The sequence below is a fragment of the Hydrococcus rivularis NIES-593 genome (assembly GCF_001904635.1).
Taxonomy (GTDB): Bacteria; Cyanobacteriota; Cyanobacteriia; order Cyanobacteriales; family Microcystaceae; genus Hydrococcus; species Hydrococcus rivularis.
The window spans coordinates 57,672-143,454 of the sequence record NZ_MRCB01000010.1 but is presented as its reverse complement, the minus strand read 5'-3'; the positions used below and the strand labels follow the sequence as shown (position 1 = coordinate 143,454).

The following is an 85,783-nucleotide window of genomic DNA, read 5'->3' as shown; positions in this document are numbered from 1 at the left end:
GATATACCCAGTCTTAAAGACTGCATTGTTAATGTTAGTTAGCAAAATTATATCGTCGATCGCGATTATAGATATAGATTTCTTGACTAACTTCCCTCCAATATCGATAGCTGTTCGCCTCTCGAACGACTCGCTTCCATCATTCCCAAATGTTGATAAGCGGCTTCTGTAGCAATGCGACCTCTAGGGGTTCGGTTGATATAGCCAATTTGTAGCAAATAGGGTTCGTAAACTTCTTCGATGGTTTTGGCGTCTTCTCCTGTAGCGGCAGCGACTGCCTCCAATCCTACCGGACCGCCACGAAACTGTTCGATAATTGTCCCTAAAACCAGCCGATCCGTCCAATCGAGACCTCGCGAGTCTACATTTAAAACATCGAGTGCTTCTGAGACTAATTCTCGCTCGATCGCATTCATTCCTTTCACTTGAGCGTAGTCTCGCACTCGTCTGAGCAAGCGGTTGGCAATGCGGGGCGTTCCCCTGGCACGGCGGGCAATTTCTTGTGCGCCGTCTTCGGCAATAGAAACCTTGAGAATCTGAGCCGTTCTTAATACAATTGCAGTTAGCTCGTCGAGTTCGTAGAAGCGCAACCGTTGGATCAAGCCAAAGCGATCGCGTAAAGGAGAAGTGAGCGCTCCTACCTTAGTCGTCGCGCCGACAAGCGTAAACGGAGGCAGAGGAATGCTGCGAATTTTAGCGCTATGACCTTTCCCAATCGTAATATCCAAGCGGTAATCTTCCATCGCCGGATAAAGTAATTCTTCTGTCACGCGGTTGAGGCGATGGATTTCATCGATAAACAGAATGTCTCCGGGTTTGAGATTGATTAACAGTCCGCTAATATCCCTCGGACGTTCTAGTGCGGGTGCAGCCGTAATTTTACAGTTGACTCCCATTTCTGCGGCTAAGATTAGGGACATGGTAGTTTTTCCCAGTCCGGGAGGCCCGTACAGTAGCAGATGATCGAGTGCTTCTCCTCGGCTTTTGGCTGCTTGAATGGCGATCGCTAACACTTCTTTTAAATCTTTTTGTCCGATATAGTCATCGAGGCGACGCGGACGTACGTTCTCTTCGCTGCCTTCGGTTTCATCGCAGCTAGCAGTGGCGAGTAGGAGTTGTTTGTCGTCGGAAGACTTGGAACGGGATTGGCGAGCGCCTTTTGCCGGACGCTTAGCTGGCGGGCGATCGCTCTGTTGGTCGGAGGAACGTTTGATTGCCATTAGCGCTATTTACAGTCTCTATTTATCTAGTGTATCGATACATCAGATCTATTTTTTGATTAATCAGCTTTTGACCGAGCTGAAGGAGCCAACGAAACAATAGCAGATTGGCAAGAGATCGATGGCGGCGTAACAGCACCAAAGGCTTTAGGGCGGCGGGAATTATGACCGGATTAAAACCCTTTGGCGCACCCAATCGCGCCTTGATTTTTTCGGAAACCGAAGCGATCGCTCTTCATCAATTCTTTAAATTTCCCTAGTCAGTCTTAAAGTTTTAATGAACTTCCTCAAAAACGCTAGATAAGAAATAGACATTGTTTTTCATGGTTGCCATTAAAGAATTGGCAAAATTAAATTTACATAAACATGCGTGCCCAACAATATTTTTTATCTTTTTTGAAAATGGCGACATAATAAACGATCAAATTGCTATAGACAAGCTCGATATTCGTCGTGGAGCAGGCAGTCCTTATTATGATGTATCTTTTCCTGGTTCTTCAAACTCAACTCTCTTTCGTGACTTGCCATATATCTCAACTCCTCCATATACACGTACAAACCACTACTTCTATGCCGAAACTTATTTAGTCAATGAAGTTCCAGGAGGAGTCGTAGATTTAGAGACAGGTATCGTAAAAAATCGAGTTGAAATTTATAGTGGCGTTAGATGGGGTTGGGAAAACACATACACTCCTCCACTGGATCTAGCCTTGCTTTTTGATACCACTGGCAGTATGTGGGACGATCTAGACCAAGTGAAAAACTCAGCCACAGATATAGTCAACCAATTATTTGCTGATATTCCTGATTCAAGAGTAGCTATCGCCGATTATCGAGACTTTCCTAGCGATATTTATGGTAATTATGGTGATTATCCCTATAATGCTGTCTTGCCTTTTTCTGACAAACTTACGAACATTACTAGCGCTATAAACAGTGTTGCTATTGGTGATGGCGGTGATTGGTCTGAATCTGCCTATTCGGGTTTAGTTAATGTAATTAAGGGAAATGGTATTGGTGGTTGGCGAGACGAGGCAAAAAAAGCAATTATTCTCTTTACTGATGCACCACCTCACGATCCAGAACCTTTTACAAGTTACACGGCTCAGTCAATTATAGATGCAGCTAAAAATCCAGTAACTATACAGACTAATTCTTCAATCATACCGTCATTTGGTAACTCTCATGGTTTCTCTCCTTTTTCGGCTAGCTTGACCTCAATCTCAAATTCTATTTCTACTACCTCTCCAGTATCAATTTATAGTGTTTTTTTAGGTAACGATTCATCAGGATCTGACTATTATTCTAAACTATCTGAAAAGACAGGCGGAAAGCTTTACACATCATATAATATTGTTGACAGCTTGTTTGAGGTACTCAAGGATATCAAAAAAGATATTTCTGATCCCGATATAAAACCCCAACCTGGGCCGCAATCTGTACCTGAGCCTACTTCAATACTAGGATTGTTTGTATTAAGTCTTGTTAGTGTTTTCCAAAAACTGAAAAAAAATTAAGGTAATAAATTATTATTCTATCAGCTCTTTGGGTTTTAAGAGTTGATAGAATATCTTAAATAATATTTTTTGAATAAAAGTTTTTATGAATACGTATCAATTAAATGGTGTTTGTCATTTAGAAATTTGGGAACCTAGCCCTATAGTAATATCTATCAGTAAGAATACATATTTAACTAGTATAGTTCAATTTGAATTTTTAATCCATAATGAAGCCCCCGTTGTATTACCTTTTATTCCTTTCAGTAATGAATTTTTAATCCCAGAACTTCTTGATTCAGACAAGCAACTCTTACTACCACAAAAACTCATCAGTAAACAACCTGGAACTAATCTATACAAAGGAATTGGTATTCCTCCTTGTCAGTCTTTAGTAAGATATTTGCTTGCCAAACTGTTGTGGCAAAACGATCGCCTGCAATTGCAAATATTTATTGATGAAGTTGAGCGATTGCCTGAATCGATAGCCGATTTTCACTATTACTGGTTATTTGAGTATCTGAAGTTAGAAAACTATCAGTTTCGCTTTAGCTACAAGTCTCCTGCTGAAGAATTTTCTTTTTTCAATGCCGATACTAAAGAAATTTGTCAAGTCAGAGTTTCTGAGCTAGAGTATGCACCTACTCATTGGGTGAATCTTCGACTCGTGGAGCCTCTAGTTGTTGATAATAGTACAGTAGAAGTCGATGGAATTTGTTTTCAAACCGTCATATTGGATCGGATTTCAACTGTCTCATTAACACAGTCTGATTCTAAAATTTATATCCCGATTGGAATGCAAATTACGAACAACACCTCAACTCCCTTGCGCTTCTTCTTGTTCGATAGTTTAATTCCAACCTTGATCGGAAAAGATGGTCAGATCGTACTACCAAAAAATGGTGGTGCTTCTTATGGATTTAGAATAGCTCAAGAATCTGATTCACAGCTAGCTATACCAGGACAGATCATTACTCTTTTTCCGGGTGCTTATCTTACTCAGCAAGCAGATGGATTATTAAAATTGTATGTTCCTGGTAGAGGTAGAAGCGTCTGGTGGTTTGAGAACTTGCAACCAGGTACATATCAAGTGCAGTTGACTTATAAAACTCCTATAGAATTAATTGACCCAGGATTTATAGAAAACTGGATGAAAGGAAAGAAATTTGAAGATCTTTGGGTTGGAATGGTTTGTACGCCATTTGTAAAACTGCATCTAAAACGATTTTTGATAAAGAGTCTTTGAATTGTCCTCGAAGGCAAAAACCTTTCTTGGTATAATCGGCTTCTGACCAAGCGCAAGGAGCCAAGAGAATAATGGCAGATTGGCAAGAGATCGACGGCGGTGTAACAGCACCCAAAGGCTACAAAGCAGCAGGGATTACAGCAGGATTAAAACCCTCTGGCGCGCCAGATTTAGCCTTGATTTTTTCTGAAACAGAAGCGATCGCGGCTGGAGTATTTACTATGTCTCAAGTTCGGGCTGCTTGCGTCGATTATTGCCGAACTCGTCTTCAAGCCAAAGCTAGCGCCCGCGCCATTCTCTGCAATGCGGGTCAGGCGAATGCAGCTACAGGCGATCGCGGTTGGGAAGATGCCCTAGAAAGCGCTCGTCTTTTGGGAGAAAGCCTCAATATTTCTCCCGACACAATTCTGTTGGCTTCGACAGGCGTTATCGGACAGCGGATTCCCATGGAGGCAATGCGCAACGGAATTCCCCAATTAGTTGCCTCTCTCTCAGAAGATGGCAGCGATGCGGCTGCTAAAGCCATTATTACAACCGATTTAGTCACCAAATCCATTGCCCTAGAAACCACGATGGACGGTCGTCCCGTCCGCATGGGCGGGATCGCTAAAGGATCGGGCATGATTCACCCCAATATGGCGACCCTGCTAGCGTTTGTTACTTGCGATGCGGCAGTCTCTACCTCCCTGTGGCAGCAGATGCTCAAGCGAGCAGCCGATCGCAGTTTTAATCAGATTACGGTAGACGGGGATACCAGCACCAACGATACTTTGATTGCCCTAGCCAACGGTCAGTCCCGCACGGCAGCCATTACCGAAATGGGAGCCAGTGCCGAGAAACTGGAAGCGATGCTGACGGCGGTATGCCAGTATTTAGCCAAAGCGATCGCCCGCGACGGCGAAGGAGCGACTTGTTTAATCGAAGTGCAGGTATCGGGCGCGCCAGACGACGAATCCGCCCGTCAGATTGCTAGAACGATCGTCGGATCGTCGTTAGTTAAATCTGCTATTTTTGGGCGCGATCCAAACTGGGGTAGGATTGCTGCGGCGGCAGGACGTGCCGGAGTTTCTTTCCATCAGGAGGATTTGCAAATTAAGTTGGGAAGTTTTGTATTGATGGAAAACGGTCAACCGTTGGAGTTCGATCGCGCTGCGGCGAGTAATTATCTCAAAGGAGCAGCGGCAGGAGCGTATTTACAAGAAGATACGGTGCTAATTTCGGTTTGTATTGGCAACGGTTCGGGAACGGGTACGGCTTGGGGCTGCGATCTGAGTTATGACTATGTAAGGATTAATGCCGAGTACACGACTTGAACGAGAATCGCCATAGATAATACCAATTTTCAGGTTTTCGCGATCGACATTCTTCTCCCCTCTCCTAAATAGGGNGAGGGGTTGGGGGTGAGGGCGATCGACTATCTGTGTCATTAATGAATGAAAAATGGTATAGTCTCACGTTATCGAAGAATCGGGAGATATGGCAGAAACATTTGCTGGCGATCGCGCAGATAAAGCTGCAATAGCAGCTTGCGATCGCCGGTTTGAAATTATTCATTATAAATACTTGACATAAACGCGATCGCATCGTTTGGTTTCTACGCCCGTAGCGCTGCGATAGCCGTATTTTTCATAGAGTAATACGGCTTGTTTGAGGACGCTAGCGGTTTCGAGCCAAATTTCTTGAAATCTCTTTGCTGCGATCGCGTTTTCTAACTGTTCGAGCAAATGTTTGCCCAGTCCCATTCCCCTCGCTGTTGGCAATAGATACATTTTGCGGATTTCTACCGCCTTCTCGCCGCGAGCAATCGGGTAATAGGCAGCCGTTCCCACAATCTGTCCTTGCCGTTCGACTACCCAAAATTCTCCACCAGCGCTAAGATAAGCGGTTTCGACTGCTAAAACATCTCGATCCGCACCCGTCGGTTCCCAAGGCAAGCCATACTCTTGCAACACTTGCTCGATAACGCTTGCCGCCGCCGCGCGATCGCGCTCTTGCCAGTTTCGGATTGTAAAATCTCGATAGATATTATTCATTTTACCTAGCAGATTTCAAGCGACCGTCTTCCATGTGAACGATGCGATCGGCAATATCTAAAATGCGGTTGTCGTGAGTCACTAGCAAAATCGTACAACCCTGCTCTTTTGCCAGAAATTGCATCAGATTAACCACATCGCGACCTGTTTTGCTATCTAAAGCGGCAGTAGGTTCGTCTGCTAGCACTAATTTTGGGTGACTCACCAAGGCGCGTGCGATCGCGACGCGTTGCTTTTGTCCGCCTGAGAGATTGTCTGGGTAATAGTTAACGCGATCGCCCAGACCCACCGATCTTAACATTGCTTCAGCTTTAGCCTTAGCTTGTGCGGGAGTGATATCTTCGTGGAGTTCGAGCGACATTTGTACGTTTTGTCTGGCGCTCATAAATGGCAGCAAATTATGTGCCTGAAAAATGTAGCCGATCTGGCGGCGAACCATCACCAATTGGTCTTCGCTCGCCCCATTTAATTCTTTGCCAAAATGTTTTAAACTGCCTTCCTGAAGCGATCGCAACGCGCCGATCAACGACAATAAAGTCGTTTTTCCCGAACCCGACGGTCCGGTCATAATAATAATTTCCCCTGGATAAATATCCAAATTGATATCAAATAAAACCTGTTTGACTAAAGTCCCTTTGCCATAGTAATGATTCAGATGGCGAATCTCTATCACTGGTTGCATGGCACCCTTAACCCTAGAAAATATCTGCTGGATCGGCTGCTTTTAGCTTTTGTACTGCCGAAGCGCCAGAAATAAAACACATCGCGATCGTTGCCACCAATACGATTACAGCTCTTTCAAAGGTCATAGCGATAGGAAGCAGCGTCGCTTGTTTGGTCACTTCGTACTGAATCATAGAAATTATAAAACCGGGGATATAGCCTAAAACAGCAATAAATAAAGCCTGTTGTAAAACCAGAAATAGCAAGTAGCGATGGCGATATCCGATGGCTTTTAGGGTTGCATATTCAGATAGATGTTCGGAAACGTTAGTATAAAGAATTTGATAGACAACTACAACACCTACCATAATTCCTAACATTATGCCTAGATTAAAAACGAATCCGATCGCCGTACTGCTTTGCCAATAATGCTTCTCAAAATCGATTAATTCTTGTTTGGTAAAGACCTTTACGTCTTTGGGTAAATAGTTTTGCAAGCGATCTTTAAATTTCTGTGCGTCTGCTCCGGGTTTTAATTTAATCAAACCGACATCGATAGAACCTTCGCGACGGGAGGGAGAGAGTCGCAAAAAGTTAAGGTGGCTGGTAATGAGATTTCCATCCGAACCGAATGAAGTTCCCATTTTAAACAGTCCGACCACCTTAATGCGGCGATTGGTTCCTCGACCGCCAATTTCTGTAACTAGGCTGCCTTTTTTCTCAAATTCTGCCACAACTGGACCGAATTCGGCGCGAGAATCTCGGTCGTATAAAACCACATCGGGAAGTTCTAGTTTCTTTCTATTTTCTTCAGCGCCTGGAAAACTAAAAATCGGATAGCGAATGTCAAATCCAACGATAAAAATATTGCGCCAATAATCTCTAGTTTCGGGATTTTTCCACTGACCTTGTCCGAGGTAAATGGGAGTGACAAATTCGACCTCCTCAAAAGCTAGCGCTTGCGATAAACGTCGCTTTGGAAACGTTTCCATAGCAATCAAGGCATTGGAGCGAGGGCTGAGTAAAAAGCAATCGCCTTCCAACCCGTTATAAAAGCGAACGGCGCTATCAAATAAAGCTTCCTGCAACCCAAATTGCATGAAAACGATTACAACTGAGAAAACCACTCCCGCTAGGGCAACGATTAAGCGGACTTTTTGATGTCTCAGTTGTAACCAGGCTGTAGGTAATTTTTGCAGCATGAAGCTTCCGAATGTTGGCAACTCGTCATAATTACTTCAAAGTTCAAAATTCATTGACTTTGAACTTTGAATTTTAAACAGTTTTGGTTGGGTTATTTAATGATTTGTGCCCTATCGTTGGTATTGATAATGACGTTAACTTGTAAATTAGTTAAATTGGCAATTTTCAGGCTATCTTCTGGATTGATGCGAATTTTCACGTCAACGACTCTAGCATCGACATCCGCTACCGGATCGGTTCCCAAGACATCTTTTTGCCCGATTTGTAAGCCCACTTCGTCTACCGTCCCTCGTAAATCGCCAATTATGCCATCGCTTTCGATCGTTGCCGTTTGACCGACGCGAACTCTGGCGATATCGGTTTCATAAACTTCTGCCGTGACGTACATTTGGTCGGTTTGTCCCAGGTCTACTATCCCGTCGTTGCCGACGATTTCTCCGGGCCAGGCGTGAATTTTGAGAATTTGACCGTTGCTGGGCGCTTTGACGTAAGCCCGGTCTAAATCGGCTTGGGCGCGTTTAACGGCTGCTTGAGCCGATAGGAGTTCGGCTTGAGCGACTTGAACGTCCACGGGTCGAACTTCTGAAACGGCGCTGAGCATTGCTTGGTCTTCTTCGATCTGTTTTTGCAAGGTGGCTACCGTCTTATTGAGGGTAGCTTTTGCCTCATTAATTTGCTCCTGTAGCGTCGAGACGATTCGCCTTAAGTCGGCTTCGGCGGCTTTGAGGCTGCTGCGAGTGGTTTCCGCTTGCAAGCAAACGCGATTGCGTTCTTGTTCGGCGATTCCCCCTTCGGCAAACAACTTCTGATAGCGATCGCAATTGCCATCGGCATCGCGCAACTCGGCTCTAATTTTGGCAATATTCGCTTCCTGGGCAGCTTTATTCCCGCTCAACTGTCCTTCCAGGCTAGAAATCGTTGCTCTTTGAGCGGCAATTTGTCCTTGTAATTCGGCTTGCGTGCGTAGAAATCTAGCGTCTTGCGCCTGAATGTCTCCGCTTTTAGCGCCAGCTTTGACCTTAGCGAGATTGGCTTGAGAGATTCTCACATTGGTTTTGGCTTGTTCTAGGGCGGCTTGCAGGCGATCGCGGCTGTCTAAGATAGCGATGACTTGTCCGGCTTTTACTTTATCTCCTCGATTGACCAGCAGTTGCGCAACTCGCGCTCCCTCTTGCATCGTTGGCGCAGACAGTTTGATGACCTCTCCCTTGGGTTCGATATAGCCCAACGCTGCAACGGCATTAGTCGCGATCGTTTTTTGTCCTAAAGAAGCGGTTGGGGCGGTAGTGGGATTTGGCTGGCGCGTTGCCCTCAAACCATATAGAAGGGCAACGCTAAAAGCCAGCAAGCCGGCAATCGCTAGCGCCAGTTTTTGTGGCGATCGCTGCTTGGCTGGATCGATTGATTCTTCTGATTCTATTTCGGTTTCTGGCGCTTGGGGCGGTGCCAGAACGGGTTCGACGAGCGCTACTTGTTGGGTATAGGTATCGGCTTCCAAGGTGCCTTGTCGCCGCCGCAGGACGCGCCAGTATTGATTATAGGTTGCTTCTTGCTTGCGGAGGTTACGGCGTTGACCGATTAGGGTTGCCTCCAGCAAGTCTTTTCTTTCCTGCTCGTTAGCTAGCTCTACTTCTAGACTAAAACGCTCGTACTCGCCAGCTGCCTGTAGTTTTTCTTCTAAATCTGCGATCGCTTGGTTTTGCGCGGCTAGTTCTACCTCTTGATCGCTGACGAAGCGCACCGATTTCTCTAAATCCGTTCTCAGATTGTCAACAATGTCTTGCAGTTCGTCTAGGGGCATATGCTCTAGCGCTTCTACCAGACCGGCTTTTTGGATGCGTTTCATGTCGGCGGTTTTGACCGAGAGACGATTCATGATTTGTCTGAGACGCTGGATTGCTTCCTGCTGGCTGTTGGGAAGCTTTTGTTGTAGCTGTTGGTTGGTTGTCTGCTTCATCATATGCAAAAATTGCTTAACGATTGAGGGTTAATTCGGACAAGAGCGGATTTGCTCGGAGCCAACTCAAGCGGTTGTTTTGTTTTTTTGCGCCGCAGCGGCGATTGCTGCTGCCGATTGAAGGATAGATTTTGAAAGCTATCTTGTATAAGTTTGTGAAATTTTATCTAACTCGCGCTAGATGTAAGATTAACTGATGTTTGACCAGATTATTCTACTTTTGCTGTAATACTTTATCTCAAATCCCTCCAATTCTCCAACTCGATGCCTGGGTTGCCCAGGAGGCAAGGAATTTGCCCTCCAGTGCTTTTAAATGTCCTTAGTGCTGTAGCGACCGGGAGCGAGAATTTGCTTGGGATCGAGGGCATGTTTGAGCCTGCCCAACAGTGCCCGATAGCTATCTTCTCCTTGCAGGGTTTCCATCGATTGAATTCCCGCGCGATAGGGATAGTAACCTGCCCCAGTTAATTTTTCGAGCAATTTGTCATAACAGGCCATCGCTTTTTCATCCTCGCCGGGGATTTCGCGATCGTAGGAGATGCTAATAACGCAGCCAAGACAGCGTTCTGTTAGCAGCGTCATGGACATGCTCGGCTCAAACTGATATTTGGTCAAGGTTTCGCTGACGATTTTGTTAATGTTAACTGCATGTTCTCCTTCCAAGGGAGCGACGGGAGCGCACCAAATCAAGCCGCAACCGTCGCGATCGGGATTCATTGGTTCGGACGGGGCAAATTTCTTGCGCCAATAGGTGCTGGCAAGCTGGGTATTGGTGGGCACCCCTTTCATCAACCCATAGACTGGCTCCAGAAGCTTGAGCAACTCCGGCAAATTCAATCCGGTCGCCATTCGGTAGGGTTTGGCAAGAGTTTGTGCCAGTTTCAGGGTAAAGTCGTCTATAAACCTGAGCTTGCTGACCTTGCCTCTGAGGGCTTGTTTGATTAACTGTCGGGCAGCAGCAACTTGTTTTCTACTGCCATAAATGCCCCCAGAACCGTTCCAAGCGCCAAAGTCCCAGGTTTTGGCAAAATGCGCCATAACTTGGGACGATAGCGGCGTTGTGCCTCCAGTTGCTTGCCAAGGATATTGCCGGATCGAAGAGAGAACTTTATAGCTGTTGCCGATGTGAACGGCACTGCGAATCGTTCCATTGAGGCGCAGGGGGCGCAGTGCGTCGATTAGTTCGGGGAGTTGTTCTTCTTGCTTGATACTGAAAAAAAAGGCTTGAAAATACTCCGGGGTTGGCATCAGCCATAGGGTCATCTGGGTGACGATGCCAAAATTAGATTGAGAGAACAAGCCGTCGAGGTAAGGACCGAGACCCCAGCGATAGACTGAGGCGGTTTTAGCATTCGGAAACCTGCCAAAACCTGTATGGACGACCTCTCCAGTCGGCAGAACGACTTCCATACCGCAGACATTGGCGAAGCGATCGCCATAGGGAGTATGACCGAAGCCTCGCTCCATAATATTGCCAATCAGACTGCTATCGGGGCTGGAACCCGTCGCATCCATCCACAGGCGCGAGGATTGCTGCTGCAAAAACTCGTACAGCTGGCGCTGAGTCACTCCGGGTTCGATGGTGACATAAGCCAGTTCCTCGTCAAAATCGACGATGCGGTTTAAGCGCGACAGATCGAGCAGCGCGCAGCCATCTTCGACGGGGACGCGAGAGCCATATCCCCAATTTTTCCCGCTGCCAATGGGATAGACGGGCAGATCGTATTGGTTGGCTATCTTGAGACATTGGCGTACCTCTTCGCGGCTGCCGGGCTGGAGAATGACGGGAATCTGCTGCCGAGTTAGAAAGGTTGCCGTTTGAGCGTCGCGCAGCAGAGAGCGATCGCTTAGAACGCGATCGGCTCCCAAAAGCTGACTCCAGGCTTCTATGGCTCTATCTTGGTCCATTGGTATCTGCAAGCAAAAAATGTATTTTTCATATTGTTATATACAATGTTTGAGATGGTTTCAGAGGACGGGGATTTTGGAGAGCGATTTAATACCATTTCTAAAAAAGAACGCTACAGATATTTAATGAAAAAGCCTTACACACAAAGCTGCTGACTAATTGCGAATTGATAATTGCGAATTGTGAATTGGTATAAACGTGGGAGAGACGATTAAATCGGAGCGCACGACCTCCATTAACTCGCGAATCTGGGCAGGCAAACTATTTTCAACTTCTTGTCGTCTAATCTGGTACGGTCCCCGTTTGCCGCGAAAGTCAACAAAATCGCCGATCTGAGTAAAGACAAATCCAAAGTAGCGAAGATGGCGGGCAAGTTTAGGTTCCATCAAAACGAAAACCCTTTCTACACCAGCTTCCATGCCAATGCAAGTCGCAGCTAGATAAAGACTTAGGGCAATTACGGGAAAACCTCGTTTTTCTTCTCCTTCTTGAGAGCGATCGTTAAAAAATAGCAACCCTCCTGGCGTTTGTGATTCTCCAAAGCGCCTGCGAAATCGACTAAGTACGGCTAGGCGCGAAACTTCTCCATAGGAATAGGGAGGTAGTTGACTGAGATCGAGATCGAGGGAACAGACTTTATTGAGAGGAAGAGAGCGTTCCGGTTGATAGGGATCGGGAAAGACAAAACGGATGCAGCCAGCGTAAACGCCGCTAGCGCGGTGTTTGAGAAGGCAGTGCAAGGAGCGATCGTCGTAAATATCCGTCTCTAGCCGATCGGGAAATTTATCGGTTGCTTCATAGTTGAGTTCCTGGCAATAGACCTCATAGCGAATTCGATAAACTTCTTTTTTTAGATCGTTAGTATCAGCGAGCGATATCTGAAATTGCTCGCGAAACTGCTCGCTTATACTCTTTGGCTGCATAATCTTGACTCGCTCGCGCTTTGGCTATAACTAAGGGAGGTTCACGATTGCAGTTTAATCGTTTTACTCCTGGGTGTCCTCCGTATTTTTTCCGAAATATTGCTTATCCTTCGCTAAGAATTTGCAAATTTAAATTGGCAATCATTCCGAGCTTTATGCATGCTATAAATAGCTTTTTATCCACTCACTACCAAAGACAATAATAAAAATTGGATTTGCAATAATGTTTTAAGCGCTTTCATAATTTGCACAAATTCAACCGATACTCGCCTATCGGTCAAATTTAGTGATAGGAGGGACTTGCGAATTCCGACTTCTTTTTGACGAACTTGCGGTGGTTGGGCGCGGGACAATTTATACTGAAAAAAATTGAATGGGCTTTACCACAATCAACTTCAGAAGCTACAAAAGCTGACAGCATCTCATGAATGAGAACGTACTTGTTCTGAAGCGATCGGATGTAGAACTTTCGAGGGTTCGCGATTCCGACGACGGCAGGTTAGTCATGATTCTGAGCTATCAGGGACGAACCTTTCGCCTGATGAATCAATTTAGTGCCGCTCAAAAAGACAAAGCCAAGACGCTTGCAGAGAGCTTGGTTGAGACGCGAGGACAGTCCGTCGTCTTGTTAAACCAAGAACCGACGTATAGCGTGTGGCTTGAAGTTCAAAGCGATCGCTCAGCCGCGACTCAGACACCAGCTAGGGTGGCTTCTGAAGACTCTTATACTCAGGCATGCCTGCTAATCGTACAGGCGATCGCCGACGATATTGAGGATCTCATGGGAGCCAGCCAAAAAAGGACTTTCCAGGAAGAGATGACTAAAATCTTCAAGCAATGTCTTCTTCCTGGCGCAGAGTTGCCAGGAGCCATTAATCCGCTACTAACAGTAGATCCTCTGATAGCAACGGGACTGCCAATTTGGAGACAAAAGGAATTGGAGATTTTATTTCCCAGGGTCGGTCGTCTGAGCAAAAGGTATTTTGGCAACACTACTTTTGTAGAGCGTGCGGTTGAAACCTTAAAGGAATTGCCGATTTATACCAATCCTCGGTTTATGTATTGTTGCATGCAGTTTGTGTTGATGTGTAAGGGGTAGATCTAAAGCGATAGGCTTGGCGAGGCATACAAAATATGAAACCATCTTCTTCCCCTTTAAGATTTTCTCCAAGCACGGAAACTGTCATTGCTGCTGGCATTTTTTGGTCGCTGCTGACATTCTATTGCGCTGTAGCATTTGGTATGCCTTTGCCGGGACAAGAGGTGCCAAGGTGGTACGCACTCCTCGGTTACATTTTTGACGGCGTGGCTTACTTGGAGGCGGCGTTCTTGTGTCTGCGAAATTGGCTTTGTCCCAGGCTTCTGAGCGATCGCCGCATCTGGTTATTTTTTAGTTTGAGGAGTTGGCTTTATCTGCTTGCCAACTTCTTCTTCGGTTACTGGGAATTGGGGTTAGAACGGTTTCCCGATGTCTCTGTGGCAGATCCCTTTTATATCCTTTCTTACATAGCGCTTTTGTGGGGGATGGTACTGGCAGTTCGCTCGAAACAGGTGAATTTAAAACCTTGGCAATATGCTGCGATCGCGGGGCTTATCACCTTCGGTATTGGGTTGGGCTGGCTGAGTTCGTTTCCCCCTCAAGAATCTCAGACGGCGCTAGCCTCTACCGCACCGATTTTGGAGCCAGCCATTATCGCTCAAAGCGCTGCCGAGAAGGAAGCACCGGGATGGGTTTTAGAGATAGAAAAGTCACTCGCTCCCTTGGCTGGAGTTTTAAGCTTGCTCTACGTTGTCAGCGATGTTTTTTTGTTAGTTCTGGCTGGTACTCTAGTATTAACTTTTTGGGGAGGTCGATTTTCTCGAACTTGGGCTGTAATCGCTACATCCGCTTTGTTACTCTATGCTGCCGACATCCGCTATGCCTACGTTATCTCGCGCGGGAATTTTGAAACTGGGGGACTTCTAGATACGCTTTGGGTGTTTAGCGGCATCCTGCTTGGTATTGGAGCCGCTTTGGAATACGATATCTCTACTCGCCCTCGTCAATGACGGCGCTAAAAGCAGATGAAAAGACCCTCTTTCCAGTTTTCCCCAAGTTTTAGCTCGGTCGTTTTAATCGGAACCTTATGGGCATTGCTGACAGTTTACTTGGCGCTAGCGTTTGGCATGCCTCTGCCGGGAGACAAGGTGCCAAGGTGGTATTCGATCGTTTCTTTCATTCTAGAAGAGGGAGCTTTTCTGGGAGCTAGCTTGCTGTGTTTGAGAAACTGGCGCTTACCTCAGATTATTAGCGATCGCAACGTCTGGTTATTTCTTGGCCTGGGAACTTTGCTTTACTTAATTGCTAGCCTTATCTTTATGTATTGGGAGATAGGGCTAGAACGCTCTCCCAACGTGTCTTTGGCAGATCCATTTTATATGGTTTCTTATCTATTGCTACTCTGGGGAATGTTTCTAGCACTCAAGTCTAGAGGTCTCAATCTAAAAGTTTGGCAGTGGGTAGTACTGGCAGCGGTAGCAGCGAGCGCCATTGGATTTGGCTGGCAGATTGCTACTCCCTATGATGACGATTCCGCTACTCTAGAACAGATTTTTATGGCTTCTGCTGGTAAAGAAGTTCCCGACTGGGTTCTGGGAATAGAAAAAACATTAGAGCCATCCATCGTGATTTTAAGCTGGCTTTACATCGTTTATGATGTCCTGTTGTTAATTATGGCTGCCACGCTTTGGTTGAACTTTTGGGGAGGCCGATTTTCTCGAACTTGGACTTTAATTGCCTTAGCCGCCCTCTTGCTCTACATTGCCGACATGCACTTTGCCTACGTTGCCACGCGCACCGATTATGAAACTAACAGTATCATCGATACGTTCTGGACGTTGAGCGCTATCTTTTTTGGCGTTGGCGCAGCCTGGGAATACGAAATCTCAACGCGATCGCGCCGCCGTCGATCTTAAGTTTTTCGATTATTTAATTTTCTACCTGTAATCTTTTGCTATAAATATTAAGCAAGTGCATGAAATGCAAATTAAATACGCATTTTTGGAAGGTGGAAAGAAACATCCCATGAAAAAATCGCTACCTGCATTCGCCCCATCTCCAATCGTAGTTATTATGGTGGGGATTATTTGGGGACTGATCTCCTTTTATTTTGGCATTATTTATGGCATGCCCTTGCCAGGAGAGGGGGTTCCTCAGTGGTACGTAATTCTGAATTATATTTTTGAAGGAGTCGCTCATCTAGGAGTTGCTTGGTTGTGTCTGATCGATTGGCGGCTTCCTGAGATTATTAGCGATCGCAAGATCTGGTTATTGTTTGGTTTGAGAAGTGCGTTCTACTTTCTTGCTAACTTAATTTTTGGCTACTGGGAGTTAATTCTGCAACGATCTCCGGAAGTGTCTTTAGCAGACCCCGTCTATATCGTTTCTTACCTATTGCTTCTTTGGGGAATGATTTTAGCACTCAGAGCAAGAAGAATAACGCTTAAAACCTGGCAATATGGAGTGATTAGTGCGATCGCGATTTTGGGAATTTGGCTGGGTTGGATAAGTGCGTTCCTACCCGAATCTTCGCAAGCGCAGCTAGCCGTAACTTCGCCTGTTGTCGAGCAAACGGTTATTGCTTCAAACCCTTCAACAACTGTAGCGCAAGATAGCGCTTCTCCTATTGCCGAGAAAGAAGCACCGGAATGGGTTTTAGGGGTAGAAGAGATGCTCAAGCCATCGGCTGAGCTTACAAGCCTATTCTACGTAGTCCTAGATGTTATTTTGTTAGTTCTCTCCGGGACTTTGGTGTTAACCTTTTGGGGCGGTCAATTTTCTCGGACTTGGCTAGTCGTTACGATCGCGGCTTTATTACTTTATATTGCCGATGTCCGATATGCTTACGTCGCAGCGCGCGGCAATTTTGAAACTGGCGGTCTTTTAGATACCCTTTGGGTATTTAGTACCATTCTGTTTGGTATCGCAGCCGCCCTAGAATATGATTTATCAATTTCTCTGCGCTGTCGTCGGAACTAGCGGCTTAATTAGGAAGTAGTTTGAATTAGCTGATAGCGTCGTTTAAATTCTTTTTGTTGCCTATTGTGGTCTACAATTGGTTGAGGATAACCGCAGCGATCGCGTTCTGAGTCGGGAATTTTACCCGTCACTAAATATTCGGTATCTATCGAACTTAATTCGGGCAACCATTGCCGAATATATTCTGCTTCTGGATCGAATTTTTGTGACTGACTGGCAGGATTAAAAATGCGCAATGGTTTGGGATCCATGCCACTCGAAGCACTCCACTGCCAACCTCCATTATTAGCTGCTAAATCCCCGTCATAGAGTTTTTGCATGAAATATTTTTCTCCCAACTGCGGATTAATCAGCAAATCTTTGGTGAGAAAACTGGCGACGATCATACGACAGCGATTGTGCATCCATCCCGTTTCGTTTAACTGTCTCATAGCCGCATCAACGATGGGATATCCGGTTTTTCCTTCGCACCAAGCTTGAAAATAGTCTTCGTTATTTTCCCAAGAGAAATTTTTGAAGTTTTTTCGATAAGCTCCTTGTGCTAATTCTGGGAAAAAATAAAGACAGTGTTGATAAAATTCTCTCCAAGCTAACTCTTGTTGCCAAGATTGAATGCTGTCGCTAGCTTCATCGCTGCGGCTATTTTCCCTAGCCTCAATCGTAGCTTGCCAAACAGTCCGAATGCCAATTGCGCCAAATTTAAGTGCGGCACTCAGTCGAGATGTTCCATCAATAGCAGGAAAATTTCTTTGCTCTTTATATTCATAAATTGCGCGATCGCAAAATTCAGCTAATCTTTTCTGTGCGGCGGTTTCTCCTGGTGTGAGTAGTAGGGGATTGTCCCAAATAAACCCTAAATCTTTTGCTGTTGGTAATTCAATTACACCTACTTTTTTAGCAATAGCAATTTCTTGGTTCGTTAATCCTTTGACATTTTCTAAATCTCGAACGGGAGATTGTTTGGATTGTTGACTCCAATTTCTCCAAAAGGGACTGTAAACTGTATAAGGATTACCAGATTGAGTAACAATTTTTCCGGGAGTTTCGAGTAACTGATCCCAGAAAGTTTCAACAGCAATTTCTTTTTCTTGAAGCGTTTTTTTGACTTCCTCGTCTCGTTGTTTGGCGTAGGGTTCTATATCTAAATTAAAGAATACAGATTGAACTTTTAAAGCTTCTGCTAAAGCAGGAATTGTTTGATTTGGATCGCCTTGGACAATCAGTAATTGACTGCCTGCTCGAACATACTTTTGCTGTAATTCTTGTAAGCAACCTATCATGTAAGTTACTCTAGCAGGTGCAATATCGTCGCGTTCTAGTAGATTGCGATCCAGACAAAATACACCAACTACTCTAGAACTTTTTTGACGGGCAGCAGCTAATCCTATATTGTCGGAAATTCGTAAATCGCGGCGGTGCCAGAAGAGGATTAAATCAGACATAAATAGATTCTCAATTACTCGATCGACTCTTTTAAAACTTAATCGTATATTATTTCCCTATCGATCTTTTTCTAGGAACTAAAAAAGATCTTGAAAAGAGGTTATCGCAGCTTAATTTCGGTTTAACTTTGCGCCTTTGCCTCTTTGCGTGAAACCGAAATAAATTTACCAACTAGAAACGCGATCGCAAGCCTAAGATAACTAACTTTTTATAATTTTTTCTAGGCGAGATTACCCTAAAAACGGACGTGCCAAGAAAAAGCTACAAATTGATTTAGCATCCACGGGTTCGCCAGCTAAAATCGCTTTTTCTAATTCCAGAGGACTCATTAAAACTACCTCAATATCCTCATCATCATCCTGTTCGGGTGGTTGTTCTAATTGTTGCAAATCTTGTGCCAAAAACGCATAGATATATTCATCGGAATATCCTGGTGCAAGCGCAAATTTTCCTAGCGATCGCCATCTACTTGCACGATAGCCAGTTTCTTCCTCAATTTCTCTCTTAATCGTTTCGGCAGGATCTTCGTTGGGTTCTACCGTACCCGCAGGGAACTCCAAGAGTCGTCCTTCAACCGTAAAACGATACTGTCGCACCAATACCAGTTTACCCTCGCTCGTGACGGGAACGGCTAGCGCACCGCCGGGATGGCGAACGCATTCCCAATCTCCCTCAACCCCTATCGGCAAGCGGAGTCTACTAACTTCAAAATCGAATTTACGACCTTTGTAAAACAGGCGTTGTTGTAGAATTTCTGGCGGTTCTTGACCTAGCGACATAATCGGTTATTTTTAATTAGTTATCAGTTGTCGGATAACCCCAGAACAGTTTACCTCTTCAAGAAGTTGCGCGATCGCTTTTTTCGATACCGGATCGATCCAATCTGACGCAATTTCTGCTAAAGGTACGAGTACAAATGCTCTTTCGCGCATCCTTGGGTGAGGAATCTGTAGGTTAGACGTATCCAGAATGAGATCGTCATACAACAGTAAGTCTAAGTCTAGCGTTCTCGGTCCCCATCGTTCCTGACGCACGCGACCAAATTGGCGTTCGATATTGAGTAAAATGTTTAACAATTCTTCGGGAGTCAGTCGAACTTCGAGTAAAGCGCAGCCATTGAGATAATCTGGTTGTGGGGGACCGATCGGAGCGGTTCTATACCAACTAGAATGAGATTTAAGCGTAATTTTAGGAGTTTGTGCCAGAATTTCGAGGCTAGATTCTAAAATGGTATAAGAATTGCCTAGATTGCTTCCGAGTGCGATCGCGCATTTAGCAATTTTCATGATCGATCCCTTCTGACTTTTGCCTTTTGATTGGGGATTAGTTAGTGGTTAGTAGTTAGTAGTTACTGTTTTTTGACTTTAGCGACAATGCGATCGAAATACCAATTCAATCCCGGCGCGATCAGACTATGAAATCGTCCTAAGATTGCCATCTCCGAACCAGGCGCGATCGCAAATTTTTTGGTCTCGATTCCTCTAACAATTTCGCGAGCAACTGCTTGGGCACTCCAAGTTTGAGCGGTTCGAGTAATCAATTTTGTTTCCAAGGGTTTGCTTTTATTTTCTATTTCTAATTGAGGCGTATCCGTATCGGGAGGATAGACAATAGAAATCTGAATGCCTAATGGTTTTAATTCGCCTCGTAAAGACTCTGCTAATCCCCTCAAAGCAAATTTACTCGGACTGTAAGGCGTATAACCATAAATACCAATTAATCCCGCTCCAGAAGAGATTAGCACGATCTGACCTTTTTTTTGTTTTTCCATACTTGGCAATACGGCTTTAATACTATAAAGCGAGCCAAAATAATTAATTGCCATAGTACGTTCAAAAACTTCAATCGGCACTTCCTGAAAATAACCAGGGCTTGCAATTCCAGCAGAAGTTATTAAAATATCGGGAGTTCCTCCGGTTGCAATACAAGTTTGTATGGCTTGTTCTATTTGACTTCTTTGTGCTACATCAGCTTCAACCGAAAAAATCTGCTGCTTGGAATGAATTTTGGCTGCTTCAATTTCCGATTTTGCTGCTTCTAATTTGGCGCGATCGCGGGCAATAATTGAGATGTTAGCCCCTTTGCTGGCAAGTAATTTAGCCGTCGCTTTGCCAATGCCGCTAGAACCGCCAGTAATAATTGCGTGTTGCCGAGCAAATTTCATTTTTTCCCCGCTGATAGCATATTTTGGCGTATATTGCCACAAAGTTTTAAAATCTTTAAATGTGCCAGCTGATTTCATTTTAACGGTTCTGTTTTAGGTTAAGCGCAAGCGAAATTTTGCCTTTTTAGCCAATCGCAAGCAGATGTCGTTTCTACGACAGGTTCGCAACTCTTAACTATTACGGTTATTTTGGTGATAGGAACCTAAATCTTGCCTCATCCCATTACAGAAAACCAAAAAGCAGCAGCCCGGTAATGATGAAAAGATCGAGAGAAAACCTTCCCAGCAAGACCGACATCGATGAAATCTAAACATCTCAGCTCTCTGTTTCAATGGTGTATCATTATCTTCACCGCGATCGTTGTCGGTCAAGCTCTCTACGATAACTGGCGAGAAGTCCAAAGCCTTGAGCTTGATAAGGAAACTTGGTGGTACGTCATTGTGGCAGTGGCAGTTTCTATCCTGTCTCACTGTTGGTCGGGAGTTGTGTGGGGCGAGATTTTAAGAAATTTACAGTATCCGGTTCCTTGGCGATGGGCAACAATCATTTTCATCAAAACTGAAATTGCTAAATATCTACCCGGCGATATTTGGCAAACTTATGGTCGGCTGGTAGCGGCTCGCAAGCTAGGAATCCCCGTAACAGTCGCGTTCGCTAGCGTCCTTTTACAATCTGTCTATATCGCGGCAGCAGGAATGATATTCGGGCTGTTAATTGCTGCCGACCCGACATTACAAAGACTGTGCAGTCTTGGTTTGGCTTGCATTCTCGTCAGCGTTCATCCATTCGTATTCGATCGCGTTTTTAGTTGGATCGAGCAACTGCCTAATGCGCTAATGCTGCAAAGGCTCTTCAATAAATTAGCCCGCTCCCAATGGACTCGACCTCGCATGCAATCTTATCCCTGGCGGGTAATTTTAGGACAGTGTTTATTTTTAGCGCTGCGAAGCGTCGGCTTTTTGTTGACGGTTGCGATCTTTACTCCGGTTCGCCCAGTAGCAATCATCCCGCTAGCAAGCGGATTTAGCTTGGCTTGGGCATTGGGAATCGTGTCGCCCATCTCTGGCGGAGTTGGCGTTTTTGAGGCAACTGCCCTTGGTTTGTTAGATAGGGTAGTAGAACCCAGCGTCGTCCTGGGCGCTGTAATTGTATACCGTTTGATAGCGCTGCTGACGGAGGCGATTGGGGCGGGTTTGGGTTGGTTGCTTGGTCGAAATGAAGACGCATCCGAAGTCTGAATTCTTTTATCAAGTCGAGCCAAGGGTCGATTCGCAACACTATTTAACATCTTTGGTTTAGAAGGTACCAATTCCTGATACATTTACGAAGAAGTGGAAGCAGCCTCCGTCGTTGTACGGCGGACTATCTTCCACCTAAGATCGGAAAATAAATTTTTATTGATTTAGTATGAAAGTTCTGGTTATTGGTGGTGACGGTTATTGCGGTTGGGCAACTGCGCTACACCTTTCAAATAGAGGGTATGAGGTCGGGATTGTCGATAGTTTGATCAGACGGCATTGGGATACAACATTAGGTGTAGACACGCTAACTCCCATAGCATCAATTCACCATCGCATTCAGCGGTGGCAGGATCTGACGGGGAAGTCCATCGATCTATTCGTGGGCGATATCACCGATTACGATTTCCTCAGCAAAACCATGCGCCAGTTTGAACCAGAGGCGATTGTCCACTTTGGGGAACAGCGTTCGGCACCTTATTCGATGATCGATCGCGAACACGCGGTCATGACCCAAGTCAATAACGTAGTAGGGACGCTAAACCTCCTCTACGCCATGAAAGAAGATTTCCCAGATTGTCATTTGGTGAAATTGGGAACGATGGGCGAATATGGCACTCCTAACATCGACATTGAAGAAGGCTACATCACCATCGAACATAACGGACGCAAGGATACGTTACCCTATCCCAAACAGCCAGGAAGTTTCTACCACCTGAGCAAAGTTCACGATAGCCACAACATCCACTTTGCGTGCCGAATTTGGGGACTGCGGGCAACGGATTTAAACCAAGGGGTTGTCTACGGGGTTCTGACAGAAGAGACGGGAATGGACGAAATGCTAGTCAACCGTCTCGATTATGACGGAGTATTTGGAACGGCATTGAATCGATTCTGCATTCAAGCTGCGATCGGACATCCCCTGACGGTCTACGGAAAAGGCGGACAGACGCGAGGCTTTCTCGATATTCGGGATACGGTGCGCTGCGTGGAATTGGCGATCGCAAACCCAGCCGATGCCGGACAGTTCCGCGTCTTCAACCAATTTACCGAACTATTCAGCGTTGGCGATTTGGCGGTAATGGTGAAAAAGGCGGGAACGGCAATGGGATTAGATGTAGAGATCGACCACCTCAATAACCCTAGGGTCGAGTTAGAAGAACACTACTTCAACGCTAAAAACACCAAACTACTCGATCTCGGATTGCAACCCCATTATTTATCCGATTCTTTACTAGATTCTCTGCTAAACTTCGCTATCAAATACAAACACCGCGTTGACGAGAAGCACATTCTGCCAAAAGTTTCTTGGCGCAGAAATTAAATTTCATCGACATACATACAGTAGGGGCGATTCGCGGATCGCCCCTACTGGTTACCGATCGCTGGTCACTAATAACTGCTTATGAGAATCGCTTTATTCACCGAGACATTTTTACCTAAAATTGACGGAATTGTCACTCGCTTGCGCCATACAGTCGAACACTTGCAACGCCACGGCGATCGCGTTTTAGTCTTCTGTCCCGACGGCGGAATGAGAGAATATAAAGGAGCCAAAATTCACGGCGTATCGGGCATTCCACTGCCAATGTATCCCGAATTGAAACTAGCGATTCCCAGACCGAGCCTTCGCCGAGTTCTGGAGAGATTCAAGCCAGATTTGATTCATGTGGTCAATCCTGCCGTTTTAGGAATAGGCGGGATTTATTATGCTAAAACGCTCAATATTCCCCTGGTCGCCTCCTACCACACCCATCTGCCCCAGTATTTACAGCACTACGGACTCGGATCCCTTGAAGGGCTGTTGTGGGAGTTGCTCAAATTGGCACACAATCAAGCTCATCTCAATCTTTGTACCTCAACGGCAATGGTACGGGAATTGACAGGTCGCGGTATCGAAAGGGTAAACTTGTGGCAGCGAGGAGTCGATACAGAGATGTTCCAACCCCATCTCGCCTCTCGCCAAATGCGATCGCGTCTCTCACAAGGACATCCCGACAGTCCGCTTCTACTATACGTAGGACGAGTCTCGGCAGAAAAGCAAATCGATCGAATTAAACCCATCCTAGAAGCCATCCCAGAGGCACATTTGGCAATTGTTGGCGACGGGCCACACCGAGAGGCATTAAAAGCTCTATTTGCCGGCACTCAGACCCATTTTGTCGGCTACCTCCAGGGATTAGAACTTGCCTCGGCGTTTGCCTCGGCAGATGCGTTTATCTTTCCTTCCCGCACGGAAACGCTAGGATTGGTCTTGCTAGAAGCAATGGCGGCAGGGTGTCCCGTAGTGGCAGCCGCTTCTGGCGGAATTACCGATATCGTCACCGATGGCGTGAATGGTTATCTCTTCGATCCCGACGATCCTGAAGGAGCAATTAAAGCTACTAAGCGCCTGCTAGCAGCCAAAGCAGAAAGAGAGCAGTTGCGACAAAACGCTCGCCTGGAAGCAGAACGTTGGGGTTGGGCAGCGGCAACGCGCCAGTTACAGGATTATTATCGGGCTATTGTTAATTCTCAGTCTTTGTCCGAGGCAGCTTAGAAGATAAGATAGGAGTTAGTTGTAGGGGCGGTTTTTTCCATTAACCATTGGTCAGTCCCTAAAGTTTCTGGATAAACCCGCCCGTATGGAAGTCAGAATGACTCACACAATTATCGCTAGAAGGTATAAGTCGTCCGCAACACGAATACCCCAGTCGTATCGTTATCGCCATCTCCTTCCGGGTTAAAAAGGACAAAAGCGCCTGGGGTAATGCTGATATTATCGTTAAGCTTAAAATTATAGTAAGCCTCTAAGTGATAGGGATTAGTGCGATCGCCTACATTTTCCGGGATGAGCGCCGCCTCACCGCCTGAATCCACCCGATAGAGGGGCTGTCCGAAGATAAGTCCGGCTGAATTGCCTTGAGCAAACGCATCGGGAAAGTAGAAGCCTGTCATCCAACTGAGCAACCGGGTAGAGGCATCCCCTCCAGCTTCTTTGACAAAGAAATAAGCTCCATAGGAGGTAAAGTGAACAATGTCGCTAAAGCGCCAGGTTACGCTTGCCCCAACCGAGTTGATGTTGACTGGTGTCGTCAGGGGCAAATCGCCCAGAACTCCTGTTGAAACACCCGTCGTTCCCGTTGCCAAGATGTTGAGCTGATGGTAGCTGTAGGCATAATTAAGACCGATATCTAACGTTTCCGTCGGCTTGAGCGTCAATTGAGTCGCAGCGACAAAACTGCCGTTGAATAAACCAGCTCCTAAAGGAGTTCCTCCCAGAAAACCCTCGTTTTCTGGGATAGCTGCGTTGACGCTGGCGTAGAGCGCTCTAATATCGATTTCAGGAATGGGGGTAAAAATAAAGCCTCCAGCACTGGCAAGTCCCGTTCCAGATGTTCCCCCAGAGACGCGCAGAACTGGGTTAAGCGCAGCAAATCGCGAGATCGCCCCCTGTCCTTCGCTGGCAAAAGGAATAATGGTCGGAAACGCATCGGTAGTTTCAACCATCGGCGCGATAAATAGGCTCAAATTATCGGTCACCGGGAAAAGGTACAGTAGCTTGTAGAGACAGATATCGTTGTTACCGCAATTGGCTTCTAAATTTTGTGGATTGAACCCTGGGAATTGCGGCTCGTAATTCAGTTTTGCCATACTGTCGCTGAGGATTGAGCCGTCGTTAGGGAAGAGAATTTCTCCAAAGCTCGATCCGCCACCCAAGCCACTGCCAAAATTATAAGATTGCAAGCCCGTTATCAGCGCGTCTTCCCCAGTAAAACTCGTGGTCAGGTTCAGCCGTACCCGATTGTTAAAAGTAATCTGGGGATCGTCGCTATCGGGTTCTCCACCCGTAGCGCCCGCTACAGAAAAGATGACTTCTCCACTCAGTTTGGTAGTGGTCGAGAACTGATGGTCTTCTAGGAAGGATACGCGACCTTCTAAATTATCGACTCGCCCGCCTAAAGCCGCAAGTTCGGCTTCAAACTCCTGCATCAGTCGCTTGAGCGTATCGACATCTTCTTTGAGTACGGCGACGTTTTCCTGGATGAGGCGCTCCATCGTATTCATACAAGCGTTCAAACCAGCAGCAAACTCCCAGCGGCTTAGGGCGCGGTTGCCTCGGTAGGTTTGGTCTGGATAACCTACAATACAGCCGTAGCGTTCCACCAGACTTTGCAGCGCTTCGTAAGCCCATGCATCTGGCGATACGTCTCGCAATTCTTCAACGCTGGTAACTTGTTCCATTGGCTCTGGCTCGGACACAAGCGTGTCGTCCTCTACTGGATTAGCGTTTGCCCGTCCCACTGTCGGCAAGAAAGAGCCAGCGAGTAAACACAGTAAAGCTACTCCATTAATAGAAGCTAGGTGATATTTATTCACAACAATTCCTCACACAAAAACTCAAAAACTAGCGCATCTGTTAGGATGCTTGAAAAACTCTCATAACAGAGTAATTAACTCCTTATCTTTGAGAGTTAATTGATATAAATTCTAAAGATTTAACTTCCATTTCTTTTTAGCTATGTAAGAAAATCTTATTGCAGAAATTCTTTTACATGGAGCTTTGAGAGCATGAAAGCTTAAACTATATCTTTGGCTAAGTACTATAGCTCGCTTTAACTATTCAGTTATTTTGCAAATTATACAATGGTTTTTTAAAAGTTTTATGGATTTAATCAAGAATATTACTGAATTTTGACATAAGCCGTATAAATATAAAAATTTATCTATCTGAATAATTGAAAAAAGTTATTGCATGCAAGTGCATTACCAGAAGCACTATATCTCTTGTTATTAAATTGACGATCGCACCCTCATTTTGAGAGAATAGCATTGCGCTCCGGTTAGCCAAACCTGTCGTTTATCTCAAATTCGTTTCGCGGTAAATCGTTTCAGTCGCAGCAACGCCAGGAAGATACATCAGCACAAACAGTAGACAGTAGATATAAAAACGCCCCTGTCTGACCGTTAAAGCGCTTGACCATTGCGCCAAAATTTCCTACAGCGACTTCTTGTTGCTCGACTACCGCCTCTAGTTCGGCAAACTCTAGCGTCAATACTACTTTGTCCGTTGCTTTGGATTCGACAGAAAATTCTTTTGAATTTTGTTCGTTTTTGGAAAAGTTGAGGTATAATGAAAAATCGTGAGTTTTTACAAAAGCAATGAACGCTGAAGAAATTATTAGGTCGATTGAGAGCGAGCAGCTAAAAACTGACTTACCAATCGTTCATGTTGGCGATACGGTTAGAGTTGGCGTGAGAATTATAGAAGGGGGCAAAGAGCGGATTCAGCCCTATGAAGGGATCGTGATTGCCAAGCGCCATGGCGGCATCAACCAAACCATTACCGTGCGCCGGATTTTTCAGGGAGTTGGTGTAGAAAGGGTATTTTTGCTTCATTCTCCCAGAATCGCCAGCATTAAAATCATTCGTCGCGGTAAAGTGCGCCGAGCCAAACTTTATTATCTTCGCGATCGCGTCGGTAAAGCCACCCGCGTTCAACAGCGTTTCGATCGCGCTCTCTAAAATTTTTCAGAGGACAACGCAGATTTGAAGCCAATTCGCTTCAAATTGCGCTACGATCAAAAAAGCTAAGAAGCGGACTGTGCTTATCGGACTAGACGTGCGTCCTTAGTTCAGTTGGTAGAACGCAGGTCTCCAAAACCTGATGTCGGGGGTTCGAGTCCTCCAGGGCGCGTCGGGCAGCACGCAGCTCAGCACAAAGCAATACTCGCGGCTTGATGTGGGTTTTTAATGGTTCGCAGGAGAAGCGATCGAAGCAGCAGTGCTGCCATTAAAGAAAAATCTCGCGCGATCGCGATCGGAGATTTTGCTATCATAGATGTTTGTGTTAAAGTTTGTAGTTCTAAAAGCCGATTCTAAAATTTTAAATTCCATGTCAGTAAGGCGTTAATTGCTAGAGTGAATTTGGTAAATGGGGGAGAGTTGTAAGCGTGGTTAATAAAAAAGAAAGCACCGAAATCAAGCCAGCCGACAACAATAAATTGAAAGCGGGCGAGTTTATCAACGAAACCAAAGAAGAGCTTTCTAAAGTAGTCTGGCCGAGTCGGCAACAATTACTCAGCGAATCGGCGGCTGTTATTCTGATGGTCAGCCTAGTGGCAATTGTTATTTATTTAGTTGATAATTTCTTCTCGTGGGTAGCCAACCAACCGTTCATGTTTGGCTCGTAACATTTTTGCTAGGGGCGCAGGGAAGGTATTCCGATGAGTTTTGCTGACGAGCGATCGCAAGAAATACAAGAATCGCAAGAGTTAGAGCAACAACAAGAAAAAGCTAAAGCTGCTCGCTGGTATGCCGTTCAGGTCGCTTCTGGATGCGAAAAACGAGTCAAAACAAACCTAGAGCAGCGAATTCGCAGCTTTGATGTTGGCGATAGAATTATCCAGATAGAAATTCCCAAAACACCAACAGTCAAAGTTCGTAAAGATGGAAGTCGCCAGCACGGCGAAGAAAAAGTCTTCCCCGGCTATATTTTAGTCAAGATGGTTATGGACGACGAAGCTTGGCAAGTCGTCAAAAACACGCCCAACGTCATTAACTTTGTTGGAGCAGAGCAAAAACGTCGCTATGGGAGAGGACGGGGACACGTGACCCCAGTTCCTCTTTCCTTGACTGAAGTAGAGCGTATTTTCAAACAAGCTCAAGAACAAGAACCCGTCGTCAAAATCGACATGGAAGTGGGAGACAAAATTGTAGTTCTCTCAGGTCCGTTCAAAGATTTTCAAGGGGAAGTCATAGAAGTCTCTCCAGAAAGAAGCAAGCTAAAAGCACTGCTTTCTATTTTTGGACGAGACACGCCAGTAGAATTGGAATTTAATCAGATAGAAAAACAAAGCTAGCGATGGCAAAGAAAGTTGTAGCACTAATTAAACTAGCTCTTCCAGCAGGAAAAGCAAATCCAGCTCCCCCAGTCGGTCCGGCGTTGGGTCAGCATGGGGTCAATATCATGGCATTTTGTAAAGAATACAATGCCAAAACAGCCGACCAGGCAGGCATGATTATCCCGGTAGAAATTTCGGTCTTTGAAGACCGTAGTTTCACCTTCGTTCTCAAAACTCCTCCTGCCTCGGTATTAATCCGCAAAGCAGCCGGAATCGAACGAGGGTCCAACGAACCCAACAAAAAAATCGTGGCGACTATCACTCGCGACCAACTGCGACAAATCGCCGAAACCAAAATGCCCGATCTCAATGCCAACGACATTGAAGCAGCGATGAAAATCGTAGCAGGCACCGCCAAGAATATGGGCGTCAACATTAAAGAATAGTAGTGGTCATTAGTACCAATAACAAAAGACAAACAGTAAAAGGGGAGAGGCATAGCTTCGTTAGTGACCCAAGGAGATGACAAATGGCAAAGAAAGTTTCGCGCCGATTTAGAGAAGCGCTAGCAAAAGTAGAAGACAAAGCATATCAACCTCTAGAAGCCCTTCAGCTTCTCAAAGAAACTGCAACAGCCAAATTTAACGAAACGGCTGAAGCCCATATTCGCTTGGGAATTGACCCAAAATATACCGACCAGCAATTGCGAACTACCGTAACCTTCCCAAAAGGAACGGGACAAACGGTGCGAGTTGCCGTCATTGCCAGAGGAGAAAAAGTGCAAGAAGCAAGTGCTGCTGGGGCTGATATCGTCGGTTCGGAAGAACTCATCGACGAAATCCAAGGCGGCATGCTGGATTTTGAGGTATTGATCGCGACTCCAGACATGATGCCCAAAGTGGCAAAATTAGGGCGTTTATTAGGTCCTCGCGGCTTGATGCCCTCTCCTAAAGGCGGCACGGTAACCACAGATTTAGCTTCAGCAATTCAGGAATTCAAAGCAGGGAAACAGGAATTTCGGGCTGACAGAACGGGCATCGTCCATGTTATGTTTGGTAAGGCATCCTTCAGTGCCGAAGACTTGCTAGTTAACCTCAAAGCCCTACAAGAAACGATCGATCGCAATCGTCCTTCTGGTGCTAAGGGTCGTTACTGGCGCAGCGTATTCGTTTCTGCCTCGATGGGACCCTCTATCCAAGTCGATATCAACGCACTGCGCGACCTCAAACTGACAGAAGCATAGTTATTGTAGAGACGTGACCTGTCGGTCTCTACACAAAAAATTAAATATTCATTTGGATCGAGCCAAAGACAGCGGGCGCAACTTGCTTAATATCCTGCCGAGGTAGATGCCAAAAAGTTTTACCGTACTCTCGATAGAGAGAGCAAGCGGTATTCAGGCAATCAAAAACCCCGGCAAATCATGTAGGGGTTTTCTTTTTTGCCGATGAAACGAGTTTCCCAAAAAAACAAAGGAGGTGATACAGGATGGGAAGAACCAAAGAGAATAAAGAGACGGTAGTAGCCGATCTCAAAGAACTCTTGAAAGACTCGCAATTAGCCGTTGTCATCGACTATCAAGGGCTATCGGTAGCTGAAATTACCGATTTGCGCAGGCGTTTGCGTCCTATTGGCGGCTCTTGCAAAATTGCCAAAAATACTCTAATGCGCATCGCTGTTGAAGGAGATGACAACTGGCAGCCCATGCAGGAGTTTCTCAAGGGCGCTTCTGCTTTGATGACGGTCAAAGAAGATGTTGGAGGGGCAGTCAAAGCTTACAAGAGCTTCCAAAAAGACAAAAAGAAAACCGAACTACGCGGTGGCGTCATGGAAGGTCGCGCCTTGACCAAAGCTCAAGTCGAGGCACTGGCTGACTTGCCCTCTAAGGAACAATCGATCGGGCAAATTGCTGGCGCAATTAACGCCTTGGCAACCAAGATTGCCGTTGGTATCAACGAAGTTCCCTCTTCTTTTGCACGCGCCCTGCAAGCCTATGCCGAAAAAGAACAAGGCGATGCTGCTAGTTAGTAGTTATTGGTGAATAGTTAGTCTTTCACCAACCACTGACCACTACCAAAACTCATACAACTCGTACACAATTACTGAAAAGGAATAGAAAAATGTCAGCTGCAACCGATGAAATTTTGGAAAAACTAAAATCTCTGACCCTTTTAGAAGCCGCCGAGCTAGTCAAACAAATCGAAGAAACCTTCGGCGTAAGCGCTGCTGCACCTGTTGGCGGCATGGTGATGGCTGCTCCTGGTGCTGCTGCTGCGCCCGCTGAAGCCGTAGAAGAAAAAACCGAATTTGATGTCATCCTTGAAGAAGTACCTGCCGATAAGAAGATTGCCGTTCTTAAAGAAGTCCGTACCATCACTGGTTTAGGTCTCAAGGAAGCCAAAGATTTGGTTGAAGCCACTCCCAAGCCTCTTAAAGAAGGCATCAAAAAAGAAGATGCTGAAGAAATCAAGAAAAAGCTCGAAGGAGTCGGTGCAAAAGTCAGCGTGAAGTAAACATTGCCGATAATTCTAAGTTTGGGCAGGCAAGGCAAGCCTGCCTTTTTTCTTGTGCTAACTCAGGTTAAGATTGGGCGATCGCTAGAAACTTCCAAATTCTCTTTAACGTTAATCTTGATATAAGCTATTACTTGGTTCAATGCTGACCTACTAACGCATCGGAGATGTCCCGTTGAATACGTTAATTCATCCTACTGCTGTAATTAATCCCAAGGCCGAACTGCATCCAACCGTTCGAGTCGGTCCCTACGCAGTAATCGGAGAAAAAGTAACCATTGGCGCCCAAACAACTATCGGTGCCCATGTCGTTCTCGAAGGACCCACAAAAATCGGAGAAAGCAATCGCATTTTTCCTGGCGCTGTTATCGGTTCGGAACCTCAAGACTTGAAGTATAAGGGAGCAGCTAGCTGGGTAAAAGTTGGCGATAATAATCAAATTCGCGAGTATGTAACGATAAACCGGGCAACCGATGAAGGAGAAGCCACTGTTATTGGCAATAATAATTTACTGATGGCTTATGCCCACGTCGCCCATAACTGCATAATCGAAGACGAAGTAGTTATTGCTAATTCCGTGGCTTTAGCAGGTCACATTCATATCGAATCAAAAGCCAGGATAAGCGGCGTATTGGGCGTTCATCAATTCGTTCGCGTTGGCAGTCTGTCAATGGTAGGCGGAATGAGCCGAATCGAGCGGGACGTACCGCCCTATACGATAGTAGAAGGAAATCCAGCCAGAGTGCGATCGCTCAATTTGGTCGGTTTGCAACGAGCGGGTTTGAGTTCCGAGGAAATCGGACATCTTAAAAAAGCTTTCCGTCTTCTCTACCGTTCCGATAAAACGCTTCAAGAAGCCTTAGAGCAACTGGAATTGCTGCCTCATAACGAATATATCCAGCACTTTCATCGCTTTTTACAGTCCTCTATCTCCGGCGAAGGACGGCGAGGGCCAATTCCGGGGAGATGAGAGAGTATGGGAAGTGTGGGAGACTTTTGAGACGGGGAGACGGGGAGACGGGAGACAAGGAGACAAGGGGAGAAAACTAATCACTAACTACTAACTACTCCTCAATCCAAAATCCTTTCATCTCCAATTACCAATCACCAATAACGGCATGCGCATTTTTATCAGTACGGGCGAGGTTTCTGGAGATTTGCAAGGGGCAATGCTAGTCGATGCCCTGAAACGCCAGGCAAAAGCCAGGAATATAGAATTAGAAATTGTTGCCTTGGGAGGCGATCGCATGGCAGCAGCAGGGGCGAAACTGTTGGAAAATACGACGGCAATTGGTTCTATAGGACCGATCGAATCTTTGCCCTTTGTTTTACCGACCCTAAAAATTCAGCATCGTGCCAAACAAGATTTGCAACAAAATCCACCCGATTTATTAATATTAATTGATTATCTCGAACCTAATTTAGCGATTGGCAGTTACGTTCGTCAGCATTTGCCGCAAATTCCTATTGTTTATTATATTGCCCCTCAAGATTGGGTTTGGGCACCTTTACTAGAAAATAACCAAGGATTATTTAAACTTACTAACCAAATACTGACCCAGAAAAGCAAGCAATTGGTTCAAATCATAGACCGATTGTTGGCAATTTTTCCAGGAGAGGCTCGTTATTTTCAGGAGAAAGGCGTGTTGGTCAGTTGGGTAGGTCATCCCTTGTTAGATCGCATTGAGACGGCACCGAGTCGCGAACAAGCACGTCAATTGTTGGGAATCGAACCAGATCGACTAGCCATTGCCCTTCTTCCCGCTTCCCGCAAGCAAGAGTTGAAATATCTTCTCCCCGTCATCTGCGAGGCAGCTAAACAAATACAAGCTAAATTACCTCAAGTTCATTTCTGGATTCCCCTCTCTTTAGAAGCTTATCGCAGCGCGATCGCAGCGGTGGTTAAAGACTATGGTTTGCAAGCAACTTTACTTGAGGGCAAGACGCTAGAAGCAATCGCCGCCGCCGATTTAGCCATTACCAAGTCGGGAACGGTTAATCTCGAAATCGCCTTACTCAACGTCCCTCAAGTGGTTCTCTATCGGGTTAGCCCCATCACGATCTGGATTGCCCGCAATTTACTGAATTTTTCCATTCCCTTCATGTCGCCGCCCAATTTGGTCGTCATGAAGTCTATCGTGCCAGAACTTTTCCAAGAAGAAGCGACTCCAGAACGGATCGTTCGAGAATCGCTTGAACTGTTGTTAAATCGCGATCGCCGCCAGCAAACTTTAGCCGATTACGCACAAATGCGTGCTTGTTTGGGAGAAGTGGGAGTTTGCGATCGCGCCGCCAATGAAATTTTAGAATTCGCCAGCCATTTGCATGCCGATTAGCGATTGCTCAAACGGTGGATGGATTCGGCAGAAAGTCATCCGGAAAATAGCCACCTGGAGAGTTTCTAAAACTCGTCAACGACTTAAACAACAGTAAATATCCTGAGATCTTGTACCTTTGGCATCAACGCCTAGAACTTTAGTTCTAGGCTCAAAGCGCAACTCGATTAAAATCGACTGAAATTCCTATCGAGTCTTCTTTAGAAGACTTTTTCGATCGCCCAGGAAATTCATTACAAGAGCAGTTGTTGGGAATAGTGCAAGATCTCATTTTAAACAGACTTAACTTTTCTTGCAGTCAGATTTATCTGACTTGAGCTATCAGCCAAGAAATTTATTTCTTGGTAGATGAAAAGCTGGTGCAAGATTTAAGTATAGGGAGCATCCTAAATAGGTAATTGTAGTGCGAGCATCTTGCTCGCGAACCGGCTTTAGCGGGCAAGACGTAAAGCGTCCCGAGCAAAAGCGAAGGAGCTTTAGAAGTACCTTTCAAAATCCTTTCATCCAAAATGCTATCAGATGTTTCGCTTCGCTCTCGCTAAGCTCAACATGACGAAATTGCAGAAGATCTTCGACATTCTATACTTTTGGGATTCTAAGACAGACCTAGTTGAGTGACAAAACTCAAATCGTCCTCACCCCAACCCCTCTCCCAGAACGGGATAGGAGCTTTTAACTTAAGACTTTGGACTGAAGTCCCTTCACCTCTTGTGGGAGAAGGGATTTAGGGATGAGGGGACAAAGATTTGTCACTCAACCAGAAGACAGACTTCATTTTTTCATATTTTTTTGAGGATAAATTTCATCTCTTTATTCAGCGCAACCATAGACGCGATCGCAATAATAATAAGTTGTCAAAAAAAGCAAACTAGAATCTTAACTTTTTTTATAATTATTCGCTGGAATAATACAAACATTCATTTATATAATCTTAATTGCATATTTGAAGTGCAAATTAAAATTCACAAATCTGGCTGACTCAGTCTTTTTAAAGCAATTGGCAAAAAATCATTTTGCGATCGAGCTTCAAAAAGGACTGTTGCGTGGCTAGCTTGGGTGAAGAAAGAGAGTTTTGATTGGTAATCCATAGTGTTTGAGCAATTGGAGCTATTACTACATGTTTTTTGTGGGTGAGACCGTTATCTTTATCGATTCTGCTGTTAAGGACTATCAAAGCCTAGTCAGCGGTATTGTTCCCGGAACAAAAGTTTTTATCCTCGACTCTGGCTCGGATGGAGTTGAGCAAATTACAAGAATTCTCAAGAAATTTTCTAATGTCGCCGCGCTTCACATTATCTCTCACGGCTCTCCTGGCTGCTTGTATCTGGGCAACAGCCAACTGAGCTTGGATACCCTAAACCGCTACAGCCAACAGCTTCAATCTTGGTCGTCTCCTAACCTTCTCCTCTACGGTTGTAACGTAGCTGCTGGGGATGCGGGCGACGAGTTTATTGAAAAGCTCCATCGCCTCACGGGAGCTTCTGTTGCTGCCTCAAGTACTCCCATCGGTCATCAAACCCTTGGAGGCAATTGGCATTTAGATAAGCGCCTGGGAGCCATTGCAGTTTCAATCCCTATTCGCGAGGAGGTTCGTAGTGGCTGGAAAGGCTTGCTTCAACAGCTTCTCATTACAGTAACGAGCGACCCAGTAGTTGCCCCAGACGGACTCTCGGCTACCTATCAGAATGTCGGTAACGTCAACGGCACCTCTGTTGATTTAAGGGGAACGATCGTCTCCGCAAATCCTTCAGGAGGGCTTACATGGACGCGGGCGACTAATCCTAATGATATTAGGCTCATAATCGATTCTGGCTCTACTGGAAGGCAAGTTACCATTCTCTGGGAGATCTTCGAGGCAGGGACTACTAACCCAATCTTTGCTAATACCACTTTTACGATTGCGGATTTAGATGGGAACAGCACGACCGATCCGATAGAAAGGATATCGGCTGCCCCAAATAGATACTCAGTCAATACCCCTACGAATTTAGTCGTGACCACTGTACAGGGTGTGGTACAAGCTCAGGGCAGTGCAAATGAGAACGGCGGACCTACGTCTGCAATCAATTATGAATGGGATAATGTCTCCTCATGGCAAGTCACGTATAACGCTATCAAAAATGGAGGACGTTTCTTCGACATAGACGGCAATTTGGAGTACGTCTTTTCTAACCCCGTAACAATTACCGTCCCTGTCGCCAATAACGATAATTTTTCCACGAACGAAGATAACTCGGTCAGTGGAAATGTTTTAGCCGATAACGGCAATGGTGCAGATAGCGATCCTAATTCAAATCCCCTGACAGTTACTGCGGTTAATGGGACTGCCGTTAGTTCGGGCACGCCTACCACGATTACCCTTGGTTCCGGCACTTCGGTCACGATGAATGCCGACGGAACTTTCTCCTACAATCCCAACAATGCTTATCAAACCCTCGCGGTTGGTCAAACAGCTACCGAGACGTTTCAATATACTATCTCGAACGGTGCGGGTGGGGGTACAAATACTGCGACAGTTAACGTTGCGATCGCGGGCGTTAACGATCCGCCCGTCAACAATCTTCAGAGTGCTACAGGGACTATTAACGAGGACAATCCTCTCACTTTCAACAGTGCCAATAGCAACCGGATTAGCATTACCGATGTCGATGCTAACTCCAGCCCAACAGTAACCCTTACTGCCAGTAACGGTATCCTGACGCTAGGCAGTACTGCTAACGTTACCGTCACTGGCAATGGCACGGACACTGTAACCGTCAGCGGTCCACTAGCAGATGTTAATAATGCCCTCAATGGACTTATCTTTACCCCAAGTCCCAACTTCAATGGTTCGGCTAGCATTCAAATCCAAACTGACGATGGCAACGGTGGCACTGATACCGACAGCATTGCCATCACCGTCAACGCCCAGCCCGACCCGCCCGCTCTCGACCTCAACGGCAGCGCCAGCGGTCAAAACTTCAGTAATACCGTTATTGGAAGCGGCATTGCCGTAAACATTGCCAGTCCTACAGAAGCGACGGCTACTGACCCCGACGGCGACGAGGTTCAAACAATAACCATTGCCCTGTCTGGCGTAGCCGATGGAGCTAATGAAATTCTAACCATCGGCGGAACAGCAGTTCCTCTAGTCGATGGCAGCGCTAGTGGTACGGCAGGAAATACGCCTATTGATATCTCCGTTAGCAGCAGTACGATTACTATTACCAAACAAGGCGGGGGGATTATTCCCAATGCCGATTTCACAGCTTTGTTGCGGGGCATTACCTACCAAAACAATAAGCCAACGCCAACAGATGGCGATCGCGTTTTCACTTTTACTGCCAATGACGGAACCGCAACCAGTAGCCCCGTTACCAGCACTATCAACGTTAGTGCAGATACCGATGGAGACGGCATTATCAATGTCAATGACCTCGACGACGATAATGATGGCATTCCTGATGCCGTCGAGCAAAATGGAGATCCTAACCGTGACACGGACGGCGACGGGATTATCGACAGTATCGACCTCGATAGCGACAACGACGGCATTACCGATCTACGCGAAAGCGGTCTGAGCGATGCTCAAATCGCAGCTCTCGATAGCAATAATGATGGAATTATAGACTCTGGCTTCGGAGCCAACGGTCTTGCCGATGCCGTTGAAACTACTTCCGACTCCGGCAGTCTCAACTATACCCTTGCCAGTAGCGACGGCGATGGAGTTCCAGATTTCCAAGACTTAGATAGCGATGGCGACGGTCTTTTCGATTTGCTCGAAGCAGGCGGAACCGATACCGACAATAATGGCGAGATAGATAATTTTAGCGACGGAAATGCTAACGGACTGGGAGACAGCGTCGATCCGAGTTCAGGAGGTACGCCTCTACCCGTGCTTAATACAGATGGCGACGGCGTAGCCAATTATCGCGACCTCGACAGCGATAATGACGGCATCTTAGATAACACCGAGCAAAACGGAGATCCGAATCGCGATACGGACGGCGACGGGATTCTCGACAACCTCGACCTCGACAGTGACAACGACGGCATTAGCGATCTCGTCGAAGCCGGCGGAGTTGATACTAACGGCGACGGAATTGTCGATAACTTCAGCGACAGCAACGGCAATGGACTGGCAGACAGCGTTGACCCAGCGGCGGGAGGAACAGCCCTGTCTGTGCCCGACACAGATGGCGATGGAATCAGCGATTTTCAAGACCTTGACAGCGATAACGACGGCATTGCCGATGTAATCGAAGCCGGCGAAGTTGATACTAACGGTGATGGAATTATCGATAGCTTCAGCGATAGTAATGGCAACGGATTAGCCGATGGCATAGAGGGATCTCCGTTGCCCGTCCCCGATACCGACGGCGATGGCGTCAGAGATTTCCAAGACCTCGATAGCGACAATGACGGCATTGCCGATCTCGTCGAAGCCGGCGGCATCGACGCTAACGGCGATGGCATTTTAGATAACCTCAGCGACAGTAACAGCGACGGGTTGGCAGATCTCGTCGATTCCAAAACGGGAGGAGTACCCCTATCCCTTCCCGATACCGACGGCGATGGAGTCAGAGATTTTCAAGACCTCGACAGCGACAACGACGGCATTAGCGATCTCGTCGAAGCGGGAGGCATCGACGCTAACGGCGACGGAATTATCGACAACTTCAGCGATAGCAATGGCAACGGATTAGCCGACAGCGTCGATCCAACCACCAATGGCACGCCCCTGTCCGCGCCCGACAGCGACGGCGATGGCATCAGAGATTTCCAAGACCTCGACAGCGACGGCGACGGACAGTTCGACCTCGTCGAAGCCGGCGGAGTCGATGCCAACAATGACGGCCAAGTGGATAACTTCAGCGACAGCAACGGCGACGGACTAGCCGATAGCGTCGATCCGGCAACAGGAGGGGTGCCCCTCAATCCCAACCTCGACCAAGACGGCAATGGACTAGCCGACCGCCTAGATAATGGAGACTTTGATAGGGATGGCATTCCCGATAGCGCCGACCTCGACGACGACAACGACGGCATTTTAGATAGCATCGAACAACAAGGAGATCCTACCAGAGACACCGACGGCGATGGGATTCCCGACAGTTTCGACCTCGACAGCGACAACGACGGCATTAGCGATCTCGTCGAGGCGGGCGGAGTTGATGCTAACGGCGACGGAATTGTCGATAACTTCAGCGATAGCAATGGGAATGGAGTAGCCGACAGCGTAGAAGGATCTCCGTTGCCCGCACCCGACACCGATGGCGATGGCGTCAGAGATTTTCAAGACCTCGACAGCGATAACGACGGCATTACCGATGTCATAGAAGCCGGAGGCATCGACGCTAACGGCGATGGCATTATCGATAATTTCATCGATAGTAACCGAGACGGTATAGCAGACAGAGTTAGCTCATCAACTGGAGGCACTCCCTTATCCGTACCCGATACAGACGGCGATGGCATCAGAGATTTTCGCGATCGCGATAGCGACAACGATGGCGTTGCCGATCTCGTCGAAGCGGGCGGAGTTGATACTAACGGCGATGGCATTGTCGATAATTTCAGTGACAGCAACGGCGATGGACTCGCAGATAGCATCGATCCCAAAACGGGCGGGGTGCCTCTCAATCCCAGCCTCGACAGCAATGGCAATGGACTAGCCGACCGCCTAGATAATGGAGACTTTGATGGGGATGGCATTCCCGATAGCGCCGACCTCGACGACGACAACGACGGCATTTTAGATAGCATCGAACAACAAGGAGATCCTACCAGAGACACCGACGGCGATGGGATTCCCGACAGTTTCGACCTCGACAGCGACAACGACGGCATTAGCGATCTCGTCGAGGCGGGCGGAGTTGATGCTAACGGCGACGGCAGAATAGATAACTTCAACGATAGCAACGGCAATGGTTTAGCCGATAGCGTCGATCCGGCTGCTGGAGGAACAGCCTTGCCCGTGCCCGACAGCGACGGCGATGGCGTCAGCGATTTCCGCGATCGCGACAGCGACAACGACGGCATTACCGACGTTATAGAAGCAGGAGGCATCGATGCTAACGGCGACGGAATTATCGACAACTTCATCGATAGCAACGGCGATGGACTAGCTGACAGCGTCGATCCAACCACCAATGGCACGCCCCTGTCCGCGCCCGACAGCGACGGCGATGGCATCAGAGATTTCCAAGACCTCGACAGCGACGGCGACGGACAGTTCGACCTCGTCGAAGCCGGCGGAGTCGATGCCAACAATGACGGCCAAGTGGATAACTTCAGCGACAGCAACGGCGACGGACTAGCCGATAGCGTCGATCCGGCAACAGGAGGGGTGCCCCTCAATCCCAACCTCGACCAAGACGGCAACGGCATCCCCGATCGCACTGATAATCGCCTTCCCGATCGAGACTCTAATCCCCCCCTAGTCCAAGCCGCAGACGATCGCGGCAGGGCGCTTAGGGATACGCCGATTTTCCTCAACGTTCTCAATAACGATGCTGAGGGACTAAGAATTAGCTCGATTACCAATCCAGCCAACGGGACCGTTACCATTAACGACAACGGCACGCCCAACGACCCTACAGACGACTTCCTCGTCTATACGCCCAATCCTGGCTTCACAGGCAGCGATAGCTTTAGCTATACCGCCAGAGATGCTCAAGGTAACGAGTTTACCGCTAACGTGGCTGTCGCCGTCAGAAATCCCTCTCCTGCCAAAGACGACAGTATTGCCACGCCGCCGAACGAACCCGTTAATATTCGAGTTCTCGACAACGATAGCAGGGGACTGAGGATCGGTTCGGTTACCAACCCAGCCAACGGAACCGTTACCATCAATGACAATGGTACTCCCAACGATCCCAGCGACGACTTTCTCGTCTATACGCCCAATCCCGGTTTTGAAGGGAAAGACGAATTTACTTACACCGCGATCGATGCGTTGGGCAATTCTTATGAAGCGATTGTTTCTGTCAAGGTAGACCCCAATCGACCCAATGCTGCCGATGACGATGTTTCTGTCATTCCTGGTGCAGGCATATTCATTAACGTCTTGGGCAACGACAGCGATCCCAACCGACAAGCCTTGCGCATCGTCAGCGTGACGCAAGGGCTGCGAGGGACGGTCAGGATCGATGACAATGGCACGCCCGACGATCCCAGCGACGATCGCCTTTTCTACGCGCCTAACAACCAGGGAGAAAGCGTTTTTAGCCTCAATCGATCGGGCAATCGAGGTCTATTCTCCATCAGAGGTAACTTCCAACCGTTCACCGATACCTTCTCCTACACCGTTAGCGATCCCGACGGTAACGAAGAAACCGCGACGGTCAACGTCAATGTAGCGCCCGAAGTGCGGCTCAAATTTACTCTCACTGAAAACCAGGCAGATTTAGTCAGCGAGGTAGGCTTCTTTGCAGTCGATGATGAAAACGGTACCATTGACGGCATTGCTCCGGGCGAAGCGGGTTACGTAGAGACGGCACTGCGATCGGGTCGCGTTATCTTCTCCTCCTTGAGTGGGTATTCCCAATTGTTCGGCGAAAATCCCACCCGCATCATGGAAGGCTTCCGATCTGACGACCTCCTGAATTTCTTCTTCGTACAGGATAGTACTGTCGATGCAACTCTCGCTCGCATCGATGCAGGCGAGATTCCCGATAACGTCTTCTTTGCTACGGCTGAAGCCAATAACGATAATTTCAACCATCTCGAAGTCGGTAAAGTCGAGGGTGCTTTCTCTCTCGGTTGGGAAGATCGCGGTCGGAGGAGCGATCGCGACTTTAACGACATGCGGCTGACCGTGGAAGTGACCGACAAACCCGTTCCCATCGGCAGTAAACTGCAAGGAGATGGTCAACGGGAACTGCTGGATTTGAGCGAGTTGACTGGGCAAACCTTGCAAGCTCAGATATCTATCTTCCAAGAAGCTTCCTACGACAATATTGTAGGTCTTTATCGCCTAGAAGATGCTACTGGAGCGGTGCGCGATCCCCTAACCGGCGCTTTGATAACTCCAGGTCAGCCAGGGTATGCAGAGGCGGCGCTAGCTCAAAATGTCGGTCAGTTTGACAAAGACACGACTTCTGCGACAGTCAATATTGAAGGCGGTATTTTCTATGCACCCTATATTCTTGCTGACGGTTTCCAATCGCAAGCTTACTTCCCCTTCCTAGCGTCAAATGCGGATGGCTTCGATCATCTGCGATTGCTCGGAGACAATACCTTCGGTTTCGAGGATCTCGTCAATGGCGGCGATGCCGACTATAACGATGCGGTTATCCGAGTCGCGATTATGCCTATCTAAGCCAGGATGAAGTTCCTAGCTGATAGCCAAAGTCCTCTTAAGAGGACTTTGGCTATCGTCATAGAATTGGTGGAAAGGTGCAAGCTTTGAGTATCGATGACAAGAGGCGGCTTCAAATGCGATCGCCGCTTCGATTTTTGGCAACGATCGCACAACTGCACAACTGGACTGGCAGTTAATACCATTTTCATTCATTAATGACACAGAGAGTCGATCTCTCTCACCCCCAACTCCTCTCCCTATTTGGGAGAGGGGAGAAGAATGCCGATCGCGAAAACCTGAAAATTGGTATAAGCCAATTCTCGTCAGCCTCTTGCATAATAAGAATAGACCTCCTGCTTTCAAGCACAAAATTTAATTTCCCTTTCCCAACTTCAGCAAGAAGTCTAATATCCGCGCGATCGCGCCAGGAAATTCTCTAGCCCTATCGAATCTTTTATGTCCTCAGATTACATTCTCTTTGCCCAACACGGATGGGCAGATACCAACCGCGCGATCGCTCAATTTGCCAAAAAAGCCTTAGCCACGCCAAAAACTCTCGTTATTGCTCCCAATCTGGGCTATTTGAAAACCTGGCTGTGGATCGAACCCCTCATCGAGCATGTCGCACGAGTTGCAATCGAGACAGTTGCCAGCTATCCCGACGCCTCCATTAGGATTGTCGGTCATTCAATGGGTGGCTTAATTTGGCTCGAAGTTCTCGATCGCTACCCGAAACTGCGATCGAAGGTAGAGTCATTAGTATTAGTTGCCTCTCCGGTGGGAGGAGCAGATCTTGCCCGCGCGATCGATCCGCTAGGCATCGGTATTGGCATCGCAAGGGATTTGGGCATCAATCGCAGAGCGATCGCGCAACGAATCGCCGCAAAAATTCCAACGCTAGTCATCGCTGGAGATATCGACAGCGGTAGCGATGGCACGATTGCCGTCGAGACAACTAAGTTCGATCCCGTCAAGTTTGTCTGTCTAAAAGGAATCTCTCACGCCGCCCTGAAAAATCATCCCGATCTAGTAGATCTCATTCGCGATTTTTGGGCTAATCCGCTCGTAACGGTCGCTCCAAAACCCGATTTCTCAAAACACTTAATTCAACGCTTGCAATCGCTTCCAGGGATGACGGATACCCATCCCAGAGATTTCTGGCGATCGAAGATCCATATCACTTTCAACAATGGCATTACGATTCGAACTTGGAACAATCCATTGCAAATCCAGCATATTTTTGTAGCCGATCGCGAGGAAAACTGTCTCTACAGCGGTTTCGTCGGTTGGCTGCACGACCAAGCTTTACGCATGATGTTAGCCGAGATCCAAAAAGAAGTTCATCAGTAACCAGTTTTTTGATTTTGGATTTTCGATTTTGGCGAAGCCGCCGCACGCTCCTTGAACCGCTTCAAGGAGAACGGCGGATTTTGGATTGGAGATGAAAGGATTTTAGATCTTGGATTGGGGATTAGTTAGTAGTTAGTGGTTAGTCGTTAATTATCTCCCCACACTCCCTAGTCCCTTTCAATCCTGCTGGTGGGAAAATTGATAAGCCCCTGCCACAGAAAGCGCGATCGCGGCAATCAGTAAGATAGGAAGGGAATACCAAGGGAATTGAGACAAGGAAGAATACGCCGCCGCACGCAAACCGACGCTGGTATAGGTTAGAGGCAGGCAATAGACTATTATTTTAAGGGCGACTGGCAAGGTAGTGGGATCGAAGAAGGTTCCACCTAAGAAGGACATGGGAACGATCAGAAAATTGTTGTAAAGTCCTACGCTTTCGAGAGACTTAACTCGCAATCCTATAATTACTCCCAACCCTGCGAAAACGGCACAATTGAGCGTTAGTAGCAACAAAAATAAAGGATTGAGAAAACTACCGATTTTTCCAGTAAACAGCACTGCCACCAAAATAACCGAACCCGAAGTCATCAGTCCCCGCGCGATTCCTGCCAACATTTTGCCAAGATGTAAGGCAAGCGGATGTACTGGCAGAAGCAAGATTTCCTCAAAGGTTTTAGTAAAAAGGCGTTCTCCGCAAATTGAAAAAGTCGTGCCTCCAAAGCTGATGGTCATAGAAGACAGCGCGACCATTCCTGGCAAAATAAACTCTAGGTAATTATCTCCTACTGGCGGTTTCATTGCGCGATCGAGGACGCCGCCCAATCCCAAACCGAAGGCGAAAATGTAAATTAAAGGCGAGATTAATCCCGTTGAAGCGATTTGCACGATGCGCGATCGCAACTTCAACCATTCTCCCCAAAAGACGGTTAGGCTATCTGCTAGGATCGTTGGTAATTGCGGGTCTTTTATCGGTTTGCTCGAATTATGGCTCAGTGGTGGTAACGGTTGTGATTTCACGGGTAATAGTCAATCTCAAATTGTTAATATTACTTAATATTTAACCAGAACCAAAAAAACTTTTTAAATTTTTGATCTTAATGACCTTTGCCAGAAGTCTATTGAGATGTTTCGCTTCGCTCAACATGACATTCTATACTTTTAGGATAACCGGTTAGGGTAGAGCGAGATCGGACAGATATTATTTTTCCAATTGTTGTAGTGACGTAAAAGGAGATTGCCATAAAACTTCCAAAAATGAGTCAATACCATTGGTACTACGAAATTCTTGGACTTATCCCAAATGCCTCTCCAGAAGAGGTTAAAAAAGCTTATCGCCAGCTTGCCAAAACTTGGCATCCAGATCGCTTTCCCAATAACTCTCGGGAACAAAAAGAGGCGGCAGAGAAATTTAAAAAAATTCTCGAAGCCTATGAGGTACTGAGGAATTATCAACCAAGCGTAAATTCTTCAACAACTGCGTCAACTTCAAAAGTTGGATCGAAATTTTCGACTCAGCGATCGACTCCCGAAACTCACTATCAAGAGGGAGTTAACTATGCCCAAAAAGAACTTTATCAAGACGCGATCGCGGAATTTTCTGTCGCCATTCGTCTCGATTCCAATTGTATTAAAGCCTATCAATATCGCGGCTTTATTTTCTCTAAATTAGGCTTTGAAAGAAGAGCTGAAGCCGATCTAAAAAAAGCAGCAGAATTAAAGTTAAAAAAGCAATATTGAGAAGTGTCCGAGCGATCGCAATTTTCTAGTCAGTGGCAGCAGCGATAAAAGTATTAAAATCTGGTATTTAAAAACTAAAAATGTTCGCACTCTCGGTAACTGGTTTTCTAATCATGCAGATGAAGTTTTGTCTGTAGCAATTAGTCCCGACGGAAAAACCCTGGTTAGCAGTAGTGCTGACAAAACAGTAAAAATTTGGCAGCTAAGTACGGGAAAAGAACTTTATGAACTGAGGGGATATTCTGCTGAAATTTCATCAGTTACCATCAGTCCAAATGGAACAATCGCGCGATTAAATTATGGGATCTGGCAACGGGAAGAGAAATTGCTACTTTAAGCGGACATACAGACAGAGTTTCTGCGGTTACTTTCAGTTCAGATGGGAAAACTTTAATTAGTGGGAGTTGGGATAAGACGATTAAGCTCTGGAAAATTAATAATACTCAAGAAATATGCACTCTCAAAGGACATTCAGACGAAGTTATGTCGATTGCGATTAGTCCAGATGGAAAAACAATTATCAGTGGCAACGCCGACTATTTTATTAAAATTTGGCAGCAAATTGATTAGTAAAGGCAACTGTTGTTGGTAGTTTCTGTTGCAAAAAGTAAAGATTTTTGAGAATAAAAAGGGCGGGGATTGCCCGCCCAAATCCTTAATTAGACAGATCTTTCACCTGCGCAACCAACTGAGCTACAACATCTTGAGCGCTGCCGAAGAGCATTAGAGTCTTATCCTTGTAAAATAACTCATTATCAACTCCGGCAAAACCTGTCCTCATGCTGCGCTTGATGACGATCGCATGTTGCGCCTTATCTACATCTAGGATTGGCATTCCGTAGATAGGGCTACTTGTATCGTGTCGAGCGGCTGGGTTGACAACATCATTCGCGCCGATAATTAAAGCGACATCGGTGCGATCGAATTCGGGGTTGATATCATCCATATCGTAGAGTTGGGTGTAGGGGACATTTGCCTCTGCCAATAACACGTTCATATGTCCCGGCATTCGTCCCGCAACGGGGTGAATGGCATATTTAACCTCTACGCCCATTTTTTCCAAGCAATCGGCAAGTTCTCGAACTCCATGCTGTGCCTGAGCTACTGCCATCCCATAACCGGGAACGATGACAACAGAACGGGCATAGCCCAACATCATTGCCCCTTCTTCAGGATCGACAGAGCGAACGACTTTATCCTGCTGCGCTCCCGATCCGCCAGCAACAACCGTGCCATCGCTACCAAACGCACCAAAGAGAACGTTGGTAAGAGAGCGGTTCATGGCTTTACACATGATTTCGGTCAAGATGATGCCAGAAGCTCCCACCAAAGCACCAGCGACGATGAGCATATTATTCGCCAAGATAAAGCCCGCCGCACTAGCAGCCAACCCGGAGAAGGAGTTCAACAGCGAGACGACCACTGGCATATCAGCGCCGCCGATGGGCAGAACGAACATAACGCCAAGTACCAGAGAAATCCCGACCAAAGTTAGGAAAACTGCTAGATTTTCTGGGCGAACCAGCAGGTAGCCGCTACTGACTAGGAAGCTAATGAGAAGAAAAGTATTGAAAGGCTGCTGGAAGGGAAAAGTCACAGGGGCGCCAGTAACAAGCTCTTGTAACTTGGCGAATGCCATGACGCTACCTGTAAACGTCACGCCGCCGATTAAAACCCCCAGAATGGCAATAATCGTAGCATCTAGCGGCACGGTGCCAGTGGTTTTGAGTAGTCGCCAAAATTCGCCGACAGAAACCAGTGCCGAGGCTGCACCGCCCACGCCGTTGAAAATCCCGACCATCTGGGGCATGGCAGTCATGGCAACTTTTTGGGCAGAAATTGCTCCAATCAGAGAGCCAATGACGATACCTACTAAAATCATCTGATAGCTCAGGATCGACTGATGGAGCAGAGTGGCAACGATCGCGATTAACATGCCGACTCCCGCCACTACATTCCCCTGACGAGCCGTGGCAGGCGAACCGAGTTGTTTCAAGCCCAGGATAAACAGAGCCGCCGCTGTTAGATAAGCCAGCTCGATCCCGGTTAATAAATAGTCGCTCATGCTTTCGCCTCCTTCTTCTTAAACATTTGCAGCATTCGGTCTGTTACCCAAAAGCCGCCTACGACGTTGATGGTTGCCAAAATGACGGCAATGAAGCCTAAAATCGTTACCAGGCTCCATTCCTTGGCTCCAGTCATGAGTAATGCCCCGACGATGGAGATGCCGGAGATTGCATTCGATCCTGACATGAGAGGCGTATGTAGCGTTGGCGGAACTTTGTTAATTACTTCAAAACCAACAAATGATGCCAACACGAATACAACGATACCTGTAAGTAATTCTGGACTCATAGACCCTTTCATTCCTTTGTCTGTCAATGATTTTGTTGTCCCTGAGAGGCTAAACGGGGATTGACAAAGCCTCGCGAACTCGCGAATTGCGAATTTCTCCTGCATGGGTCACACAGGCGCTATCGATAATGTCATCCGCAAAATCGAGTTTTAACTCGCCATCTTTGACGAGGTACTGCACCAAGGTCAGTACATTCTTGGCATACATCTGACTGGCATCAACGGGCACGGAAGCGGGCAGATTAATCGGGCCGATGATGGTAACGCCATGTTGCGTGACATCTTTGCCCGGTTCGGTGTAGGCACAGTTCCCACCTTGTTCGGCAGCGATATCCACGATGACAGAACCCGGTTTCATCTGAGCAACCATCGATTCGGTAACAATTAGAGGCGCTCGCTTGCCAGGAACCTGTGCTGTGGTGATGACGACATCAGCTCGTTTGACGTGTTCGGTCAGGACTTCGCGAACTCGTTCTTGGCTGGCAGTCGAAACTTCTTTGGCATAGCCACCGTCTGCCACCGCGTCTTCTTCTAAAGTAATGTCGATGAATTTAGCGCCGACGCTTTGGACTTCTTCTTTGACTGCCGGACGGATATCAAAGGCTTCTACCACGGCTCCCAAACGGCGGGCAGTCGCGATCGCCTGCAACCCGGCTACCCCTGCGCCGATAACTAATACTTTGGCAGGGGGAATGGTTCCTGCGGCGGTGGTCATCATGGGAAAGATTCTGGGCAAATAGGCAGCAGCTAGCAAGGTAGCTTTGTAGCCAGCAATATTAGCTTGAGATGACAGCGCATCCATACTTTGAGCGCGACTGGTGCGGGGAATTAGCTCTAGGCTAAACGCAGTAATTTGGCGATCGGCTAATTTTTTGATGCCAGCGGGATCGCCTAGCGGATCGAGCATTCCGAGTAAAGCTGCCCCGGGTTTGAGCCAATTAATTTCTGGCTGTCCGTCTCGTTCGCTGGGAGGGGAAACTTTGAGCAGGAGATCGGCTTCTCCCCAAAGTTGGGCAGGATCGGCAATTAGTTTAGCGCCAGTCGCTTCATAGGCAGCGTCAGAGAAGTGCGCTCCCGCACCCGCTCCAGTCTGAACTAAGACTTCAAAACCTCCTTTGACTAATCGAGCGACGGTATCTGGTACTAACGCCACCCGAAATTCTCCAATTTCAATTTCTTTGGCAATAGCTATCTTCATGGTTTTTCCTTTTTTTGACAGATCGATTCATCTCCCTTCTTTTAAAGACGAGAAGAAAGGAAATTTTGGGTTATTAAGCTACTCCTCTCACCATACAAGCTAAACCGATAAGCTATAGTTATCTCACTTTCTGAAACTAGGGTTTCACGATTAATGGTGGCTGAAAGTTCACACGCAACTTTTTTATAAAGGATTAATTTTTCTGGAATTGAGTTATGAAGATCGATAAAAAGCCACCCCTAACGACGGAAGTGGCTTAGTAAAAAAATAAAAATTTATTTAAAACTGGATTAGCTTAGCGATTGAGTTTCGCTTTCATCAATTTCTTTTTTGACGGCTTGACTGACAATTTGCTTGACTATTTTGATAAGTTCGTGCCAAGAAGCATCGTTGCGAGGAATTTCGCTTTGATACATCCAAAGCCAATCTAACAGCTCTTGTAGGGCTTCTCTAGCTTCTTGGATTTCCTGGCGTTCGGGCGGCAGAAGCGGCGTGGAAAATCTAGCGGGGTCTTTCCGAACCACTTCTAGCGCTTCGCGAACAGTGGCTGTAATTAACTGTTGCATTTCTTTTTGACCCCGTTGTTTTTGCCAAGCTAAACCTTCTTCGCTCGAAGCGTAGAGAGAGGGCAAACGATTGAGAGCATAGGTTGCTACCTCGACTTGATTGACTAACTCTTTGATTTGAGCCGAACAAGGCTCTAGTTGTTTTTTGATTTCTTGGGCAACTAGCAACTCCATCGCGTTTTTGTTAGACTGCGAAACGACGCGCTCGGACTGAGAAGCCAGATAATCTAAGATTGAATCCATCGCTCGAATGATTTTTTTATGTCACATTAGCGTTAGTATGCCCGAAGCGAGGAAAAAAATTGCGATCGCCAGCGATTTCTCTTCCCAGCCAAGCTTTTAGCTACCCTAAAAAATTTGTCAGATAAAAATCATGCTAGATTTTATATCGGTTTTGAATTTTTCCCACCATCATTGCATTGCCATCTGCGCTTTTCTCGTTCCAGCCAATCTGCTGATAACTTTACAAACTTTAGCGATGGTTTTACTGACTCGCCCTCAATCTCATATTCGTTGGTCGGTAGCGATCGCGGCTTGCTTGGCTTCGATCCTAGTCCTGCACGTGGGAACTTGGTTTGCCATCGGGGTTGTTACCCCCGTCACGTTTATTTTGCTGGGATTGGCGAGTACTTGTTTGACTCTAAACCTTTGGACGGCTAACTATCCATCTACTTTCCAACGCTTGTTGAGAATGGCTCCGAGCATATTAACGTGAATTGTTTTGGTTACGAAGGTACTGCCAAACATTGCTGGTAAATTACTTTAGCGGCTCGATGCACGAGCGAATGCCGAGCGACTAATCCTTGGAGATCGTCGGCGTATCCCCCGCCAATGACGCAAGCAACGGGGCAGCCAGCTGCCAAACAGGTAGTCAAAACCTGCATTTCGCGGCGATAAATTCCCAGATCCGTTAGGGCTAATTTCCCCAGGCGATCGCTCGCATGAATGTCTACGCCAGCATCGTAAAACACCAAATCGGGTTGAACTTGGGAGAGTACATCGGGGAGATATTTAGCCAGGACGTGTAAATAGCCGTCATCATCCAAACCAACGGGTAGCGGCACGTCGAGATCGCTTTTTTGCTTGTTATTGGGGAAATTCGCTTCGCAATGCATCGAGAAAGTAAAAACGCTGGGATCGTCTTGAAAGATACAAGCCGTTCCATCGCCTTGATGAACGTCTAAATCGACAATGAGGACTTTTTTGACCAGTCCGAGTTGTTGCAAGACGCGAGTTGCGATCGCCAAATCGTTAAAAATACAAAACCCCGAACCATAACCCGGAAAAGCATGGTGGGTTCCCCCTGCCGTATTGCAAGCCAATCCATATTGCAAAGCCAGTTGAGCTGTCAGAATCGTTCCGCCGACCGCAACACAAGTCCGATTGGCTAAAGCGGGACTCCAAGGCAACCCGATGCGGCGCTGTGCCTTCGGATCTAGCGTTCCCTCGCAATAGGCTCGCACGTATTCTGGTAAATGTACTAATTCAATTAACTCCCGCGACGGGACTTCTGGATGGTAAACGCAGTCGAGTTGAGCGATACCGTCGGCGAGTAGCAATTCGTAAAGGAGTTTGAATTTAGACATCGGAAAGCGATGTCCCTCTGGCAATGGCGCAACGTAGTCTGGATGGTAGACGATCGGTAAACTCATTCTTACAGAAAATATCAACTAAATAATATTAAATCCCCTAGTTGAGTGACAAAACTCAAATTGCCCTCACCCCAACCCCTCTCCCAGAGCGGGAGAGGAGCTTTAAACTTAAAACTTTTGCCTGAAGTCCCTTCTCCCCTTATGGGAGAAGGGATTTAGGGATGAGGGGACAAAGATTTGTCACTCAACCAGATTAAACCGTTTAATCGATCGTAATCTGTAGTGCAGTGCGCTCATCGTAGCGTGCGCGTAAGCCCATACGCCTCGCTCGCTTGTCATGCCTGCTCGAACGCGAGCTAGATGCGAATCGTCCCGGGGAGCCGAAGCGAAGTGTTGCCCCCAGCAATAGCGAAGGGGATAGCGAAGGACTTTCGCGCTACTTATTGTGTTTGTTCAACCTCAGATCTTGCATCTTTGGCATCAACGCCTAGAACTCAAGTTCTAGGCTCAAAGCTCAACTCGATTAAAATCGACTGAAATTTCTATTGGGTCTTCTTTAGAGGACTTTTTCGATCGCACGGAAAATTCATTACAACAACAGTTGTTGAGAATGGTGCAAGATCTCAGTTCAACCGGATTTGATATAAATTGTAGGGTGGGCAAATATGCCCACCCTACACGTAGGGTTTTGAAGTGTCTCTACTAACCACTAACCAGGATTAGCCTTTGAAAACCATCGCGGGGTCGATTCGCGTTACTTTGCGAATGGCGAGAAACGCAGAACCGATGCACATGGCGACGATAATACCAAACACGCCAACTGCCGCCCCCGGAGTAATCAAAATGATAATTCCCTGTTCGGCGACGGCTGCGCTCAAACCCAAACAGATCAGCATTCCTGGGATGTAGCCTAAAACTGCCATCCAGATGGATTGCTCTACGATGACCCCGTAAAGCAGTTTATCCGACGCGCCGATTGCTTTGAGGGTACCAAATTCTTTAATATGTTCGGATACGGAAGAATAAAGAATTTGACTCACGACGACCATGCCGACGATTACCCCAACTGCCGCTCCGATGCCCAAAATCACGCCAACGCCCGTGCGAACTTTCCAGTAATCTCTCGTTTTTTGCGACATCTCTGCCTTAGTATAGGCAGTCGTTCCGGGGATTGTTTCTTGCAGGCGCTTTTTGAGCGCTTCCATGTTTTGACCCCGTTTAGCTTTTATCAAAATATAGGTAACGGGGTCGGTTAAGCTCAAGGCTTTGAGTGGAGGCATCTGCGACTGCTTAGTTTCGGCATCAGAAGCCTTCTCATAAATTGTCGTACAATCGAACTTTCCGCTTTCGTTTGCCTGACAGTTAACCCTAGAGGTATACCCAGCACTCATGTAGGTATTGACATTCTCAAGAGATGTAAAGACAAACGGAGACGCTACTAAAGATTGAGTATTCTCGGTAACTGCGTCTACGCGAGCAGGCAAGCTGCCGATTTTACCCATCTGACCGATGGAGTTGATGTGTAGTTCCTCTATGCGACTTCCTTCTACCATGATAGTGTAGGGGTTAGATACCGCTTTTAGGTTTCCTTGCGTAATATCTCCTGGCTGAAAGAGTGTCCCGTTTGGGTCGAAACCAATGATGCGCACGGAACTACTTTCGGTACTGTTGGCTGGATACCATCTCGACGTAGTAAGAGTAATAGGTTCTGCCCGTTCGACTCCTTCTACTTGTTTTGCCTCTTCTAGTTGTGCGTAGGTCAATGGTTCTGTATACTCGAATTGAACCATCCGATCGGAAGTTAGCCAGATGTCTGCTTTCGAGCGATCGATGAGGAGGGCTGTAGAGCGAGAAAAACCGTTGAGAATGCCTGTTTGGATTGTTACTAGGCTAACGGCAAACATGATACCTGCCTGGGCAACTAAGAAGCGAGGCAAGTCTTCGAGTAGGTTCTTACGAGCAATGGATACCATAGCAGATTAGAGGACTATGTTTTTGTGCGCCTGCTGAAAGATTCAGCGGATTGGGGTTGGGTTTCGGAACTTGACGAAGTTTACGTAATATTTATTTTTATTATTTCCGAATCTATTAAGTTATGTAACAGCGAGTGGGACAGTAATTAGAGTGTCAACTGGGCAACTGAATTCCAAAAATTTTCCAGTAAAACGCTATAAATCCTAAAAATCGGAAGATTATGAGCGACGGGGAGCGGTTAAATCATCCCATTCTCGAACAGAGTTTTGCGATTATCGACCAAGAGATTGGCAATCATAGCTTAAATTCTTGGGAATATGCGATCGCCCGTCGGGTTATTCACACCACCGCTGATTTTGAATTTGCCGAGTTATTAAGATTCAGTACCGACGCGATCGAATCCGCTATTGCTTGCCTGCGCCGTAAAGTGCCCATCATTACCGATGTCGGCATGGTTAAGCAGGGTATAACAACCATGGTAGCAAAAACTTTTAATAACTTTCTGATAGCTGCTGTAGAACAGGTGTCCGTAGCAGACGCAGGCAAAACCCGTACGGAAACGGGGATTTTAAGATGCTTTGAGCAATACCCCCAGGGAATTTATGTGATTGGTAATGCACCCACTGCCTTACTAGCATTATGCGATCGCATTTCTGAGTCAAACCTTAAACCAGGATTAATTATTGGTGCGCCCGTGGGATTTGTTTCTGTGGTAGAGTCGAAACAAGCTTTGGCACGGCTGAGCGTCCCCCAAATTCGAGTAGAAGGACGCAAGGGAGGATCGTCCGTTGCTGCTGCAATTTTAAATGCGTTATTAGTGCTAGCGTGGGAGAATTTTTAATTATTATAAATTAAATAATGATAGAAGTTGTTGGAATTGGATTAGATGGAGCGACAGGACTATCAGAGAACGTTAGAGAGATTGTAGAAAATGCAACTTTATTGGTTGGAAGCGCTCGCCATTTAAGTTATTTTCCCAAACATCCAGCTAAAAAATTAGTTTTCGGCAATTTTCTTGAAGTCATTAAAGAAATCCAACAGCATGTAGACGAACGAGTCGTCATTTTAGTTAGCGGCGATCCTTTGTTTTTTGGATTGGGACGATTGCTATTAGAAAAATTTTCATCAGAACAATTAAGATTTCATCCCCACCTTACGTCAGTACAATTAGCCTTTAATCGCATTAAAGTTCCTTGGCAAGATGCAAAAGTTATTAGCGTTCACGGACGGTCTTTAGAAGAGTTAACCCCTCTGTTACAACAAGGGGTTGAAAAAATTGCTATTTTGACAGATGAAAAGAATAATCCAAGCGCGATCGCTCGTTTTTATTTAGGGTTGGATTTGCCGACGCGATATGATTTTTGGATTTGTGAAAATTTAGAAGATTCTCAAGAAAAAGTTTCTCAGTTTTCAGCAATAGAATTAGCCGATTTACCAGCTAATAATTTTACCGATCTCAATATCGTTATTCTACTGCGTCAGTCTGAGGAGAAAGAACGACCATTAAATGTTGAAAATCTACCTTTATTAGGATTGCCAGATAGCATATTTCTAAATTTTCAAGATCGACCTGGATTAATGACCAAAAGAGAAACTCGTCTCTGTATTTTGGGAGAATTAGGATTAAAAGACGGACAAATTATTTGGGATATTGGTGCTGGGACGGGTTCGGTTTCGATTGAAATAGCTCGTCTGTGTCCTTCCTCGCAAATATATGCGATCGAAAAAACAGCAATGGGAATTAATTTGATTGAAAAAAATTGTCTACGCTTGCAAGTTTCTAATGTTATCCCAATTCATGGAAACGCACCAGATCTACTAACTGATTTACCAGAACCCAATCGGATTTTTATTGGAGGTAGCGGTGGGAATTTACTTGATATTTTAGAAACGTGTCAAAAAAAAATAGCTTCTGATGGGATTCTAGTGTTAGCTTTAGCAACTTTAGAACATTTAAATAGTAGTTTAGTTTGGTTGCGCGATCGCGATTGGAGTTATCGTTTATTACAAGTACAAATATCCCGTTCCGTTCCCATCGGAAATATGACTCGTTTTTCTCCATTAAATCCCGTCACGATTATTACGGCTAGGTTAAATTAGCAAACTTATCTGTAGCATCTAATAAAGCACTGCGAATTCCTGGTTCTGTCATAGAATGTCCGGCATCGGGAACGACGATAAATTCTGCTTCTTGCCATGCTTTATGTAGTTCCCAAGCTGTTATCATCGGACAAACTACATCATAGCGTCCTTGCACGATGACTGCTGGGATATGACGAATGCGATCGATATTTTCTAACAGTTGATTTTCACTTTTAAAAAAGCCACCATTGACAAAATAATGGCATTCAATTCTGGCAAATGCATCGGCAAATTGATTTTCTCCAAATTTTTGAATCAGATCCTCAGATTGAAAAAGTTTACTCGTACTTGCTTCCCAAATCGACCAAGCACGCGCAGCTTGCATTCTGATTTCTTCGTCTTCGCTAATTAACCGTTTATAGTACGCCGAAATTAGATCGCCTCTTTCTTCAGGAGGAATGGGTTTAAGATATTCTTCCCAAGCATCGGGAAAAATATTACTGGCACCTTCTTGATAAAACCAAAACAATTCTTTTTTTCGCAGTAGAAAAATCCCTCGTAAAATTAATCCCTGACAACGTTGAGGATGAGTTTGACTATAGGCAAGAGACAGCGTACTCCCCCAACTCCCTCCAAAAACTACCCATTTTTCAATTCCTAAATGTTCGCGCAGTTTTTCGATATCGCCGACTAAATCCCAAGTAGTATTTTCCTGCAACTCAGCATGAGGCGTACTTTTTCCGCAACCCCGTTGATCGAAAAGAACGATTCGCCATTGTTGGGGATCGAAATATTGCCGATAAGTAGGATCGATGCCACCACCCGGTCCGCCATGAAGAAAAATAATGGGTTTTCCTTGAGGATTGCCTGTCTGTTCAAAATAGATGGTATGTAAATCGGAAACTTTTAACTTGCCTTCATTGTAAGGTTCGATTGGTGGATAGAGTTCTCGCATCTTTTCTATTCGTGTATGTTACTTAAAATTAACCTTATCTAATACCAATTTTCATTAGTTGTAACCTACATCACAAGAAATGGTAGGTTGAGTTGAGGTAACGAAACCCAACGAAAAATAAATATGTGTTGAGTTTCACTGTCGTTCAACCCAACCTACAAAAGCTGTCATTTTTTTTGAAAAGTAGTATAATTAAAGTCTATTCATATTTTGTCATTAATTAGTTGTAAAAATTGTAGTGCGTTCATCGTAGCGTGTCCGTTAGGACATACGTCCCGCTTGCGACCAAGATGGTCGCACTACATTAAAAATAGATATTCACAAATCAAATAAGATTGTTATATTACAGTTTGCTATATTTTTGCTTCATGTTTTAATCATTTATTTAGCTATTAAAGATGTTATTATTTTCGAGCGTCTTGCTTGGCGCATTCCTCGTTAGTTATCAAATCTTTTATGATTGATTCCACTCCCCCCAAATTGCCAGAGTAATTCCAGGATCGTAAATATTAACAAACATAGTTTTCCCGTCGGGAGCAAAACAAATTCCGGCAAATTCGCTATTATTAAAAGCATTGCGAGCAAAATGATAGTATTCCCCTTCGGGGGTAATTCCTACTAAGAATTGTTCGCCCAATCCATCTTCACAAACCATCAAATGACCGAAAGGAGTCAGGATTAAATTATCGGGATAATCCAAGACTTCCATTCCTGGCGATTCAACAAATAATTCTACCGTTTTAGAAGCAAGATTGTAGCGAAAAATTTGCCCTGCTCCTGCCTTTCCTCCGTTGGTACAAGTCCAATAAATTTCGCCATTTCCAAAACAAATTCCTTCCCCTCTCTTAAAAATAGCTGCTCCTTTCGATTGTGCTTCATAGCGCAGCGTATCTTCTTTGGGATCTACCTCTTCAATTTTGACCCACTCTACTTTTTTAGGTTTGCCCATCGGAAAATCGAGGCTAGTATTTACCGCAGGCATATTTTTGATAACTAAAGCTTCTAAAATTCCCCCTGCTTTTAAGTTACCATTTTGCTTAGGACGAAAGCGATAAATACAGCTATCTTCTCGATCTTCGGTTTGATAAATATAGCCCGTTTTTGGATCGACTGCGATCGCTTCGTGTCGAAAACGTCCCATTGCGACAAGAGGAATGGGTCGGCAATTTTCCCATTAGCAAAAACCTCAAAATTATAGCCGTGTTTGATAGATTCTGTTGCCGAATTGCTGAGATCGTAAAATTGTGGCGCTAAATCGTCTTCTTCACAACTAATCCACGACCCCCAAGGCGTTGCACCCCCAGAACAGTTACGATTCGTACCAGCAAGAGACACAAATTCTTTAATGGTTTGACGATCTTTATCCACAATCAAAGTCGTCGTTCCCCCACTCGATCGCCGATCGTATTTATTAGTATTTTCTGTCATAACTGCGGGAGTTTGTCCGGGATCGAGTTCGTGATTGCGGACTAAAATTGTTGCTCCATTTTTGCCAGGAAAAGCTGCCATGCCATCATGACTGGTTGGCACGGGATTACCATCGCTCATCAGCTTTCCCGTTTGCGAAAGAATGCGATATTGAAATCCTTTTGGAAGATCTAAAATCCCATTGGGATCGGGAATCAGTTCGCCAAACCCTTTAGCCAATAGAGATTGACCTGTAGTTGCCCTTACATAATAATTTCTCAGAAGAGAAGCTAAGGCAAAAGTAGCAGCACCTGCACCCGCTAAAGTTAAAAAATTTCGTCGAGATAAAGCCACAGTTTTTTTCGGAGATTCTTTGAGGTCGAAAACTAAACTATATTAATATGCCTAAATTAATATGCCTAATTGTTCGCGCAATTGACTGGGTATTGCCGATAATACCAATTTTCAGGTTTTCGCGATATACATTCTTCTCCCCTCTCCCAAATAGGGAGAGGGGTTGGGGGTGAGGGCGATCGACTATCTGTGTCATTAATGAATGAAAAATGGTATAGCTACACACGATCGCGGTCTTACAAGGTCAACAGAAGTGTAACGATGGTAAAGTTTATCTTGGTCACTTCTGGTTATTGTAATCGTGAAAAAGCTGGATTTGCGCCGCAAATTAGCTCGCAAGCAACGAAAAAGACTGCTCAAAGTAGTCGCGATCGTTATCTTAGGCGCGATGCTAGCTAGTTTGTTATTCAATATTGCCGTGCGATTGCCAACCAATGCCTCGAAACCCGTAGATGCCGTGTTGGTACTGGGGGGTAGTATCCAACGAGAAATTCATGCAGCATGGTTGACAAAGGACTATCCAGATATTCCCTTCTTAATTTCTCATGGTTCTGACGATCCCTGTATTTTATTCATTTTTCAACGAGCGGGCGCTAGATTGGAGCAAATTTGGTTGGAAAGATGTGCCGATTCAACTTTTGGCAATTTCTTTTTCAGCGCGCCAATTCTACGTCGCTGGAACGCTCACAAGGTTAAATTAGTTACTTCTGGCAGTCATATAGAACGGGCGGAATGGATGTCCAAAATTTTACTAGGCGCTCAAGGAATGGCAGTCGAAATAGATCCTGTCCAAGAAAAGGGAGTTCCAGGCAATCGAGAGTCAACACTGAAAACCACATTAGATGTAACTCGCAGCATAGTTTGGTCATTTTTTAGCCAATTGATTCAGCCACCTTGCTTTGATGTCAAAGAGTTGGCGAATGTCGATTTACAAGTGTGGAAAGAAAAAGGATATGCCTGTGAGCGTTAGGAAATTAGTTTTCTTGCTCCGCCGGAAACGCACCGGGTTCGACGGTCAAGGTTTTCGTGTCGCCATCTCGATTGACCTCGACTTTTAGTGTCGTTCCAATTTGGCTCTTTTCGACTTGTTCTTGTACGTCAGCAGCCGTAGCTACCTTTTGACCGCTGACTCTCTCAATAATATCTCCCGCTCGAAAACCCGCCTTTGCTGCGGGCGAGTTCGGGACGACGCGGATGACTAATACACCTCGCTCCGCAGTGATATTTAAGTTGAGTTCTTTATCTCGATTGAGTTCTTCTCGCAATTCGGGAGACAGCGTAACCATATGGATTCCCAGGTAAGGATGATCCACTTTTCCTTTTGTAAACAGTTGTTCGGCAATTCGCTGGGCGGTTTCGATGGGAATAGCAAAACCCAACCCTTGAGCGTCTGCCCGAATCGCAGTATTGACCCCGATCACTTCGCCTGCGGCGTTGAGAAGGGGACCGCCAGAGTTACCGGGATTGATCGCGGCATCGGTTTGGATGAATCTGACTCGTTTGTCGGGGACGCCGACATCGCTGCTAGAGCGACCCAAAGCGCTAATAATTCCCACCGTGACGGTATTATCTAAACCTAAAGGATTGCCAATTGCGATCGCCCATTCTCCCGGTTGCAAGTTTTCTGCATTGCCAAGCGTCACGGTCGGTAAGTCGCTGGCATTAATTTTCACCACCGCTACATCGGTCACCTTGTCTATTCCCACTACCTGACCATCATATATCTGACCGTCTTTGAGCGTTACCTTAACGCGAGCTGCGCCTTCGACTACATGTGCGTTAGTGAGCAAGCGTCCGTCGGCGCTAAGAATAAATCCCGATCCCGTTCCTCTCTCTATATATTCTCTGGGAATCGGCAAGTCTTGACCGAAAAATCGTCGGAAAAAGGGTTGATCGAACGACTCCGGGACTTGTTGGCTCACCTGACGGGCTGCATCGATACGCACGACGGCGGGTCCTACTTTTTGTGCTGCCCTGGCAATAAAGTTTAAATTCTCTTGGGATGCCGAACCCGATGGAATCGGCAAGGCTTTACTAAAAGCGGTGGGAACTATCTGGGGCGTTTCTTGTGTCTGTTTAGATTGTTGGGAGAGTAAGTAATAACCTCCTCCTACTCCTGCGCCCGCGCCGATCGCTAGCAAACTCAAATATACGCCTAGCCGTTTCATAGATAAACTCATTGCCCCAGCAATAACCGAATCGTCCCTATTAAGAATTATGGCAGAGTTACACTTAACAGTGTTCGGTTATTAGCGACCAATGACCAGTTCTTATGCAAAAACTTTTAGTCACAGGAGCTAGCGGTTTTTTGGGCTGGAATCTTTGTCAGCAAGCCCGACAAAAATGGGACGTTTGCGGGACTTATTTGGCCCATGCGGTTGAAATTCCCGGCGTTACGCTTCTCAAGGTCGAGCTAACAGATTTTCATGCCCTCAAACAGTTATTTACAGACATTCAACCAGTAGCCGTCATTCATACCGCCGCTCAATCCAAGCCAAATTTTTGTCAAGAGCATCCCGATGAATCTTATGCCATTAATGTTACGGCTTCCCTAAATATTGCCCGCTTGTGTAGCGATCGCGCTATTCCTTGCGTTTTTACTTCCACTGACCTAGTTTTTAACGGCCTAAATCCTCCCTATCGAGAAACCGATCCCGTTTCTCCAATTAGCTATTACGGCGAGCAAAAAGTCCTCGCCGAACGGGGAATGTTAGAATGCTATCCTAAGACTGCCATTTGTCGAATGCCGTTAATGTTTGGCGTTGCTTCTCCGGTGGCCGGTAGTTTTATTCAACCTTTTATCGAGATTCTCAAAGCCGGAAAAGAACTCAGTTTATTTACCGATGAGTTTAGAACGCCTATCAGCGGTTCGACGGCAACTAATGGATTATTATTAGCCATAGAAAAAAAAGTTGTAGGACTGCTTCATTTAGGCGGGAAAGAAAGAGTATCTCGCTATCAATTCGGTCGCTTATTGGCAGAAATATTGGAACTTCCGCAAGAAAACATCAAAACTTGTCAACAAAAAGACGTACCGATGTCTGCTCCTCGTTCTCCCGATACTTCTTTAGATAGCTCTAAAGCTTTTGCTATAGGTTATCAACCGCGATCGCTACGAGAAGAGTTAGAAGCTTTAAAAGGTAGAATTTAACGAAAAAAAAACTCTAGATATTAAGTTTTTTATAAAAAAATTTAGATTGGTTGACTTTTTTAAAAACTTTTACCAATTGATAAAAATTAATTCAAAAAGCAATAATATGGCTATTATCTCTTTAATGCTCATTTTACAATAGATGTAGATTAAGATAAAAAATCCTAGAATTTTCCAAGAGTTTTTTAGTTGAAATTTCCAAAAATCTTCTTGTAGTTTTCATAGTAGGAGCTAATGGCTATGACCAGCGTTATTCAACGTCGCCGCGAATTAGACATTGGCAGGATTTGGGAAGGATTTTGCAATTGGGTAACGAGTACCGACAATCGCATCTACATTGGTTGGTTTGGTGTTTTGATGATTCCTACCCTTCTCGCTGCCAGCATTTGTTTTATCATTGCCTTTATCGTCGCTCCCCCAGTGGATATGGACGGCATTCGGGAACCCATAATCGGTTCTCTATTGGGCGGTAACAATCTTATTACTGCTGCCGTCGTTCCCACTTCTGCTGCGATTGGCTTACATTTCTATCCGATTTGGGACGCGGCTTCCATGGACGAGTGGCTTTATAATGGCGGTCCCTATCAACTAATTATTCTTCATTTCCTGATTGGCATTTGGTGCTATCTGGGTCGTCTGTGGGAACTCAGCTATCGCTTGGGGATGCGTCCTTGGATTTCCGTGGCATTCTCGGCACCTGCCGCAGCCGCCACAGCCGTATTCCTGGTTTATCCCATCGGTCAAGGGGCTTTTGCAGAAGGAATGCCTCTGGGCATCAGCGGTACGTTCCACTTTATGTTGGCATTCCAAGCCAATCACAATATCTTGATGCATCCGCTGCACATGTTAGGAGTTGCTGGCATATTTGGCGGCGCATTGTTAGCTGCTACGCATGGTTCTTTGGTCACATCCAGTTTGATTCGAGAAACTACAAATGAGGAATCGATAAATGCTGGTTATAAGTTCGGTCAAAAAGAAGTAACCTATAATCTGCTTGCTGGACATGTTGGCTATCTGGGTCGCCTTCTCATCCCCAGTCTGGCCATGCGCAATCACCGTGCCATCCACTTTTTGCTCGCTGCATTGCCCACGATAGGTATCTGGTGTGCTGCACTGGGTATTAGCACGATGTCGTTCAATCTCAACGGTTTCAATTTCAACCAATCCATTCTCGACAGCCACGGTCATCCAATTTATACCGATGCCGACTTAATTAATCGCGCCAATTTGGGTTTGAGAGCAATGCACGCGCCGAATACCCATCACTTTCCACTGGTTTTGGCAGGTGGTGAAGCTGTTTCAATCAGTTAAGTAATCCTCCAATGACTCGATTAAATTTGAGCGTTTCCCAGTTGAAACGCTCTTTTTTTGAGCGCAAGACTTGTAAGTTTTGCGCTATATAATGATAAAAACCTGCAAGCGAAGAAAAATTAATATGAAAGTAGAGGAAATCTTCGATCGCATTGCTGAAGTTCGCTTACTAAAAAAACTGAGCGATCGCGGCAATTTACTTTTTGTTGGCGAAGAAGAAACGATTCAATATTTACAAAATTTTTTCGCTCGCAGTAATACTAATAGTCATTATGATTATTACTGCTTGTCTGAAAACTCAGATGGGTTTAATTACAGTCGCGACGATCTATTAAATTACCAAGCTATTATCGTTGCATCTATTGATGACGAGCATTTCATTTTCGATCGCCTCAAACAAAAGCTTGAGCAATTAAATCTAGAAACTCCTATTTTAAAGTTATTTTCCGATCTTTTTGTCAATGTTGCGTCAGATCGTCCATTGTTACAGGCATCTGACAGTAAATTTATTGTACCTAAAATTGCCTATGCGATCGCCTCCACCGCGCGATCGGGTTCGACGGTTTTGTGTAAGGCTTTAACAGCAACGCAAATTGCTGGATTTCCCGAAGAACATTTACGACAGCCTAGTCAAGTCCTTACACAAAATTGTCATTTCGATTGCCTTAGATATCTTCGGAATTTGATGACCTATCGGACTACCGAAAATGGAGTTTTTGGAACCAAATTTATATCTCATTTTTTTCCCTTTCGAGAGCAAAATAATTTGGATCTTGATGAAATACTTGCTCGATTCAATTTTATTTATTTAATCAGGCGAGATAAAATCGCACAGGCAGCTTCAGGATACATTGCCCAAAAAACAAAAACTTGGCATATTGATACCGATAAAAGGTATAAAGCTTATCAAGCTAGTCTCAACGAGATTAAAATAAAAGATGCCGATCTCGAAAAATTACACAGCTATTACCAATGGCTTTTGCAAGAAGAATGTTTTTGGGAAGAATTTTTTGAGCAGCGTCAAATCTCCCCATTAGTTATTGAGTACGAGCAATTTGTAGCATCTCCAGAACAGCACGTCAATAAAGTTTTAAAATATCTAAAAATTATTGATGAGGATAGAGTAAGGTTCTGAATCGATATCAGTATAAACTTTATCAAATTGCCAAAAAATTTAAAATTTTTGGAGACGACCGAGCGATCGCAATTAAAATAAAATCTAAAAAACTTCAATCAAATCTCTCGAAAGTTTTAATACAAAAATATAAAGAAAAATATAGTTAATATTAAATTGTTAAGTCCGATCTTGAATTAAATCGGACTTAACATTTATTTTTTGATAAACTCACGAATCCAGTGACGGAGAGAAGGGGATATAATTCGGCGCGTAGCTGACTTAAAAGTATCGATTATAAGACGAGATTTATGATCTTGCTTCGGGTTGCGAAAAAGAATCATGCCATAGAAGTTGCTTGGATAGTAATCAAAGGATTTCATGAATTCGTATATCTTCTTTTTACTTGTCTCAATTTCAGAAGAATCTTGATGGCTAAATTGGATTAAAAATTTAGCTTTTCCAGTTTTTAAAATACCTACACAGCCCTGAAGAATTGGTAACTCTTTACCCTTTACATCAATTTTAATAATGTCTGGTTTAATCGGTTTAAATAAAGTATCAAGCTGATAGATATCTACTGTAATTTCTTCCCAAGCGATCGCATCGTCTAGTTCTTGCTTAACTTGAGAGATATTTTCTTTTAAAATGCTATGAGTAGGAGAATTAGAGAAGAAAAAATTGCTTTGTCCGTTGCGATCGCCGATCCCTATCTGTAAAAGATGTATCTTATTATCAGAGTCTTTTTCCCACTGAGAACACTTTTCTTTCAGTTTTTCAAACTTAATTGGATCGGGTTCAATAGCATAGATACTACCACTAGTCAGAGCTTTATTTACTTCAAAGGTATACTTTCCCGAATTAGCCCCAATATCGACTATAATCATCTGCGATCGCAAAATTTTAGCTAACTTACTAAAAAATTCTTTGTTGGAGTTATTTTCGAGCAAATTGGTTTCATTCAGCATTGAATATATTTTCCCCAATTCCGATTTTTATCTAAATAAATATTTTTTGCATACTTTCTCAAGTGCTTTAGCAGCATCTATCTGCATTTCTGGCGAGGGATAATACTTGTTAAACATATGTTTGCTGCCGTGAAGGTTGCGTAAATCTTCTCTACCGCTGTCGATTGAAGTTGGTTTGCCTGTAAATCTACTAATCAGTAATTGGGGCATTCCTCTACCCGTTATACATTCCACGTATTCATCGCTATATTTTTTTTCATTCATTAATGACAGAGATAGTCGATCTCCCTATTTGGGAGAGAGGAGAAGAATGTCGATCGCGAAAACCTGAAAATTGGTATTAGCAAAAAGCGATCGCTATGTCGTTTAAAAGGTAGAACAAGATAGCGATCGTTGCTTTTTTGTAGTGTAAAAAAAATATTTAATTAAATTGAAGTTACAGCAGTTTTTGCTGTCGATTTTAATAGCAAACCATATTCTATTCCTTCAATTACTGCCTGATAGGAAGCATCTAAAATATTGGTCGAAACGCCTACCGTCGTCCAGCGTTCTTTGCCATTGCTCGACTCTACCAAAACGCGGGTTTTAGCTGCGGTTCCCGAACTGCCATCTAAAATTCGGACTTTATAATCGGTTAGATGGAAATTGGCGATTTCTGGATAAAACTTCGCTAACGCTTTCCGCAATGCATTATCCAATGCCGAGACGGGCCCGTTTCCTTCTGCTGCTTCCAGGATCTCTTCTCCTTTAACGACTACCTTAATCGTCGCCAGAGCGTTACTGTAAGGCATGTCCGTCCACTTTAACATATCGCAGTGTACTTGAAACCCTTTCACCTGAAACATCTCCGATCGCTGTCCCAAAGCTTCGCGCATCAATAATTCAAAACTCGCTTCTGCGGCTTCAAATTGATATCCTTCATTCTCTAGCGTTTTGAGGCGTTCTAGAATGTGTTGGCAAGTGGCATCTTGCTTATCCAACTCGATCCCAAAACTACGTGCTTTAGACAACACATTACTCAATCCCGATTGTTCGGAGATGAGAATTCGACGTTCGTTGCCGACTAATTCTGGCTCAATGTGTTCGTAAGTAATCGGATTTCTTTGGACGGCTGAAACGTGAAGCCCGCCTTTGTGAGCGAATGCCGAACGTCCCACAAAAGGCGCGCGATCGTTGGGAGCCATATTGACAACCTCGCTCACTAAACGGCTAGTTGCAGTTAGTTGTGCAAGTTGCCAATCTTCGAGACAGCGATAGCCGAGTTTCAGCTGCAAATTGGGGATTAACGTACAGAGATTGGCATTGCCGCAGCGTTCGCCATAACCGTTGATCGTTCCCTGTACCATGGTCGCACCTTCTAAGACGGCTGCGATCGCGTTGGCAACCGCTGTACCTCCATCATTATGAGGATGAATGCCGAGTTGGGGAATCGTAGCTGAGTCTTCTAATAAACTTCTGACAACTTCTTTGACAACTTGACTTATTTCATGGGGAAGCGTGCCGCCATTGGTATCGCAAAAAACTAACCATTCTGCACCTGCATCCCTAGCCATTTTAAGGCATTGCATAGCATAGTCAGGGTTATGCTTGTAACCGTCAAACCAGTGTTCGGCATCGTAAATGACTCGCCTTCCTTGAGAGCGAAGATACGCGATCGTATCGCGTATCATGTTGAGGTTCTCTTCTAGGCTGGTTTTCAATCCTTCAGTGACATGGAGATCCCAGGATTTACCAACAATCGTCACCCAACGAGTCCCCGCAGCGAGAATCGCTTGCAGCATTTTATCTTCTGCGGCGAGGATGTTGGGACGGCGAGTGAAGCAAAAGGCGACGACTTCAGCTTGCGTCAGAGGTTGCTCTTTTAGCTGCCAGAAAAATTGTACGTCTTTTGGATTGGCTCCGGGCCAGCCTCCCTCAATAAAGGGAATTCCCATTTCGTCTAGTTTTTGCGCAATTCTCAGTTTATCTTCCACAGATAGGGAGATTCCCTCTTGCTGTGCGCCATCTCTGAGAGTGGTATCGTAAAGCCAAATCTGGTTAGCTGTACTCATGAAATCGTTACAATATGTAAACTTATGTAAAGGAAAGAAACGCAGTTTTTGAGAAGGTAGTCGCCAATGCCTACAGTAACAGCCCAAGGAAAAACTATTACCTGCCCTCAAGGTGCCAACTTACGCCGAGTGTTAATAGAAAATGGTATCGATCTCTATAACGGCAATGCCAAAATTATCAACTGCATGGGGATTGGCAGTTGCGGAACTTGCGCGGTAGAAATCGAAGGTGAAGTATCCGAACCTAACTGGAAAGACAAAACCAGGCGATCGCTGCCTCCCCATTCTCCTACCAAAAATCGTCGTTTGGCATGTCAAACGAAAGTGCGAGGAGATGTCCGCATCACCAAATATAACGGGTTTTGGGGACAGGGCGATCGCTACGTCTGGACACCTGAAGGAACCGTCGAACAACAATAATTTAGACTCCTAAAAAACTGCTAGGAAAATCTACTTGCGATCGTAGGTTATCCCGGCAGTTCAATAGGAATTTCTTAAATTCTTATTCACAATAGAGAAAATTAAGCGGCTTTCTGGCGATAATTCGGATCTAGCCAACACACAGGAAGCGATTCACCCGACGGAAACATTAGCTCCGATTTCATAAAGGTTTCAGGTTCTTGCAATTCTTCCCCACAGTGATATCTCCCTATAATCTGGTTTTGACACGGATCGTACAAGTTTTCTATTGTGAGAACTTCTACTAACTCGCCATGAGGCTTATGTATTAAAAACATATTCCCTCCTTTATTATCGACCCTTGACATTTCTGGTATAACACAAATACCTACGAGAAAATGTCAAATAGTGTAAAGTAACCAAGTTGTAAAAAATCGTGACAGAAAATCATTTTAATTTACCGTTCACCTTTTGCATTTCTTCCTTAATTCGCATTACTCTAATGAGTTTATATATTGCCTTGACTATTCCCTTACCTTTCTTGACAAAAGTTACATCTGCTCCCATTTCACCTCTAATTTTATGGGTGGGAATAGCTATTGGGTTAATTTTCTTATATGGAGCATTAAGCGAACAAGTCCTTTTAGATGAAGAGAAAATTCAAGTAACTTATCCTCGTTGGTTTTCTCTATTTTTTCGCAAGGGATGGTCGCTATCTTGGTCGGAAATTAAGGATTTAAAACTGCGTACTACCGGACAAGGCGGATTGGTTTATTATTTCGTTACTCATGGGGCAGATAAAGCGTATTTATTACCAATGCGAGTGGCAGGATTTGCTCGTTTGGTAAAAATCGTTGAGGAAAAAACAGGGATCGATACTACCGATATTCGACCGCTATCGCAACCTTGGATGTATTTATTTTTGTTGGTATTTACTTTGTTTTTATTGCTGATAGATGGATGGACGATTTGGACGGCGACCGCTCAAATCTGAGCTATATAAATTCAAGCGATCGCAAATAAGTTTTGTTATCCAAAACTGTATTAATAGGGAAATCTATCGAATGTAAAACTTCCTTTGGATTAGTCATGAAAAATCCTTAGATGTATTTTTGAGCTTAATTTTGCCAAAGAATTTCCTATTAATCCTCTCTTTAGCTAGAAGTGCGGGTAATTATTAGCAATTAAGTTGTTAGTTAATTCATCAATTTGCTTTGGAGAGCGAAACTATGCTGAAGAAGTCAAACAACCAATTAGGCTATTTCCTTCAATATCTGTCCCTTGCACTAGTTCTTGCTGTTTTATCAGTATCGGTTGCTTTCTCTACTTGGGCAGTGTTTAACTACTTTTTCCCCGATCTTCTTTTTCATCCTCTGCCATAAAAATCATGAGGCGATCGAGTAAAAACGTTATCATCTATCCAAAGAACGGTTTTTCTCGTCCTAAAACTTTTTTATAAGAGCCTGTTGTAAAGTAGTTTGAGCGAGTGCGATCGCATCCTCATCTTTTACAACAGGCTCTTGGCAGGAGTGCAATGCGATCGACAGTTCGTCAAAGTTTGTAAAACCAATTTCTATTAAACGTTTATCGGTAGTGCGAGCATCTTGCTCGCGATTTTTAAACACACGCGAGCAAAACGCTCGCACTCGCACACCCAATAAGATTGCAATAATAACTATTTTTTAAAATAAATTTGATAATAATTATCATTTTAATTATTTATAAACTTTTAAACAAAAATAAAGGATCTTTGTAGCAAAATTGACATTAAGGCTATTTTTGATAAGAGAAGATAGCCTAGCTAAATCTTTAGAAGTAAATTGAGTCAAATCGGTAAATTTAGGCAAAAATACTATATTTTTGTCAAATTTATTCTTAGGGCAAAATGCTTTGGTTTCAATTATTAGCTTTTGCTCGATGATTTTTCGTTCAAAAATTTCAGGCTATTAAAAAACAATTTAGCTTGAGATAAAGTTAGCAAACCGAGGAGCAATTTCTATGCCAAAAACTCTCTTCAAAGTTGACCTAACTAAGCCCATGTACGAGCAGGAATTAGTAGGTCACAACCGTTGGCATCCCGATATTCCTGCCGTCGTTTCAGTCAATCCCGGCGATGTCTTCCGCATTGAGTGCAAAGACTGGACTGACGGACAAATTAAAAATAATGACGACCCCAACGATATTCGCGATGTAAAACTCAGTGTAGTTCACGTTCTCAGCGGTCCCATTCACGTTAACGGTGCTCAACCCGGAGATATTCTCGTGGTCGATCTCCTCGATATCGGACCCCTACCAGGAGATGAATGGGGCTTTACCGGAATTTTTGCTAGGGACAATGGCGGCGGTTTCTTGACGGATCATTTCCCCAATCCAGCCAAAGCGATTTGGGATATTCAAGGAATCTATACCAGTTCCCGGCACATTCCAGGAGTTCGCTTTGCGGGCATTTCCCATCCCGGTTTGATTGGTTGCGCCCCTTCCCACGAACTGCTAGCAAAGTGGAACTCGCGGGAGAGGGCATTGGTAGAAAAGGGAGGTCCTCCGTGGAAGCCGCAGATTCCACCTCTAGCTGCCCTCCCCAACCCAGAAAATGCCATTCTGGGTTCTCTTAAAGAGGCAGAATTCGATCGCGTAGCGGCAGAAGGGGCACGTACCGTACCGCCTCGCGAACACGGCGGCAACTGCGATATCAAAAACCTCTCGAAGGGATCGCGCATTTATTTCCCAGTGTATGTAGAAGGCGCGAAACTCTCGATGGGAGATATCCATTTCTCTCAGGGAGACGGAGAGATTTCTTTCTGCGGCGCGATTGAAATGGCAGGTTATCTCGACCTCCATGTCGATCTCATTAAAGGCGGCGTAGAAAAATACGGCATGGTTAATCCCATTTTCAAACCGGGACCAGTGGAACCTCGCTACTCCGAGTATTTAGTCTTTGAAGGAATTTCCGTAGACGAATTTACCGGGGAGCAATATTATTTAGACGCTCACGTTGCCTATCGCCGCGCTTGTTTGAACACGATCGAATATTTGAAGAAATTTGGCTATACGGGAGAGCAGGCATACTTACTCCTCAGTTGCGCGCCTGTAGAAGGTCGAGTCAGCGGCATTGTCGATATTCCCAACGCTTGCTGTACCCTAGCCCTGCCAACAGAAATTTTTGACAAAAATATATTGCCAACTTAGAAACTAAGAGCGTATCTTATGCCACTTTATGAGTTTCGGTGCGACTCCTGCGGAGAGTTTGAAGCTTGGCGCACGATTGCCGAACTGAGCAGCGAACCAATGCTGTGTCCCAGTTGCGAAGGAGTTGCCAAGCGCCTTTTCTCACCTCCTAATATCAATTTAAATGTCGGTAGCTTCCAAGTGAAGAAAAGAAATGCCAGGGAACCTAAGTTAGTCAAGCGAGAGCAAGAACCCGAAAAACCTAAGTATCAAAGTCCCCAAAGCGGGCGACCTTGGATGCTCGGTCATTCTCCACCGAGGTATTAAAATAGTGCCTCAATCTCCTCGGCAGCATTCGGCAATCGAGCGGTTAAAACTTCCGTCCCAGATTCCGTAACGAGGACATCATCTTCGATACGAATTCCCCGCACGTCTCTAAACCGTTCTAAACGCTGCCAATTGACGACATCTTGATATTTAGCGCGAAATTCGGGGGAATTTAGAATGGCGGGAACTTGGTAAAATCCAGGCTCTATGGTGACGACCATCCCCGCACGTAGGGGGCGATCCAATCTTAAATAGCCTAAACCAAAGCGATCGCTCCTCGTTCTCCCTGCCTCATATCCGGCTAAATCGCCCAAATCTTCCATGTCGTGGACATCTAATCCCAAAAGATGACCGATACCGTGGGGAAAAAACAACGCATGAGCGTCCATTTCCACTAAATCAGTAGGGTTTCCCCGCAAAATGCCCAACTCGACTAATCCTTCAGCAATAACTGAGGCAGCCAGTAAATGAATATCTCGGTACTCTACCCCAGGACGCATTTTTTCAATACAAGTGTCGTGCGCCGCCAATACCAGATCGTAGATATCGCGCTGGGTGGAAGAAAACTTTCCCGAAACCGGGAAGGTGCGGGTAATATCGGCAGCCCAACCCATGGGCGTTTCTGCGCCGACATCGGCTAGCAATAAGTCTCCAGATTGCAAGGGGTGGTAATACCGTTCGTTGTGTAATACTTCTCCATGCACCGTCACGATACTGCTATAGGCACATTGCATGTTATGGGCAATTATTACTTCTTCCATTGCCCCTCTAACTTCCGCTTCCGTCTTTGCCCTAGCAGTTGCTTTTATTCCCGCTAGGTGAGCTTCTACCGATACGGCAGCGGCTTGGCGAATTTCTGCTAGGGCTTCGGTATCGTGGCTTAATCGCAGAGAAACAATGGCTTTGGCTAACTCGCGATCGATCCCTTCCGGTGCGTTGGCTGGCGCTACCGTTCTTGCTAAAAGTTGGCATTGCTGTTGATAGGTTTTGATATCTTGCACGGCAACGGTGGCAGCATTGGCAGTTCGCGAGGCTAACTCAGCAAGGGGATAAGCAGCATCCGCCCCCATTTTGGCGGCGATCTCGTTGCGTTTGGGCATTTCTCCGTGCCAGAGGGCACTTTCTGGGGAAGCATCATCGAGAAATAATTCCAGCTTGCCATTTTCCAGGCGAATGGCGGCGTTATCGAGGGGAAAACCTGCAAAATAAAGGAAATGACTGCTAGCGCGAAACGGATAGCGATTGGCAGGGAAATTGCGATCCGGAGCGCGTCCCGACCAGAGAATAACGGGGGTTTTGATTATACAAGCTAGGCGCTGTCGTCGTTGGCGCAGGGTTGCTTGGAGAGAGTTGCTACTATCTTCAAGCTGCATCAGTTACTAGCATTACATGCGATAACAATTGTATTTTTTATGATAAGTAAGTCGGCGAGAAAAAACAAACTATGTAAAGATAACTAAAAAAGAACGCTACAGATGCTCAATGCGAATTGTTAATTGTTAATTGTTAATTGTTAATTATTAATTGTGAATTGTATTAAGATGTTTCGCCTCGCGATCGCGACGCTCAACATAACATACTATACTTTTGGGACAACCTGTAATGAAACAAAAGGCTACTGATTACGGAATCGTACTGGTAACGGCTTCTTCTCAAGCAGAAGGAGAAGCGATCGCATCGGCTTTGGTAGAGTTGAAATTAGCCGCTTGCGTTACCTTGCTACCAGTGCGATCGATTTACACTTGGCAGGGCCAGGTCAATTCAGAAGAAGAATGGCAGTTGCTTATTAAAACCAATCTATCTCAATTTTCAGTGCTAGAGGCAAAAATTAAAGAACTACACTCCTACCAAGTGCCAGAAATTATTGCTTTACCGATTGTAGCGGGTTCTCAGTCTTACTTGAATTGGATTGGCGAGAATGTGCGGTCTTAGTTAACCATAATTGATTAGTGCGAGCATCTTGCTCGCGATCGGGATTACTAATTAAACAGATTTGCTATGACCCGCAAAACAAGTTTTGCTCGCAGAGCAAGAACTCGCAAAACATGGCAAGAATTGGCAAGACAATAGCAATCGCTCTTTGAGATTCTAGGAAAAATCGAATCGATCGCTAAATTTCTGGCAACAATAAATCGTTTTTTGTTTCGCAGATAGAGACAAGCAAAAGACAGAGGAGATAGAAATGATTGCAGACGAGAGTACTGTCTTACTAGACGCGATCGCGCAGCGCGGACTAATCGAGACGGAAAACGCATTCAGCTCTATCTTTCCCACAGGTGCCGACCTTCAATCAAATCGCGTTTCAGAAATCGGACGGCTGCCAACGCAAGAGAATAACGATATCCTTGACACAGCTAATTTGGGTTTGGCGGCATCAGAGGCAAACAGCGATTCGCTAACTGGGCAATCTGGAGAAGATCCACTTGTTGGCATTCTCGAACGACTCGATGCTCGACTCAGTTCTGAGGCAGAGATCTCCGAATTGCCGGAATTGCAGAACCCGGTAGCTATAGAGCGCGACGCTTCAGGCATTCCCCATATTAAAGCACTGAATTTAAAAGATGCAGCCTTCGCCCAGGGCTACGTTCACGCCCAAGATCGGTTGTTTCAGATAGATCTTGCGCGTCGCTTCGCTTCGGGGAGGCTTTCGGAGGTATTCGGCGCAGATACCCTAAATTCAGATAGGTTTTATCGAACACTAGGACTAAGCCAACTAGCAGCGACAGCTTACCAAAACCTAGCTCCAGAAGCAAAAGCTGCGATTGATGCCTATAGCGCTGGCGTTAACGCTTACCTCGCCACTAATCCTGACTTGCCCCCAGAATTTCAAGCCTTGGGATACCAACCCGAACCTTGGCAGCCAACCGATACTCTCGTTATCGCTCAAGAGCAGAATCGCATTGGCGTAACCGATGGAGAAGAGTTAGATCGCGCCCGATTGCTAGAAAGAGGATTAAGTCGCGATCGCATTGAAAAACTCATCAATCCCTATCCCGAAGATGCTCCAACCATCTTGCAGCCTGAAGATATTCAACCGTCAACTGCTTCTATAGGGCAACGAGAACTTCAAGGGGCGATCGCAAAACTTCCTCAAGAAAATTCATTAAAAATGGAAATGATGGAGGAAGTCGAGACGCTGTTCTCCAATCCGATAGAAGCTTCCAACAACTGGGTAATATCGGGCAGCAGAACGACAACGGGCAAACCTTTCCTTGCCAACGATCCCCATTTGCCGTTGCAGGAACCTTCGCTTTGGTATCAATCTCACTTGGAAACGCCTGAAGATGAAGTCATTGGCGTTAGCTTCCCAGGAATTCCTGGGATCTTAATCGGGCGCAATCAAGATATTGCTTGGGGAGTTACCAATACACAAGTAGATGGCGAGGATTACTATCTACTAGACGAGACGGAGAACGGATCGGGTTATGTTTATCGGGGTGAAGTTCGACCTTATCAAATCCGAGAAGAAACGATTCAAGTCAGAGGTGCAGAGCCAGTTTCTCTGCCCGTCCAAGAAACTGTCTACGGACCCGTTGTTTCCGATCTTGTAGGGATAAACCAACCGATCGCGCTCCAATCGATTGCTTTGCAGCCAGTAGACGGAACGGTGGAATCAGCTCTAGGAATTATTCAAGCGCAAAATTGGCAAGAATTTAGAGAAGCGCTCGACTTTGACGATGCTGCTTCAGCTCAGAGCCAAAACTTTGTTTATGCTGATGTCGATGGCAACATCGGCTACATCGCTGCGGCAAAGTTCCCCATTCGTCAGCCAGACCATTCTGGACTCTATCCAGTACCGGGAACGGGAGAGTTTGATTGGAGAGGGTTTATTCCTTTTGAAGAGGCTCCCCAAGTCTACAATCCCGAATCTGGATTTATCGTCACGGCGAATAATAAACTGACTCCTGCCAATTATCCTTACGAAATTAACGGAAATTTTGCCGTTCCTTATCGAGCCGAGCGTATCCGCGAGTTGATTTTAAGCAAGGATAAGCTTTCCTTGGAAGATATGCAAGCGATTCAGCTTGACCAAGTAAGCTTGCTCTATCGAGACTTCAGACCGATTTTAGAACGACTTGAACCTATTTCCGAGGCAGGGCAGACGTGGCGCGATCGCCTGCTCGCTTGGGATGGCGACACACAGCCCGATTCGGTAGAAGCCTCTGTTTTTGAAGCTTGGTACACCGAACTGACCAGATTGCCAGCCGCAGAAGTCGGACAGGAATACTTTGATCGCCCGATTTTTCTATCCCAAGCCATTCAAGCAGGAGATCCCGTCTTAGATCGCCCCGGCAGCGAGCCAGGTCTTTTTGATGAAGCAGCACGAGCTTTAGAAGATGCCATCGAAAGGCTTGGAGAACCGATTCGGGCTTGGGGAGATATTCACCGAGCAAGCTTTGTGCCATCGAATCCAGCTCAAACGAGTCCTAATTTACAGGTTTCTTACGGTGGCGATCGCTACACCGTCAATATCGGTCCCTACAATGCCAGCGACTTCAGCATGGAAGCTGGACCGAGCTACCGTCAAATCGTCGATCTGAGCAATCCAGAAAACTCTCTGTACGTCAATCCTCCCGGTCAGTCTAGCAACCCAGATTCAGAGAATTTCGACGACCAGCTACCTCTATGGCAGCGGGGAGACTATTTACCCATGACCACAGAAGATTATCCCCTAGTCGAACTAGCAGTGCTGTTGCCCGAACAGTCGGGATAGTTATACCAATTCGCCGCTCCTCGGACTAACGTCCTGCGGGGCGGTTCGCAATTGTCAATTCGCAATTGTCATCGATGCTCGGAGCGCTTCGCTATCCCCCTATCCCCCCAGGGCTGTTTCATTCCCTAAAACCAGTAAAATTGCAAGTGTTGTGGGGGAGAAAAAGTTATGAGTGCGAATCTAATCGAACAACTGCGGCAAGTCGAAGACTTTCGGACAAAAGACGGGCAGAGACATTCTCTGTGGTTAGTATTGCTGTTAGTTATTATGGGAACGATGAGTGGGTATGTGGGATATCAATCAACGTAATTAGCGAAACTTAAGCACGAAATTTCACTCTTTATAATTGAAAGGCAATGTTGCCGACTGGCTAGTCAGACTGTTACAAAGGGTGGGAAAGGCTTATGATGACAGACAAATCCGATTCAGACAAGGAAAATAATGAACCGGAAGTCAAGTTAACTCAAAAGCCAGATCCAAAACTCCCTAAAAGATCGCAATGGAAGCGGCGCTTGTCGGTCTGGGGCGGAAGTCTCGTCTTGGTCAGTCTCGGTGGCGGACTTGCCTACGGATGGTTTTTTATTCAGCGCCAGCTAGTTCCTCTAGTAGAAACGGAACTGACAGATTTTCTTAATCGCCCAGTCAAACTCGGTTCGCTTGAGGGCATTTCGCTATTTGGCGCGCGCTTAGGTGCTAGCGAAATCTTATCAACCCCCACCGATCCCGCTAAAGTTTCTATTACTGCTGTGGACATAACCTTCGATCCCTTCCTATTACTTGCCAAAAGAGAATTACAGCTTAACGTTACTGCGATTCAACCCAATATTTATCTAGAGCAAGGCAAAAAAAGAAATTGGTTGGTAACTCAGTTTGATTCAACCAAAAGAGAGGGTTCGGAAGGCGGATTCAAAGTGAACATCAAGACTCTGCAACTGCAAGAGGCAGAAGTCATCTTAGCAGCGCGATCGCCAGCAGGTAAAGTACAAAAGCCCGTTAAAGTATTAATCGATACGGGAAAAGCAGACTTTATCGATGCCGGGAAAATTATCGAGTTTGACCTATCTGGAGAACTTGCCAATGGAGGAGAACTTGAGGTTTCAGGAGTTGGCATCCCAAAAACAGAAGCGATTAACCTAATCGTTCGGGGAAATAAGCTGCAAGCGTCTGATGTCGATAATTTGCTCGCCCTTCCTTTCGACATTTCGACGGGAAAAATCGGTGCTAACCTAGAAGTCAAACTTAGACACAAACAAATTCCTCGCGTCAATGGAGTTGCCAGCCTGCAACAAGTAACCGCACAGATACCCGCATTGACCCAACCCTTCGCTCGCAGCAACGGTCAACTGCGCTTTCAAGGAACCGAGATTCGCCTAGAAAATGTCACTTCTGTTTTTGGGTCTATTCCTGGGGTTGCCAATGGGATTATCGACCTGCAAAAAGGCTATGCACTCAAAGCCAAAACGCAACCCATTCGGATACAACAAGTTGTTGAAGCCTTAAGACTCAAAAAACCACCCGTACCCATTTTAGGGGAAATTAAAGCAGACATTCGGGTTTCGGGATTGCTCGAACGCCCGAAACTGACTCTCGATGTCGTGACGACGCGATCGACTCGCGTCGATCGCGTAGACTTTCGCCCCGGTAGCCGCGCCAATTTACAACTCATCGACTCTAATCTTTTTATTCGCAGATTTCAAGCCATTCCTACCGTAGGCGGAAAGTTAACGGGGACGGGAAGGATTCAGTTTGAAAGTCGGAAGGCACAGGGGAAGAGGCAGGATTCCAAATACATTTTCGACCTTCAGGCGACTAACGTTCCAGCCCAAGCGATCGCACGTCTCTATCAAACCAATTTACCCGTCAATCCCGGACTGGTTTCCGGTCAAGCACGGTTTTTAGGAACGCTAGAAAATCCAGAAAAGCTGCAAGCAACTGGTTTGGCTAATTTCCGATTGGGTGGCGGAAGCGTCAGCGCCAGGAATTTTCAGTTTGCCAACCAACGCTGGCAAGGAAACGTGCAGGCTTTTGGGGTTAGTTTAGCTAGTCTCAATCCAGCTTTGCCGTCCCAACTACATCAAGGGCGTTTAAATGGTGCGTTCGCTGTTGCTGGAACGCTCGATTCTTTTCGACTAGAGACTATTCGCGCCACGGGATCGGCTAGCGTTGCGATCGCGCAAGGGGTAGCAACCGCAAATGAGTTAACCTTGGCAAATGGACGCTGGACAAGCGATCTAAAAGCGCAAGGCATCCAAGTTACCGAGCTTTTTCCGAACATTCCTTCAGAATTTGCAGGGATCCTCAATGGAACTTTTAACCTAGCAGGAAGGGTAGAGGATTTACTGAAAACTGTTCGAGGAAATGGAACGGCGAATCTAGTCCTATCGAAAGGCGCGATCGTCGCGGCCGAGAATTTACAACTAGCTGATGGTAAATTCAAGGCAGCAGTCATTTCCGATGGAGTTCCTTTAAAACAGTTCTCCAAGGACGGACGGGGAACTTTAGCAGGAAATTTGCAGGTACTTGGCAGTCTGGAAAATCCCACTCTCAGAGACATTCAAGCCAGTGGAGAATTGAGATTTAGCCACGGCATCAGCGCGATCGCACAACCGTTGACGACAGCCATAAGCTGGAACGGTCGGCGATTGGACATTCAACAAGCCACAGCTAAGGGACTTCAGGCTAGCGGATGGGCAGACATTGCAACTGAGTTACTGGGAACTACCGCCGCGATCGAGCGATTCGAGTTACAAGTAGCTGCCAATAGAGCCGATCTGAAGGCTTTTTCTCTCTCTGTGCCAGCCAGTCTAGCTAGGTTCGATTATTCGGGCAGCTTGGATTTTAACGGCATTATTGCAGGAACGCTGCGATCGCCCAAGATTAATGGAAATTTAGCAATTGGTAATCTGCAAGTTGCAGGGCTTGAGTTCGATCGCTCTCTCAAAGGAACGGTCAAAGGACTGCCAGAAAAGGGAATAGAGCTTGCGCTAGCAGGCACGGAAGACGAAATTCAACTAGCACTCGATCCCAAATGCCAACCCGTCTCTTTCGATCTCGCCTTAGATCGGATGAGCGTTAGGGGCACTCGGAAAAACGAATGGCTTCAGATAGAGGCAGATAATGTACGAGTTGGCTTATTCAAAAACATAGCCAAAGCCTCGCAATTCGCTTTACCTGAAACCTTGCTCGCCCAACCGCTGTCAGGAGAACTATCGGGCGACTTTGCCCTCAATCTCAACACCTCAGAACTATCTGGAGAGCAAGTGAAAATTGCGAATCCTCGTTTTGGCAGTCTCAGCGGCGATCGCTTAACCGCCAACTTCCGCTATCTAGATGGCAATTTGATTCTCCAAAATGCTCGATTTCAGAAAAATGACAGTCAATATCTCCTCAACGGCAGTCTGACGAACGCGCAGCGAGGTTGGCAATGGCAAGCCGAAGTTGCCGTTTCTGGCGGACAAATCCAAGACGTTCTCGAAACCTTACAAATCTTTGAACTATCGGACTTAACTCGCGGACTCAAAGCCCCCGATTACGATAAAGCAGCCGATCTTTATGAAGTCGGAAGTCGGCGCTGCTCGGACGCTACCCCCCCTTATCAAAGGGGGGTTACGTGCGCGGCGGAGTCGGAAGTGAAGTTCCAGGGCAGGAGTCAGAATACAGAAGTCCAGGAATCTCCAGTCCCCAATCGCCCCCTTTTCTCCGTTGGCACGCCAGAAAGCTCTATACTGAACCAACTGAGCCATATTGCAGAAATTGAAACGCTCTTGAGAAGGCAGCGCAAACAGCGTCAAGAAGCTTCTCCTTTGCCAGAATTAGCAGAATTGAAAGGCACTTTTGACGGCAATCTTGTCGTCAGCAATGCTCCCAATAGCGGTTTAAAAGCCTCCTTTGACTTTCAAGGGAAGGGGTGGCAGTGGCGAGATTTTGCCTTTAACCAGATCGATCTCAAAGGCGGCTTCCATAATGGGATCGTCTCGCTCGCACCTTTGAAAATTCAATCAGGAGAAAGTCTATTTGCCTTCTCTGGCAGCGTGGGGGGCAAAATTCCCTCCGGTCAACTGCAACTGGCAAACGTGCCCCTCCAACTGCTCTCAGAATTTGTCGATTTGCCTCCAACCGTTACTGTTGGGGGACTGCTCAACGGAGATGTAAAGCTGGCTGGCAGTCGAGATAATCCACAAGCAAAAGGAGAATTAGCGATCGCCAAGGCAACCATCAATAAAACTGCGCTTTCTACCACCCAAGGCAGTTTTACCTACGACAACGGTCGCCTCGATTTTCAAGCCAGCAGCAAACTGAATCGCCAAGCTCAGCCAATAATCCTACAAGGCTCTATTCTCTATCAAATGCCTTTTGCCACCGTCAAACCAGACAGCGATCGCCTGCAACTAAATCTACAAGTGAAAAATGAAGGAATGGCACTGTTGGATATTCTCAGCAAAGATGCCCTCTCCTGGATTGATGGCGAGGGAGAGATAGCGCTGAATATTTCTGGTCGATTCGATCGCCAACTTGGTCGCCCCAGTCAGTTACGAGCAGAAGGAATCGCCAAGTTTAACAATGCGACGATAGGCGCTCAAGTTATTCCCGAAGAGCCTTTAACTGAAGTTAACGGGAAAATTCTTTTCAATTTTGACCGCCTTGAGGTAGAAAGTCTCAAAGGAAAATTCGGCGGCGGTGAAGTCGCACTAGCTGGCACTTTACCCCTCGTCGAATCTACGCCCCAGCCAAATCCTCTAACGGTGACTCTAGATAACCTCGCTCTCAACCTCAAAGGACTCTATCGAGGCGGCGTGCGAGGAGAAGTCGCGATCGCGGGGAGCTTCCTAGAACCGGAGATTGGCGGCAGACTGAGATTATTTAACGGTCAAGTTCTCTTAGGAGAAGAGAACGCTACAGAAAACGGTGACAAGGGAAATAGCAGCAATAACGGTGAATTTGGCTTTAAATCCACAGTATTTAACAACCTACAACTCACCTTAGCTGACAATATCCAAATCGTGCGACCTCCCGTTTTAAATTTCTTAGCAGCGGGGAGTTTAACCTTAAATGGCAGCCTCTCTCAACCTCGCCCGCAAGGTAAAATTACGCTCAAAAGCGGTCAAGTCAACCTCTTCGCTTCCCAGTTCCGTTTGGATAAAGGAGCGGACAACAGTGCTCAGTTTTCTCCTAAGCGGGGGCTAGACCCCTATTTGAATGTTCAGCTATTGACTTCAGCAACCGAGACAACTCGCGACCCAGTACTGACCAATCCTTCCTCGACTGAAATTATCGATCCATTTACGGCTAGCTTAGATAGTTTGCAAACCGTTCGCATTCGAGCCAGGATACAAGGGTATGCCAGTCAACTGACCAATAGCCTCGAACTAACCAGCACTCCTCCTCGCAGCCAGCGAGAGATTATCGCCCTTTTAGGCGGAGGTTTTGTCAATACTCTCGGTCGCGGCGATACCACCCTGGGTTTGGCTAATTTAGCTGGGTCAGCCGTCTCTGGCACTATACAGGGAGCGATAAGCGATCGCTTGGGTCTTAGCGAGTTTCGCATCTTCTCGACGCCTTTAATTGACGAACAAGAGCGAATCTCCAGAAATCAAATCGGGATAGCGGCTGAAGCCGGAATCGATCTCACAAAAGATGTTTCTTTTTCCGCCATGAAAATTTTGAATACCGACCGACTGCCTCAGTTTGGGCTTCAATACCGCATCAATGGCAATACCGTAATCCGAGGCTCTACTAATTTCTCGGACGATAGCAGGGCTATTATCGAATACGAACAACGATTCTAATGAGGCTTGAGGAAAACATAAATCAATTCACCAACCATGTCTTACTTATGTTTGAGAATTTTGTCAATAGATCGAGAGTTCATTCTTGCTTTCGCCCAGCCGGACGGAAGCCCAAAACCCACGATTACAGCCCCTCTATCTGGGGAGACGATTACATCTTCGAACCGATCGAGGAAGGAAATAAGGGTTATATGACAGGACGAGGACAAGGAATAGAAGGCGGCGATTGCCTGATCCTGTCAAATGGCTTTGACTTTTGTTGCTATCGGGTTGAGACAATTAATTACTATGCCAATCCGCCAGATATGTGGATAGCATTACTCAAGCTGGCGGATCGCAATTGGTAGGCTAGAACTCAAAGCTTTCTTCACTGGTTCCTTCGTGAACTGTTTTCACCCATTTGAGCCGCTTTGGTCGCACGGACATGCGAGCTGTTATGCTGGGGATAATCGCCAGCCAATGGAGCATGTAAATCGTGCCCCGCAGGGTTTGCCAGGTAATGGTCGGTAGATTGAAAAAGCTTAATTTTTCCTCGCTGCGAGTGCGACGCAATCCTACCAACATTCCCCAAAATGCAAGAGAAATCGTAAAGCCCGTTAACGGACTCAGCATTGGCAAGCGATGGCGAGCGATCGCCATCACAAAGTCCGGTACGGCTGCGGTTGGGAGAATATATTGCGTCAATGCGAAGTAAAGCAGATCTAGCTTTTTCTTAAATCCCATCCGCTGGCTGAGAATCAATCGCCAATAGTCGAGATAGCGCTGATATCCGCCCTCTGCCCAACGGTTGCGCTGGTGCCACAGAGCGATCGCGCTGGTAACGCCTTCTTCTTCTACGGCCGGATCGAGTAAAAAGCCAATTTTCCAATCATCCAAGTGCAGGCGAATCGTTAAATCGAGATCGTCGGTGATGGTCTGTTCGTTCCAACCACCGCACCGTTGTAGGGCGCTACGACGAGCAAATTGACCGTTTCCCCGCAGTTCGCCGATGCCTCCGACTGCGATGCGCTGCTGCTGATAATAGCTATCTAGCGCCATTTCTGTCATTTGTCCCCGCGTCCAGAAATTGACGGCGCTGTTGGCGATCGCTTTGCGTACTTGGACTGCGCCTATCTCTTGTGCTTCAAATATTGGCAGCACCCGTCTGAGCAAGTCTGGCGTGACTTTTGCATCTGCATCGAATACCCCGATAATCTCTCCCCGAGTCTGGGGTAAAACTTGATTGAGCGCTCCCGATTTACCGCCACCCGCGCCCGCAGGACGGCGAACGACCCGCAGTTGAGGATATTGTCGTGCCAGTTTTTCTAAAATTTGCGGCGTTTTGTCGCTGCTGTGGTCGTCAATCACCCAAACTTCATATTTATCGGTTGGATAGTCTAGATTGCATAGCATAGTCACCAAATTGCCTATCACCGATTCTTCGTTTTTGGCAGCAACTAGCAAGGAAACAGAAGGCGCATTGGCTAACGCTTCATCCGATAATGAGTCTGGCGTAGGTTCTGCTTTGGCTGACACCAATCGCAGTCCGTGAATAACCATCAGTCCAGTCATGCCCATGATTACCCAGGTTCCCCAGGTAACCAGGTGAAGCGCGATCGTCGTACTCCAAACCGCCATCAACACGAAAGCGGCTTTCTTTCTGCGCCCCGACAATCCCTTAAAAAAATCGCTTCTAAATTCTTCCTCTTCGTCTTCTGGATCGACCCATTCGGATAAGAGGGAACCAATGGGATCTAACTCTTGCTCGGATTCATTTTCTGACCAATATTTTTCTGGCATAATCGATTTTGGCAGTTGGATGTTTGGCTTTAATTACAATTTGGCAGACTTTTGCTACACTAGCTGCGCTTAGGGTTATCTTGGGTCTATTTTATCCAAGATTATTAACTTTCTTTGATATTTGTGAATTTCCTTTGGCTCGAGCAGGTCTGAATTGCTCGTATAATGGCTATTGCAATCTTTAGTGTTGCCACTTTCGCTCGAAAAAACGCTAGCTTTAAATTTCTTGATTAAAATTTAAATTTCGCTCTGCTCGATTAATTACTTTATGACGACGGCAATCATAACGGCGACAACTTTGGCAGTTGGTTCGGTTTTCTGGGTGGAAATCGTTCGAGACTTTTACCACGCTCTTTCTCATCATTGGCAGCTATTGTATCGCCTGCATGTTTGGCATCATCGCGTGTTTCGCCCGGATTTATCGGCTGTTAGCGAGCAGATATACCGACAAGCCCATTGGTACAATGACGTACCAGAAGCTTTAGTTATGCTGTTATTCAGTCTTCTGCCTTGGGCGATCGCAACAGCGTTGGATTTGCCCCATCAATGGACGGCTTGGATGGGTTCTCTTTATACGCTAAGTTTTTTATTCGGCGCGATCGCGCGAGGAAGTGGTATTCCCTACGCCGACGAATTAACCGATGTCACCCATCGTCCGGGAGCTTTTACCCGCTTACCCGCTCGCTGGTTGGTCAATCGGCCCTACCACTGGCGACATCATTTTGACAATCAAAAGGCTTATTATAGCGGTACGTTTACTATAGTCGATAAGCTCATGGGGACTGCCCTCTCCCTCAAGGGAAAAACCATCGCTGTAACCGGAGCATCGGGAACGTTAGGGCGATCGCTCTTAAAACACCTTCATCTGAGGGGTGCAAAGGTCATTGCCCTGACTTCCAAGGAACGAACGGTAACTCTCGATATCAACGGGGAAAATACGCCAATAAAAACCCTTAAGTGGCAAGTTGGCAAAGAATCCGAGCTAGCAGAACTACTAGAGTCGATAGATATACTGATTATCAACCACGGCATTAACGGCTTTGGGAAGAGAACCCAGGAAGCTGTTGCCCAATCTTACGAAATCAATACCTTTTCAGGTTGGCGATTGATGGAACTCTTTTTTAAAACCGTCCGCACTAACGAAGACATCGCTCGCAAAGAAGTTTGGATTAATACCTCAGAAGCAGAAGTCAGTCCTGCTTTTAGTCCTCTCTACGAACTGAGCAAGCGATCGCTAGGAGACTTGATAACTCTGCGTCGCTTGGATGCTCCCTGTATCGTGCGCAAGCTGATTCTGGGACCGTTTAAAAGCGATCTCAATCCTTTTGGCGTGATGTCCGGCGATTGGGTGGCGAAGCAGATTGTTAATCTCGCTCAACGGGACGTTCGCAATATCATCGTGACAATCAATCCTTTGACGTTTATTGCTTTTCCTATCAAGGAGTTCTGCGTCTCTGCTTACTTTAAACTGTTTAGCGATCGGGTGAGATAAGTAGGCGCGATCGCACTTTTTTACGTAACTGAATAATAATGGCGATCGCTGACTCAATACAAAACTATAATTCTTCCATAACAAAAGTCCGTAATATTTTGCATCATTCGTCCTTGTTTTTTCAGCAATGAGCAATGGTTAATACTCGCTAACACAATTGACTTAATAGCCTTTGAGGAGTTTTTGAAAAATTTATTTTATATTTAAAGAGTTTATGAAGTTGCTTGACAAGACTTGCTTTTTCACTTAACCGTGATTATTCTATTGATGTCAGTGATTTAACGTAGGTAAGGTAATTATTTACCTTGGAGGATAAGTATTCATGGAAGTAAAACATATTGCTCTTTTATCCGGTCTTCCTTTAGTGGCAGCAGGAGTGTTAGTCAGTGCCATCCCAGCGGAAGCAGCTATTTTTGTTGGTCCGGGACAGCTAGATGTAAGTAGCGAAAGATTTGGGAACGCCTTTTACACGCAAAACGCCATTGACTTTACAGTGGGCAACCCCGGCCCAAATAATTCCCTTCCAAGTCCTGGTAGTCCTGGAGAAGTCGAAGTCACAGGTCAAGGCGGCTTATCTTCCTTAAGTGGTAGAGCCCAGATTTTTGATTTGTTTAGTCCCGCACCTTTTCCAACAGGTGTAAAAGTCAATGTTTCTGAAACCACATTACTTAAATTTGCCGATGGCACTACATACAATTTCACAGCGTTTACTCGGACGGGGCAAGACACTGGACCCAATATTTTTGAGTTTGAAGGGGCTTTTGTGAATGGTGGCGATCGCACTCCCACCAATTTTGCCTTCATCACAGGACAACTCCCTGTTTCTATCTCCTCAACTACCGTTTTAAGTAGCCTAGATCAAATCGACGATTCTGGCGTTGTAATAGGAAATGCATCCTACTCAGGCACCTTTACAATTCCAGCAGCACAAGTTCCCGAACCTACGGGTGTTGTTGGTCTACTCGGTGTAGCTTTAGGAGCTGGTTCGCTGCTTAAGCGCAAGAAAACTTTCAAGCAAATGAAATAGGAAGAACAGTAAAATTTGGTCTAATCCCAGACCGACCGACTAAACTACTTGACTTTCATTGTTGCCAACAGTACTCAAGTATAGGTGGTTACCTATACTTGGGTTTTTAGCGTTTTTGGCACTTATTTAAGATTTTTTACGTAAATCTATTGAATGGACGCTGTTTTCCGAGCTATTAATCCCATACTGTTCTTTTGTGAAGGGATCAGTTATGGACATATTGCCCGATCCTTAATAGTTGCCAAGTGGCTGAAGTCATTAAATCACGATATTGTAATTGCCTGTCCGGATAAATCATCTTCTTTGTTTGCTGCTGAGGGATTTAAAACTGCCAGCATCGAAATTGCCGAGCCAACTGCTATTTACCAGCGCTTGCGTCAAGGCGGCATGATGTATACAACAGAAGATCTGATCGCCTATTTTACTCAGGACGATCTGCTAATCAAGCGCTTTCAACCCTGCTTAATTGTCTCTGAATTTCGGTTTACTGCCCTTCAGTTAGCTAAAAAATATGGCATTCCTTCTGTTGGGATGACTGATGCGACTTGTCATCCGAATTTTGTTTCCGATAGAACCGTGCCAGATCCCTTTGCCAAAACTCTTGCTGCTCCTCTGTGGCTGCTTGATTTTATCTCCCAGCGAACTAGACTGGGTGAAGTCATCAATAGGCAAACAATTCAAAAAATTTCTATTTCTCTGCGAGAGGCATCTATCGCTTATGGTTTAGAGCCACTGCCAACATTTTTTGACTATGCAAGTCAGGGAGATATTTGCTTGCTCTGCGACCTCCCCGATCTAGTTCCAATTGAGCCTTTACGTCCCGGCGATCTTTACACTGGAGCCTTGTTATGGGAACGCCCAGAGCCGTTGCCCCATGAACTTTTCCGCCTCGATCCTAACAAAAAAACAATCTACGTGTCGCTAGGCACCCAGGAGTCTCTGCCCACAGACTTCCTCAAATCGTACGTTGAGAAACTCCTAGAACGCGATCTGCAAGCGATCGTCTCTCGTGGCAAGCGCTCTTTTGAGATGCCAGTAGAATCCAAAAATCTATTTGTTTTCGATTTTGTCAACGACAGCAAACTCCTTCCTAACATTAATCTTATGGTCTATCCCGGTGGTGCAATGACTACTTACCAAGCCTTGTCTTGTGGAGTTCCACTGATTGCCCTACCAGCCCATGCCAACCAGCACTTTTATGCAGAAGCGATCGCCCGAAACAAGTTAGGATATTTTTTCCGTCCTTCCCGACTCAATATAGATAAGCTTGTAAGAATCACTTTGAGTTTACTCGAAGATTCAGAAATTCATGCTTCTATAAAAGCATTTCAAAAAAAACTGGTTTCTTTCGACGCGCGAGAAACCATTTTAAGCCGTACTGAGGCACTTTTGAACGGAGCCTTTCCAACTTAACTGATGGATTAAAAAGCATTAAGATGAATCAAAATTTGAGACTTC

Annotated in this window: 78 protein-coding genes, 1 tRNA gene, 2 pseudogenes and 1 other annotated feature (1 of these 82 running past the window's edge); of the genes and pseudogenes, 48 read left to right on the top strand and 33 right to left on the bottom strand. The window is 45.8% G+C overall.

Features of this window, described 5'->3' with window-relative positions:
* Positions 1–86 precede the first annotated feature (86 nt).
* Positions 87–1,220, bottom strand: a complete 1,134-nt coding sequence (gene ruvB / locus NIES593_RS10785; protein WP_073599576.1) for a Holliday junction branch migration DNA helicase RuvB — start codon at positions 1,218–1,220, stop codon at positions 87–89.
* 99 nt (positions 1,221–1,319) lie between these two features.
* Here ruvB and NIES593_RS23540 point away from each other — a divergent pair.
* The 4 genes and pseudogenes from NIES593_RS23540 to argJ form a co-directional block, all read left to right on the top strand.
* Positions 1,320–1,465: pseudogene (locus NIES593_RS23540) on the top strand (arginine biosynthesis bifunctional protein ArgJ); the annotation flags it as partial.
* A gap of 78 nt (positions 1,466–1,543) precedes the next feature.
* Positions 1,544–2,737 (top strand): vWA domain-containing protein, encoded by a 1,194-nt coding sequence (locus tag NIES593_RS23255; RefSeq protein WP_083602417.1) that lies wholly within the window; start codon positions 1,544–1,546, stop codon positions 2,735–2,737.
* 85 nt (positions 2,738–2,822) lie between these two features.
* A complete protein-coding gene (locus tag NIES593_RS10770; protein ID WP_073599575.1) occupies positions 2,823–3,962 on the top strand; it encodes a hypothetical protein in 1,140 nt (379 codons plus the stop codon).
* Positions 3,963–4,033: 71 nt separating this feature from the next.
* Complete coding sequence (gene argJ / locus NIES593_RS10765) at positions 4,034–5,275, top strand: bifunctional ornithine acetyltransferase/N-acetylglutamate synthase (RefSeq protein WP_073599574.1); 1,242 nt, start codon at positions 4,034–4,036, stop codon at positions 5,273–5,275.
* Between the two features lie 240 nt (positions 5,276–5,515).
* Here argJ and NIES593_RS10760 read toward each other — a convergent pair whose 3' ends face one another.
* From NIES593_RS10760 to NIES593_RS10735, 6 genes are all read right to left on the bottom strand, one after another.
* Entirely contained in the window at positions 5,516–5,995 is a 480-nt protein-coding gene (locus NIES593_RS10760; protein WP_073599573.1) for a GNAT family N-acetyltransferase, read from the bottom strand.
* Position 5,996: 1 nt separating this feature from the next.
* The gene (locus tag NIES593_RS10755; protein WP_073599572.1) at positions 5,997–6,677 is read right to left on the bottom strand and encodes a DevA family ABC transporter ATP-binding protein; all 681 of its coding nucleotides are present in this window, start codon (positions 6,675–6,677) and stop codon (positions 5,997–5,999) included.
* Between the two features lie 13 nt (positions 6,678–6,690).
* Entirely contained in the window at positions 6,691–7,860 is a 1,170-nt protein-coding gene (gene devC, locus NIES593_RS10750; RefSeq protein ID WP_073599571.1) for an ABC transporter permease DevC, read from the bottom strand.
* A gap of 92 nt (positions 7,861–7,952) precedes the next feature.
* A complete protein-coding gene (locus tag NIES593_RS10745) occupies positions 7,953–9,821 on the bottom strand; it encodes an HlyD family efflux transporter periplasmic adaptor subunit (protein ID WP_217651871.1) in 1,869 nt (622 codons plus the stop codon).
* Between the two features lie 306 nt (positions 9,822–10,127).
* Positions 10,128–11,726 carry an FAD-binding oxidoreductase gene (locus NIES593_RS10740; protein WP_073599570.1) on the bottom strand — a complete coding sequence of 533 codons (1,599 nt, stop codon included), beginning with the start codon at positions 11,724–11,726 and terminating at the stop codon, positions 10,128–10,130.
* Between the two features lie 156 nt (positions 11,727–11,882).
* Positions 11,883–12,650 (bottom strand): PEP-CTERM/exosortase system-associated acyltransferase, encoded by a 768-nt coding sequence (locus tag NIES593_RS10735; protein WP_073599569.1) that lies wholly within the window; start codon positions 12,648–12,650, stop codon positions 11,883–11,885.
* Between the two features lie 424 nt (positions 12,651–13,074).
* Here NIES593_RS10735 and NIES593_RS10730 point away from each other — a divergent pair, with 424 nt between their 5' ends.
* The 4 genes from NIES593_RS10730 to NIES593_RS10715 all read left to right on the top strand — a co-directional run bounded on the left by NIES593_RS10730 (position 13,075) and on the right by NIES593_RS10715 (position 16,668).
* Positions 13,075–13,749, top strand: a complete 675-nt coding sequence (locus NIES593_RS10730; protein ID WP_073599568.1) for an Npun_F0813 family protein — start codon at positions 13,075–13,077, stop codon at positions 13,747–13,749.
* A gap of 35 nt (positions 13,750–13,784) precedes the next feature.
* Positions 13,785–14,699, top strand: a complete 915-nt coding sequence (locus tag NIES593_RS10725) for a hypothetical protein (RefSeq protein ID WP_073599567.1) — start codon at positions 13,785–13,787, stop codon at positions 14,697–14,699.
* Between the two features lie 15 nt (positions 14,700–14,714).
* A complete protein-coding gene (locus NIES593_RS10720) occupies positions 14,715–15,605 on the top strand; it encodes a hypothetical protein (protein ID WP_073599566.1) in 891 nt (296 codons plus the stop codon).
* 64 nt (positions 15,606–15,669) lie between these two features.
* The gene (locus tag NIES593_RS10715; protein ID WP_083602416.1) at positions 15,670–16,668 is read left to right on the top strand and encodes a hypothetical protein; all 999 of its coding nucleotides are present in this window, start codon (positions 15,670–15,672) and stop codon (positions 16,666–16,668) included.
* Between the two features lie 8 nt (positions 16,669–16,676).
* On the opposite strand, the gene NIES593_RS10710 is transcribed toward NIES593_RS10715, so the two are convergent.
* The 4 genes from NIES593_RS10710 to NIES593_RS10695 all read right to left on the bottom strand — a co-directional run bounded on the left by NIES593_RS10710 (position 16,677) and on the right by NIES593_RS10695 (position 20,275).
* Positions 16,677–18,110, bottom strand: coding sequence for a cryptochrome/photolyase family protein (locus NIES593_RS10710; protein WP_073599565.1), 1,434 nt, complete (start codon positions 18,108–18,110; stop codon positions 16,677–16,679).
* 231 nt (positions 18,111–18,341) lie between these two features.
* The gene (locus NIES593_RS10705) at positions 18,342–18,890 is read right to left on the bottom strand and encodes an NUDIX hydrolase (protein ID WP_073599564.1); all 549 of its coding nucleotides are present in this window, start codon (positions 18,888–18,890) and stop codon (positions 18,342–18,344) included.
* 12 nt (positions 18,891–18,902) lie between these two features.
* The gene (folK, locus tag NIES593_RS10700; RefSeq protein WP_073599563.1) at positions 18,903–19,397 is read right to left on the bottom strand and encodes a 2-amino-4-hydroxy-6-hydroxymethyldihydropteridine diphosphokinase; all 495 of its coding nucleotides are present in this window, start codon (positions 19,395–19,397) and stop codon (positions 18,903–18,905) included.
* 62 nt (positions 19,398–19,459) lie between these two features.
* Positions 19,460–20,275 carry an SDR family oxidoreductase gene (locus NIES593_RS10695; protein ID WP_073599585.1) on the bottom strand — a complete coding sequence of 272 codons (816 nt, stop codon included), beginning with the start codon at positions 20,273–20,275 and terminating at the stop codon, positions 19,460–19,462.
* Positions 20,276–20,575: 300 nt separating this feature from the next.
* On the opposite strand from NIES593_RS10695, the gene NIES593_RS10690 reads away from it, so the two are divergent.
* The 3 genes from NIES593_RS10690 to NIES593_RS10680 all read left to right on the top strand — a co-directional run bounded on the left by NIES593_RS10690 (position 20,576) and on the right by NIES593_RS10680 (position 24,053).
* Positions 20,576–21,514 carry a lysylphosphatidylglycerol synthase transmembrane domain-containing protein gene (locus NIES593_RS10690; protein WP_073599562.1) on the top strand — a complete coding sequence of 313 codons (939 nt, stop codon included), beginning with the start codon at positions 20,576–20,578 and terminating at the stop codon, positions 21,512–21,514.
* A 169-nt stretch (positions 21,515–21,683) separates the two neighbouring features.
* Positions 21,684–22,838 (top strand): UDP-sulfoquinovose synthase, encoded by a 1,155-nt coding sequence (locus NIES593_RS10685; protein WP_073599561.1) that lies wholly within the window; start codon positions 21,684–21,686, stop codon positions 22,836–22,838.
* A gap of 81 nt (positions 22,839–22,919) precedes the next feature.
* Positions 22,920–24,053: a glycosyltransferase family 4 protein gene (locus NIES593_RS10680; RefSeq protein ID WP_073599560.1), complete on the top strand. Its 1,134-nt coding sequence runs from the start codon at positions 22,920–22,922 to the stop codon at positions 24,051–24,053.
* 116 nt (positions 24,054–24,169) lie between these two features.
* Here the strand turns inward: NIES593_RS10680 and NIES593_RS10675 are convergent, their stop codons facing one another.
* The gene (locus NIES593_RS10675; RefSeq protein ID WP_073599559.1) at positions 24,170–25,873 is read right to left on the bottom strand and encodes an iron uptake porin; all 1,704 of its coding nucleotides are present in this window, start codon (positions 25,871–25,873) and stop codon (positions 24,170–24,172) included.
* 512 nt (positions 25,874–26,385) lie between these two features.
* Positions 26,386–26,550, bottom strand: a complete 165-nt coding sequence (locus NIES593_RS24085) for a hypothetical protein (protein ID WP_175561092.1) — start codon at positions 26,548–26,550, stop codon at positions 26,386–26,388.
* Positions 26,551–26,656: 106 nt separating this feature from the next.
* Between NIES593_RS24085 and rplS the strand changes: the two genes are divergently transcribed.
* Positions 26,657–27,019 (top strand): 50S ribosomal protein L19, encoded by a 363-nt coding sequence (rplS, locus tag NIES593_RS10670; protein ID WP_073599558.1) that lies wholly within the window; start codon positions 26,657–26,659, stop codon positions 27,017–27,019.
* A gap of 99 nt (positions 27,020–27,118) precedes the next feature.
* Positions 27,119–27,191 (top strand) — tRNA-Trp (locus NIES593_RS10665).
* 16 nt (positions 27,192–27,207) lie between these two features.
* Here NIES593_RS10665 and NIES593_RS25175 read toward each other — a convergent pair.
* The gene (locus NIES593_RS25175) at positions 27,208–27,333 is read right to left on the bottom strand and encodes a hypothetical protein (RefSeq protein ID WP_281250722.1); all 126 of its coding nucleotides are present in this window, start codon (positions 27,331–27,333) and stop codon (positions 27,208–27,210) included.
* A gap of 114 nt (positions 27,334–27,447) precedes the next feature.
* Between NIES593_RS25175 and secE the strand changes: the two genes are divergently transcribed.
* The 9 genes from secE (at position 27,448) to NIES593_RS10620 (ending at position 41,489) form a co-directional block, all read left to right on the top strand.
* Entirely contained in the window at positions 27,448–27,687 is a 240-nt protein-coding gene (gene secE, locus NIES593_RS10660; RefSeq protein ID WP_073599557.1) for a preprotein translocase subunit SecE, read from the top strand.
* A gap of 33 nt (positions 27,688–27,720) precedes the next feature.
* Positions 27,721–28,356 (top strand): transcription termination/antitermination protein NusG, encoded by a 636-nt coding sequence (gene nusG / locus NIES593_RS10655; protein WP_073599556.1) that lies wholly within the window; start codon positions 27,721–27,723, stop codon positions 28,354–28,356.
* 2 nt (positions 28,357–28,358) lie between these two features.
* Positions 28,359–28,784: a 50S ribosomal protein L11 gene (gene rplK, locus NIES593_RS10650; protein ID WP_015142819.1), complete on the top strand. Its 426-nt coding sequence runs from the start codon at positions 28,359–28,361 to the stop codon at positions 28,782–28,784.
* An 83-nt stretch (positions 28,785–28,867) separates the two neighbouring features.
* A complete protein-coding gene (gene rplA, locus NIES593_RS10645; RefSeq protein WP_073599555.1) occupies positions 28,868–29,581 on the top strand; it encodes a 50S ribosomal protein L1 in 714 nt (237 codons plus the stop codon).
* Between the two features lie 44 nt (positions 29,582–29,625).
* Positions 29,626–29,786, top strand: a sequence feature (ribosomal protein L10 leader region).
* 40 nt (positions 29,787–29,826) lie between these two features.
* Positions 29,827–30,366, top strand: a complete 540-nt coding sequence (gene rplJ / locus NIES593_RS10640; protein ID WP_073599554.1) for a 50S ribosomal protein L10 — start codon at positions 29,827–29,829, stop codon at positions 30,364–30,366.
* Positions 30,367–30,458: 92 nt separating this feature from the next.
* Positions 30,459–30,851 carry a 50S ribosomal protein L7/L12 gene (gene rplL / locus NIES593_RS10635; RefSeq protein WP_015142822.1) on the top strand — a complete coding sequence of 131 codons (393 nt, stop codon included), beginning with the start codon at positions 30,459–30,461 and terminating at the stop codon, positions 30,849–30,851.
* A 160-nt stretch (positions 30,852–31,011) separates the two neighbouring features.
* Positions 31,012–31,821: an acyl-ACP--UDP-N-acetylglucosamine O-acyltransferase gene (lpxA, locus tag NIES593_RS10630; protein WP_342747345.1), complete on the top strand. Its 810-nt coding sequence runs from the start codon at positions 31,012–31,014 to the stop codon at positions 31,819–31,821.
* A gap of 148 nt (positions 31,822–31,969) precedes the next feature.
* Entirely contained in the window at positions 31,970–33,187 is a 1,218-nt protein-coding gene (lpxB, locus tag NIES593_RS10625) for a lipid-A-disaccharide synthase (protein WP_073599552.1), read from the top strand.
* A gap of 1,117 nt (positions 33,188–34,304) precedes the next feature.
* Entirely contained in the window at positions 34,305–41,489 is a 7,185-nt protein-coding gene (locus NIES593_RS10620) for a DUF4347 domain-containing protein (protein WP_073599551.1), read from the top strand.
* Here the strand turns inward: NIES593_RS10620 and NIES593_RS23530 are convergent.
* Positions 41,486–41,674 (bottom strand): hypothetical protein, encoded by a 189-nt coding sequence (locus NIES593_RS23530; protein ID WP_139253676.1) that lies wholly within the window; start codon positions 41,672–41,674, stop codon positions 41,486–41,488. The two genes, NIES593_RS10620 and NIES593_RS23530, sit on opposite strands and share 4 nt — an antisense overlap.
* A 12-nt stretch (positions 41,675–41,686) precedes the next feature.
* Between NIES593_RS23530 and NIES593_RS23525 the strand changes: the two genes are divergently transcribed.
* Complete coding sequence (locus NIES593_RS23525) at positions 41,687–41,911, top strand: hypothetical protein (protein WP_139253675.1); 225 nt, start codon at positions 41,687–41,689, stop codon at positions 41,909–41,911.
* A 16-nt stretch (positions 41,912–41,927) separates the two neighbouring features.
* Positions 41,928–42,821, top strand: a complete 894-nt coding sequence (locus NIES593_RS10615) for an alpha/beta fold hydrolase (protein ID WP_073599550.1) — start codon at positions 41,928–41,930, stop codon at positions 42,819–42,821.
* A gap of 177 nt (positions 42,822–42,998) precedes the next feature.
* On the opposite strand, the gene NIES593_RS10610 is transcribed toward NIES593_RS10615, so the two are convergent.
* Positions 42,999–43,790, bottom strand: a complete 792-nt coding sequence (locus tag NIES593_RS10610; protein ID WP_425432535.1) for an ABC transporter permease — start codon at positions 43,788–43,790, stop codon at positions 42,999–43,001.
* Between the two features lie 285 nt (positions 43,791–44,075).
* On the opposite strand from NIES593_RS10610, the gene NIES593_RS10605 reads away from it, so the two are divergent.
* From NIES593_RS10605 to NIES593_RS25525, 3 genes are read left to right on the top strand one after another with little or no spacing between them, the layout of a single operon-like run.
* Positions 44,076–44,558: a DnaJ domain-containing protein gene (locus NIES593_RS10605; protein WP_073599548.1), complete on the top strand. Its 483-nt coding sequence runs from the start codon at positions 44,076–44,078 to the stop codon at positions 44,556–44,558.
* The gene (locus tag NIES593_RS23250; protein ID WP_083602414.1) at positions 44,554–44,895 is read left to right on the top strand and encodes a WD40 repeat domain-containing protein; all 342 of its coding nucleotides are present in this window, start codon (positions 44,554–44,556) and stop codon (positions 44,893–44,895) included. The genes NIES593_RS10605 and NIES593_RS23250 overlap by 5 nt, the downstream gene beginning before the upstream one ends.
* Positions 44,814–45,128, top strand: a complete 315-nt coding sequence (locus NIES593_RS25525) for a WD40 repeat domain-containing protein (protein WP_342747344.1) — start codon at positions 44,814–44,816, stop codon at positions 45,126–45,128. Before NIES593_RS23250 ends, NIES593_RS25525 begins: the two co-directional genes overlap by 82 nt.
* 85 nt (positions 45,129–45,213) lie before the next feature.
* Here the strand turns inward: NIES593_RS25525 and NIES593_RS10580 are convergent, their stop codons facing one another.
* The 4 genes from NIES593_RS10580 to NIES593_RS10565 all read right to left on the bottom strand — a co-directional run bounded on the left by NIES593_RS10580 (position 45,214) and on the right by NIES593_RS10565 (position 48,920).
* Positions 45,214–46,623 carry an NAD(P)(+) transhydrogenase (Re/Si-specific) subunit beta gene (locus NIES593_RS10580; RefSeq protein WP_073599546.1) on the bottom strand — a complete coding sequence of 470 codons (1,410 nt, stop codon included), beginning with the start codon at positions 46,621–46,623 and terminating at the stop codon, positions 45,214–45,216.
* Positions 46,620–46,913 carry an NAD(P) transhydrogenase subunit alpha part 2 gene (locus NIES593_RS10575; RefSeq protein WP_073599584.1) on the bottom strand — a complete coding sequence of 98 codons (294 nt, stop codon included), beginning with the start codon at positions 46,911–46,913 and terminating at the stop codon, positions 46,620–46,622. The genes NIES593_RS10580 and NIES593_RS10575 overlap by 4 nt, the downstream gene beginning before the upstream one ends.
* A gap of 49 nt (positions 46,914–46,962) precedes the next feature.
* The gene (locus tag NIES593_RS10570) at positions 46,963–48,111 is read right to left on the bottom strand and encodes a Re/Si-specific NAD(P)(+) transhydrogenase subunit alpha (RefSeq protein WP_073599545.1); all 1,149 of its coding nucleotides are present in this window, start codon (positions 48,109–48,111) and stop codon (positions 46,963–46,965) included.
* A 290-nt stretch (positions 48,112–48,401) separates the two neighbouring features.
* Complete coding sequence (locus NIES593_RS10565) at positions 48,402–48,920, bottom strand: late competence development ComFB family protein (RefSeq protein ID WP_073599544.1); 519 nt, start codon at positions 48,918–48,920, stop codon at positions 48,402–48,404.
* 130 nt (positions 48,921–49,050) lie between these two features.
* On the opposite strand from NIES593_RS10565, the gene NIES593_RS10560 reads away from it, so the two are divergent.
* A complete protein-coding gene (locus tag NIES593_RS10560; protein ID WP_073599543.1) occupies positions 49,051–49,392 on the top strand; it encodes a hypothetical protein in 342 nt (113 codons plus the stop codon).
* A 10-nt stretch (positions 49,393–49,402) separates the two neighbouring features.
* Here NIES593_RS10560 and NIES593_RS10555 read toward each other — a convergent pair whose 3' ends face one another.
* Together NIES593_RS10555 and NIES593_RS10550 are read right to left on the bottom strand one after the other, a co-directional pair.
* Positions 49,403–50,329, bottom strand: a complete 927-nt coding sequence (locus NIES593_RS10555) for a histone deacetylase family protein (RefSeq protein ID WP_073599542.1) — start codon at positions 50,327–50,329, stop codon at positions 49,403–49,405.
* Positions 50,330–50,988: 659 nt separating this feature from the next.
* Entirely contained in the window at positions 50,989–52,242 is a 1,254-nt protein-coding gene (locus NIES593_RS10550) for an FtsX-like permease family protein (RefSeq protein ID WP_073599541.1), read from the bottom strand.
* 221 nt (positions 52,243–52,463) lie between these two features.
* Between NIES593_RS10550 and NIES593_RS10545 the strand changes: the two genes are divergently transcribed.
* Together NIES593_RS10545 and cbiE are read left to right on the top strand one after the other, a co-directional pair.
* Positions 52,464–53,084 (top strand): cobalt-precorrin-8X methylmutase, encoded by a 621-nt coding sequence (locus NIES593_RS10545; RefSeq protein ID WP_073599540.1) that lies wholly within the window; start codon positions 52,464–52,466, stop codon positions 53,082–53,084.
* Between the two features lie 17 nt (positions 53,085–53,101).
* Positions 53,102–54,343, top strand: a complete 1,242-nt coding sequence (cbiE, locus tag NIES593_RS10540; protein ID WP_073599539.1) for a precorrin-6y C5,15-methyltransferase (decarboxylating) subunit CbiE — start codon at positions 53,102–53,104, stop codon at positions 54,341–54,343.
* On the opposite strand, the gene pip is transcribed toward cbiE, so the two are convergent.
* The 3 genes and pseudogenes from pip to NIES593_RS24080 form a co-directional block, all read right to left on the bottom strand.
* A complete protein-coding gene (pip, locus tag NIES593_RS10535) occupies positions 54,330–55,280 on the bottom strand; it encodes a prolyl aminopeptidase (protein ID WP_073599538.1) in 951 nt (316 codons plus the stop codon). The genes cbiE and pip overlap by 14 nt on opposite strands.
* 454 nt (positions 55,281–55,734) lie before the next feature.
* Positions 55,735–57,041 (bottom strand): annotated as a pseudogene (locus NIES593_RS25520) (alkaline phosphatase PhoX).
* Between the two features lie 37 nt (positions 57,042–57,078).
* Positions 57,079–57,237 carry a hypothetical protein gene (locus NIES593_RS24080; RefSeq protein ID WP_175561098.1) on the bottom strand — a complete coding sequence of 53 codons (159 nt, stop codon included), beginning with the start codon at positions 57,235–57,237 and terminating at the stop codon, positions 57,079–57,081.
* Positions 57,238–57,342: 105 nt separating this feature from the next.
* Between NIES593_RS24080 and NIES593_RS10525 the strand changes: the two genes are divergently transcribed.
* On the top strand, positions 57,343–58,011 hold the full coding sequence (locus tag NIES593_RS10525) for a YdcF family protein (protein WP_073599537.1): 669 nt from the start codon (positions 57,343–57,345) through the stop codon (positions 58,009–58,011).
* A 4-nt stretch (positions 58,012–58,015) separates the two neighbouring features.
* Here NIES593_RS10525 and NIES593_RS10520 read toward each other — a convergent pair whose 3' ends face one another.
* Complete coding sequence (locus NIES593_RS10520) at positions 58,016–59,209, bottom strand: HhoA/HhoB/HtrA family serine endopeptidase (RefSeq protein ID WP_217651870.1); 1,194 nt, start codon at positions 59,207–59,209, stop codon at positions 58,016–58,018.
* A 104-nt stretch (positions 59,210–59,313) separates the two neighbouring features.
* Here NIES593_RS10520 and NIES593_RS10515 point away from each other — a divergent pair, with 104 nt between their 5' ends.
* The 3 genes from NIES593_RS10515 (at position 59,314) to NIES593_RS10505 (ending at position 62,638) form a co-directional block, all read left to right on the top strand.
* The gene (locus NIES593_RS10515) at positions 59,314–60,192 is read left to right on the top strand and encodes an SDR family oxidoreductase (protein WP_073599535.1); all 879 of its coding nucleotides are present in this window, start codon (positions 59,314–59,316) and stop codon (positions 60,190–60,192) included.
* A 240-nt stretch (positions 60,193–60,432) separates the two neighbouring features.
* Positions 60,433–61,503, top strand: coding sequence for a photosystem II q(b) protein (psbA, locus tag NIES593_RS10510; RefSeq protein ID WP_073599583.1), 1,071 nt, complete (start codon positions 60,433–60,435; stop codon positions 61,501–61,503).
* Between the two features lie 124 nt (positions 61,504–61,627).
* On the top strand, positions 61,628–62,638 hold the full coding sequence (locus tag NIES593_RS10505) for a Stf0 family sulfotransferase (RefSeq protein ID WP_073599534.1): 1,011 nt from the start codon (positions 61,628–61,630) through the stop codon (positions 62,636–62,638).
* A gap of 194 nt (positions 62,639–62,832) precedes the next feature.
* On the opposite strand, the gene NIES593_RS10500 is transcribed toward NIES593_RS10505, so the two are convergent.
* The 3 genes from NIES593_RS10500 to cimA form a co-directional block, all read right to left on the bottom strand.
* The gene (locus NIES593_RS10500; RefSeq protein ID WP_175561097.1) at positions 62,833–63,504 is read right to left on the bottom strand and encodes an FkbM family methyltransferase; all 672 of its coding nucleotides are present in this window, start codon (positions 63,502–63,504) and stop codon (positions 62,833–62,835) included.
* A gap of 108 nt (positions 63,505–63,612) precedes the next feature.
* Positions 63,613–63,849, bottom strand: a complete 237-nt coding sequence (locus tag NIES593_RS10495) for a hypothetical protein (RefSeq protein ID WP_073599532.1) — start codon at positions 63,847–63,849, stop codon at positions 63,613–63,615.
* Positions 63,850–64,010: 161 nt separating this feature from the next.
* Positions 64,011–65,636 carry a citramalate synthase gene (gene cimA, locus NIES593_RS10490; RefSeq protein ID WP_073599531.1) on the bottom strand — a complete coding sequence of 542 codons (1,626 nt, stop codon included), beginning with the start codon at positions 65,634–65,636 and terminating at the stop codon, positions 64,011–64,013.
* Positions 65,637–65,702: 66 nt separating this feature from the next.
* Here cimA and NIES593_RS10485 point away from each other — a divergent pair, with 66 nt between their 5' ends.
* On the top strand, positions 65,703–66,056 hold the full coding sequence (locus NIES593_RS10485; protein WP_073599530.1) for a 2Fe-2S iron-sulfur cluster-binding protein: 354 nt from the start codon (positions 65,703–65,705) through the stop codon (positions 66,054–66,056).
* Positions 66,057–66,157: 101 nt separating this feature from the next.
* Here the strand turns inward: NIES593_RS10485 and NIES593_RS10480 are convergent, their stop codons facing one another.
* A complete protein-coding gene (locus NIES593_RS10480; RefSeq protein ID WP_015142852.1) occupies positions 66,158–66,373 on the bottom strand; it encodes a hypothetical protein in 216 nt (71 codons plus the stop codon).
* 164 nt (positions 66,374–66,537) lie between these two features.
* Here NIES593_RS10480 and NIES593_RS10475 point away from each other — a divergent pair, with 164 nt between their 5' ends.
* Together NIES593_RS10475 and NIES593_RS25515 are read left to right on the top strand one after the other, a co-directional pair.
* Positions 66,538–67,029: a hypothetical protein gene (locus tag NIES593_RS10475; RefSeq protein WP_073599582.1), complete on the top strand. Its 492-nt coding sequence runs from the start codon at positions 66,538–66,540 to the stop codon at positions 67,027–67,029.
* Between the two features lie 235 nt (positions 67,030–67,264).
* Positions 67,265–67,417: a PsaJ protein gene (locus tag NIES593_RS25515; RefSeq protein ID WP_175561095.1), complete on the top strand. Its 153-nt coding sequence runs from the start codon at positions 67,265–67,267 to the stop codon at positions 67,415–67,417.
* Between the two features lie 60 nt (positions 67,418–67,477).
* Here the strand turns inward: NIES593_RS25515 and NIES593_RS10465 are convergent, their stop codons facing one another.
* The gene (locus tag NIES593_RS10465; RefSeq protein WP_073599529.1) at positions 67,478–67,660 is read right to left on the bottom strand and encodes a hypothetical protein; all 183 of its coding nucleotides are present in this window, start codon (positions 67,658–67,660) and stop codon (positions 67,478–67,480) included.
* A gap of 373 nt (positions 67,661–68,033) precedes the next feature.
* On the opposite strand from NIES593_RS10465, the gene fmdA reads away from it, so the two are divergent.
* Together fmdA and NIES593_RS10455 are read left to right on the top strand one after the other, a co-directional pair.
* A complete protein-coding gene (fmdA, locus tag NIES593_RS10460) occupies positions 68,034–69,221 on the top strand; it encodes a formamidase (protein WP_073599528.1) in 1,188 nt (395 codons plus the stop codon).
* Between the two features lie 18 nt (positions 69,222–69,239).
* On the top strand, positions 69,240–69,527 hold the full coding sequence (locus NIES593_RS10455; protein WP_073599527.1) for an FmdB family zinc ribbon protein: 288 nt from the start codon (positions 69,240–69,242) through the stop codon (positions 69,525–69,527).
* On the opposite strand, the gene NIES593_RS10450 is transcribed toward NIES593_RS10455, so the two are convergent.
* Entirely contained in the window at positions 69,524–70,900 is a 1,377-nt protein-coding gene (locus NIES593_RS10450) for an aminopeptidase P family protein (protein WP_073599526.1), read from the bottom strand. The two genes, NIES593_RS10455 and NIES593_RS10450, sit on opposite strands and share 4 nt — an antisense overlap.
* A gap of 229 nt (positions 70,901–71,129) precedes the next feature.
* Here NIES593_RS10450 and cutA point away from each other — a divergent pair, with 229 nt between their 5' ends.
* From cutA to NIES593_RS10425, 5 genes are all read left to right on the top strand, one after another.
* Complete coding sequence (gene cutA, locus NIES593_RS10445) at positions 71,130–71,459, top strand: divalent-cation tolerance protein CutA (RefSeq protein ID WP_073599525.1); 330 nt, start codon at positions 71,130–71,132, stop codon at positions 71,457–71,459.
* A 250-nt stretch (positions 71,460–71,709) separates the two neighbouring features.
* A complete protein-coding gene (locus NIES593_RS10440) occupies positions 71,710–74,241 on the top strand; it encodes a penicillin acylase family protein (protein WP_083602411.1) in 2,532 nt (843 codons plus the stop codon).
* A 168-nt stretch (positions 74,242–74,409) separates the two neighbouring features.
* Complete coding sequence (locus NIES593_RS10435; RefSeq protein ID WP_139253673.1) at positions 74,410–74,550, top strand: transposase family protein; 141 nt, start codon at positions 74,410–74,412, stop codon at positions 74,548–74,550.
* Between the two features lie 95 nt (positions 74,551–74,645).
* Positions 74,646–80,027, top strand: coding sequence for a translocation/assembly module TamB domain-containing protein (locus NIES593_RS10430; protein WP_073599524.1), 5,382 nt, complete (start codon positions 74,646–74,648; stop codon positions 80,025–80,027).
* 47 nt (positions 80,028–80,074) lie between these two features.
* The gene (locus NIES593_RS10425) at positions 80,075–80,374 is read left to right on the top strand and encodes a hypothetical protein (protein WP_015142273.1); all 300 of its coding nucleotides are present in this window, start codon (positions 80,075–80,077) and stop codon (positions 80,372–80,374) included.
* A gap of 1 nt (position 80,375) precedes the next feature.
* Here NIES593_RS10425 and NIES593_RS10420 read toward each other — a convergent pair whose 3' ends face one another.
* The gene (locus tag NIES593_RS10420; protein ID WP_073599523.1) at positions 80,376–81,806 is read right to left on the bottom strand and encodes a glycosyltransferase family 2 protein; all 1,431 of its coding nucleotides are present in this window, start codon (positions 81,804–81,806) and stop codon (positions 80,376–80,378) included.
* 268 nt (positions 81,807–82,074) lie between these two features.
* On the opposite strand from NIES593_RS10420, the gene NIES593_RS10415 reads away from it, so the two are divergent.
* The 4 genes from NIES593_RS10415 to NIES593_RS10400 form a co-directional block, all read left to right on the top strand.
* The gene (locus tag NIES593_RS10415) at positions 82,075–83,298 is read left to right on the top strand and encodes a bifunctional sterol desaturase/short chain dehydrogenase (RefSeq protein WP_073599522.1); all 1,224 of its coding nucleotides are present in this window, start codon (positions 82,075–82,077) and stop codon (positions 83,296–83,298) included.
* A gap of 322 nt (positions 83,299–83,620) precedes the next feature.
* Positions 83,621–84,325, top strand: coding sequence for a PEP-CTERM sorting domain-containing protein (locus NIES593_RS10410; RefSeq protein WP_073599521.1), 705 nt, complete (start codon positions 83,621–83,623; stop codon positions 84,323–84,325).
* Between the two features lie 153 nt (positions 84,326–84,478).
* The gene (locus NIES593_RS10405; protein WP_073599520.1) at positions 84,479–85,738 is read left to right on the top strand and encodes a glycosyltransferase; all 1,260 of its coding nucleotides are present in this window, start codon (positions 84,479–84,481) and stop codon (positions 85,736–85,738) included.
* Positions 85,739–85,761: 23 nt separating this feature from the next.
* Positions 85,762–85,783: the 5' end (the start) of a glycosyltransferase family 39 protein gene (locus NIES593_RS10400; protein WP_073599519.1), read on the top strand. Its footprint extends 1,628 nt past the window's final position; 22 of the gene's 1,650 nt are visible here — the first part of the coding sequence; the start codon lies at positions 85,762–85,764; the stop codon falls past the right edge of the window.

Coding starts and splice junctions, on each gene's coding strand:
- NIES593_RS10575 (WP_073599584.1), bottom strand. CDS start 46,913: ATGAGTCCAGAATTACTTACAGGTATCGTTGTATTCGTGTTGGCATCA.
- NIES593_RS10605 (WP_073599548.1), top strand. CDS start 44,076: ATGAGTCAATACCATTGGTACTACGAAATTCTTGGACTTATCCCAAAT.
- folK (WP_073599563.1), bottom strand. CDS start 19,397: ATGAAAATTGCTAAATGCGCGATCGCACTCGGAAGCAATCTAGGCAAT.
- pip (WP_073599538.1), bottom strand. CDS start 55,280: ATGCGAGAACTCTATCCACCAATCGAACCTTACAATGAAGGCAAGTTA.
- NIES593_RS10555 (WP_073599542.1), bottom strand. CDS start 50,329: ATGAGTTTACCGATCGTCTACCATCCAGACTACGTTGCGCCATTGCCA.
- NIES593_RS25175 (WP_281250722.1), bottom strand. CDS start 27,333: ATGATAGCAAAATCTCCGATCGCGATCGCGCGAGATTTTTCTTTAATG.
- NIES593_RS10560 (WP_073599543.1), top strand. CDS start 49,051: ATGCTAGATTTTATATCGGTTTTGAATTTTTCCCACCATCATTGCATT.
- NIES593_RS10725 (WP_073599567.1), top strand. CDS start 13,785: ATGAAACCATCTTCTTCCCCTTTAAGATTTTCTCCAAGCACGGAAACT.
- NIES593_RS10570 (WP_073599545.1), bottom strand. CDS start 48,111: ATGAAGATAGCTATTGCCAAAGAAATTGAAATTGGAGAATTTCGGGTG.
- NIES593_RS10480 (WP_015142852.1), bottom strand. CDS start 66,373: ATGTTTTTAATACATAAGCCTCATGGCGAGTTAGTAGAAGTTCTCACA.
- NIES593_RS10740 (WP_073599570.1), bottom strand. CDS start 11,726: ATGGACCAAGATAGAGCCATAGAAGCCTGGAGTCAGCTTTTGGGAGCC.
- NIES593_RS10450 (WP_073599526.1), bottom strand. CDS start 70,900: ATGCAGCTTGAAGATAGTAGCAACTCTCTCCAAGCAACCCTGCGCCAA.
- NIES593_RS10435 (WP_139253673.1), top strand. CDS start 74,410: ATGAGTGCGAATCTAATCGAACAACTGCGGCAAGTCGAAGACTTTCGG.
- rplA (WP_073599555.1), top strand. CDS start 28,868: ATGGCAAAGAAAGTTTCGCGCCGATTTAGAGAAGCGCTAGCAAAAGTA.
- NIES593_RS10760 (WP_073599573.1), bottom strand. CDS start 5,995: ATGAATAATATCTATCGAGATTTTACAATCCGAAACTGGCAAGAGCGC.
- NIES593_RS10425 (WP_015142273.1), top strand. CDS start 80,075: ATGTTTGAGAATTTTGTCAATAGATCGAGAGTTCATTCTTGCTTTCGC.
- NIES593_RS10520 (WP_217651870.1), bottom strand. CDS start 59,209: ATGAAACGGCTAGGCGTATATTTGAGTTTGCTAGCGATCGGCGCGGGC.
- NIES593_RS10680 (WP_073599560.1), top strand. CDS start 22,920: ATGAGAATCGCTTTATTCACCGAGACATTTTTACCTAAAATTGACGGA.
- NIES593_RS10720 (WP_073599566.1), top strand. CDS start 14,715: ATGAAAAGACCCTCTTTCCAGTTTTCCCCAAGTTTTAGCTCGGTCGTT.
- NIES593_RS24080 (WP_175561098.1), bottom strand. CDS start 57,237: ATGACACAGATAGTCGATCGCCCTCACCCCCAACCCCTCTCCCTATTT.
- NIES593_RS10430 (WP_073599524.1), top strand. CDS start 74,646: ATGATGACAGACAAATCCGATTCAGACAAGGAAAATAATGAACCGGAA.
- ruvB (WP_073599576.1), bottom strand. CDS start 1,220: ATGGCAATCAAACGTTCCTCCGACCAACAGAGCGATCGCCCGCCAGCT.
- NIES593_RS10745 (WP_217651871.1), bottom strand. CDS start 9,821: ATGATGAAGCAGACAACCAACCAACAGCTACAACAAAAGCTTCCCAAC.
- NIES593_RS10710 (WP_073599565.1), bottom strand. CDS start 18,110: ATGTCTGATTTAATCCTCTTCTGGCACCGCCGCGATTTACGAATTTCC.
- NIES593_RS10550 (WP_073599541.1), bottom strand. CDS start 52,242: ATGGTATCCATTGCTCGTAAGAACCTACTCGAAGACTTGCCTCGCTTC.
- cimA (WP_073599531.1), bottom strand. CDS start 65,636: ATGAGTACAGCTAACCAGATTTGGCTTTACGATACCACTCTCAGAGAT.
- NIES593_RS23525 (WP_139253675.1), top strand. CDS start 41,687: ATGACACAGAGAGTCGATCTCTCTCACCCCCAACTCCTCTCCCTATTT.
- rplJ (WP_073599554.1), top strand. CDS start 29,827: ATGGGAAGAACCAAAGAGAATAAAGAGACGGTAGTAGCCGATCTCAAA.
- cutA (WP_073599525.1), top strand. CDS start 71,130: ATGAAACAAAAGGCTACTGATTACGGAATCGTACTGGTAACGGCTTCT.
- NIES593_RS23530 (WP_139253676.1), bottom strand. CDS start 41,674: ATGGTATTAACTGCCAGTCCAGTTGTGCAGTTGTGCGATCGTTGCCAA.
- NIES593_RS10705 (WP_073599564.1), bottom strand. CDS start 18,890: ATGTCGCTAGGTCAAGAACCGCCAGAAATTCTACAACAACGCCTGTTT.
- NIES593_RS10405 (WP_073599520.1), top strand. CDS start 84,479: ATGGACGCTGTTTTCCGAGCTATTAATCCCATACTGTTCTTTTGTGAA.
- NIES593_RS10485 (WP_073599530.1), top strand. CDS start 65,703: ATGCCTACAGTAACAGCCCAAGGAAAAACTATTACCTGCCCTCAAGGT.
- NIES593_RS10500 (WP_175561097.1), bottom strand. CDS start 63,504: ATGATTATAGTCGATATTGGGGCTAATTCGGGAAAGTATACCTTTGAA.
- NIES593_RS10415 (WP_073599522.1), top strand. CDS start 82,075: ATGACGACGGCAATCATAACGGCGACAACTTTGGCAGTTGGTTCGGTT.
- NIES593_RS23255 (WP_083602417.1), top strand. CDS start 1,544: ATGGTTGCCATTAAAGAATTGGCAAAATTAAATTTACATAAACATGCG.
- psbA (WP_073599583.1), top strand. CDS start 60,433: ATGACCAGCGTTATTCAACGTCGCCGCGAATTAGACATTGGCAGGATT.
- argJ (WP_073599574.1), top strand. CDS start 4,034: ATGGCAGATTGGCAAGAGATCGACGGCGGTGTAACAGCACCCAAAGGC.
- NIES593_RS10475 (WP_073599582.1), top strand. CDS start 66,538: ATGAGTTTATATATTGCCTTGACTATTCCCTTACCTTTCTTGACAAAA.
- NIES593_RS10410 (WP_073599521.1), top strand. CDS start 83,621: ATGGAAGTAAAACATATTGCTCTTTTATCCGGTCTTCCTTTAGTGGCA.
- NIES593_RS10455 (WP_073599527.1), top strand. CDS start 69,240: ATGCCACTTTATGAGTTTCGGTGCGACTCCTGCGGAGAGTTTGAAGCT.
- NIES593_RS10620 (WP_073599551.1), top strand. CDS start 34,305: ATGTTTTTTGTGGGTGAGACCGTTATCTTTATCGATTCTGCTGTTAAG.
- rplL (WP_015142822.1), top strand. CDS start 30,459: ATGTCAGCTGCAACCGATGAAATTTTGGAAAAACTAAAATCTCTGACC.
- devC (WP_073599571.1), bottom strand. CDS start 7,860: ATGCTGCAAAAATTACCTACAGCCTGGTTACAACTGAGACATCAAAAA.
- NIES593_RS10685 (WP_073599561.1), top strand. CDS start 21,684: ATGAAAGTTCTGGTTATTGGTGGTGACGGTTATTGCGGTTGGGCAACT.
- rplK (WP_015142819.1), top strand. CDS start 28,359: ATGGCAAAGAAAGTTGTAGCACTAATTAAACTAGCTCTTCCAGCAGGA.
- cbiE (WP_073599539.1), top strand. CDS start 53,102: ATGATAGAAGTTGTTGGAATTGGATTAGATGGAGCGACAGGACTATCA.
- NIES593_RS10505 (WP_073599534.1), top strand. CDS start 61,628: ATGAAAGTAGAGGAAATCTTCGATCGCATTGCTGAAGTTCGCTTACTA.
- NIES593_RS25515 (WP_175561095.1), top strand. CDS start 67,265: ATGCTGAAGAAGTCAAACAACCAATTAGGCTATTTCCTTCAATATCTG.
- fmdA (WP_073599528.1), top strand. CDS start 68,034: ATGCCAAAAACTCTCTTCAAAGTTGACCTAACTAAGCCCATGTACGAG.
- NIES593_RS10735 (WP_073599569.1), bottom strand. CDS start 12,650: ATGCAGCCAAAGAGTATAAGCGAGCAGTTTCGCGAGCAATTTCAGATA.
- NIES593_RS10615 (WP_073599550.1), top strand. CDS start 41,928: ATGTCCTCAGATTACATTCTCTTTGCCCAACACGGATGGGCAGATACC.
- lpxB (WP_073599552.1), top strand. CDS start 31,970: ATGCGCATTTTTATCAGTACGGGCGAGGTTTCTGGAGATTTGCAAGGG.
- NIES593_RS10715 (WP_083602416.1), top strand. CDS start 15,670: ATGCAAATTAAATACGCATTTTTGGAAGGTGGAAAGAAACATCCCATG.
- NIES593_RS10440 (WP_083602411.1), top strand. CDS start 71,710: ATGATTGCAGACGAGAGTACTGTCTTACTAGACGCGATCGCGCAGCGC.
- NIES593_RS10730 (WP_073599568.1), top strand. CDS start 13,075: ATGAATGAGAACGTACTTGTTCTGAAGCGATCGGATGTAGAACTTTCG.
- NIES593_RS10420 (WP_073599523.1), bottom strand. CDS start 81,806: ATGCCAGAAAAATATTGGTCAGAAAATGAATCCGAGCAAGAGTTAGAT.
- nusG (WP_073599556.1), top strand. CDS start 27,721: ATGAGTTTTGCTGACGAGCGATCGCAAGAAATACAAGAATCGCAAGAG.
- NIES593_RS10770 (WP_073599575.1), top strand. CDS start 2,823: ATGAATACGTATCAATTAAATGGTGTTTGTCATTTAGAAATTTGGGAA.
- NIES593_RS10545 (WP_073599540.1), top strand. CDS start 52,464: ATGAGCGACGGGGAGCGGTTAAATCATCCCATTCTCGAACAGAGTTTT.
- rplS (WP_073599558.1), top strand. CDS start 26,657: ATGAACGCTGAAGAAATTATTAGGTCGATTGAGAGCGAGCAGCTAAAA.
- NIES593_RS10690 (WP_073599562.1), top strand. CDS start 20,576: ATGAAATCTAAACATCTCAGCTCTCTGTTTCAATGGTGTATCATTATC.
- NIES593_RS10515 (WP_073599535.1), top strand. CDS start 59,314: ATGCAAAAACTTTTAGTCACAGGAGCTAGCGGTTTTTTGGGCTGGAAT.
- NIES593_RS10565 (WP_073599544.1), bottom strand. CDS start 48,920: ATGGATTCAATCTTAGATTATCTGGCTTCTCAGTCCGAGCGCGTCGTT.
- NIES593_RS10495 (WP_073599532.1), bottom strand. CDS start 63,849: ATGAATGAAAAAAAATATAGCGATGAATACGTGGAATGTATAACGGGT.
- NIES593_RS10695 (WP_073599585.1), bottom strand. CDS start 20,275: ATGAAATTTGCTCGGCAACACGCAATTATTACTGGCGGTTCTAGCGGC.
- NIES593_RS10580 (WP_073599546.1), bottom strand. CDS start 46,623: ATGAGCGACTATTTATTAACCGGGATCGAGCTGGCTTATCTAACAGCG.
- NIES593_RS10755 (WP_073599572.1), bottom strand. CDS start 6,677: ATGCAACCAGTGATAGAGATTCGCCATCTGAATCATTACTATGGCAAA.